At 73.3% G+C, this 115,004-nt stretch carries 101 protein-coding genes and 5 pseudogenes (1 of these 106 cut by a window edge); 67 read left to right on the top strand and 39 right to left on the bottom strand.

Going from position 1 to position 115,004, the window contains the following annotated elements; all coding sequences use genetic code 11:
- The first annotated feature begins 240 nt into the window (after positions 1–240).
- Positions 241–924: a hypothetical protein gene (locus tag ACH4J0_RS16880; RefSeq protein ID WP_396240728.1), complete on the top strand. Its 684-nt coding sequence runs from the start codon at positions 241–243 to the stop codon at positions 922–924.
- A gap of 12 nt (positions 925–936) precedes the next feature.
- Here the strand turns inward: ACH4J0_RS16880 and ACH4J0_RS16885 are convergent, their stop codons facing one another.
- The 4 genes from ACH4J0_RS16885 to asnB (ACH4J0_RS16900) form a co-directional block, all read right to left on the bottom strand.
- The gene (locus tag ACH4J0_RS16885; protein ID WP_396240730.1) at positions 937–1,362 is read right to left on the bottom strand and encodes a hypothetical protein; all 426 of its coding nucleotides are present in this window, start codon (positions 1,360–1,362) and stop codon (positions 937–939) included.
- Positions 1,363–1,439: 77 nt separating this feature from the next.
- The gene (locus ACH4J0_RS16890) at positions 1,440–2,864 is read right to left on the bottom strand and encodes a pyridoxal phosphate-dependent decarboxylase family protein (RefSeq protein ID WP_396240732.1); all 1,425 of its coding nucleotides are present in this window, start codon (positions 2,862–2,864) and stop codon (positions 1,440–1,442) included.
- A 210-nt stretch (positions 2,865–3,074) separates the two neighbouring features.
- Entirely contained in the window at positions 3,075–4,193 is a 1,119-nt protein-coding gene (locus ACH4J0_RS16895; RefSeq protein WP_396240734.1) for a hypothetical protein, read from the bottom strand.
- A gap of 324 nt (positions 4,194–4,517) precedes the next feature.
- Entirely contained in the window at positions 4,518–6,368 is a 1,851-nt protein-coding gene (gene asnB, locus ACH4J0_RS16900; protein ID WP_396240736.1) for an asparagine synthase (glutamine-hydrolyzing), read from the bottom strand.
- Positions 6,369–6,562: 194 nt separating this feature from the next.
- Between asnB (ACH4J0_RS16900) and ACH4J0_RS16905 the strand changes: the two genes are divergently transcribed.
- The gene (locus ACH4J0_RS16905) at positions 6,563–6,838 is read left to right on the top strand and encodes a hypothetical protein (RefSeq protein WP_396240738.1); all 276 of its coding nucleotides are present in this window, start codon (positions 6,563–6,565) and stop codon (positions 6,836–6,838) included.
- A gap of 39 nt (positions 6,839–6,877) precedes the next feature.
- Entirely contained in the window at positions 6,878–8,704 is a 1,827-nt protein-coding gene (gene glmS / locus ACH4J0_RS16910; protein WP_396240740.1) for a glutamine--fructose-6-phosphate transaminase (isomerizing), read from the top strand.
- Between the two features lie 61 nt (positions 8,705–8,765).
- Here glmS and ACH4J0_RS16915 read toward each other — a convergent pair whose 3' ends face one another.
- Entirely contained in the window at positions 8,766–9,686 is a 921-nt protein-coding gene (locus tag ACH4J0_RS16915; protein WP_396240950.1) for a glutaminase, read from the bottom strand.
- Positions 9,687–9,838: 152 nt separating this feature from the next.
- Complete coding sequence (locus ACH4J0_RS16920) at positions 9,839–10,516, bottom strand: DUF3152 domain-containing protein (protein WP_396240742.1); 678 nt, start codon at positions 10,514–10,516, stop codon at positions 9,839–9,841.
- A gap of 318 nt (positions 10,517–10,834) precedes the next feature.
- Between ACH4J0_RS16920 and ACH4J0_RS16925 the strand changes: the two genes are divergently transcribed.
- Entirely contained in the window at positions 10,835–11,050 is a 216-nt protein-coding gene (locus ACH4J0_RS16925; protein WP_396240744.1) for a heavy-metal-associated domain-containing protein, read from the top strand.
- A 95-nt stretch (positions 11,051–11,145) separates the two neighbouring features.
- Here ACH4J0_RS16925 and ACH4J0_RS16930 read toward each other — a convergent pair whose 3' ends face one another.
- Positions 11,146–11,691 carry a DinB family protein gene (locus ACH4J0_RS16930; protein WP_396240746.1) on the bottom strand — a complete coding sequence of 182 codons (546 nt, stop codon included), beginning with the start codon at positions 11,689–11,691 and terminating at the stop codon, positions 11,146–11,148.
- Positions 11,692–11,790: 99 nt separating this feature from the next.
- Here ACH4J0_RS16930 and ACH4J0_RS16935 point away from each other — a divergent pair, with 99 nt between their 5' ends.
- Complete coding sequence (locus tag ACH4J0_RS16935; protein WP_396240748.1) at positions 11,791–12,747, top strand: helix-turn-helix transcriptional regulator; 957 nt, start codon at positions 11,791–11,793, stop codon at positions 12,745–12,747.
- A gap of 153 nt (positions 12,748–12,900) precedes the next feature.
- On the top strand, positions 12,901–13,671 hold the full coding sequence (locus tag ACH4J0_RS16940) for a GNAT family N-acetyltransferase (protein ID WP_396240750.1): 771 nt from the start codon (positions 12,901–12,903) through the stop codon (positions 13,669–13,671).
- A gap of 43 nt (positions 13,672–13,714) precedes the next feature.
- Here ACH4J0_RS16940 and ACH4J0_RS16945 read toward each other — a convergent pair whose 3' ends face one another.
- Positions 13,715–14,644, bottom strand: coding sequence for a LysR family transcriptional regulator (locus ACH4J0_RS16945; protein WP_396240752.1), 930 nt, complete (start codon positions 14,642–14,644; stop codon positions 13,715–13,717).
- A gap of 253 nt (positions 14,645–14,897) precedes the next feature.
- Between ACH4J0_RS16945 and ACH4J0_RS16950 the strand changes: the two genes are divergently transcribed.
- Complete coding sequence (locus ACH4J0_RS16950; protein WP_396240754.1) at positions 14,898–15,428, top strand: SRPBCC family protein; 531 nt, start codon at positions 14,898–14,900, stop codon at positions 15,426–15,428.
- A 6-nt stretch (positions 15,429–15,434) separates the two neighbouring features.
- Positions 15,435–16,157: a maleylpyruvate isomerase family mycothiol-dependent enzyme gene (locus ACH4J0_RS16955; RefSeq protein WP_396240952.1), complete on the top strand. Its 723-nt coding sequence runs from the start codon at positions 15,435–15,437 to the stop codon at positions 16,155–16,157.
- Between the two features lie 45 nt (positions 16,158–16,202).
- Here ACH4J0_RS16955 and ACH4J0_RS16960 read toward each other — a convergent pair whose 3' ends face one another.
- Positions 16,203–16,379, bottom strand: coding sequence for a hypothetical protein (locus ACH4J0_RS16960; RefSeq protein WP_396240962.1), 177 nt, complete (start codon positions 16,377–16,379; stop codon positions 16,203–16,205).
- Here ACH4J0_RS16960 and ACH4J0_RS16965 point away from each other — a divergent pair.
- A pseudogene (locus ACH4J0_RS16965) lies at positions 16,320–16,607 on the top strand (cytosine deaminase); the annotation flags it as partial. The gene ACH4J0_RS16960 and the pseudogene ACH4J0_RS16965 sit on opposite strands and share 60 nt — an antisense overlap.
- 108 nt (positions 16,608–16,715) lie before the next feature.
- Here ACH4J0_RS16965 and ACH4J0_RS16970 read toward each other — a convergent pair.
- On the bottom strand, positions 16,716–17,198 hold the full coding sequence (locus ACH4J0_RS16970; RefSeq protein ID WP_396240756.1) for a MarR family winged helix-turn-helix transcriptional regulator: 483 nt from the start codon (positions 17,196–17,198) through the stop codon (positions 16,716–16,718).
- A 43-nt stretch (positions 17,199–17,241) separates the two neighbouring features.
- On the opposite strand from ACH4J0_RS16970, the gene ACH4J0_RS16975 reads away from it, so the two are divergent.
- Entirely contained in the window at positions 17,242–18,243 is a 1,002-nt protein-coding gene (locus tag ACH4J0_RS16975) for an alpha/beta hydrolase (RefSeq protein WP_396240758.1), read from the top strand.
- 28 nt (positions 18,244–18,271) lie between these two features.
- On the opposite strand, the gene ACH4J0_RS16980 is transcribed toward ACH4J0_RS16975, so the two are convergent.
- On the bottom strand, positions 18,272–19,474 hold the full coding sequence (locus ACH4J0_RS16980; RefSeq protein ID WP_396240760.1) for an MFS transporter: 1,203 nt from the start codon (positions 19,472–19,474) through the stop codon (positions 18,272–18,274).
- Positions 19,475–19,531: 57 nt separating this feature from the next.
- Between ACH4J0_RS16980 and ACH4J0_RS16985 the strand changes: the two are divergent.
- Positions 19,532–19,726, top strand: a pseudogene (locus ACH4J0_RS16985) (murein biosynthesis integral membrane protein MurJ); the annotation flags it as partial.
- Between the two features lie 434 nt (positions 19,727–20,160).
- On the opposite strand, the gene ACH4J0_RS16990 reads toward ACH4J0_RS16985, so the two are convergent.
- The 6 genes and pseudogenes from ACH4J0_RS16990 to ACH4J0_RS17015 all read right to left on the bottom strand — a co-directional run bounded on the left by ACH4J0_RS16990 (position 20,161) and on the right by ACH4J0_RS17015 (position 25,413).
- A complete protein-coding gene (locus tag ACH4J0_RS16990) occupies positions 20,161–21,120 on the bottom strand; it encodes an alpha/beta hydrolase family protein (RefSeq protein ID WP_396240762.1) in 960 nt (319 codons plus the stop codon).
- A 127-nt stretch (positions 21,121–21,247) separates the two neighbouring features.
- Entirely contained in the window at positions 21,248–22,648 is a 1,401-nt protein-coding gene (locus ACH4J0_RS16995) for an erythromycin esterase family protein (protein ID WP_396240764.1), read from the bottom strand.
- Between the two features lie 5 nt (positions 22,649–22,653).
- Positions 22,654–22,914, bottom strand: a pseudogene (locus ACH4J0_RS17000) (hypothetical protein); the annotation flags it as partial.
- A 40-nt stretch (positions 22,915–22,954) separates the two neighbouring features.
- A complete protein-coding gene (locus ACH4J0_RS17005) occupies positions 22,955–23,137 on the bottom strand; it encodes a hypothetical protein (RefSeq protein ID WP_396240766.1) in 183 nt (60 codons plus the stop codon).
- A 381-nt stretch (positions 23,138–23,518) separates the two neighbouring features.
- Entirely contained in the window at positions 23,519–24,817 is a 1,299-nt protein-coding gene (locus tag ACH4J0_RS17010; protein ID WP_396240768.1) for an MFS transporter, read from the bottom strand.
- Positions 24,814–25,413 carry an ArsR/SmtB family transcription factor gene (locus ACH4J0_RS17015; protein ID WP_396240770.1) on the bottom strand — a complete coding sequence of 200 codons (600 nt, stop codon included), beginning with the start codon at positions 25,411–25,413 and terminating at the stop codon, positions 24,814–24,816. The genes ACH4J0_RS17010 and ACH4J0_RS17015 overlap by 4 nt, the downstream gene beginning before the upstream one ends.
- A 214-nt stretch (positions 25,414–25,627) precedes the next feature.
- Here ACH4J0_RS17015 and ACH4J0_RS17020 point away from each other — a divergent pair, with 214 nt between their 5' ends.
- Complete coding sequence (locus ACH4J0_RS17020; RefSeq protein WP_396240772.1) at positions 25,628–26,305, top strand: DUF6461 domain-containing protein; 678 nt, start codon at positions 25,628–25,630, stop codon at positions 26,303–26,305.
- 212 nt (positions 26,306–26,517) lie between these two features.
- On the opposite strand, the gene ACH4J0_RS17025 is transcribed toward ACH4J0_RS17020, so the two are convergent.
- Positions 26,518–26,814, bottom strand: coding sequence for a MazG-like family protein (locus ACH4J0_RS17025; RefSeq protein ID WP_396240774.1), 297 nt, complete (start codon positions 26,812–26,814; stop codon positions 26,518–26,520).
- 552 nt (positions 26,815–27,366) lie between these two features.
- Here ACH4J0_RS17025 and ACH4J0_RS17030 point away from each other — a divergent pair.
- From ACH4J0_RS17030 to ACH4J0_RS17065, 8 genes are all read left to right on the top strand, one after another.
- On the top strand, positions 27,367–28,947 hold the full coding sequence (locus ACH4J0_RS17030) for an alpha/beta hydrolase (RefSeq protein WP_396240776.1): 1,581 nt from the start codon (positions 27,367–27,369) through the stop codon (positions 28,945–28,947).
- A 70-nt stretch (positions 28,948–29,017) separates the two neighbouring features.
- On the top strand, positions 29,018–29,674 hold the full coding sequence (locus ACH4J0_RS17035) for a disulfide bond formation protein DsbA (protein WP_396240778.1): 657 nt from the start codon (positions 29,018–29,020) through the stop codon (positions 29,672–29,674).
- A gap of 344 nt (positions 29,675–30,018) precedes the next feature.
- Entirely contained in the window at positions 30,019–32,022 is a 2,004-nt protein-coding gene (gene ftsH, locus ACH4J0_RS17040) for an ATP-dependent zinc metalloprotease FtsH (RefSeq protein WP_396240780.1), read from the top strand.
- A 90-nt stretch (positions 32,023–32,112) separates the two neighbouring features.
- On the top strand, positions 32,113–32,952 hold the full coding sequence (gene nadE / locus ACH4J0_RS17045; protein ID WP_396240782.1) for an ammonia-dependent NAD(+) synthetase: 840 nt from the start codon (positions 32,113–32,115) through the stop codon (positions 32,950–32,952).
- 24 nt (positions 32,953–32,976) lie between these two features.
- On the top strand, positions 32,977–33,282 hold the full coding sequence (locus tag ACH4J0_RS17050) for an ADP-ribosylglycohydrolase family protein (RefSeq protein ID WP_396240784.1): 306 nt from the start codon (positions 32,977–32,979) through the stop codon (positions 33,280–33,282).
- A 344-nt stretch (positions 33,283–33,626) separates the two neighbouring features.
- On the top strand, positions 33,627–33,890 hold the full coding sequence (locus ACH4J0_RS17055) for a hypothetical protein (RefSeq protein ID WP_396240786.1): 264 nt from the start codon (positions 33,627–33,629) through the stop codon (positions 33,888–33,890).
- Positions 33,891–33,907: 17 nt separating this feature from the next.
- Positions 33,908–34,654 (top strand): SDR family NAD(P)-dependent oxidoreductase, encoded by a 747-nt coding sequence (locus ACH4J0_RS17060; RefSeq protein ID WP_396240788.1) that lies wholly within the window; start codon positions 33,908–33,910, stop codon positions 34,652–34,654.
- A 182-nt stretch (positions 34,655–34,836) separates the two neighbouring features.
- Positions 34,837–36,060 (top strand): glycosyltransferase, encoded by a 1,224-nt coding sequence (locus tag ACH4J0_RS17065; RefSeq protein ID WP_396240790.1) that lies wholly within the window; start codon positions 34,837–34,839, stop codon positions 36,058–36,060.
- A 129-nt stretch (positions 36,061–36,189) separates the two neighbouring features.
- Here ACH4J0_RS17065 and ACH4J0_RS17070 read toward each other — a convergent pair whose 3' ends face one another.
- On the bottom strand, positions 36,190–36,930 hold the full coding sequence (locus ACH4J0_RS17070) for a hypothetical protein (RefSeq protein ID WP_396240792.1): 741 nt from the start codon (positions 36,928–36,930) through the stop codon (positions 36,190–36,192).
- 343 nt (positions 36,931–37,273) lie between these two features.
- Here ACH4J0_RS17070 and ACH4J0_RS17075 point away from each other — a divergent pair, with 343 nt between their 5' ends.
- Complete coding sequence (locus ACH4J0_RS17075) at positions 37,274–38,407, top strand: YncE family protein (protein ID WP_396240794.1); 1,134 nt, start codon at positions 37,274–37,276, stop codon at positions 38,405–38,407.
- A gap of 44 nt (positions 38,408–38,451) precedes the next feature.
- On the opposite strand, the gene ACH4J0_RS17080 is transcribed toward ACH4J0_RS17075, so the two are convergent.
- Both ACH4J0_RS17080 and ACH4J0_RS17085 read right to left on the bottom strand, forming a co-directional pair.
- On the bottom strand, positions 38,452–38,823 hold the full coding sequence (locus ACH4J0_RS17080; RefSeq protein ID WP_396240954.1) for a DUF885 family protein: 372 nt from the start codon (positions 38,821–38,823) through the stop codon (positions 38,452–38,454).
- 229 nt (positions 38,824–39,052) lie between these two features.
- Positions 39,053–39,472: a DUF5997 family protein gene (locus ACH4J0_RS17085; protein ID WP_396240796.1), complete on the bottom strand. Its 420-nt coding sequence runs from the start codon at positions 39,470–39,472 to the stop codon at positions 39,053–39,055.
- Positions 39,473–39,530: 58 nt separating this feature from the next.
- Here ACH4J0_RS17085 and ACH4J0_RS17090 point away from each other — a divergent pair, with 58 nt between their 5' ends.
- Together ACH4J0_RS17090 and ACH4J0_RS17095 are read left to right on the top strand one after the other, a co-directional pair.
- On the top strand, positions 39,531–40,340 hold the full coding sequence (locus tag ACH4J0_RS17090; RefSeq protein WP_396240798.1) for a LysR family substrate-binding domain-containing protein: 810 nt from the start codon (positions 39,531–39,533) through the stop codon (positions 40,338–40,340).
- Positions 40,341–40,397: 57 nt separating this feature from the next.
- Positions 40,398–40,979: a DUF421 domain-containing protein gene (locus ACH4J0_RS17095; RefSeq protein WP_396240800.1), complete on the top strand. Its 582-nt coding sequence runs from the start codon at positions 40,398–40,400 to the stop codon at positions 40,977–40,979.
- 38 nt (positions 40,980–41,017) lie between these two features.
- Here ACH4J0_RS17095 and ACH4J0_RS17100 read toward each other — a convergent pair whose 3' ends face one another.
- On the bottom strand, positions 41,018–41,740 hold the full coding sequence (locus ACH4J0_RS17100; RefSeq protein ID WP_396240802.1) for a rhomboid-like protein: 723 nt from the start codon (positions 41,738–41,740) through the stop codon (positions 41,018–41,020).
- Between the two features lie 106 nt (positions 41,741–41,846).
- The gene (locus ACH4J0_RS17105; RefSeq protein ID WP_396240804.1) at positions 41,847–43,196 is read right to left on the bottom strand and encodes a cytochrome P450; all 1,350 of its coding nucleotides are present in this window, start codon (positions 43,194–43,196) and stop codon (positions 41,847–41,849) included.
- 271 nt (positions 43,197–43,467) lie between these two features.
- Between ACH4J0_RS17105 and ACH4J0_RS17110 the strand changes: the two genes are divergently transcribed.
- Positions 43,468–44,871, top strand: coding sequence for an amidase (locus tag ACH4J0_RS17110; protein WP_396240806.1), 1,404 nt, complete (start codon positions 43,468–43,470; stop codon positions 44,869–44,871).
- A gap of 19 nt (positions 44,872–44,890) precedes the next feature.
- Here the strand turns inward: ACH4J0_RS17110 and ACH4J0_RS17115 are convergent, their stop codons facing one another.
- Positions 44,891–46,828, bottom strand: coding sequence for an FUSC family protein (locus ACH4J0_RS17115; RefSeq protein ID WP_396240808.1), 1,938 nt, complete (start codon positions 46,826–46,828; stop codon positions 44,891–44,893).
- A gap of 466 nt (positions 46,829–47,294) precedes the next feature.
- Between ACH4J0_RS17115 and ACH4J0_RS17120 the strand changes: the two genes are divergently transcribed.
- From ACH4J0_RS17120 to ACH4J0_RS17140, 5 genes are all read left to right on the top strand, one after another.
- Positions 47,295–48,353, top strand: a complete 1,059-nt coding sequence (locus ACH4J0_RS17120; RefSeq protein WP_396240810.1) for a phytanoyl-CoA dioxygenase family protein — start codon at positions 47,295–47,297, stop codon at positions 48,351–48,353.
- Positions 48,353–49,666, top strand: coding sequence for a DUF6271 family protein (locus tag ACH4J0_RS17125; RefSeq protein WP_396240812.1), 1,314 nt, complete (start codon positions 48,353–48,355; stop codon positions 49,664–49,666). The genes ACH4J0_RS17120 and ACH4J0_RS17125 overlap by 1 nt, the downstream gene beginning before the upstream one ends.
- Before the next feature lie 223 nt (positions 49,667–49,889).
- Positions 49,890–51,134 carry a type III PLP-dependent enzyme gene (locus tag ACH4J0_RS17130; protein WP_396240956.1) on the top strand — a complete coding sequence of 415 codons (1,245 nt, stop codon included), beginning with the start codon at positions 49,890–49,892 and terminating at the stop codon, positions 51,132–51,134.
- The gene (locus ACH4J0_RS17135; RefSeq protein ID WP_396240814.1) at positions 51,131–51,676 is read left to right on the top strand and encodes a GNAT family N-acetyltransferase; all 546 of its coding nucleotides are present in this window, start codon (positions 51,131–51,133) and stop codon (positions 51,674–51,676) included. The genes ACH4J0_RS17130 and ACH4J0_RS17135 overlap by 4 nt, the downstream gene beginning before the upstream one ends.
- Before the next feature lie 5 nt (positions 51,677–51,681).
- Positions 51,682–52,890, top strand: coding sequence for an MFS transporter (locus ACH4J0_RS17140; RefSeq protein ID WP_396240816.1), 1,209 nt, complete (start codon positions 51,682–51,684; stop codon positions 52,888–52,890).
- Between the two features lie 32 nt (positions 52,891–52,922).
- On the opposite strand, the gene ACH4J0_RS17145 is transcribed toward ACH4J0_RS17140, so the two are convergent.
- Positions 52,923–53,318 carry a MerR family transcriptional regulator gene (locus ACH4J0_RS17145; RefSeq protein ID WP_396240818.1) on the bottom strand — a complete coding sequence of 132 codons (396 nt, stop codon included), beginning with the start codon at positions 53,316–53,318 and terminating at the stop codon, positions 52,923–52,925.
- Between the two features lie 16 nt (positions 53,319–53,334).
- Positions 53,335–54,354, bottom strand: a complete 1,020-nt coding sequence (locus ACH4J0_RS17150; RefSeq protein ID WP_396240820.1) for a zinc-binding dehydrogenase — start codon at positions 54,352–54,354, stop codon at positions 53,335–53,337.
- Between the two features lie 195 nt (positions 54,355–54,549).
- On the opposite strand from ACH4J0_RS17150, the gene ACH4J0_RS17155 reads away from it, so the two are divergent.
- Complete coding sequence (locus ACH4J0_RS17155; protein ID WP_396240822.1) at positions 54,550–55,290, top strand: PIG-L deacetylase family protein; 741 nt, start codon at positions 54,550–54,552, stop codon at positions 55,288–55,290.
- On the opposite strand, the gene ACH4J0_RS17160 is transcribed toward ACH4J0_RS17155, so the two are convergent.
- From ACH4J0_RS17160 to ACH4J0_RS17170, 3 genes are all read right to left on the bottom strand, one after another.
- A complete protein-coding gene (locus tag ACH4J0_RS17160) occupies positions 55,287–56,027 on the bottom strand; it encodes a DedA family protein (protein WP_396240824.1) in 741 nt (246 codons plus the stop codon). The genes ACH4J0_RS17155 and ACH4J0_RS17160 overlap by 4 nt on opposite strands.
- A 53-nt stretch (positions 56,028–56,080) precedes the next feature.
- The gene (locus ACH4J0_RS17165; protein WP_396240826.1) at positions 56,081–56,275 is read right to left on the bottom strand and encodes a DUF1918 domain-containing protein; all 195 of its coding nucleotides are present in this window, start codon (positions 56,273–56,275) and stop codon (positions 56,081–56,083) included.
- A gap of 123 nt (positions 56,276–56,398) precedes the next feature.
- Positions 56,399–57,070 carry a TetR/AcrR family transcriptional regulator gene (locus ACH4J0_RS17170; RefSeq protein ID WP_396240828.1) on the bottom strand — a complete coding sequence of 224 codons (672 nt, stop codon included), beginning with the start codon at positions 57,068–57,070 and terminating at the stop codon, positions 56,399–56,401.
- 413 nt (positions 57,071–57,483) lie between these two features.
- Between ACH4J0_RS17170 and ACH4J0_RS17175 the strand changes: the two genes are divergently transcribed.
- The 29 genes from ACH4J0_RS17175 (at position 57,484) to ACH4J0_RS17315 (ending at position 96,081) form a co-directional block, all read left to right on the top strand.
- A complete protein-coding gene (locus ACH4J0_RS17175) occupies positions 57,484–58,281 on the top strand; it encodes a phytanoyl-CoA dioxygenase family protein (protein WP_396240830.1) in 798 nt (265 codons plus the stop codon).
- Positions 58,282–58,301: 20 nt separating this feature from the next.
- Positions 58,302–58,871: a DUF6309 family protein gene (locus tag ACH4J0_RS17180; protein WP_396240832.1), complete on the top strand. Its 570-nt coding sequence runs from the start codon at positions 58,302–58,304 to the stop codon at positions 58,869–58,871.
- A complete protein-coding gene (locus ACH4J0_RS17185) occupies positions 58,868–63,094 on the top strand; it encodes an AMP-binding protein (protein WP_396240834.1) in 4,227 nt (1,408 codons plus the stop codon). Before ACH4J0_RS17180 ends, ACH4J0_RS17185 begins: the two co-directional genes overlap by 4 nt.
- A gap of 73 nt (positions 63,095–63,167) precedes the next feature.
- Positions 63,168–64,439 (top strand): aspartate aminotransferase family protein, encoded by a 1,272-nt coding sequence (locus ACH4J0_RS17190; protein ID WP_396240836.1) that lies wholly within the window; start codon positions 63,168–63,170, stop codon positions 64,437–64,439.
- Positions 64,436–65,305, top strand: a complete 870-nt coding sequence (locus ACH4J0_RS17195) for a TauD/TfdA family dioxygenase (protein ID WP_396240838.1) — start codon at positions 64,436–64,438, stop codon at positions 65,303–65,305. Before ACH4J0_RS17190 ends, ACH4J0_RS17195 begins: the two co-directional genes overlap by 4 nt.
- A gap of 11 nt (positions 65,306–65,316) precedes the next feature.
- A complete protein-coding gene (locus ACH4J0_RS17200) occupies positions 65,317–66,090 on the top strand; it encodes an SDR family oxidoreductase (RefSeq protein ID WP_396240840.1) in 774 nt (257 codons plus the stop codon).
- A gap of 3 nt (positions 66,091–66,093) precedes the next feature.
- Entirely contained in the window at positions 66,094–66,852 is a 759-nt protein-coding gene (locus tag ACH4J0_RS17205; RefSeq protein WP_396240842.1) for a class I SAM-dependent methyltransferase, read from the top strand.
- 325 nt (positions 66,853–67,177) lie between these two features.
- On the top strand, positions 67,178–67,876 hold the full coding sequence (locus ACH4J0_RS17210) for an alpha/beta fold hydrolase (protein ID WP_396240844.1): 699 nt from the start codon (positions 67,178–67,180) through the stop codon (positions 67,874–67,876).
- A gap of 587 nt (positions 67,877–68,463) precedes the next feature.
- Positions 68,464–69,960 (top strand): sugar transferase, encoded by a 1,497-nt coding sequence (locus ACH4J0_RS17215; protein WP_396240958.1) that lies wholly within the window; start codon positions 68,464–68,466, stop codon positions 69,958–69,960.
- Between the two features lie 91 nt (positions 69,961–70,051).
- A complete protein-coding gene (locus ACH4J0_RS17220; RefSeq protein ID WP_396240846.1) occupies positions 70,052–71,368 on the top strand; it encodes a nucleotide sugar dehydrogenase in 1,317 nt (438 codons plus the stop codon).
- Positions 71,358–72,593, top strand: a complete 1,236-nt coding sequence (locus ACH4J0_RS17225; RefSeq protein WP_396240848.1) for a glycosyltransferase family 4 protein — start codon at positions 71,358–71,360, stop codon at positions 72,591–72,593. The genes ACH4J0_RS17220 and ACH4J0_RS17225 overlap by 11 nt, the downstream gene beginning before the upstream one ends.
- Positions 72,590–73,975: a Wzz/FepE/Etk N-terminal domain-containing protein gene (locus tag ACH4J0_RS17230; protein ID WP_396240850.1), complete on the top strand. Its 1,386-nt coding sequence runs from the start codon at positions 72,590–72,592 to the stop codon at positions 73,973–73,975. Before ACH4J0_RS17225 ends, ACH4J0_RS17230 begins: the two co-directional genes overlap by 4 nt.
- A complete protein-coding gene (locus tag ACH4J0_RS17235; protein ID WP_396240852.1) occupies positions 73,972–75,528 on the top strand; it encodes a Wzz/FepE/Etk N-terminal domain-containing protein in 1,557 nt (518 codons plus the stop codon). Before ACH4J0_RS17230 ends, ACH4J0_RS17235 begins: the two co-directional genes overlap by 4 nt.
- Positions 75,529–75,531: 3 nt before the next feature.
- The gene (asnB, locus tag ACH4J0_RS17240) at positions 75,532–77,451 is read left to right on the top strand and encodes an asparagine synthase (glutamine-hydrolyzing) (RefSeq protein ID WP_396240854.1); all 1,920 of its coding nucleotides are present in this window, start codon (positions 75,532–75,534) and stop codon (positions 77,449–77,451) included.
- Positions 77,452–77,496: 45 nt separating this feature from the next.
- The gene (locus ACH4J0_RS17245) at positions 77,497–79,698 is read left to right on the top strand and encodes a bi-domain-containing oxidoreductase (RefSeq protein ID WP_396240856.1); all 2,202 of its coding nucleotides are present in this window, start codon (positions 77,497–77,499) and stop codon (positions 79,696–79,698) included.
- Positions 79,695–81,647, top strand: coding sequence for an alginate lyase family protein (locus tag ACH4J0_RS17250; RefSeq protein WP_396240858.1), 1,953 nt, complete (start codon positions 79,695–79,697; stop codon positions 81,645–81,647). The genes ACH4J0_RS17245 and ACH4J0_RS17250 overlap by 4 nt, the downstream gene beginning before the upstream one ends.
- Positions 81,648–81,709: 62 nt before the next feature.
- Positions 81,710–83,188, top strand: coding sequence for a right-handed parallel beta-helix repeat-containing protein (locus ACH4J0_RS17255; RefSeq protein ID WP_396240960.1), 1,479 nt, complete (start codon positions 81,710–81,712; stop codon positions 83,186–83,188).
- A gap of 1 nt (position 83,189) precedes the next feature.
- On the top strand, positions 83,190–84,443 hold the full coding sequence (locus tag ACH4J0_RS17260; protein ID WP_396240860.1) for an O-antigen ligase domain-containing protein: 1,254 nt from the start codon (positions 83,190–83,192) through the stop codon (positions 84,441–84,443).
- A gap of 2 nt (positions 84,444–84,445) precedes the next feature.
- Positions 84,446–85,720 carry a glycosyltransferase gene (locus tag ACH4J0_RS17265; protein ID WP_396240862.1) on the top strand — a complete coding sequence of 425 codons (1,275 nt, stop codon included), beginning with the start codon at positions 84,446–84,448 and terminating at the stop codon, positions 85,718–85,720.
- Positions 85,717–86,952, top strand: a complete 1,236-nt coding sequence (locus tag ACH4J0_RS17270) for a class I SAM-dependent methyltransferase (protein WP_396240864.1) — start codon at positions 85,717–85,719, stop codon at positions 86,950–86,952. The genes ACH4J0_RS17265 and ACH4J0_RS17270 overlap by 4 nt, the downstream gene beginning before the upstream one ends.
- Entirely contained in the window at positions 86,949–87,752 is an 804-nt protein-coding gene (locus ACH4J0_RS17275) for a glucose-1-phosphate cytidylyltransferase (protein ID WP_396240866.1), read from the top strand. The genes ACH4J0_RS17270 and ACH4J0_RS17275 overlap by 4 nt, the downstream gene beginning before the upstream one ends.
- Positions 87,749–88,411: a PIG-L deacetylase family protein gene (locus tag ACH4J0_RS17280; RefSeq protein WP_396240868.1), complete on the top strand. Its 663-nt coding sequence runs from the start codon at positions 87,749–87,751 to the stop codon at positions 88,409–88,411. Before ACH4J0_RS17275 ends, ACH4J0_RS17280 begins: the two co-directional genes overlap by 4 nt.
- 3 nt (positions 88,412–88,414) lie before the next feature.
- Positions 88,415–89,440 carry an NAD-dependent epimerase/dehydratase family protein gene (locus ACH4J0_RS17285; protein ID WP_396240870.1) on the top strand — a complete coding sequence of 342 codons (1,026 nt, stop codon included), beginning with the start codon at positions 88,415–88,417 and terminating at the stop codon, positions 89,438–89,440.
- A complete protein-coding gene (locus ACH4J0_RS17290) occupies positions 89,428–90,711 on the top strand; it encodes a DUF4910 domain-containing protein (protein WP_396240872.1) in 1,284 nt (427 codons plus the stop codon). The genes ACH4J0_RS17285 and ACH4J0_RS17290 overlap by 13 nt, the downstream gene beginning before the upstream one ends.
- A 5-nt stretch (positions 90,712–90,716) precedes the next feature.
- The gene (locus ACH4J0_RS17295) at positions 90,717–92,027 is read left to right on the top strand and encodes a hypothetical protein (protein WP_396240874.1); all 1,311 of its coding nucleotides are present in this window, start codon (positions 90,717–90,719) and stop codon (positions 92,025–92,027) included.
- Complete coding sequence (locus ACH4J0_RS17300) at positions 92,024–92,971, top strand: glycosyltransferase family 2 protein (RefSeq protein WP_396240876.1); 948 nt, start codon at positions 92,024–92,026, stop codon at positions 92,969–92,971. Before ACH4J0_RS17295 ends, ACH4J0_RS17300 begins: the two co-directional genes overlap by 4 nt.
- Entirely contained in the window at positions 92,968–94,200 is a 1,233-nt protein-coding gene (locus ACH4J0_RS17305) for a polysaccharide pyruvyl transferase family protein (protein ID WP_396240878.1), read from the top strand. Before ACH4J0_RS17300 ends, ACH4J0_RS17305 begins: the two co-directional genes overlap by 4 nt.
- The gene (locus tag ACH4J0_RS17310) at positions 94,197–94,748 is read left to right on the top strand and encodes a dTDP-4-dehydrorhamnose 3,5-epimerase family protein (protein ID WP_396240880.1); all 552 of its coding nucleotides are present in this window, start codon (positions 94,197–94,199) and stop codon (positions 94,746–94,748) included. The genes ACH4J0_RS17305 and ACH4J0_RS17310 overlap by 4 nt, the downstream gene beginning before the upstream one ends.
- A 7-nt stretch (positions 94,749–94,755) precedes the next feature.
- Entirely contained in the window at positions 94,756–96,081 is a 1,326-nt protein-coding gene (locus ACH4J0_RS17315) for a glutamate-1-semialdehyde 2,1-aminomutase (RefSeq protein WP_396240882.1), read from the top strand.
- A gap of 68 nt (positions 96,082–96,149) precedes the next feature.
- On the opposite strand, the gene ACH4J0_RS17320 is transcribed toward ACH4J0_RS17315, so the two are convergent.
- On the bottom strand, positions 96,150–96,830 hold the full coding sequence (locus ACH4J0_RS17320; protein ID WP_396240884.1) for a phosphatase PAP2 family protein: 681 nt from the start codon (positions 96,828–96,830) through the stop codon (positions 96,150–96,152).
- A 373-nt stretch (positions 96,831–97,203) separates the two neighbouring features.
- Between ACH4J0_RS17320 and ACH4J0_RS17325 the strand changes: the two genes are divergently transcribed.
- Positions 97,204–98,544 (top strand): GH1 family beta-glucosidase, encoded by a 1,341-nt coding sequence (locus tag ACH4J0_RS17325; protein ID WP_396240886.1) that lies wholly within the window; start codon positions 97,204–97,206, stop codon positions 98,542–98,544.
- A gap of 393 nt (positions 98,545–98,937) precedes the next feature.
- On the top strand, positions 98,938–100,647 hold the full coding sequence (locus tag ACH4J0_RS17330) for a GAF domain-containing protein (RefSeq protein WP_396240888.1): 1,710 nt from the start codon (positions 98,938–98,940) through the stop codon (positions 100,645–100,647).
- A gap of 30 nt (positions 100,648–100,677) precedes the next feature.
- Here ACH4J0_RS17330 and ACH4J0_RS17335 read toward each other — a convergent pair whose 3' ends face one another.
- From ACH4J0_RS17335 to ACH4J0_RS17345, 3 genes are all read right to left on the bottom strand, one after another.
- The gene (locus ACH4J0_RS17335; RefSeq protein ID WP_396240890.1) at positions 100,678–101,094 is read right to left on the bottom strand and encodes a pyridoxamine 5'-phosphate oxidase family protein; all 417 of its coding nucleotides are present in this window, start codon (positions 101,092–101,094) and stop codon (positions 100,678–100,680) included.
- Between the two features lie 112 nt (positions 101,095–101,206).
- Positions 101,207–101,905 (bottom strand): response regulator, encoded by a 699-nt coding sequence (locus tag ACH4J0_RS17340; RefSeq protein ID WP_396240892.1) that lies wholly within the window; start codon positions 101,903–101,905, stop codon positions 101,207–101,209.
- Between the two features lie 410 nt (positions 101,906–102,315).
- On the bottom strand, positions 102,316–102,930 hold the full coding sequence (locus ACH4J0_RS17345; RefSeq protein WP_396240894.1) for a universal stress protein: 615 nt from the start codon (positions 102,928–102,930) through the stop codon (positions 102,316–102,318).
- 266 nt (positions 102,931–103,196) lie between these two features.
- Here ACH4J0_RS17345 and ACH4J0_RS17350 point away from each other — a divergent pair, with 266 nt between their 5' ends.
- From ACH4J0_RS17350 to ACH4J0_RS17360, 3 genes and pseudogenes are all read left to right on the top strand, one after another.
- Positions 103,197–103,466 (top strand): CHAT domain-containing protein, encoded by a 270-nt coding sequence (locus ACH4J0_RS17350; RefSeq protein WP_396240896.1) that lies wholly within the window; start codon positions 103,197–103,199, stop codon positions 103,464–103,466.
- A 52-nt stretch (positions 103,467–103,518) separates the two neighbouring features.
- Positions 103,519–103,644: pseudogene (locus ACH4J0_RS17355) on the top strand (family 1 glycosylhydrolase); the annotation flags it as partial.
- A gap of 86 nt (positions 103,645–103,730) precedes the next feature.
- On the top strand, positions 103,731–104,342 hold the full coding sequence (locus ACH4J0_RS17360) for a hypothetical protein (RefSeq protein WP_396240898.1): 612 nt from the start codon (positions 103,731–103,733) through the stop codon (positions 104,340–104,342).
- 12 nt (positions 104,343–104,354) lie between these two features.
- Here ACH4J0_RS17360 and ACH4J0_RS17365 read toward each other — a convergent pair whose 3' ends face one another.
- The 3 genes from ACH4J0_RS17365 to ACH4J0_RS17375 all read right to left on the bottom strand — a co-directional run bounded on the left by ACH4J0_RS17365 (position 104,355) and on the right by ACH4J0_RS17375 (position 110,662).
- Positions 104,355–105,449, bottom strand: a complete 1,095-nt coding sequence (locus tag ACH4J0_RS17365) for a hypothetical protein (protein ID WP_396240900.1) — start codon at positions 105,447–105,449, stop codon at positions 104,355–104,357.
- A 318-nt stretch (positions 105,450–105,767) separates the two neighbouring features.
- The gene (locus tag ACH4J0_RS17370) at positions 105,768–106,607 is read right to left on the bottom strand and encodes a hypothetical protein (RefSeq protein ID WP_396240902.1); all 840 of its coding nucleotides are present in this window, start codon (positions 106,605–106,607) and stop codon (positions 105,768–105,770) included.
- On the bottom strand, positions 106,607–110,662 hold the full coding sequence (locus ACH4J0_RS17375) for an AAA domain-containing protein (RefSeq protein WP_396240904.1): 4,056 nt from the start codon (positions 110,660–110,662) through the stop codon (positions 106,607–106,609). Before ACH4J0_RS17375 ends, ACH4J0_RS17370 begins: the two co-directional genes overlap by 1 nt.
- Before the next feature lie 265 nt (positions 110,663–110,927).
- On the opposite strand from ACH4J0_RS17375, the pseudogene ACH4J0_RS17380 reads away from it, so the two are divergent.
- The 3 genes and pseudogenes from ACH4J0_RS17380 to ACH4J0_RS17390 form a co-directional block, all read left to right on the top strand.
- Positions 110,928–111,056 (top strand): annotated as a pseudogene (locus ACH4J0_RS17380) (family 1 glycosylhydrolase); the annotation flags it as partial.
- A gap of 1,286 nt (positions 111,057–112,342) precedes the next feature.
- The gene (locus ACH4J0_RS17385) at positions 112,343–112,771 is read left to right on the top strand and encodes a vanadium-dependent haloperoxidase (RefSeq protein ID WP_396240906.1); all 429 of its coding nucleotides are present in this window, start codon (positions 112,343–112,345) and stop codon (positions 112,769–112,771) included.
- A 248-nt stretch (positions 112,772–113,019) separates the two neighbouring features.
- On the top strand, positions 113,020–113,520 hold the full coding sequence (locus tag ACH4J0_RS17390) for a UbiX family flavin prenyltransferase (protein WP_396240908.1): 501 nt from the start codon (positions 113,020–113,022) through the stop codon (positions 113,518–113,520).
- A 151-nt stretch (positions 113,521–113,671) separates the two neighbouring features.
- On the opposite strand, the gene ACH4J0_RS17395 is transcribed toward ACH4J0_RS17390, so the two are convergent.
- The 3 genes in view from ACH4J0_RS17395 to ACH4J0_RS17405 are tightly spaced (at most 12 nt apart) and all read right to left on the bottom strand, a layout consistent with a single transcriptional unit that may run on beyond the window.
- A complete protein-coding gene (locus ACH4J0_RS17395) occupies positions 113,672–114,334 on the bottom strand; it encodes an SDR family NAD(P)-dependent oxidoreductase (protein WP_396240910.1) in 663 nt (220 codons plus the stop codon).
- Positions 114,335–114,346: 12 nt separating this feature from the next.
- Positions 114,347–114,772: a tautomerase family protein gene (locus ACH4J0_RS17400; protein ID WP_396240912.1), complete on the bottom strand. Its 426-nt coding sequence runs from the start codon at positions 114,770–114,772 to the stop codon at positions 114,347–114,349.
- 7 nt (positions 114,773–114,779) lie between these two features.
- Positions 114,780–115,004, bottom strand: the final stretch of a protein-coding gene (locus ACH4J0_RS17405; RefSeq protein ID WP_396240914.1) for a UbiD family decarboxylase. It continues 1,281 nt past the right edge of the window; the window shows 225 of its 1,506 coding nt (coding positions 1,282–1,506); its start codon lies off the right edge, out of view; the stop codon is at positions 114,780–114,782.

Raw genomic sequence — 115,004 nt, forward strand, 5'->3', positions numbered from 1 at the left:
GGGGGGGGGGGCCCCCGGGGGGGGGGCCCCCGGGGGGCGCCCCCCCCCCCCCCCCCCCCCCCCCGCCCCGGGCGGGGGGGGGGGCGGGCGCCCCCCCCCCCCCCCCCCCCGCCGGTCCCGTCACGTTCGGGCCCGGCCGCTGCCGGATCCGGACGGTGCGGTGCGGATCATTCGCGTGCTGACGTACCATCCGGCGATCTGTTGAACGTTTGTTTGCTCGAATGGGATGACATGGCGGACATGGAGAACGAGCAGCCGTCCGAGAGACCCAGTGGCCTGCGGGCGATCTGGGCCAACACCCTGGAACCGGTGGCCCCGCTGCCGTGGTACCGCACGGTGCCCCGCAAGGCCTGGAGCGCGGGCGGGGTGGTCGTCGCCCTGTTCACGGCCCTGACCGTGGCCGCAGTGACCGGCGCCGGGGCCCCGCCCGCGCACCGGATCGTCCTGGCGGACCGGATCGGCGACCAGGAGCGGATGCCGGACGACGACGTGGTCACGACCGAAAGCGCCCGCCTGCACAGGAACCTGACCGCGCTGAGGCCTTACCGGGACGTGTCCGTGGCGGGCTACGGCCCCGTCGGCTCGGGCCGGAGGACCCTGCTGGTTGCCGGGATGACGGGGAGCTTCCCGGACGCCCGGGGGGAGCTGGACCGGCAGTTCGGCGCGCTCTGGGGCTCCGACGCCTCCCGCTGGCCCGACGACGAGCCCATCCGGGAGCGCCAGGACTACCCGGTCGGCGCGCTCGGCGGCGCGCTCGACTGCGCGGTCATGGGCGATTCCAGCGCTTCCCGGACCGTCTGCGTCTGGGCGGACGGCACGACCGTCGGCGCCGTCATCGACGGGACCGGCGAGACCCGCCCGGACGACCTGGCCAAGCGCGCGCTGGAGATCCGCACGGCCGTCGAGGTCGAGGTCGAGGACTGAGGCCCGTTCGGGTCAGGCGATCCGGGTCGGGGCGTCCTGGAGGCTGTGGCCGCTGGCGGTGAGGAGGGCGCTCAGGGCGGCGGGGGTGAGGGTGTGGGGGGTGCGGAGGAAGAGTTCGTCGGCGGCCGGGTGGGGGTGGAACGAGAGCAGCGTGATCCGGTGCTCGGCGAGGGTGGCGCCGGTGTGGGCCAGCGCGGTGGTGCGCACCCGCCACAGGACGGTCGGGGGAGGGGCGTGCGGGGACCACCAGGCGTGCAGCAGGGCGGTGGTGAGCAGTGCGACGGCGGAGCCGGCGAGGACGACCGGGCCGTCGGAGCCGTGGAGGACGACCTTCGCGATCAGGTCGGCCGCGGTGACGGAGAGGAAGGCGGCGGCGAGCTCGACGGTGTCGCGTCGCCAGCGGCGGGCGCGGTGCGGGGAAGACTTCGAGTGCTCCATGGCCTCCACCGTGCCCGACCGGTGTTTCCTGATCGCGAAGCGGCCGTGACCTGGTGGTTAAGGCCCACCACGGTGTGTTACGGCAGCAGCGTGCGGGCGGCGGCCTTCACCTCGGAGAGCAGGAGGTGGAGGTCCTCCTCGGTGGTCGCGGCGTTGAGCAGGCAGGCGCGGAGCATCTCGTGCCCGCCGAGCAGTGCTCCGGTGACGAAGACCCGGCCGCGCCGCTGGACGGCCACAGGGAGGTCGCGGTTGAGGGCGTCGCGGGCGGCGGCGTCCAGGCCGGCGGCCCGGTGGCGGAACGCGACGATGGAGGTCTGGACCTCCGCCAGAAGCTCCAGTTCCCCGTCGGCCTTCACGAGTTCGCCGAGCCGGCGGGCGAGGGCGGTGCAGTGGGCGATGTCCTGGGCGAGGCCGGTGCGGCCGCGGTGGGCGATGGTGGCCCAGACCTTGAGGGCGCGGAACGGGCGGGTCTGCTCGGTGCCGTGCTCGGAGAACCAGCCGAGCGCCCCGGCCGCCTCGTCGCGCAGGTAGGACGGGACGAGGCTGAAGGTGCCGCGAAGCTCGTCGGTGTCGCGGACCAGGGCGCAGCCGCAGTCGACCGGGACGCCGAGCCACTTGTGGGGGTCGAGGGCGAGCGAGTCGGCGCGCTCCAGGCCGGCGTAGCGGTGGGTGATCGTGGGGTCGAGGCGGCCGAAGGCGCCGTACGCGCCGTCCACGTGCAGCCACAGTCCGTGCTCCTCGCAGAGGTCGGCGATCGGGCCGAACTCGTCCACCGCGCCGGTGCCGACGGTGCCGGCCGAGGCGACGACCAGGAAGGGCAGCAGTCCGGCCGCGCGGTCGCGCTCGACGGCCGCCCGCAGCCCGGCGGGGTCGAGGCGTCCGTCGGGGCCGGTGGCGACGGTGCGCAGGTGCCTGCTGCCGAGCCCGAGGAGTTCGGCGGCCTTGCGGACGCAGGAGTGGGTCTCGCCGGTGACGTAGCCGACCAGCGGCGGCAGGCCGCTCAGGCCCTCCTCGCGGACGTCGTGGCCGGCCCGGCGGGCGGCACGGTTGCGGGCAGCGGCGAGGCAGACGATGGTCGCCATCGAGGTGCCCGAGGTGAGCAGCCCGCCGCCGGCCGGGTGCGGGAAGCCGACCAGTTCGGCGATCCAACGGACGACGGCGCGTTCGAGGTGGACGTCGGCGTGGTCGCCGCCGGCCGAGCTGGGGTTCATCGCGGCGGCGGCGAGGGTGGCGAGCACCCCGGCGGGGGCGGGGGCGGAGTTGACCCAGCCGAAGAAGCGCGGGTTGCCGTTGCCCATGGGGTGGGGGAGGACGTCCCGCTCGATGGCGGCCAGCAGTTCGCCGAGCGGGCGGCCCTCGGCGGGCAGCGGGGCGTCGAGCAGGGTCTGCCGGGCGGCGTCGCCCATCGGCTGCCAGACGGGGCGGGCGGGCAGCTCGGCGAGGTAGTCGGAGACCAGGTCGGCGGTGGCGTGGGCGGCGCTGCGGAAGTCCTCGGTGGTCATGGCGTGCTCCAGGGAGGCCGTGGGTGGGACCGGGCCAGGCGCGGCTTCCTCGGCGCACCCTGATCAGACGATCGTCGGGTGATCCTACGCAAGCGGGCCCGCGCCGTGCGGCGCGGGCCCAGCAGGCGGGACGGGGGCGATCGGTCCGTCGTCGGTCCGTCGTCGGTCCGTCGATCGGTCGGGTGATCGGACCGCGGATCGGCCCGGCGATCAGTCCAGCGAGCCGGACAGTCCGCCCGCCGAACGGCAGTAGCCCTGCATCTCCGGGTTGGTGATCTTCGCACAGAGCCGCCCGGCCGCGCCGCCGTCGGTGTAGTTCACCGTGTAGTAGCTGACCAGCCCCTCCGCGCAGGCCTTGCGCTGCCAGCCGTCGGCGGCGGTGGCGCACTGCTGGGCGGCCCAGTCCTCGCGGTCCAGGTTGTACTTCATGGTCCGGGAGCCGACCCCGCGGCTGCAGTCCACCGCCCCGCCGGCGGCCTTGCCGTTGAGGCACCACTTGAGGGCGTCGGCGTAGACCTCGGGGTGGTTCGGGTAGTCGTGCGAGGACAGGTAGAAGGTCGGGGCGTAGAAGTAGCAGGCGGACTGGAACAGGGACGGCTGGTCCTTGCACGGGTACAGCGGGTCCTGGGCGAGCTTGTCGGCGGGCAGGTTGGCCTTGGCCTGCTCGTCCTCCTCGTCCGGGCCGAAGAGCTGCATGAACAGGCCCTCGGAGCAGCGGATCCGGTTCTGTTCGGTGGTGAACTTGTTGCACAGGTCGCGCGCCTTGGCGACGTCCTGCTTGGCGACGAACATCGTGCCGTGGCCCACGCCGTGGATACAGGGGCCGGTGTTCTGGGGGGCGCACAGCTTGAGCAGGTCCACCTCGGGCTGGGTGGAGGCGTTGAGCATCTCCTCGACCGCGCCGTGCAGGTAGCCGGCCGCGCAGGTCTCGTGCGGGAAGGAGATGACCTTCTGGAAGTCCTCGTGGTACCGCTTGACCGCCGCGTGGCCGAGCTCGTGCGCGATCGGGTGGCAGAACCGCACGGTGTACGGCTTCGCCTTGGTGATCCTGTCGAGGTCGGCGAGGGCGACGCCGGGGTCGCTGGCGTCCATCTCGGCCATCAGCTTGTTGCGCAGTGTCGAGCGGGTCCACACCGCCGGGTCGCCGGTCGGGGTGGCGCTCGCCCCGCCGACGGCGACCGGCTGGGCGCCCGCCCCGCCTCCCGGCACGGTCGGGGCTGCCGGGGCCGCGGTGGCCGCCGCGGGCGACCAGTCGGTGACGGCCACCGAACCGAGGCCCAGGACGCCCAGGAGCAGGGCGGTGAGAATCGCGAAGACTCGCGGCTGCATGACGGGATCCCCCGGCGGATCGAGGTGAACGGTTCGCTCCCATCCTGACGGCACGGGGGCGGGATTCCGCGTTTTCGCCCGCCATTCGGGAGGTATCGGCGACGCTACCGCATCGTCCGGACGCCCCGACGCGCCGGGATGGTTCCGGGTGATCAAGCGTCAGCGGTGATCCGGGTGACCGACCGTCCGCCGTGGGCCCGGGACGTGTCCCGTGGGTTTCGGCGGCTCCGGCGAGGACCCGAGAGACACGCCCCGGGGCTCCCGGCGTTCACCCGGACGGAGTAGCGGCCCGTCCGGGGGCCGCCGTGCCGTCCGGGCGGAGCGTCAGAGTTCCAGGGTCACCGGGTACTCCGTCAGCCAGGCGTCGAGGTCCAGCGCGAGGTCGACGGCCAGTCGCACGGACTCGGGGTCGGTGGCCGGGGCGAGCGCGTCGGTGAGGCGCCGCTGGTCGAGCAGGTCGAGGGCCGGGGACTTCCGTCCGGCGGCGAGCCGGGCGAGTTCGGCGCGCAGCTGCGCCGGGTAGAGCGGGTCCATCGACACCGGGTAGGGGCTCTTCACCCGATCGGCGACCTCGGCCGGCAGCACGTCCCGGACGGCGGCGCGCAGCAGGCTCTTCTCCCGGCCGTCGAAGGCCTTCATCGCCCACGGCGCGTTGAAGACGTACTGGACCAGCCGGTGGTCGCAGAACGGCACCCGCACCTCCAGGCCGTTGGCCATGCTCATCCGGTCCTTGCGGTCGAGCAGGATGCAGACGAAGCGGGTGAGGTTGAGGTAGGAGATCTCGCGCATCCGCCGCTCCAGCGGGTCGGCGCGGTCCAGGTGCGGGACCTCGGCGAGTGCCTCCCGGTAGCGGGCCCGGCGGTAGTCCTCCAGGTCGAGCTTGCGCAGCAGGTCGGCGTCGAGCAGGTGCTCGCGCGGGGCGGAGCCCGCGCCGGCGATGGCGGCGACGCTGGCGGCCCAGGGGAAGTCGTCGGTGGCGACCGCCTTCGGGTCGTGGAACCAGCGGTAGCCGCCGAAGAGTTCGTCCGCGGACTCGCCGGACAGCGCGACGGTGGAGTGGCGGCGCACGTCCCGGAAGAGCAGCAGCAGTGAGACGTCCATGTCGCCGACGCCGTTCGGCAGGTCGCGGGCGCGCACGGTCGCGGAGCGCAGGGCCGGGTCGGCGAGCTCGGCGGGGTCCAGCTCGATCACGCTGTGGTCGGCGCCCACGTGGTCGGCGAGCAGCCGGGCGAACGGGCCGTCCTGGGACTGCCGGACCGGGTCGGTGCGGAAGTCCTGCGGCTGCCCGGCGAAGTCCACCGCGAAGGAGCGCACCGGGCCGGCGCCGGCGGCGGCCAGCGTCCTGGCGGCGAGGGCGGTGATGGCGCTGGAGTCCAGGCCGCCGGAGAGCAGCGAGCAGAGCGGCACGTCCGAGTCCAGCTGGCGGTGGACGATGTCGTCCAGCAGGGCCCGGACGGTGGCGATCGTCGCCTCCAGGGTGTCGGTGTGCTCGCGTGCCTCCAGGGCCCAGTAGCGGCGCACCGAGACGCCGCCGCGGCGCACCCGCACCACGTGCCCGGGCCGGACCTCCAGGACGTCCCGGTACGGGGTGAGGTCGGGGGTGCGGGTGTGGGCGAGCAGTTCGCGCAGCCCGTCCAGGTCGACCACGGCGCGGACCGAGGGGTGGGCCAGGACCGCCTTCATCTCGGAGCCGAACACCACGCCGTCCGGAGTCGGGTGGTAGTACAGCGGCTTGACGCCCATCCGGTCGCGGACCAGCAGCAGTTCCTCGCGCCGGGAGTCCCAGACCGCGAAGGCGAACATGCCGTTGAGCCGCTGGGCCAGGCCCTCGCCCCACTCCAGGTAGGCGTGCAGCACGACCTCGGTGTCGCTGCGGGTGCGGAAGCGGTGCCCGGCCGCCTCCAGTTCCGCGCGCAGCTCGCGGTGGTTGTAGACCTCGCCGCTGTAGCTGAGCACGGCCAGGGGGCGGCCGTCGTGCTCGACGGCCATCGGCTGGACGCCGCCCTCGACGTCGATCACCGCGAGGCGGCGGTGGCCGAGCGCGGCGTGCGGCTCCAGGTGGACGCCCCCGGCGTCCGGGCCGCGGCAGACCTGGGTGGCCGTCATCGCGTCGAGGACGTCCCGTTCGGCGATCAGGTCGCGGTCGTAGGCGACCCATCCGGTGATCCCGCACATCAGCAAGCCCTCCGGTCTTCGGCTAGGTGTGCCGGAGATCACGCTAAGGGCGGAGTCGGCGCGGCATCAAGAGTCTGTCGGGAGGGTGGCAGTAGGGGGTCCGAGGGGTAGCCCGGGCAGGAAGTCGTGAAGTCTGCCCGATATCGGGCAAGATCTTTGGCTTCGGCGAGAACCAAGACCTAGAGTTCTCAGTCGTGCCGAGCTCACCCCACCCTCACGAAGACCTCCTCGCCCACCTCGCCCGGACCAGCCCGCTCGGGCCCCGGGAAGCGGCACGGGTCGTGGCGGAGGTGCTGGCGTACTTCTCCGAGACCACCGAGGAGTACGTCCGTCGCCGCCACGGCGAGCTGCAGGCACGAGGCCTCACCAACGAACGGATCTTCACCCGGCTCGCCGAGGAGCTGCCCGCCCGCCGGGTCGCGGCGCCGGAACTCTCGGCCCGTCAGCTGCGCCGGATCGTCTACGGCTGAGCCTCGGTCCATCCCCTATATTCCTGGAGGAGTCCACGCATGTGCGGAATCGTGGCCTACATCGGCCCCAAGGACGCGACCCCCTTCCTGCTGGAGGGACTGGCCCGGCTGGAGTACCGCGGCTACGACTCGGCCGGCGTCGCCGTCGCCGGCCGCACCGGCGGACTCAAGCTCCGCAAGGTCAAGGGCCGGGTCGCCGACCTCGCCGCCGCCGTACCGGCCCGCTTCAAGGGCGGCACCGGCATCGGTCACACCCGCTGGGCCACCCACGGGGTCCCCAGCGACGCCAACGCCCACCCGCACCTGGACAACGCCGAGCGGATCGCCGTCGTCCACAACGGCATCATCGAGAACGCCGACGAGCTGCGCGCCAAGCTGACCGCCGACGGCGCCGTGTTCCGCTCCGAGACCGACACCGAGGTGCTCTCCCACCTGATCGCCGCCCACGCCACCGAGGGCGTCGAGCTGGAGGACGCCGTCCGCGCCGCGCTCGGCCGGGTCGTCGGCACCTACGGCATCGCCGTGCTGGACGCCGCCCAGCCGGACCGGATCGTGGTCGCCCGCAACGGCAGCCCGATCGTCCTCGGCATCGGGGAGAAGGAGATGTTCGCCGCCTCCGACGTCTCCGCCCTGGTCCGCTACACCCGCCAGGTCGTGCACCTGGAGGACGGCGAGCTCGCCACCGTCCGCGCCGACGGCTTCCGCACCTTCACCGCCGACGCCCGCACCACCCACCGCCAGCCGTCCACCGTCGACTGGGAGATCGGCTCCTTCGACACCGGCGGCTACGAGCACTACCTGCTCAAGGAGATCCACGAGCAGCCCGGCTCGGTGGAGCGCACCCTCAGCGGCCGGCTCGACGAGCGCTTCAGCACCGCCCACCTGGGCGGCCTCAACCTGGACGCCCGGGAACTGCGCGAGATCCGCCGGGTGAAGATCCTCGGCTGCGGATCCGCCTACTACGCGGGCGAGATGGGTGCCCAGCTGATCGAGGAGCTGGCCCGGATCCCCGCACACAGCGAGCCCGCCTCGGAGTTCCGCTACCGCAACCCGGTGATCGAGGCCGACACCCTGTACGTCGCGGTCAGCCAGTCCGGCGAGACCTACGACACGCTCGCCGCCGTCCAGGAGATCAAGCGCAAGGGCGGCCGGGTGCTCGGCGTCGTCAACACCGTGGGCAGCGCGATCGCCCGCGAGTGCGACGGCGGCATCTACCTGCACGCCGGGCCCGAGGTCTCCGTCGCCTCCACCAAGGCGTTCACCTCCACCGTGGTCGCCTTCGCCCTGCTCGCCCTGCACTTCGGCCGCATCCACGACCTCTCGCCCTCCGACGGGCGCCGGATCGTCGCCGCCCTCCAGGCGCTGCCCGACCAGATCCGCGAGGTGCTCGACCAGAGCGAGGCGATCGCGAAGCTGGCCGCCGAGTACGCCGACTCCACCGGCATGATGTTCATCGGCCGGGTCCGCGGCTACCCGGTGGCCCGGGAGGGCGCGCAGAAGCTCAAGGAGATCTCCTACGTCCACGCCGAGGCCTACCCGGCGAGCGAGCTCAAGCACGGCCCGCTGGCCCTGATCAGCCCCGAACTGCCCACCGTGGCACTGGTTCCGGACGACGAGCTGCTCGACAAGAACCTGACCACCCTCGGCGAGATCAAGGCCCGCTCCGGCCGGGTCATCGCCGTCGCCCACCGGCGCCCGGAGGACAAGTTCGTCGACCACTGCATCCTGGTGCCCAAGAGCGAGCCCGAGCTGGACCCGCTGCTCCTCAACATCCCGCTCCAGCTGCTCGCCTACCACGCGGCGGTCGCCCTCGGCCGGGACGTGGACAAGCCGCGCAACCTGGCCAAGAGCGTGACGGTGGAGTAGGTCCCCGGTTCCGTACGGGGGCGGGCCCGGTCGCGAGGTCGGCGACCGGGCCCCGCTGCTGTCAGAAGACGGAGCAGCCCGAGAGGGTGGTCAGCGTGTCCAGGGCGGTCACGGCGGCGACGGAGTTGCCGGCCTGGTCGAGGCGGGGGCCCCAGGCGCAGACCGCGGCGCGGCCGGGGAGTATGGCCAGGACGCCGCCGCCGACGCCGCTCTTGCCGGGCAGCCCCACCCGGAAGGCGAACTCGCCGGCGGCGTCGTAGGTGCCGCAGGTGAGCAGGACGGCGTTGATCCGCTTGGCCTCGCTGCGGGTCATCAGGCGGGTGCCGTCGGTGCGGACACCGTAGCGGGCGAGGAAGGAGCCGGCCAGCACGAGGTCGCGGCAGCTGGCGGCGACGGCGCAGTGGGCGTAGTAGTGCTCCAGCACGGTCTCGACCGGGTTCTCCAGGTTGCCGTGGCTGGCGATGAAGTGGGCGAGCGCGGCGTTGCGGTGGCCGTGCTCGGCCTCGGAGGCGGCGACCACCGGGTCCGTGTCCAGCAGCGGGTTGCCGGACTCGCGGCGCAGGAACTCCCGTACCGCGCCGGAGGCGTCGCCGGTCAGCGACTGCAGGCGGTCGGTGACCACCAGGGCGCCCGCGTTGATGAAGGGGTTGCGCGGGATGCCGTGCTCGGTCTCCAGCTGGACGAGGGAGTTGAACGGGTTGCCGGAGGGCTCGCGGCCGACGCCCCGCCAGAGCGCCTCGCCGCCGTCGCTGCTGTAGGCCAGGGCGAGGGCGAGCGAGAACAGCTTGGACACGCTCTGGATGGAGAACGGCCGCTCCCAGTCCCCGACGCCGTACAGCTCGCCGTCGACGGTGGCCACCGCCATGCCGAAGGCCTCCGGGTCAGCCTCGGCGAGGGCCGGGATGTAGTCGGCGACGTGGCCCCGGCCCGTGGTCGCCCGGGCGGCCGCCTCGGCGGCCTCCAGCAGGACCGGGTAGTCCAGGTTCTCCACATCGTTCAAGGTTCTTCACTCCACGCACGGACGGGTACGGACACGATCGGGACCGGGGGCCGTCGTGCGGCGACACCCGGTCCGACCAGTGATTATCCGTGCTCGCGGGAGTGCTCGCGCCGGCGGGAACCCCAGCACGCGCCTCAGGGCGCGTTGCTCGGGGCCTGGACGGGCGGGCCGGTGAGCAGGGTGCCGGTGTCCGAGTAGGGCCAGCCGTTGGGGACACAGCCGTGCAGGCCCTTGATCTGCTGCATCATCACCGGCGCCGGGGCGCCCGGGCCCGGGCAGTCGACGTGGCCGTTGCCCAGGATGTGGCCGACCTCGTGGTTGACCGCGAGCGCGTGGTACGCCTCGGGCCGGCCCTGGTAGAACTCGGACAGTTCCGTCCACCGCTTGAGGTTGATCACCACCTGGTGCTGGACGCCGCAGTTGACCCAGCCGCCGGTGTCCAGCCCGTACTGGCCGCAGATCCGGTCGGTGGACGCGGGGGTCGCGAGGTAGACCGTGAAGTCCACCGGGTCGGCGGGCATCCGCTGGAAGGACGCGGTGTTCCCGGCCGCCCAGCCGCGGCGGGTGTCGCCGAGGATCGCGTCCACCTCGGCGGCGAACTGCTGGGGGCTCTCCTGGATGCCGTCCTCCACCCGCACCTTGTAGCGGTACAGGTGCTCCCCGGTGCCGAAGCGGGCCGAGCCGCCGGGCGCGGTGGTGAAGGCCAGCGGTGCCGACCCGTCCCGCCAGGGCTGCCACCAGAGCAGTCCGGCGGTCACCGTCGCGACCAGCGTCAGGGCGAGGGCCGCGTGCCAGGGCTTCCAGCGTTTCATGGCGGCAGAACTGCTCCCGGATGGGCGAAAGGGGTCCATCAGGAGGAACGGGCAGACGGGTGGGGGTGGTTCAGGCGGCTCTCGCCGCGCGGGGAGGTACGGCGGTCGCGGTGCGGGCGTGCTGGTGCCCAGCCGAGCGCGGCTCCCGGAGGCCCCGTCGGGCGCGGGGCCCGGCCGGTTCCCGGATCCACTCGATGGTGCCATCCCGGCGGCGTGTCCCTGGGCGCGGGGACCGGATTCCGCTGTGGTGGTGCGGGTCGGGCCGCCGGTCGTCCCGGTCCGCCGATCACCCCTGACACGCCCCTGGGAGGCACCGCCATGTCCATCACCACCGTCCTCGCCGTCGACGGCATGAGCTGCGGCCACTGCGAGCGGACCGTCAGCGCCGGGCTGGCCGCCCTCCCCGGTGTCACCGCCGTCGTCGCGCACGCGCCGAGCGGCCGGGTCACCGTGGCCTCCGTCCGGCCGTTGGAGACGGAGGCGGTGCGCAGCGCCGTGGACGGGGCCGGGTTCACCCTGGTCGGCGAGGTCTGAACCCCGGCGGCGATGGGGGCTGCCGGCCAGGGCCCGGGACGGGCCCTGGCGGGCGGGCCTTGGTCGCTGAATGCCGCGGTCAGGCCCCGCTCGGCTCAGCCCATGCTCTTCGCGCCGTCCAGGCACTCGCGGATGATGTCCGCGTGGCCCGCGTGCTGGGCCGTCTCGGCGACGATGTGCAGCAGCACCCGGCGGGCCGACCACTCGGCGTCCGCCTCGAACCAGGGAGCCTTCGGCAGCGCCCGGGTCGCGTTCAGGTCGGGCAGCGAGACGACCAGTTCATCGGTGCGGCGGGCGACTTCGGCGTACTCGGCGAGGACGCCGGCCAGCGTCTCGCCGGGCAGCAGGCGGAACTCGTCGGCCCGGCGGGCGAAGTCGGCCTCGGTCATGGCGGAGAAGTCGGGCATCGCGGACGCGCCCTCCACGATGAAGGCCGCCCACAGCCGCTCGACCGACGTCACGTGCTTGACCAGACCGCCCAGGCACAGCTCGCTCGCGGTGGTCCGTCGTCCGGCCTGCTCGTCGGTGAGGTCGCGGGTGGTGAACCGCAGGAAGTGCCGCTGCTTCTCCAGTGCCACCAGGAGGTCGGCGCGCTCGCCGGTGACCGGGGCGGTGGCGGCGGGGGTGGTGGTCGTGGTCATGGCTCTGGCCTTCCGTTCGGTTCCTGCTCTCTCGGACAAGAACAACGCTAAGGCGGATTGCGGCCACTTCCTGTCCTGAATCCAGGACAGAATCGGGGCATGGCGAACACCAGCACCCGTACGCTGCGACTGCTCTCCCTGCTCCAGACCCACCGCTACTGGCCCGGCGACGAACTCGCCGACCGGCTCGGCGTCTCCGTCCGCACCCTGCGACGCGACATCGACCGGCTGCGCGAACTCGGTTACCCCGTCGAGGCCCAGCGCGGGGTCGACGGCGGCTACCAGCTCGCGGCGGGCGCCGCGCTGCCACCGCTGGTCATCGACGACGAAGAGGCCGTCGCCCTCGCGGTAGGGCTCCAGGCCGCGGCCGAGAGTCCCGTCGAGGGCGTCGCCGAGGCCTCCGTGCGGGTGCTGGCCAAGGTGGTGCAGGTGATGCCCGCCCGGCTGCGCCGCCGGGTCGAGGCGCTGCGCGCGGTCACCGTGCCCGTCGACTGGGGAGCCGTCGGCTCCCGCGTCGACCCGGACGCCCTCACGGCGGTCGCCCTCGCCTGCCGCGACGGCGAGCGGCTGCGCTTCTCGTACACCGCCGCCGGCGGGCACCGCACCGAACGGCACGTCGAACCACACCGGTTGGTCTGCCTCGACCGGCGCTGGTACCTGGTCGCGTACGACCTCGACCGCGGCGACTGGCGCACCTTCCGCCTCGACCGCCTCTCCGCCGCCGAGGGAACCGGAGCCCGCTTCGCCCCGCGCTCCCTGCCGGCCGCCGACGCCGCCGAGTACGTCCGCGCCGGCCTCAACGCCACGCCCCGGTCGAACCGCGTCGAAGCCCTGGTCGAAGCCCCGGCGGAGCGCGTCCGCGCCCACGTCGGCCGCTGGGGGGAGGTGGAGGAGGTCGACCCCACGCGCTGCCGCCTGCGGATGACCGCCGACTCGCTGGACTGGCCGGCGATGGCCCTGGGATCCCTGGGCGCGGAATTCCGGGTCGTCCGGCCGCCCGAACTGCGGGAGCTCATCGCCGAGTGGTCGGTGCGCTTCGGGCGGGCGGCGGAGTAGGAAGTCGGACCGGCCGACCTCTCGTGCGGCGGTGTCGGAGGGCCCGTTCGCGGCGCGGCTGGTCCGAGGTGCGCGTCGATCGCCACAGCGGGTGCGCCGACCTCCGCTTGAAATTCGCTTGGTCGGAGCGGGAGGCGGGGCGATCATGGCAGAATGTCGGATCTGCTTGAGCGCGTGAGCGCCTTCCGTGCCTCCTTCGCCCGCCGCCATGCGGAAGAGATCGTCGAACTGCCCGAGTTCCCCGGGGTGTTCGCGGTCCGGAACGTCGACTACGTCCTCTCCCACGAGCACAACCAGCTGATCGTCACCGGGCCGGGCACGGACCCGGCGGCGCTGCCCGGTCTGGCGGCCCGGTGGCTCGGGCAGCGCCGGCAGTACGCGATCACCGTGCTGGACGAGCAGTGGGCCGAGCGGGCCGCTCCGGTGCTGGCCGAGGCCGGGTACGAGCGCGACACCGCCGTGGTCATGGTCCGCGGCACGGCGGGTTGTGAACTGCCCGAACCGGTCGCCCTGCCCACGGAGTTCGCCGCCATGCGGGAGGCCGTGCTGCGGCAGCAGTCGGAGTGGCACGAGGACGGTGAGCTGCTCCGACAGCTCACCGACCGCCGGCCGACCCGGCTGCGCGGCGCCGAGCAGGTGCACTTCCTGGCCGCCCGGGCGGCGGACGGCGAGGTCGCGGCCTGGGCCGACCTCTACCTCGAACCGGCCGCGGGGTTGGCCCAGGTGGAGGACCTGGTCACCGCCGCCCACCACCGCGGCGCGGGCTACGGCGACACCCTGCTCGGCAGCGGCCTGGCGCTGGCGGCAGCCGCCGGGATCCCACAGCTCTTCCTCCTCGCCGACGCGGACGGCTGGCCGCGCGAGTGGTACGCGCGCCGGGGCTTCGCCGAGATCGGGCGCAGCCACTCCTTCCACACCAACTGACCGGCGGCGCCGACGTCACCGGAGCGGGCCGGGCCGACCCCCGTCATGGAGTGGCAGCGGGCGCGGGACTGACCGGCGGCGGCGTCGCGCGCTCGCAGTGGGTCGCGACGGTGTCCGCGAAGGTGCGGGCGAGCGGGCCGAGGGTGTCCCATTCGCGGGCGGCCCAGCCGACGGTGAGGCCGGGCAGGTCGGGCAGCGGGACCAGCCGCAGGCCCGGGTGTCCGGGGCCCTGCCACTCGGGGAGCGCGGGCACGACGGCGTGGCCCAGGCCGAGTTCGGCCAGCAGGATCGCGGTGTCCCAGTCCGTGACGCTGGTGTCGAAGACCGGCCGGATGCCCGACTTTCCCAGCCAGTCGTCGAGTTGGGAGCGGGACACCGAGTTCTGCGGCAGCCCGATGAGCCGGGCGTCCTGGAGGTCGGCGGGTTCGATGCGCGCACGGGCGGCGAGCGGGTCGCCCGCCGCCACGGCGAGGACCCAGGGCAGGTCGGCGACCGGCCGCTGTTCGATGCCGCGGACCGGCGTGCCGAGGGTGATCCAGGCCAGGTCGACCTGGCCGGCGGTGAGCGCCTCCAGGCAGTGGCGGCTGGAGACGCCGGTCTGGAACTCCAGGCTGACCTGCGGGTAGCGCTCGCGGAAGTCCACCACGGCCGCGGACATGAAGTGCCGGATGCTGGTGGCGCCGGTGGTGATCCGCACCGATCCGCCCTCACCGCGGGCGAGTTCGGCGATGGTACGCAGCGCGTGGTCGATGCCGCCCAGGCCGTTGGCCACGGCGGTCTGCAGATGGCGTCCGGCGTTGGTGGGCACCACGCCGCGCGGGTGCCGCTCGATCAGGGTCAGTCCCAGCTCGCGTTCCAGCCGCTTCACGTGCTGGCTGACGGCGGACTGGCTGCAGGCCAGCTCGCGGGCGACGGCGCTGAGCGAGCCGGCCCGGCAGACGGCGGCGAACACGCGGAGGTCGTCGAGGGTCACGAGCGCTCAGCGTACCGCCGTGTCCGGGGCCCGTGTCCGAGGGGCCAGACCCAAGGCCGGGCTTGGGGGTTCCCCAGGAAATCGGTGGATTGACTTGGGTGTTCGGCGGGATCGATCATCGATGGCAGGGCCCGACGAGAAGGGCGGCAACCCGCCCGCTGTCTTCGCGGCGTTCCGGACGCAGAGGCGGGGGCACGGCGGGTGCCGACCCGTACGGACGAGTGTGTGAGCACGGAAGTCGAGGGGGAGCGGTATGCGGTACGCCGATGGTCCGGGTGCGCAGTGCGAGGTGTTCGTCCAGGCGCCGGTGGAACGCGTCTGGGCGCTGGTGGCCGACATCCGCCTGCCCGCCCGGCTCAGCCCGGAGCTCCAGCGGGTCGCCTGGCTGGACGGCGCGGAGGGCGCTGCCGTCGGCGCGCGCTTCGAGGGGTACAACAGCCGGCCGGACATGCGCGACTGGCGGACGGTCTCCGAGGTGGTGGAACTGGCCGAGCACCGCGCCTTCGCCTGGGCCGTCATGGACGCGGACGGCCGGTTCGGCGACCCGGTCGAGGAGGTGGCCGGCGCGCTGGCCCGGTGGCGCTTCGACCTGACGCCCGAGGACGGCGGTACCCGGCTGCGCCATTCGGCGGTCATCGGCCCCGGCCGCAGCGGTGTGGTGCTGGCCATCGAGGCCCGGCCGGAGGCCGAGGAGAAGATCGTCGCCTTCCGGCTGGGGGAGCTGCGGACCGGCATGAAGGCCACCCTGGAGGGCGTCAAGTCGCTGGCTGAGACGGGTCGTTAGGTCGTGATGGAGTTCGACGAGCTGTTCGGTGAGGTCCGGGAGTCGGTGGCGCGCCTCGGTGCGGACGTCGCCCCGCTGACCGACCGGCAGGCCCGCGAGCCGTCCCTGCTCCCCGGCTGGAGCCGGGGCCACGTGCTCACCCACCTCGCCCGCAGCGCCGACGCGTACCGGTGGATGTTCGCCCTGGCCCGTACCGGCACCGCACCGGGGCCGCGGGCCGACGTCGCCGAGCTGGGGCGGCAGTTGGACGAGGGCGCGGGGCGCGGCGCCGGCGCGCTGGCCGCGGACCTGCGGGACAGCCTGGACGGGCTGCTGCGGGACGCGGCGGAGCTGCCCGTCGAGCGCAGGACGGTGCTGGTCCCCGCGCTGGCGGGCTGGCGGCATCCGGCCTGGTACCTGCTGTGGCGGGCCTGGCGGGAGCTGGAGGTGCACCACGTCGACCTGAACACCGGCCGTTTGTCGGCCGGTTGGCCGGACGGCTTCGTGCGGACGGCCCTCGCGGAGACGACCGCGGCGCTGGCGGCGCGCGGGGTTCCGCTCGCCCGGGTCGAGGCGGAGGACCTCGGCCAGGGCTGGACGGTCGGCGGGGCGGGGCCGGTGGTGCGCGGCCCCGGACACGAGTTGCTCGCCTGGCTCGCCGGGCGCGTTCCGGCGACGGGGCTGCGCTCGGACGGTCCGCTGCCGGTGCTGCCTGGCTGGCCGTTGCCGCCGGTGCCGGGCTGGCCGTGAGAACGGCCCGTGCTGGCGCTTCGGGTCGGTCGTGAGAAGTGCTCGTCAGGCGCCGGGTGTGCGCTCCTCCGCCCGCCGCAGCGCGGCCACGACGTCCTGGGAGCCCCGCCGTTCGGCGCGGGTGAGCGCCGTGGTTCCGTCGGCGCACGGCATGTGGGTCGGCTCGGCGCGGACGGCGTGCGCGGCTCGTGGAGCCCGTGCGGCAGCGCGGACATGCGGCACGGGGCCCACCCGCTCGGCTGGACCACCGACGCCCGCACCGACGAGCAGCTGACCGACTGCTTCGCCCTCGCGGCCGACGGCGGCGCCGAACTGCTCGACCTCCCGCCGGTCACCCTGGCGCCGGCCTCGCCGGGCGACTTCCTGCTGCTGACCGGCGAGTGCCTGCCGCAGACCGTGATCGACCTCCCGCCACGCGAACTCGTCGTCCGTGCCGGGCGGGTGGCCGCCTTGTCGGAGAACGCCCGGCTCCCGGTGGTCAGTTCGGTGCGACCGGCCGTAGGAGTCGAAGGCGGCTTGAGGTCGAGCCCGGCCCGTCGGGTCGGCGGCGGGTGCGGCTCAGCCGGTGGGTGTGCCGATCCGGTCGCGTTCGAGGGCGGAGCGCAGGGTTGAGAAGGTCCGGGCGGCCGCCGAGAGCGAGGCGGTGTCGAGGGCGTCCGTGAGGAGTTCGGCCAGGGTGTCGGTGAACGTCCGCTGCGCCTCCTCGACGAGCCGGGCCCCGTCGGCGGTCAGCGCCAGCAGTGAGGACCGGCGGTCCGAGGGGTTCGGCCGACGGGTGGCCCATCCCTGCTTCTCCAGGCGGTCGATGCCCTTGCTGGTCGCCCCGACGCCGATGGCGAACTCGGCGGCGACGTCCGCGACCCGGCATCCGGGGTGGCGGCGCAGGTAATCGAGGAACTCGTACTGCGAGGTGACGATCCCGTGCCGAGCGCGCAGGCGGTCGTTGAGGGCGTTGTACAGCCGGGTCTCGCACCTGACCAGGTCGGCGAACAGGTCGGGGAGTCCGGCTGCGGCGCGGTCGCCGTTCAATGTACCTTCCATGGCATATAGTGTACGGGAAGCTACTTGTGGCAGGAGTGTGCCCATGAGCAGGGAACAGCGCAGCCGGATCGACGGAATTCTGCGGCAGCCGCGGCCGGAGGGGTCGGAAGGGCCGGAGGGATCGGGCAGGCCCAGGACGGTCGAGGAGATCCGGGCCGGTTTCAGGGGGCTGATGGCCCGGATGATCGTGCCCCACAGCCGCATCCGGACCGCCGACACGACCCTTGGCGGCCGGCCCGCCCTGCGCGTCGAGCCGGTGACCGGCCCGGACGCGGGCGCGCAGGACGGCCCTGGTGTCGGGACGATCCTGTACTTCCACGGCGGCGGCTGGGTCTTCGGCTCGCCCGAGACCGCCCTCTCGCTGACCGGGAACCTGGTGGCCAGGACCGGCCTCGGGGCGTACTCGCCGGACTACCGGCTCGCCCCCGAACACCCTTTCCCGGCCGCGATCGAGGACACCCTGAGCGCCTACCGCGACCTGCTCGACCGCGGTGAGGAGCCCTCAGCCATCGTCTTCGCGGGGGACTCGGCCGGCGGCGGTCTCGCCGTCACCACCTGCCTCGCCGCCCGGGACGCGGGCCTCCCGCTGCCCGCCGCCGTCCTGGCCTTCTCCCCGGGTGTCGACGCGACCAGGTCCGGCGAGAGCATGAGGACCAAGGAGGGCGTCGACCCGGTCTTCACCCGCGCGGCCCTCGAACACACCGGAGCCATGTACCTCGCCGGAGCCGACCCCCGTCAGCCGCTGCTCAGCCCGGCCCTCCATGCCGACCTCACCGGCTTTCCGCCGATGCTGGTCCAGGTCGGCGCCAACGAGATGCTGCTGGACGACTCCGTCCGCCTGGCCGCGCGGGCGCGGGCCGCGGGCGTGGACGTCATCCTGGACGTCACCGCCGATGTGCCGCACGTGTTCCAGGCGTTCGCGGGCGTCCTCGACGAGGCGGACGAGGCACTGGACCGGGCCGCCCTCTTCCTGCGCCAGCGGATCCGGGCCGGGAACGCCGCGCGGGCGTCGGTCGCTCAGGCCCGTCCGGCGGACAGGCCCTGACGGAGACGGGGCCGCGTACGCGGCGGGTTCAGCTCTCGGCGGCCGCCCGGCGCAGCAGGTAGGCGCCGGAGGCGGCGGCGAGCAGGGCCATGCAGGCGGCGAAGACCAGGCCGGCTTGCGCCAGGCCGAGCGGACCGGTGAGCAGGCCGACGCCGATGACCGGGATCGAGATGCCGAAGTAGGCGACCACGAACAGCGCCGAGAGGGCGCCGCCGCGGTGCTCGGCCGGGCTCGCGTCGGCGACCTCGCCCACCGAGCCGCGCAGCCCCATGCCCTGGCCGGCGCCGCCGACCAACGCGGCGAGCACCAGGAGAGGCAGGAGGTCCCAGGCGAGCGAGCTGCCCAGCAGTGCCAGCCCGGCGATCAGCACCAGGCAGCCCAGCGGGATCGCCCGGGCGGTGCCCAGCCGGGGGACGAGCAACTGGCCGAAGGTGGAGGCGAAGAAGGCCGCGAACACGACGAGGCCGACGACCGCGCGGTTGTGGACGTCCAGGCCCTCGGCGAGGAAGGCCGGGCTGACCGAGGTGAACAGGCCCAGCAGGGAGAACCCGGCGAAGGCGGCGATCCCGGCCGGCACGAACACCGGGCGCACCTCGGGCGGCAGTCGGGGCCGGTTGGGACGGGCGGTGCGCAGCGGACGGGCGTCGGCGACCGTCTCCGGCAGCAGCAGGAGCAGACCGAAGGACACGGCGAGCAGCACCAGGTGCACCGCGAACGGCAGCAGCAGGGGCTGCGGCGCGTACTGGGAGAGCAGACCTGACAGCAGCGGTCCGCAGCCGAGGCCGCCCATGTTGGCGGCGATCGCGACGAAGCCCGCGCGCCCGCGGTGCTCCGACGGGGCGAGCTCCAGGACGTACGCGGTCGCGGTGCCGGTGAACAGACCCGCCGACAGACCGGACAGCAGCCGGCCGAGGCAGAGCAGCGCCACACTGTCCGCGGCCAGGAAGACGACGGCGCTGCAGGCCGCGCAGACCAGCCCGCAGAGCAGGACGGGGCGGCGCCCGACGGTGTCGGAGATGTTCCCGACCAGCAGCAGGACGCCGATGACGGCGAAGGCGTAGACGGCGAACACGACCGTCACGGTCAGTTCGGAGAAGCCGATCTGCTCCCGGTACAGCCCGTACAGCGGGGTGGGCAGGGTGGTGCCAGCCATGCAGACGGCGAAGGCGAAGGCGGCCAGGAGGTAGCCCGTTCGGACGCGGGCGGGCTGAGTAGTCCGATGATCGGTCACCCGCCCACGATAGGTGCGCCACCGGGCCTGGCCGCAGCACCCGGGCGAGCGCTGCGCCGACTGGTCCGGGCCCGGGCGGAGGACCGCGACGGCGGGGTCGGGTTCGAACAGCGCCTGGTCACCCTGGTGCTGTGCGTGCTGGGCGTCGGCAGCGCGCTGGCCACCTGGGCCGCGCCCGGGGTCATCGGCGTCTACCGGCGCGACACGGCCGCCACGTACGAGGCGTTCGAGCTGACCGTGCTCTTCGCCCGCTCGACCGTGTCCCGCACCAGATCGTCTTCGACCTCACCCTCGTCCAGGACGACCAGGCGGCGGCCCGACGCGGCGAGCGCGGCTTCCACGAGTTCGACGTTCATCCGGCCGAGGCGGTCCTTGTGCTCGACAACGACCGTTGTCACAGCCGGATCGGCCAGCAGACGACGGGCCTTCGACCCCCGGCACGGCGACTTCCGGTACCTGGACACCAGCGGCGGCGTCGCCCGGTCGTTCCTGGAGAACGCTCCCTTCACGGAGGAGGAGAAGGCAGCCATCGGCTCCGGCAACTGGGAACGCCTGACCGGACACGTCACGGCCGACCGCGACCGGAACCGCGACCGCGACCGGAACCGCGACCGCGACCGGAACCGCGACCACCACCACCACCGGTCGGCCTGAGCCGCGCTCCTCGCCGGCCGGCGGCCTGGAGGCTACTTGGACTCGACCCGGCCGAGCGGGTCGGGTCCGGCGGCGAGCAGCCGGCACGCCGTGGGCCAGGCGGCATCGCCGGGGTGGAGCGTGGTGCGGAGGTAGGCGCAGGTGAGGCGCTGGACGGCGGCGACGCGCTCGGGGCTCTCGTCCGTGGTCTCGGCGACGTCGTACCCGGAGACCCCGCCGAGGCCGTGGCCCGCGCCGAACAGGGTGAGCAGGGACTTGGGGCCCGGGGCGAGGTGGTACGGGTCGGTGTGCCAGGCCGGGCCGCTGACCGTCAGATGGGAGGAGGGGTCGTCGTCACCGGCGACCACGAGCGCGGGCGTCGTCATCCGGGAGAAGTCGGTGGTCAGGAAGAAGGGGTAGTTCTCGGCGGTGAACCGGGTGAGGGCGTCACCCCCTCGGCCCGGGGCCGCGAGCAGGACGCCGGCCTTGATCCGGGGTTCGGTCAGGTCCACCGCGGTGCCGTCCTGGGGATCGGTGAGCCGGGCGCCCAGTAGCAGGCTCGCGGTGTGGCCGCCCATCGAGTGTCCGGCCACGGCCACCCTGCTCCCGTCCAGGCGTCCGCGGAGGTGGGGGACGGCGGTCTCGATCTCGTCGAGGCGGTCGAGGATGCGCGTCATGTCCTCGGCGCGCGACCGCCAGTACAGCGGCGCCCCGGGCGTGTCGGGATCCAGGTGCAGGGTCCGCGAACTCAGGTGGGTGGGCTGGATGACGGCGAAGCCGTGGGCCGCCCAGTAGTCGGCGAGCGGGGCGTAGCCGTGCAGGGAGGAGAGGTGGTTCGAGGGCCCGTGGCCGTGGGAGAGCAGGACGATCGGCAGGTCGCTCCCGGCCGCCGGGACGGAGACCCGCAGGTGGAGGTCCACGGGGCGGTCCGGGGTCGACAGGACCACCGGGCTGATCGAGAGGACGGGGGTGGGGGAGGTGGTGCTGTCGGGGGTGTGGGTCGATGTGGCCATGAGGTGCCTTTCCCGTGTCGCCGCGGGCTGAGCCCAAAGCGGAACCTTGTTCCGGAAACGATACGGAACGACGTTCCGTTTGGTCAACCGCCGTTCGACCGGGGGAAGGGGGCCGGAGCGGCGGCCGTCAGAGCTTCTCGGCCGCGCGGACCCGGTGGAGGTGGATGAGCACGTCGTAGCCGGCGCCCAGGGCGAGGGCGGGCAGCGGGTCGCGGGTGAAGGCGGTCCCGGCGTCGTACGTCGGGTGGGCCGTGTCCAGCCAGGTGCGGGCCGCGGGCGGGGCCTGGCGCAGGTCGAGGTAGTAGTCGCGGGGGCGGACCCGGTCCAGGAGGTACTCGTTCATGCCGAGGGTGGCCGGGGGCACGGTGCTGCTCTGCCAGTTGCCGGCGAACGGGTCGGTCTCGGTGAGGAAGGAGCCGCCGCCCAAGGTGAAGCCGATGCTGACGTAACCGGCGTCGAGCGCGTCGCGCAGGTGGGAGCCTTGCGTCGTGGGGTACAGCGCCGGGTCGCTCGACCGGTAGCCGACGTGGCCGTTGTGCGCCGAGAGCAGGACCTTGCCGCCGAGGCGGCGCTGCCACCACAGGGTGTTGTCGGCCATCGCCCGGTCGCGGAGCACCTGAGCGGCGGTGACGGAGGGGCCGTCGCCGATCCTCATGGTGGAGAAGGCGAAGGTCCGGGCGATGTTCCGGGCGTGCTGGACGGCCCACTCGTACTCCGCGTCACCGTCCCTCCCGGCGGCGGTGACCAGGTCCAGCGCCTGCTGCGCCAGGTCGGCGTTGCGCTGCCGCTCGGGCAGCGGGACCCGGCTCACGTAGCCGATGGCGTCGTCGAACGGCCGCAGGTCGGCGTACAGTTGCTCGACGCTCGACAGCGAGGCGGGCGCCGCCTTCCGCACGTAGGCGGTGATCTCGGCGAAGGGCTGCTCGCCGATCCCGGGGAAGCCGAGGTCGGTGCCCACGAAGTGGACCGGGTGCTGCGGGTGGCTGCGGTTGTACGCCCGCATCCACTCGATGAGGTCGGCGAACTCCCGTCGCTGCCAAGGTGATCCGGCCAGCGTTCGGCGGACCAGCCGGCGGGCGTCGCCCTCGCCCCCGCCCTGGACGTAGGCGTCGATCAGCAGGCCGGCCGACCAACTGGCCTCCAGGGCGAAGGTGGTGAAGCCCTTCTCCTCGACCAGGTGGCGGAACACCCGGTGCTTCATGGTGAAGAATTCGTGCGAGCCGTGGGTGGCCTCGCCGAGGCCGACCACCCGGGCGTCGCCGATCATCGCGCCCAGCGCCCGCAGGCCGCCGGCCGGGGCGTCGGGCTCGGTGGACCGCAGGGGGTGCGCGATCCGGTCCAGCTCCTCGGTCACGGTGAGGGTCGGCGGGGCCGTCCGGGGGGCGGCTGGGGCTGGCAGGCCTGTTGCGCTTGTTGCGGCGGCTGCCGTGGCGGCCGGGGTGAGCAGGGCGGTGCTCGCCGCGACCGCGCTGCCGGCGGTGGTGATCAGCAGGGTGCGTCGGTGGGCGGGCTTCCGGGTCACGGTCATGATGGCTACTCCTCGGCTCGTCGGTTCAACTCGTCCGGCTGAGTGGGCCGGTGAGAGAATCCTCGGCCGAGGAGGGGGTGGGGCGCGCTGGGGCGGGCCGCCAGGTTTCCCGGGGGGCTTCCCCACCGGCCCCGGGCCCTTGGGGGCACCGGGACGGTTCCCCTAGGGCCACCTGGACGGCTGGGTGAACTGCTGGTAGAGGGCAGCGTCCCGGGTGTTCCCGCCGTTCCCGCCGTTCCTGCGGTTCCTGCGGCTCCTGGGGTTTCGGGGTGTTCTGGGTGCTCCGAGGGTTCTGGGTGTCCCGGCTCAGGAGAGCCGGTCGGCCCGGGGGGCGACCGCGATCCGGCCCGCCAGCTGCTCCTCGCCCGCCCGAAAGGGCGCGTTGACGGTCATCGCGCGCAGCGTCTCCGGAGCGGTGAGCGCCTGGCCGGGGGTGTGCGGGGGCTCGTCGAGGTCGCGGGTGGGGCGGCGGTGACGGGCGCCCGCCATGACGCCCAGCGGCGGACACCTTTCACTGGGCTCATCCTCGACACCCTCTACACCGGCCCGGTCGCTGCCCTGACGGGCGTGGACCTGGTCTTTCCGGTGGGGATGGTGGTGGCCACTGCGGTGTACGCCCTGCTGATGCGGCGGGGTTCGACTTCCTGTGTCGGTGCGTCCTTGAGGTGCTGGTTGGTCGGGTGGCTTGGTGTTGGTCCTGGGGGCGGTGAGTGGGTCGGCCGGAGCCGGGGAGCGGATGCACGGTTGCGGCTCTGGTGGGTGGTGTCGGCGGTGGCGTGCGGGAGTGCCTGGAGCGGGGCGTTGGGCCTCAGGCTGCTGGAGGTGGGTTGTGGGCAGGGGTCGGTGGGGTGGACTTCCTGTGTCGGCGGGTCATTGACGTACCGGTTGGTCGGTTGCCTCTGTTGCGGCCGGGGCCAGGGTGCGTATGCGGGGTATCGGTGAGGGGAGCAGCCAGAGCAGCGACAGGGTTCCTCCGATGGCGGCCGTGATCAGGGTGGCCCGGAGTCCGATGAGAGTGGCGAGCATGCCTCCGATGAGGGCGCCGATGGGGCGGATGCCGTAGTTCACCGTGTTGTAGGCGCCGGCCACGCGGCTGCGCATGCCGTCCGCTATGACGGCGGTCTGCAGGGAGTTGAGGTTGACGTCGAACAGCATCACGCCGATTCCGGAGAGGAATTCGGCAACCCCCAGGGCCCCCGCACGCGCCCAGACGGGACCGCTCGCAGCGGCGGCGATGGCGATGGGGGCCGGGAAGAGTACGGCGCCGGCCGCGATGCTGCGTCCCACGCCGATGCGTCGCGAGATCCTCGGAGCCAGCACCGCGCCCGCGAGGGCTCCGGTGGATCCGACACCGAAGGCGAGCCCGATGGTGCCTGCGGAAAGCCCCAGCTCCCGTTCGGCGAACAGGACGGTCAGGCCGGAACCCGATACGAAGGTGAAGAAGTTGACGGTCGTCGCAGCGCCGAGGCTGGCCCGCAGCACCGGGTGGCGGACGACGAAGACCAGCCCCTCCCTGGCCCGCCGCAGCAGCGAGGGCCCAGCGGACCCACCGGTGGCGGCGGCTGGTTCGTCGACCGGGATCCGCCCGAGCAGAGCGGCCGAGACCAGGAAGGACAGGGCATCGGCGACCACGGCGACGGGCGCGGTCAGGATCTGCACGATGGTGCCGCCCACGGCAGGGCCGAGGACGAACGAAGCGGAACGGCTGGCGCTGAGCTTGCTGTTCGCGTTCACGTAGGCCGAGCGCGGCACGAGGTGGACGAAGAAGGGCGGATAGGCGGTGTTGAAGAGCACCGCCGCAGCGCCGGTCAGCAGTGCCACCGCGTACAAGTGGAGAAGCGTCACCGTCCCCCAGCGGTAGGCCGCGGGCAGGGTGAGCAGCACGGACGCGCGGATCAGATCGGCGGTGATCATCAGGCGGCGCTTGTGGACCTGGTGGTCCACCCAGGCGCCCAGCACGATGGCGAGGAGATTCGGAGCCCACGCGAGCGCCGTCAGCCACGCGACCTGACCGGCCGAGGCGTCCAACGCCACCACGGCGATCAGGGGTAGCGCCAGTTCCGAGATCCGGTCACCGAACTGGGAGATCGACTGCCCGGCCCAGAAACGAACGAAGCGACGGTTTCGCCACAGCGATTCCGCAGCGGTCGTGTCCGGTAAGGAGGTCACGCCCTCTCACCCGCCCGCTCCGCGCCCGCCTCCGGCAGGACGTAACGCAGCAGTCGGACGCCACGGGTTCCACTCGGCCGCTGCGCCGGGTCGCGCGTCACATAAGGCGCGAGGACGCCTTCGATCGCGTCCTCGATGGCCGCGAGTTCCTCGGGGGACACCACCACGCGGGTGTTCGCCAGTCCCGCGGGCTTGCGCCACGCCGGATCGAGTTCGGGCTCGGTCTCGGTCACCCACCGGTGTGGCAGGTCGGCGGCGCGGGCGAACATCTCCCGGGACAGCACCCGGGCGGCGGACTGGCCCACTTCGTCCTCCGGCATTCCGAACCGGAAACCGCGTGCCACGGCCTCCCATCGCCGCTCCCGACGATCCGTGGCGGCCTCGGCGTCGCGGACCAGCCCGAAGCCCGCCAGGTGGCGCAGGTGCCAGCTCGTCACAGACGGGGTGGCTCCGACGTCCGGCGACAACTGCGTCGCCGTCGCCGGCCCGTGTCGTTGCAGCCGCTCGAGGATCGCCAGCCGTACCGGATGCGCCAACGCTCGCATGGCCTTTGGGTCGGTGATCTCGATATCGCCCAGGCGATTCCCATGCTCCATACTGTGAGAGTGTTCTCTCATAATGCGTGAGAGTCAACTCTCATAAGGGCGGAGGCGGTTGGTTCAGGGGCAGGAGTAAAGGAAGCGCGGGCACGGACGGTGAGGGTTCGCCAGTTTCCGGCTTGCCGTGCGGGGGTGTGTGTCGGGGATCTCGGTTAGGGTGCGGTCCGGCTGCGCCTGGCCATCGCAGGGTCGGCGCGAGGGGAGGGGCGTCATGATCGGTGTCATCAGTGACGGTTCGCGTGAGGCCGAGGAGCAGAACGGGGAGGGCATCCAGTGGCTGGCGGACGCGGGTGGGGAAGTGGACGGCGTGGTGTTCGCGCGTGGGATCCCGCCCGAGGAACTCGCCCGCCGGATGGGCGCCGACCCCGCTGCCGCCACCGGGCCGATCAGCGGGACGGAGATCTGGGACCTGGACATCGAGGTCTACCGCCCCGGTGACGAGGGCGACGGTGTGATCCGGGTCGGCGAGGCGGAGGGCTGGTCCTTCGCGATCGAGTACGGGGACTCGACCGGCGGCGAACTGCTCATCGAGATAGCGCACGGCGGCGTCGAGGTCGTCCACTTCCGGCCGATGCCCGAGCAGCCGCCGGCTCTCCTCGACTACGCCCGGGACGGCGCCGTGCTGTGCGGCTTCGGTCTGGGCGAGGAGCGCTGGCGGTGGGGGCAGGAGCCCGACCTGCTCGTGCCCGAGCTGGTCGCCGCGAACGTTCTGGAGGCCGATGGCGTCACCCGCTGTGCCCCCGGGGGCGTGCCGTACGCGGGCGCCCGTCGGCGGACCCTCGGTGTGGTCGGGCGGCGGTTCGGGCTGCGACTGCCCCGAGCGGTGCTGGGCGAGGTGCGGCTGCCAGCGTACGTGGTGCGCGGTCGGCCGGGGCTGGAACTGCGCTGAGGCGAGCAGGGGCGAGCTGAGGACGGCGGTCATGGCGGGACTCCTTCCCGGACCCCACCGGCGGGGCCCCGATGACCGTCATCCTCGCCCGTCGCGGACCACCCGTACATGTGCCGATCGGGAGGTCCCGACCACCGGATTCCCCCGGCAGGGGTGCCGATCGGCCAGGGGAAGTGCGGCGGCGAATCCAGCACAGTGGAAGGGCCGGGGGACTACTCCTCCCGGCGTGACGGGCGCCAGCGCGCCAGGTGCTCGGCGAGGACGGTGCCCGGGTCATCCGTGGTGTCGCGCAGTGCGACCATGGCGGCGGTGATCACGTCGCACAGCTCGCCCTGCAAGTCGGCCATGGTGTGGCTGACACCCTTGCGCGGGTTGGCGCCGAGCACGCCGAGCAGTGCTTCGGCGACCTCCCCCGCCTCCTCCTGGATCTTCACCACTTGGAGGGGCAGCAGCGGGACCCCGAGTCCGGCCCGGTGGGCGGAGAGGTGGCGGTGGATGTCGCCGACCACGGCCCGGTCCGGGGTCCGCCCCGCGGTCAGCCGGGCCTCCAGCTGGCGCAGGTAGCCCTTGAGCGCGGGCGGCAGCTTCCCAGTGGGCGGGCCACCGGATGTCCGGCTTGTCGTCGCGCAGTTGCAGCGGGACCTCCTGCCGGCTGGTGGTGATGAAGACGCCCACGCTGACGAACGCGGGGTCGGTGTCGGTGTCGGTGCCCAAGGTGTTCTCCTCGTCCCTCCGATCCACTCCACGACGTGCCCCAGGCTGCTCCACGCTGCGCCCGGCTGCTCCGCGCGGCGTCCGGCGTCCGGCGGTTAGGCTGCCACCCGGTGGGCCTGTTGAACCCTCACCCGGTCGGCCGGTGGAAGTCCGTTCGGCGCGATCCCCCCGTCCGGGGACTCCGGCGGGCGCCGCCGCGCCGTGCCCCCTAGGGTCTGTGGTGCGCCACCGGTGCCGAGCGCCGGGGCGCGCGCCTGCCATCCCGACACGCTCGGGCGCACGCCGTCCTGCGACGCGCCGGTGCCTTCGGCAGACCGACCCGGCCAACCCGAGAGGTGGACCGCTCCATGCACACCGTCGTCCGCGGCGCCGGCGCGCTCGGCCTGGCCGCGCTGCTGCTCGCCCCCGTCTCCGGCTGCCAGGGCGACGCTCGCTCCGCCGCCGAACCCGCGCCGACCTCCCCGGCCGGCGGCACGGGCGGCACGCGCGGCACGGGCCTGGCCACCCAGCAACTGGACTGGCACGCCTGCCCGCCCCCGAGCACCGCGCAGGGCGGCGGCACCGCGCCCGCGAGCGACTGGCAGTGCGCCACCATGAAGGCCGCGCTGGACCACGCCAAGCCGGACGGCAAGACCATCGGCCTCGCGCTGATCCGTAGCAAGGCCAAGGACGAGCAGCACCGGATCGGCTCGCTGCTCTTCAACTTCGGCGGCCCCGGCGCCTCCGGCGTGGCCACCCTGCCCGTCCTGGCCCCGGCCTACGCCTCCCTCAACACCCGCTACGACCTGGTGAGCTTCGACCCGCGCGGAGTCGGCGACAGCGCCGGCGTGAAGTGCCTGGACGACCGGGCGATGGACGCCAACGTGGCCGTCGACGGCACCCCGGAGACCCCGGCCGAGGTCAAGGCGCTGGACGACGGCAACGCGCAGTTCACCACCGCCTGCGATCGCAACTCCGGCCCGGAGCTGCCGTACGTGGACACCGAGAGCGCCGCCCGGGACCTCGACCTGATGAGGCAGGTGCTCGGCGACCAGAAGCTCTTCTACTTCGGCATCAGCTACGGCACCGAGCTCGGCGGCGTCTACGCGCACCTGTTCCCCCGGGAGGTCGGCCGAATGGTCCTGGACTCGGTGGTCGACCCGACCAAGGACCCGCAGCAGACCGCGCTCGGTCAGGCCCAGGGCTTCCAACTCGCCCTCGACGACTTCATGAAGGCCTGCGCCACCCAGGACTCGGGCGCCTGCCCGACCGGCTCCGGCGGTGCCGAGGGCACCGCGCGGATCACCGACCTGCTGCGGAAGCTCGAGCAGTCGCCGCTGCCCACCGACAGCGGCCGCAAGCTCACCGAGACCCTGGCCATCACCGGCATCGCGGCCGCCCTGTACAGCCAGCAGACCTGGCCCGCGCTGGCCTCCGGGCTCACCCAGGCGATGCAGCAGGGCACCGGTGACACCCTGCTCCAGCTGGCCGACTCGCTGCTGGGCCGCGACCCGCAGGGACACTACAACAACCTGAACGCGGCCAACCGGGCCATCAGTTGCGTGGACGCCCGGCAGCGCTACTCCGACCAGGACGTCCAACAGCAGCTGCCGCAGTTCCGAAGCGCCTCCCCGGTGTTCGGGGCCTTCACCGCCTGGGGCCTGACCGGCTGCACCGGCTGGCCCGTCCCCGGCAAGACCGACCACCCGGACGTCTCCGCCCCGGGCGCCGCACCGATCCTGGTGGTCGGCACCACGGGGGACCCGGCCACCCCGGTCGAGGGCGCCCACACCATGGCGCAGCACCTGGGCACGGGCGTCGGCGTCACCGTCACCCTGCACGGAGAGGGCCACGGCGGCTACAACACCGGCAACCCGTGCCTGAAGAAGACCGTCGACGCCTATCTGCTGGACGGTGCGGTACCCGCCGACGGGACCGCCTGCAGCTGAGAAGTGGCCCAGGGGTGACGGCGATGATTGGCCCTGGGGAGCGGTCCAATCGCACCCTAGGCTCATCGACGTGAACACGCACGAGAACGAGAACGCCACCGAGAACGCCACCGAGAACGCGAACACCCCCAAGGTCGACTTCTACTTCGACCCCGTCTGCCCCTTCGCCTGGATCACCTCCCGGTGGATCCTGGAGGTCGAGAAGCAGCGCGAGCTGGACCTCAACTTCCGGGTGATGAGCCTGTCCGTCCTCAACGAGGGCCGCACCGACCTGCCGGAGCGCTACCAGCGACTGATGACCACCGGCTGGGGCCCGGTCCGGGTCTGCGTCGCCGCCGCCGAGCGGCACGGCGAGCACGTGCTGCGCGACCTGTACACCGAGCTCGGCACCCGTCTGCACGACCAGGACCGGGAGGCCGACGACACCGTCATCCGCGAGGCCCTGGTGGCGGCCGGACTGCCCGAGGAACTCGCCGAGGCGGCCGGCAGCACCGCGTACGACATCGCGCTGCGCAAGAGCCACCACGAGGGCATGGACCCGGTCGGCGAGGAGGTCGGCACCCCGACCATCCACCTGGACGGCGTCGCCTTCTTCGGCCCGGTGCTGAGCGCGATCCCGCGCGGTGAGGACGCGCTGCGGGTCTTCGAGGGCGTCCGGCTGCTGGCCGGGTACCCGAAGTTCTTCGAGCTCAAGCGGACCCGCACGGGCTCGCTCGACTTCTCGTGACGGTCGCCCGCTGCGCCGGTACCGCGGCGGTCCCGGGCCGGTCCCGACCGGTCGTAGGGGTGCGGCGGGCCGGCCGGACGGACCGGCCGAGGGAGCCGCGGCGACCCGTGCCCCGGCCGCACCGTGCGCTGGGTGGTTCCGTGCCGACGGGGTAGCCGCGGGTGCGGCTCGGGCCTTCGGACCGGTCGCGACCAGCCGGTAGCCGCTCGGCCTCCCGTCCGGGCCCGGACGGGTCGACCATGGAGAGGAAGGCCCCGAGGAACGTCCGGAGGATGCTCCTGGGCAGGTCCGTGCGCAGGGCCCTGCGCCGGGCACGCGGCGAGCCCGAGAGGTGGTGAGCGCGGATGATCGTACGAACGTGTCTGCGCGCCCTCCGCCACTCCGCGACCCCGCCCGGCCCGGGCCGCGCCCCCGGAAGCGGCCCGGGCCCCGGTCCCGGTCCCGGCGGGACCCCGCCCAAACCGCCCCCGCCCACGCTGCGCCGCTGGCTGCTGCCCGTCGCGGTGCTGGTGACCCTGCTCCTCCTGGTCCTGTTCTCCAGGTCCGCCCCGACCGGTCCCCGCTACGGCTACACCGACTTCCTGAACCGGGTCGACACCGGCCAGGTGCAGACCGTGGACGTCACCGACACCGGCGGCGTGTCCGGCACCCTCAAGGACGGCACCCACTTCACCAGCCAGATCCCCACCGCCCTGGGCACCTCCCAGCTCAGCCGCGCGCTCTCCGACCAGCACGTGAACGTCACCGGCAGCCGGAGCAGCGGAGGCGGCTCGATCTGGTCGACCCTGCTGCTCTTCCTGCCGCTGCTGATCTTCGGCGGACTGTTCCTCTGGTCGGGCCGGATGGCCGCGCGCTCGCTCGGTGGCGGGCTGAGCGCCATCGGCCGCTCCCGGGCGAAGATCATCGAGGCCGAGCGACCCGCCACCGGCTTCGCCGACGTGGCCGGGTACGAGGGGGTGAAGCAGGAGGTCAGCGAGGTGGTGGACTTCCTGCGCAGCCCCGAGCGGTACGCCGCCGCCGGGGCCAAGGGGCCGCGCGGGGTGATCATGGTCGGCCCGCCGGGTACCGGCAAGACACTGCTCGCCCGGGCCGTCGCCGGCGAGGCCTCGGTGCCGTTCCTCTCCGTGACCGGCTCCGGCTTCGTCGAGATGTTCGTCGGCGTCGGCGCATCCCGGGTCCGCGACCTGTTCGAGGAGGCCCGCAAACGCGCGCCGTCCATCATCTTCATCGACGAGATCGACGCCGTCGGCGGCCGGCGCGCGGGCGGCACCCGGATCGGCGGCAACGACGAGCGCGAGCAGACCCTCAACCAGCTGCTCTCCGAGATGGACGGCTTCGACCAGAGCACCGGCATCGTCGTGATCGCCGCCACCAACCGGCCGGACGCCCTCGACCCGGCGCTGCTGCGCCCCGGCCGCTTCGACCGGCAGGTCACCGTGCCGCTGCCCAACCAGGCCGAACGGGCGGCCATCCTCGCCGTCCACACCCACGGCAAGACCCTCGCCCCGGACGCCGACCTGGACCGGATCGCCCGCGGCACCCCGGGCTTCTCCGGCGCAGACCTCGCCAACCTGGTCAACGAGGCCGCCATCAACGCCGTGCGCGCCGAACGGGCCACCATCACGGCCGCCGACCTCGACGACGCCCGCGACCGGGTGCTGCTCGGGCGCCGCGAGTCCTCCAACGCGCTGCTGCCCGAGGAGCGGCACGCCGTCGCCGTGCACGAGTCCGGACACGCCCTGATGGCCGCGCTGTGCGAGCACGCCGACCCGGTCGCCAAGGTGACCATCCTCCCGGCCGGGGTCGCCCTCGGTGCCACCGAACAACTCCCCGAGGCCGAACGGCACCTGTACAGCGAGAGCTACCTGACCGACCTGCTCACCGTCCAGCTCGGCGGACGGGCCGCCGAACTGGTCGTCTTCGGCGAGGGCTCGACCGGCGCCGCCAACGACCTCGCCAACGCCACCTCGGTGGCCACCCGGATGGTCCGCGAGTTCGGCCTCTCGCCGGACCTCGGACCGGTCGGCTACTCCAGCGGCTCCCCGCAGTACCTCGGCGACCACCCCGAGGACATGCTGCGCCGCCCGTACTCCGAGCAGACCCAGCGTGCGGTGGACGAGGCGGTGGCCGCCCTGCTGCGCGGCGCCGAGCGCCGGGCCGTCGGGCTGCTCCACGAACACCGCCACCACCTGGACGAGCTGGCGGCGCTGCTGGTCGCCCAGGAGACCGTGGACGGCCGGGTGGTGCTCGACATCCTCGGCCACCCCGCACCGGAGGCGGGCCGGACCCTGGGCGCGGAGCCGCACCTCGGGCCGGGCGCGGAGCCGGACCCGGGCGCGGCGGCCTGAGATCCCGCAGGCCCCGCGGGCCGGGGCCGCCGACGGCCCGGCCGCGGGCCGGGTGGATGATGTCGTGGTACCGACTTGAAGGAGCCGACCATGACCGAGACCCTGCCCGCGGACGTCCAGCGCGAGATCGCCCTGGCCCTCGGGGTGGCGCCCGTCGCCGACCCCGCGAAGGAGGCCGACCGCCGGGTGACCTTCCTGGCAGACCAGCTGCGGGCCTCCGGCGCACGCACCCTGGTGCTGGGCATCAGCGGCGGGGTGGACTCCACCACCACCGGGCGGCTCTGCCAGCTCGCCGTCGAGCGGCTGCGCGCCGAGGGGTACCAGGCGGCCTTCACGGCGATGCGGCTGCCCTACGGCGTCCAGGCGGACGAGGCGGACGCCCAGCGCGCGCTCGAGTTCATCCGGGCCGACGAGGTGCTCACCGTCGACGTCAAGCCCGCCACCGACGCGGCCTTCGACGCCCTGCTGACGGCCGGCGTCACCTTCCGCGACCACGCCCACGAGGACTTCGTGCGCGGCAACGTCAAGGCCCGCCAGCGGATGGTCGTCCAGTACGCGGCCGCGGGCGCCAGTGGCGGTCTGGTCGTCGGCACCGACCACGCGGCCGAGGCGGCCGTCGGCTTCTTCACCAAGTTCGGTGACGGTGCGGCGGACGTGATGCCGCTCTCCGGGCTGACGAAGCGTCAGGTGCGGGCAGTGGCCTCCCACCTGGGCGCTCCGGAGGAGCTGGTCGGCAAGGTTCCCACCGCGGACCTGGAGAACCTCGCCCCCGGCAAGCCCGACGAGGACGCGCTCGGCGTCGAGTACGACGCCCTGGACGACTTCCTGGAGGGCCGCCCGGTCAGCGAGCAGGTCTTCCGCACCGTCCTCGGCCACTACCGCCGCACCGAGCACAAGCGGGGCCTGCCCATCACTCCGGGCCAGGCCTGACCGACCCGGCCGACCGGGGCGGCCGTGCGGCCGGCGCCGTGCTCGGGGCAGCCGTGGGCGACGCCCTCGGGGCCACCCTGCGAGTTCGGCCCGGCCGGCGCCCTCTCGGCCCGCTTCCCCGCGGGGAACGTCGAGCTGGTCGCCGGCGGCTGGGAGCTCGGTGAGGCCACCGACGACACCCGGACGGGCGTCCTGGTGGCCGAATCACTCATCGAGCGCGGGGAATTGGACCTCCCGGACATCTTCGACCGGTTCCGCCACTGGGCGGCCTCAGACCCGAAGGTCATCGGCATCCAGACCGAGGAGGTCCTCACCAGCGGCCATCCGTGAGACCTTGCCGCCGCCATCCACTTCAACACCACCCTGTGCGTGGCAGGCAACGGCTCGCTGATGCGCGCCGTCACCTCCCGGCGGCCGGGTGCTGCGGGCGGCCGAACCGCGGTGGATCGCAGAGCAGTTGGCGTCCTGACGGGCAGCGCGGCGGGCGGCCTCGGCGGTCGGCCCACTGAGGGACAAACCCACCGGCAGCAGCGGACGCGAGGCCGGCCCACGGGGCACCCGCCGCCCTGGCCGCCAATCCGGGCCGTCCACCCTTGCGCCACCCCCTTGATCGTCCGCGCGTTCGGATCGCTACCGTACCGAGTGGACGGTTCGACGGCGAAGGGGGAGACGGCATGGGCGAAGTGACGGTACGTCCGGTGGCCCGGCAGGCCTTGGGGTATGAGTCGGGCCGGGACGACGGCTGGGGGAGCGTCGGGGCGGTGATCCGGCTGGACGGCGGGCAGTCCGCTCTCCAAGACGCGGTAGACGCAGCGGGCACGCCGGTGCTCGGCCTCGAGCCGTACCCGGCCGAGTCCGGGCCGCGCGGTGAGGTCCCCCGGCCCGCCTGGTCGGCCGGGCTCATGCGTGCCCACCACGACGGTGAGGCCGAGCGGTGACGCGGGAGCGGCTTGCGGTGGTGTCCGGTGGGGGCACCGGGATCGGGCGGGCGATCGCGGCGCGGCTGGTCGGGGACGGGTACCGGGTGGCGGTCCTCGGGCGGCGGGCGGCGGTGCTGGAGGAGGCCCGGGCGGAGATCGAGCGGGACGCCGGGCCGGGAGCGGTCGTGCCCGTGGCGGGGGACCTGGCCGATCCGTCGGCCGTCGAGCGGGTGGCCGCCCGAGTGGGGGAACTCGGGCCGGTGGACGTGCTGGTGAACAACGCGGGCGCCATCATCACCCCGCCCGAGGACGGCAGCCTGACCGCCCTGGCCGCGTCCTGGCGTCGGGACCTGGACACCAACCTGCTCACCGCCGTACTGCTGACCACCGCGCTCCAGGGCGCGCTGCGCCGCCCCGGCGGCCGGCTGGTGGTGATCAGCTCGGCGGCCGCCCAGCGCGGTGGCGCCGGCCCGCACTCTGCGGGTTCGTACGCGGCGGCGAAGGCGGCCCTTCACGGCTGGGCGTTCGGCCTGGCGCGGCAGTTGGGGCCGGACGGGATCACGGTGAACGTGCTGGCGCCCGGCTACGTCGTGGACACCGAGATCTTCGGGGCCGACTGGAACGAGGAGTTCCATGCCCGGAAGGTCGCCGACACCCTGGTCGGCCGGGCCGGCACCCCCGCCGACGTGGCCGAGGCCGTGGCGTACATCGCCTCCCCGGCGGCCGGTTACCTCACCGGTCAGGTGATCGGTCTGAACGGCGGTGCGGTGCTGGGCAGATGAGCTGTTCATCGGTCGTCCACCACCCCCGCCTACGGTGAGTCCCGGATACGAGCAGAACGCAACACCGGGCCCGAACACAGGAGGTTCCGCTGTCCAGGATCATCACCACCGCCCTGCCCGCGCACGGGCACGTCAGCCCGCTGCTGGCGGTCTCCGCCGACCTCGCCGCGCGCGGCCACGAGGTGGTCTTCCTCGGCGGTTCACGCTTCGCGGACGCCGCCGAGCGGGCGGGGGCGCGCTTCGCCGCGCTGCCCGCCGAGGCCGACTGGGACGACCGCGACCTCGACGCGTCCTTCCCGGGGCGGGCGGACCTGCCGCCCGGTCCCGAACGGATCGCCTTCGACGTGCGGCACGTCTTCCTCGAGCCGATCCCGTACCAGTACCGGGCGCTGCTGGCGTTGTTGGAGGACTTCCCGGCCGACGCGGTGATCGCCGACGCCTTCATCCAGGGCGCCCTGCCGCTGGCACTGAGCCGGCCGCGGGCGCAGCGCCCGGCACTGATCGGGGTCGGGATCTGCCCGTCGATGCTGCCGAGCGTGGACACCGCGCCGTTCGGGTCGGGGGTGCCGCCGCTGCCCGGTGAGGAGGGCCGGGCCCGGTTGCGGGAGCTGCGGGAGGAGGCGGACCGGCGCGGCGAGCCGTTGCGGCGCTACGCGGAGGAGGTGTTCGCGGAGCTGGGCGTCCGGCTGCCGGAAGGGCCGCGCGGGTGGGCCCAGGTGGCGGTGCCGGACGTGTTCCTCCAGCTGACCGTGCCGGGCTTCGAGTACCCGCGCAGCGACGCGCCCGCCTCGTACCGGCTGATCGGCGCGCTGCCGGGGAGCGTCGGCGAGGACCGGCCGCTGCCCGAGTGGTGGGACGAGGTGACCGGCGGCGGGCGGCCGGTCGTGGTGGTGACCCAGGGGACGCTGGCCAACGACGACCTGGGTGAGCTGGTGGCACCGACGGTCAGCGCCCTGGCCGAGCGGGACGTGCTGGTGGTGGCCGCCACCGCCCGCCCGGACGGGCCTCGGGCGCTGACCGACCTGCTCGGCGGCAGCCTGCCGGGCAACGTCCGTGCCGCCGGGTACGTGCCGTTCGACCGGCTGCTGCCGCACACCGACGTGCTGGTGAGCAACGGCGGTTACGGCGGGGTGCAGACCGCGCTGCGGTACGGGGTGCCGCTGGTGGTGGCCGGGGCGAGCGAGGACAAGCCGGAGGTGGCGGCCCGGGTGCAGTGGTCCGGTGCGGGGCTTGACCTGCGCACCGGCCGCCCGGCGCCCGAGGCGGTCGGCCGGGCGGTCGAGCGGGTGCTGGGCGAGGGCCGGTTCCGCGAACGGGCCCGCGCGCTGGGCGCGGAGTTCGCGGAGTACCGGCCGTTCGACACCATCGCCGAGCTGGTCGAATCGCTGGGGCGCCGCGACGCCTGATCGGGCGCCAACGACGCCTGGTCGGGGTCAACGACGCCTGATCGGGCACCAATGACGCCTGGTCCGGGTCAACGACGCATGATCAGGCGCAGCGACGGCTGAAACGATTCGCCGAGGGGTCAGGGAGCGTCAGTCCCCGTCGGCGTCCGCCTCCGCGGTGGGCGCGGCGGTGGCGCCCTTGCTGATGCCGAGCTTCATCTCGGCCGTCGTCCAGTCGGTGGCGATCGCCTGCTGGGCCGCGGCCAGGGTGACCTGCCCCTTGCAGATCGCGGTGTGCAGGTGGGTCTCCACCGAGTCCTTGGGGTTGTTCGGGCCCTTGCCCGGGGCGTGGCCGGGGGAGGGCGGTTGGATCCACAGGTTGCGCGGGTCGTTGGGGTCGCCGCCGAGCTGGAGGCTGATCAGGTGGTCGTACTCGGCGTCGCCCATCGGGCCGGTGTAGCCGTAGGACTTGGCGTTGTCGGCCTTCTCCTTGCCGGTGATGTTCGCCGGCGGGCGGATGGTCGAGGTGTAGCCGCCCGGCTTGCAGATGGTGTCGTTGACGTTGCCCTGGTTGACGGCCGGGCTGATCGCGCCCGGGGTGCAGTTCGGGTCGGGCAGCGGCTGCTTGTCCGTCGTGTAGCGGTAGTGGCAGCTGCCCGCCGCGGGCTGCGGCTGGGCGTCGTAGGAGCTCTTCGGGCCGGGCCCGGTCACGATCTTGGCGGGGGCGGGCTGGGCGGCGTCGCCTGCGACCGCCGGGGCGGAGCCGTGGGAGCCGTCCTTGGCGTGGGAGCCGTCCTTGGCGGTGTGGCCGCCGCCGGACGAGCAGCCTGCGGCTGCGGCGAGCAGGACGGCCGCGGCTATGGCGAGGGCGCCTCGGGCGGGAGCCGGCACGGAGTTCCTCCAGGTCGTTGCGGTGGTACGGGCGGCCGGCCGGCGAAGGTGCCGGAGGCCGCGTCAGCGGACACTACCGTGTCGAGTGGGCCGAACGGGTGACGCCACGTCCAGCGCGGGAGGACTGTCGCGGGCGCGCGGAATCGTTTCCGCACAGTGTCCGAACCCTTGACGCCCTGACAGGTCCGCCACCGCCCCGTTCCGCCCGGTTCCCGATCTGTCCGAACCATGGAGGGATCGTGTTCGGACAGGGTTCGAACGATCCGCCTCCGATGGTCGCCACCGTGCCGTAGCGTGACCTCGTCGCGGCGAGGTCGCGGTACGAACCATCGGGAGGGGAACCATGAACCGCCTTACACGCAAGGCGCGTTGGCTGGGCGCGCTGGCGGCGTCGGGGGCGCTGCTGCTGGCCGGGACGGGGGCCGCGGCCGCCGCCCCGGCCGGACCGGACCCGTCGGTCCGGCAAAGCGCCGCCCCGGACACCGTCGCGCTCGGAGGCCACCTCGAACACCTGACCGTCACCTCGGACGGCGCCCGCGGCTACGCCGTGGTCAGTTTCGCCGGCCCTCGCGGCGGGATGGTCCGGGTGGTCCGCAGCCTCGACGTACGGACCGGCGCCACCGCGGACCTGCTGACCCTCACCGGCTTCGACATCGTCAGCCGTCCGGCGGTCAGCCCCGACGGCACCCGGGTCTACCTGACCGTCGGCGGGGACCTGGTGACCATCGACACCGCCACCGGCCAGGAGACCGCCCGGGTCGCCGCGCCCGACCAGCCGCGCCCCGAAGGATTCACCGCCGGGGTGCTGCACGGCGTGACGGTCAGCGCGGACGGCGCCCGGGCGTACATCGACCAGTACGGCTCCTGGGGCCGCCGGGCCAGTGAGGCCGGCCGGGTCCTCGCGTACGACACCGCGAGCCGGACCTTCACCGGCGCGACGGAGCTGACCGGCTACGTCGTGGACACGGTGGTGCTCGGCCCCGACGGCACCGACGCCTGGGCCGGCACCCAGGACAGCCTCTACCACCTGGACGTCCGGGGCGCCGCGCCGGTGGTCATCGACGCGGTGGCCGGCTTCGGCGCCGGCGACGAGGTCGCGCCCACCCCGGACGGCCGGGCCGTCTACGCCCGCGGCCACCAGGACGCCACCGGCACCGTCGACACCGTCGACCCCACGGCGAACACCTACCGCCCGGCCTTCACGGCCGCGCCCAGTTGGGACGACGCCCATCTGCTCGGGGTGAGCCCGGATTCCGCCCGCGTCTACGTGCTGACCGACGTGAAGACCCCGCGGGCCGCGCTGCGGGTTTACGACACCGCCACCGGCACGGCCGTCCCCGGCGAGACCGTCACCGACTTCGGCCTGCCGTCCGTCACCGACGCCTTCCTCGGCCAGGACGGGCACACCCTTTACCTGACCTCGGGCACGGGCGTCGACTCGGTGCTGAAGACCGTCCGGTTCCGAGCCGGGTCCTGAACCCCGCCGTGCCGGTGGGGCCCGCCCCACCGGCACCACCAGGCCTACACGGCCGCGATCCAGTCCGTGATCAGGTCGTCCAGCACGTCCGGCGGCAGGCTGCCGTGTCCGATCAGCTCGTGGTGGAACTCCCGGACGTCGAAGCGCCCGCCGAGCGCGGCCCGTGCCCGCTCGCGGTGCCGGACGATCTCCCGACGGCCGATCAGGTACGCGGTGGCCTGGCCCGGCCAGGCGATGTAGCGGTCGATCTCGTTGCGGACGTTGGCCTCGGGGGTGGCGGTGTTGTCCCGCATGAAGGCCATCGCCCGCTCCCGGGACCAGCCGTAGTGGTGCATCCCGGTGTCCACCACCAGGCGCACCGCGCGCAGCGCGTCCATCGAGAGCATGCCGAAGCGCGACAGCTCCGAGCCGTGCAGGCCTCGGCGAGGGCGTGGAGTTCGCCCTGAGCGGCGGGCGCGGTCGGGCTGTCGCCCGGCTGGTCGGTCATTGGGCGATTATTCGGAGTCCGCGGCGGCGCGGTCAATACGCGGCGGGTGGAAGGGAGGTTCCATCCACCCGTCACGAACGCGCCGCCGCAGAAACGGAATTCAGGGACTCCGGACTCCGAGCGGGCCCGGCTCCGAACGGGCACCGAGCGCCGGAGGCTCAGTGGCCCCGGGCCTCCTTGGCGGCCTTCTCGGCGGCCTCCTTCTCGTGCTTCGCCTTGATCCGGGCCTCCTCCTTGCGGACGTCCACCTGGTTGGCGCGCTCGTGCTGGAGCCACAGCGGGTTCTCGGCCTTGATCGCGTCGATCTCGGCGGTGGTGAGCGCCTCGGTCACACCGCCGCGGGCCAGGCCCGAGATGGAGATGCCGAGCTTGGCGGCGACCACCGGGCGCGGGTGCGGGCCGTTCTTGCGCAGCTCCTGGAGCCACTGCGGCGGCGCGGCCTGCAGCGCGTTGAGCTCCTCGCGGGAGACCACGCCCTCCTGGAAGTCGGTCGGCGCCGCGGCGAGGTAGATCCCCAGCTTCTTGGCCGCCGTGGCCGGCTTCATGGTCTGGCTGGTCTTCTGCTTGAGCGATGTCATGGTGACAAGGGTAAGGGAGTGCGCGGGCGCTTCCGGTCACGGTCGGTAGCCTTGCCCTGTGACAGACATGCAGGTGAACCCGTCGTTCCGGCTCGCGTACGTCCCGGGCGTGACCCCGGGCAAATGGGCCCGGGTCTGGGTCGAGCGGCTCCCGGACGTCCCGCTCGACCTGGTCGCGGTGCCCTCCACCGAGGGCGAGCGGACGGTTCGCGAGGGCGAGGTGGACGCCGGACTGGTCCGGCTGCCGGTCGACAAGGACGTGCTCAGCGCGATCCCGCTGTACACCGAGACCACCGTCGTGGTCTTCCCCAAGGACCACTGGCTCGCCGCCGCCGAGGAGGTCGCCCTCGACGACCTCGCCGAGGAGGTGGTCTTCCACCCGCTGGACGACACCCTCGGCTTCACCGCCGACACCCTGCCCGGGCGCCCGGCGATCGCCCGCCCGGACACCACGGCGGACGCGGTCGAGCTGGTGGCGGCCAACGTCGGCGTGCTGCTGGTGCCCCAGTCGCTGGCCCGGCTGCACCACCGGCGGGACCTCACCTACCGGCCGGTGGCGGAGGGGCCGCAGTCGCAGGTGGCGCTGTCCTGGCCGCAGGAGCGGACCACGGACCTGGTGGAGGAGTTCATCGGGATCGTCCGGGGGCGGACGGTCAACAGCTCGCGCGGCCGCGGAGCCGCGCAGGTGGCCGATGCGCCGTCGAAGAGCCGGCCCAAGAAGGCGGCGGCGCCGCGGAAGCCCCAGCAGCAGAAGGCCGGCGGACAGGGGACGGGCGGACACAAGGCCGGGGGCCAGAAGCCCGGCGCGCAGAAGGCGCGGGGCGGCCCGGCCGCAGCCCGGCGCGGGAAGCCGAAGCGGCGCTCGTAGACCCGCCGGGAGTAGCGTCGGCCCCGTTCCGGAAGTCGTGGTGGGAGGAGCGGGGCCGTGTGGCATGACCTGCTGGTCGTCCAGATTCCGATCGTGGAGAAGATCCTCCGGACGGTCGCCGTCTACGTGCTGATCCTGGTGCTGTTCCGGCTCGCCGGGAAGCGCGGGCTGGCGGGGCTGAACACCTTCGACATGGTGGTGGTGTTCCTGCTCTCCAACGTGGTGCAGAACGCGATCATCGGCAACGACAACAGCCTGCTCGGCGGTGCGATCGGGGCGGTCACCCTGATCGCGGTGAACGCCGCCGTCACCCGCTGGCTGGCCCGCGACCCGCGCGCCGCGCGCGTCCTGGAGGGCCGGCCCACCACGGTCGTCCGCGACGGCAAGCTGATCCCCGGCGCCCTGCGCGAGCTGGCGCTGCGCCCCTCAGAGCTGGAACACGCGATCCGGCTGCAGAACGGCGACAACGTCACCGACGTCGCCCGGGCCCGTCTGGAGCCGGACGGCCAGCTCCTGGTCACCCTCAAGGCGGCCGAGCAGAGCGCCACCAAGAGCGACGTCGACGAGCTGCGGGACCGCCTGGCGGCGATCGAGCGCCTGCTGGCCACCCTCGCCGCCGACCGCCGCCCGCCGCACTGACGGCCGTCGGCGGGACTCAGGCGGGACTCAGGCGGGACTCAGCCCCCGCTGCTCGCGGTGGCGAGGGCGGCGGTGCGCCGCCGGTGGTGCGCGGCGGTGGCGGCGGCGAGGGTGAAGCCGAGGGCGGCGGCGAGGAGGTGGCCGATGGTGGTGAACTCGGGGATGGGGCCGGGCCATTCGTGGTCGCCGGCCAGGGGCCAGGCGAGGACGAAGGCGGCCCAGGGCAGGCGGGCCCAGCGGGGGAGGGCGAGGACCGCGAAGGCGAGGGCGGCCTGGGCGCCGTAGCTGATGCCGTAGTCCGCGGCCTCCCGCACGCTCGCCGGGTACCAGCCCTGGTGCAGGGCGAAGAGGATCACCAGCGCGGTGATCAGGGTGGCTCCGACGTGCCCGGCCAGGAAGACCGCGGCGGCGCGCGGCGTTCCGTAGCGGCGCTCGGCCCAGGCGAGGCCGACGACGATGCCGAGGCCGAGGGTGATCAGGGTGCCGCCGAAGCCGGTGGAGGCGATGTCGGTGAGCGTGCCGTCGTACAGCAGGGCGCTGCCGATCAGGGCGCGGACCGGGTGGTCGTGGAGGTTGTCCAGGTTGGTGCTGATGTAGTCGCGCAGGTCGTCGGCCTGCTGCTCGGACAGCCCGTACTCGAGCCAGGCGTGTCCGAGCAGCAGCAGGACGACGTAGACGAGCGTCAGCGGCGAGCGCCGCGGGTACGTGCGGACGGCGCGCAGCAGCCCGGTGAGGAGCCCCGACGGGCGTCGAGCGTTCATGTGCTGATGGTGTCCCGGTCGAACGGAGGGTCAGGTCGGCCCGGATGCGGCCGCCCCGTTCCGGGACAGTACCGAACCCGGGGTGGGCACCGGGTCGGCGCGTCCGTCAGCGGATGCGGCGGGTGAGCCTCGCCGTGAAGGAGCGGGGGGACAGCGAGGAGCTGCGGTGGGGGCGGATGGGGCGGCCGTGGGTGGGGGTGACGGTCCAGCGGGCGGCGATGGTGGCGAGGGCGAGGGCGGCCTCGGTGGTGCCGAAGGCCTCGCCGATGCAGCGGCGGGCGCCGAGGCCGAAGGGGGTGTAGGTGCCGGGGGCCGGGCGGGCGGTGGTGAGCCAGCGGTCGGGGTCGAAGCGGTCGGGGCAGGGGAAGAGGTCGGCGCGGCGGTGCAGCAGGTAGGGGCTGTAGAGGACGGTGGCGCCGGCCGGGAGGCGGTGTCCGCCGAGTTCGGCGTCGGCGGTGACGGTGCGGCTGAGGATCCAGGCGGGCGGGTAGAGCCGGAGGGTCTCGCTGACGATCCTGGCGGTGAGCGGCAGGGAGTCCAGGTCCTCGTGGCGGGCGGGGCGGCCGTCGAGCACGGTGTCGAGTTCGGTGTGCAGGCGCTCGCGGACGGAGGGGTTGGCGGCGAGCAGGGTCCAGGCCCAGGAGAGGGTGGCGGCGCTGGTCTCCGTGCCGGCCAGCAGGAAGGTGACCACCTGGTCGTGGATCTCGCCGTCGGACAGGCCCCGCCCGTGCTGGTCGCGGGCGCTGAGCAGCATGGAGAGCAGGTCCTGGTGGTCGGTGCCGGCCGCGCGGTAGTCGGCGACCAGGAGCCGGGTGATCTCCCGCAGGGTCCGCCGGGCGCGTGCGAAGCGGCGGTTGCCGGGGGTGGGGATCCGGTCGGCGCCGGGCAGCGGCAGCATCATCCGGCGGGCGACGCCCCGGGTGACCGCGTCCACGGCGTCGTGGACGGGCAGGGTGCTGGCCCGTTCGTGTGCGGCGAACAGGCAGCGGGCGGTGACGGCGGTGCTCAGGCGGTACATCGCGGCGGGCACGTCGACGAGGTCGCCGTCGCGCCAGCGGCTGGTGGTGCCCGCGATCTCCTCGGCCATCATGGTGGCGTAGCCGGGCAGCCGGTCGCGGTGGAACGCGGGCTGGAGCATGCGGCGTTGGCGCCGGTGGGCACCGGCGGGGCAGGTGGCGAGGCCGTTGCCGAAGGCCTCGCGGGCCTTCTCGACGAGGAGGCCGCCCTTGTCGTAGGTGCGGTCCTCGGTGAGCAGCCGGCGCACCAGGTCGGGGTGGCAGGCGACGTACGCGTCCAGCGGGCCGAGCCGCAGCCTGACCAGGTCGCCGTGGGCGGCCAGACCGGCCACGAAGTCGAGCGGGCTGCGGACGAAGCCGGGGACGTGACCGAGCAGGGGGAGCGCGCCGGGCGCGGTGACCGAGGTGTACTGGGCGGTCGGGTGGTACTGGGTGGTCACGGGCGTCACCTCTGGGAGGGCCGGTTCATCGGGCGTTCGGGATCTTTCCCGGGGCCCATCGGTGAAACGGTCCGTGACCGGCGGGTGGGGTGAACGCGGGGGCGCGTGCCGAACGTCCGTGCGCCGCCCTTTTCTTGACGGCGCGCCCGCGGCCGCCCGGTGCAGGGGTTCCCGGGGGCGGGGGCGCGCGCCTACACTGCGAAGCTCCGTACGATTACCGGCCGGTATACCCGCCGGTACGGCTACTTGGTGCTACCGGTTGGGAGTTGGGATGGCCGACGAGCGGGCCCACGCGTTCACCGACGACGCCCTCGGCGCGCACGACGCGGTGGCGCTGGCCGCCCTGGTCCGGGCCGGCGAGGTCAACCCCCGGGAGCTGGTCGCGGCCGCCGCCGCCCGCGCCGGGCGGATCGACGGCGCGCTGCTGCCCGTCGCCCTCGCCTCGTACGACCGGCCCCGGATCAGCCGCGAGGGCATCGACGGCCCGCTCTGGGGAGTCCCGACCTACCTCAAGGACAACGTCGACCTGCGCGGACTGCCCACCACCATGGGGAGCGAGGCCTTCCGCGCCCGCCCGGCCCGCCGCAACGCGCGCTTCACCGACCAGCTGCTGGCCACCGGCCTGGCGGTGATCGGCAAGACCCGGCTGCCCGAGTTCGGCCTGAACGCCTCCACCGAGTTCGCCACCGCCCAGCCGGTGCGCAACCCGTGGAAGACCTCCCACTCGCCCGGCGCCTCCTCGGGCGGCGCGGCGGCCCTGGTGGCCGCCGGCGTGGTGCCGATCGCGCACGCCAACGACGGCGGCGGGTCGATCCGGATCCCGGCGGCCTGCTGCGGACTGGTCGGCCTCAAGCCCACCCGCGGCAGGCTGGTGACCAACGAGCAGGGCGGCAAGCTGCCGATCGACCTGGTCACCGACGGCGTGGTGACCCGCTCGGTGCGCGACACCGCCGCCTTCTTCGCCGCCGCCGAACGCCACCACCGCAACCCGAAGCTGCCCCCGCTCGGCCTGGTCAAGGGCCCGGGGGAGCGCCGGCTGCGGATCGGGCTGGTGGTCGACTCGCCGACCGCCAAGACCGACGGGGCGACCCGCCGGGCCGTCGAGGAGACCGCCGCCCGGCTGGAGGCGATGGGCCACCGGGTCGTGCCGACCACCCTGCCGTTCGGCGAGGAGTTCTCCCGTGACTTCCTCTCGTACTGGGGCTACATCGCCTGGGTGATCGCGCTCACCGGCCGGCTGGTGCTCGACCCCAGCTTCCGGGCCGGGAAGCTGGACGGTCTGACCACCGGGCTGCGCCGCAGCTTCCGGGCCGAGTTCCCGCGAACCCCGGGCGCGCTGCGGCGGTTGCGCCGAGCCGAGGCGGTGTACGCGGGGATCTTCCGCGAGCACGACGCGATCCTCTCCCCGGTGCTCGCCCACACCGCCCCGCCGATCGGGCACCTCAGCCCGAACGTCGCCTTCGACGAGCTGGTCGAGCGGCTGCTGCGCTACGTCGCCTTCACCCCGGTCAACAACGTGACCGGCGGCCCGGGCATCGCGCTGCCCGCCGGGGCAGCGCCGAGCGGGCTGCCGATCGGGGTGCACCTGTCGGCCGCGCACGGGCAGGAACGGGTGCTGCTGGAGCTGGCCTTCGCGCTCGAGGCGGACCGGCCCTGGCGGCGGATCCAGGACTGAGCAGCCGGAGGCGCCGCGGTCACGGGTACGCCACCGAACGGGCCGCGTGCACCTCGTGGTGCAGCCGGGCCAGTGCGCAGTCCGGCGCCGGCGCGTCCGGATCGCCCCGGGGCGGCGGGGTGCCGGTGCGCAGCGCCTCGGCCAGGGCGGACAGCTCCCGGGTGACGGCGCCGATCTCGGCCTCGGTCGGCGCCGGCGCGCCGTGCTCGATCCGCACCCGGGTGGCGGTGGTGGTGTCCACGATCCGCTCCACCGCGATCACCAGCGGCCACCAGGCCTCGGCCCGGGTGCCGACCGGCGGCGGCTCGGTCAGCGCCCGCTGGAACTCGCTGCGCACCGCCGAGAGGTCCCGGTAGAGCCGCCGCCGGTAGCGGGCGCGGGCCGGCTCGTCCCGCCCCGGCGCGGTGGTGAAGGCCAGCGACACGTAGGAGGCGGTGTCCTGGACGGCGTCGGCCAGCCGTTCGCCGATCCGGGTGTGCCAGGACTCCGGCCACAGCAGGTAGCCGGCCAGCAGCGCGATGCCGCAGCCGATCAGCGAGTCGTAGAGCCGGGGCAGCACCAGGTGGAAGCCCTGGTGGTTGAGCAGGTCGGAGAGCATCAGGATGACCGGGGTGATGGCCGCGGTCTGGAAGGCGTACCCCTTGGCGGACAGCGCCGGGATGAACGTGGCGAGCACCGCCATCACGGGCACGTCCCACCATCCGCGCGGCACCTCGGCGAGCACCGGCATGGCGATCAGCAGCCCTGCGGCCGTGCCGAGCGCGCGCAGCACCGCCCGGGAGAACACCGAGCCGAAGTCCGGTTTCAGCACGAAGGTGACGGTCAGCGCCACCCAATAGGAGCGCGGGACGGTGATCGCCGAGACCAGCACCTGGGCCAGCCCGATGCACAGCGCCAACCGCAGGCCGTACCGCCAGGACGCGCGGGACAGCAGCAGCGCGCGGGCCGCCCGGCGGGTCCGGACCTCCAGACCGGCGGGCCGGCCGAGCCGGTCGGCGGCCGCGTACGGGTCGGGCGCGGCCTCGTGGACGACGGTGGCGGCGTGTCCGATCGCCTCGGCCAGCGCGCGGGTGGACGGGCCGCGCGGCTCGGGCAGCTCGGGCGGCGGGGCGGGGCCGGTGCGACCCTGCTCGACGGCCTCGGCCAGTTCGCGCACGGCGGCCGGGTAGGCGGGCGACAGCGGACCGTACCCCGGCGGGCGCAGTTGGGCCGCGGCCGCCCCCTCGACCACCGGGATCAGCGCGTTGAGCTGGGCGAGCAGGCGCACCAGGGTGGCGGAGCGGCCGTGCCGGCGGGCGCGGCGGGCGAGCAGCAGGTCGTAGGAGTGGTTGAGCGACTGGGTGAGGTCGCGCCGCCGGTCCTCGTAGCGGGATGAGCCGGTGGCCTCCAGCAGCCGGGCGACGGCCCGGTAGGTGTCGGCCACCACGGCGCGCTCGGGGGTGGCTCCGCGCAGCGGCCAGGCGAGCAGGGTGAGGGCGAGCACCAGCAGGCCGCCGAGCAGCAGGAGGGCGGGTGGCAGCCACCAGGGGGAGGGCATCGGCAGGCCGGCCCCGACCACGGCGTTGAGCAGCAGGAGCAGGCCGGAGACGGAGGCGACCGCGCCGATCGAGGAGATCATCCCGGAGAGCAGCGCGACCACGGTCAGCACGATCACGGCCGTCCAGCCGGAGCCGTACACCTGGGTGCCGACCAGCACGCCGAGGGCGCCGAGCAGCTGTGGCACGGCGATGTTGAACACCCGCATCCGGTAGGCGTCGGCGGTGTCCCCGATCACCCCGGACAGCGCCCCCATCGACACCAGCGCGCCGTAGCCGGTCCGGCCGGTGGCGGTGCCGACGGCGAGCGGGGCGGCGAGCGCCACCGAGGCGCGGGCCACCGCGGCCCAGGGGATCGGCGCGTCCCGGGGCCGCAGGCTCTCGGTCAGCCAGCCGGGCGGGGCCAGCCGGGTGCGTGCCACAGTCCCAACGTACGGCGGGCGGGCGGCGGCGGCCCGGGGTAACGGCTCGCGGGCCGTCGGGGTTCATCGTCGTCGCACTTGTGTCAATTGCCGAAACCCCCCGGCCTTATGTGCGTCTCCGAAACATAGAGCGGGGACCGGAGAGCGCTGTGAACTGCGCGGATTTCCCAATCGGTTACCACCGGGAAAGGGTTGACACCATTAGTTGGTCTAGTCCAACGTATGGGGAGCGCGGTCCGGCGCAGACTGATGCGGGGTGAGTGCCCTTGCCGGACGGGGCAGTTGGCCCCCTGAACTGGCGCGGTGCGCTGTTCGGGGGCAGGGGCGAGAAGGAGCGCATGCGGACGGCCGTCCGGTCCGCGCGCCGAATTCCCCTTCCGGCCGCTACCCGGCCGTCGGCCCGCCGTGCCCGCACCGGGCGCCCGAGGACGCGCTGCATCGACCACGAACCACGGAGTGACCGCCCATGCCGAGCCCTGACGAACACGCCGAGGAATATCTGTACCGGGCCGCCTCCGAGCGCCCCTACTTCAGCGCCGACACGGAGAGCTACCTCGCCCGCACCGCGCTGCGCGAACTGCGCAAGAAGCACCCGCTGCGGGTGCTCTCCGAGGAGGACTTCGCGCACTGGCAGACCTACGGCTACGTCGTGGTGGAGCAGGCGATCCCCGCCGACGCCGCCCGGCGGCTGCTCGACTTCGCCTGGGAGTTCCAGGGCCTGTCGCCCGACCGCCCGCAGGACTGGTACCGCGAGCGCGAGTACCGCGACGAACTCGACCGGCACCTGCACATCTACGGCTTCGTCGAGGCCTACCACCACCAGCTCATCTGGGACAGCCGTCAGGCGCAGCGCGTCTACGACGCCTTCGTCGACGTGTGGGACTGCGAGGAGCTCTGGGTCACCCTCGACCGGCTCAACCTCAACCCGCCGAACGTGCGCAACCGCGACCGCGCCCTCATCGAACCGACCGACGAGGGCTTCGACATCGAACTGCACTGGGACGTCGACACCACCCGGGGCATGCTGCCGCAACGCGTCCAGGGCATCATCGCGCTCAACGACACCGCCCCCGACCACGGCGGCTTCCAGTGCGACCCGGAACTGTTCCGCCGCTTCAACGAGTGGCAGGCCGCCCAGCCCGCCGACCGCGACCCGATCCGCCCGGCCGTCGACCGCGCCGAGTTCCCGGTGATCCGGCCCGAGTTGAAGGCCGGCGACCTGCTGATCTGGAACGGGCTGCTCGCCCACGGCGTCGCCCCGAACACCTCCGAGGGCGGCGTGCGCTCGGTGCAGTACCTGTCCATGATGCCCGCCCTGGAGGAGGCCGAGCCGCTGCGCCGCTCCCGGGTCGAGTCCTGGCGCACCCTCGCCACCCCGGACTGGAACCGCACCCTGGTCGGGGACGCCGACCGGCCCGAGGCGCTGCGCTACGGGCGGGCCGAACTGACCGAGCTGGGCGAGAAGCTGCTCGGCCTGCGGTCCTGGACCGGGCGCGACTTCGAGCAGCTCGCGGGGGAGCGGTAGTGCGCGCCGTCTGCCTGACCCTGCCCACCAACCGCGAGTGCGCGGACACCATCACCGCCGTCGGCGCCGAAGCCGCCCACGCCGCCCGGCGGTTCGGCGTCCGGGTGCACCTCCTGGTGCTCGACTCCGCCGACCCGGCGGCGCGCGCCCGGCACGCGGCGGCCGCCGCCGCGCTGCCGCCCGCCGAAGGCGTGGTCGTCCACCACCTGGACGAGGACGCCCAACGCGCCTTCCTGCGCGGGGCGGTCGAGCGCTCCGGCCTGCCCGGGCCGAACAGGCTGCTCGACCTGATGCTGCCCGACGCCGTCTCCTACGGCGCCTGCACCAACCGGGCCTTCCTCCTGGCTGCCGCGCTCGGCTGCACCTCGGTGCACCGCCGCGACTCCGACAGCCGCTACCAGTGGCACGACGGCGAACCCGTGTACCCGATCGAGCACGAACTCGCCACCATCGGGCTCAAGGCCGCCGACGCGGCCGCCGCGGTCGACGAGTACACCCTCGACCCGGCGCACGCCGACAAGCCGGTCGCCCTGGTCGGCGCCTCCTTCATCGGCGAACTCTCCGTCGACCTCGGCGAGGTCCGCGACCTCGACCCGGCGGTCTACCACGACGTGGTCGCACTCTGGGCGCCCACCGGAGCCAGCGAGGACGAGCGGCGGGAACTCGTCGCCGAGTCCTTCACCGGCGCCGGTACCGAGCCCTTCACCGCCGACCGCGCCGTGCTCGACCGGCCCGACATCTGGCGGATCGACATGTGCAACATCGCCCTCGACCACGAGGTGTACGAGCGCGTGCCGCTGCCGCCCGCCACCGACACCATCGGCAGCGACTACTTCCTGCACCACCTGGTGCACGACGCCACCCTGCCCGGTGTCACCCACAACCGCCACATCGTCAACTACTACACGCCGGAACGGCGCACCGGCTCGGGCTTCACCGCCTACCAGGAGCGCTACGCCAAGTTCCTGCTCTCCATGCTCTACCTCCACCCGGTCTACGCCGAGATGGAGCGGGCCGGCGACGCCCTGCTCGACGAGCACCACCACGTCCGCCCCGAGGTGATCGCCGACTCCGCCCGCCGCAGCGCCGCGACGGACCGCGCCGAGAACCACCGGCGACTCGCCGAACTCGACCGCTGCTACCGGCGACTGGGCGGGAAGTACGCCGAGTTCGCCGACCACCTGGCGCCCGCAAGGGCGCGTCTGCTCGACGAGGCGCAGGCGGACATCGAGGACTTCGCCCTGCTGATCGACGCGTGGGGCCCGCTGGTGCGGGCGAGCAAGGCCACGCCCGCCGACCGGCTGCCGCGCTAGTCGGACCGGGAGTTCACACGTGACACGCCAGACCACCGAACCGCGCTCGCCCGCCGCACCGCGCTCTGCCGAAGAGCGCCGCGCCACCGAGCCGCGCCGCGCCAACGAACCACGGCGCACCGCCGAACCACGGCGCACCGCCGAGCCACGCCGCTCCGCCGACGAGTGCCGACGGGCGGACCACGGGAGGACCAACCACCGCGCCCCGACCGCACCGGCCGCCGTGCACGCCGACGCCGCGCCCCGGCGCGAGCCGCACGACCACGCCGCGCTGCGTGCCGCGCTCGCCGCCGCGACCGAGGACACCGTGATCTACGACCTGGACGGCATCGGCCGTCAGTACGCCGCCCTGCGCGCCGAACTGCCGGATGTCGCCGTCCGGTTCGCGATGAAGGCCTGCCCGGTGGACGAGGTGCTCGACCACCTCGCCGGGCTCGGCTCCGGCTTCGACGCGGCCAGCCCCCAGGAGATCGCCCAGGCGCTGCGCACCGGCGTCGCCCCCGAACTGATCCACTACGGCAACACCGTCAAGTCCGACCGCAACCTCGCCGAGGCCTACCGGCTCGGCGTGCGCGACTTCGCCACCGACAGCCTGGAGGACGTCGCCGCGATCGCCGAACACGCCCCCGGCTCCCGGGTTTTCTGCCGCATCGCGACCACCGGCGAAGGCGCCCTGTGGGGCCTGAGCCACAAGTTCGGCTGCTCGCCCGAGGACGCCCTGCGGGTGCTCGGCGCCGCCCGCACCGCCGGGCTGGTGCCCTCCGGCCTGTCCGTCCACGTCGGCTCCCAGCAGATGACCGCCGAGGCCTGGGCCGCGGCGATCGACTCACTGGCCGCCGTCCTGGAAGCGCTCAACTGGCGCGGCATCGTGCCGGCCCGGATCAACCTCGGCGGCGGACTGCCCGCCCTCGGCGTGCTCGACCGGCACGGCCACCCGCTCGAACCGCCACTGGACAAGATGTTCACGGTGCTCCGCGAGGGCATGGAACGGCTGCGCGCCGTCAACGCCGCCCCGCTGGAGTTCCTGCTGGAACCCGGTCGCCACCTGGTCGCCGACCACGGCGCGATCCGCGCCCGGGTCGCCCGGCTCACCTCCCGCCAACGGCTCGACGGCACCCGCGAGGACTGGCTCTACCTGAGCTGCGGCAAGTTCAACGGCCTGTACGAGATGGACCAGTTGCAGTACCGGCTGGAGTTCCCCACCGATCCCGGCGGCCAGTTCGTCAACGCCGTGGTGGCCGGGCCGACCTGCGACAGCGACGACGCCTTCGCCCAGGAGGACGGCCGGGTCCGGGTCCCGCGCGCGATCGCCTCCGGCGACCCGGTGTGGATCCACTCCTGCGGCGCGTACGCCACCGCCTACGCCACCCAGGGGTTCAACGGCTTCGCGCCGCTGCCGTACACCTGCGTCGGCGGCTCCGGCTCCGGCACCGCGTCCAGCTCCGTCTCCGAGCGGGGTGGCGCATGACCGGCACCCGGGTCCGGCTGCTCCGCGACGGCGACTGGCCCGAGGTGATAGCGGCCGAGGAGCGCGCCTACGCCCCCAGCGGCCTGTCCGAGGGCGGCGCGGCACTGCGCTCCCGGCACCGCGCCTCACCGTCGACCTGCTTCGTGCTGGAGGACGCGGACGGCTTCTGCGGGTACCTGCTCGCCCTGCCGTACCCGCTGTTCCGCTGCCCGGACCTCAGCCGGGCCGAGTCCGACGGCGTCGTGCGGGGGAGCAACCTGCACGCCCACGACCTGGTGATCGCCGAGCGGGCGCGCGGGCGCGGTCTGGCCGACCGGCTGCTGCTCCACCTGGAGGAGACCGGGCGGGCCGCCGGCTACCGGAGCCTCTCGCTGGTCGCAGTACGCGGCTCGCAGGTGCTCTGGTCGCGACTGGGCTACCGTTCCCGGCCCGAGATCGCGCTGCCCGCCAGCTACGGCACCGAGGCGGTCTACATGGCCAAGCCCCTGGCACCATCCTCGGCCGACGCCGTCCCCTCCCCCTCCCGAGCCGAAGTGGGCTGATGCACATGTCCCCCGTACGCGACGAGTTCCGCCGGTCCCAACTGGCCATCGGCGCACTGTTCTTCGTCCTCGGGTTCCAGTACGCCACCTGGGTTTCCCGGGTGCCCGCGCTCAAGGCCCGGCTCGATCTGGGCGAGGCCCAGATCGGGCTGCTGCTGATGACCTGCGGGATCGGTGCGGCGGTGTCCTTCCCGCTGGTCGCCGTGCTGATGCGGCGGCTCGGCTCCCGCCTGCTCTCGGTGTTCTCCGCGCTCGCCCTCGGCGTGATCCTGCCGGCACTGTCGGTGGTGCCGAACTACCCCGTCACCCTGCTGGTGCTGTTCTGCGACGGCGTCGCGGTGGGCTGCCTGAACGTCGCGATGAACGCCCAGGGCGCCGCGCTGGAGGCCCGATTCGAGCGCACCACCATGTCCAGGCTGCACGCCACCTTCAGTGCCGGCTCGTTGCTGGCCGCCCTGCTGGCCTCCGGCGTCAACGCCTTCACCGGCACCCTCGCCGTCCACTTCGGGCTCGCGGCGCTGCTGCTGGCGGTGCTGGTGGCAGCCGCCCGGCCGGGCCTGCTGGCCGAAGGGCCGCAGGAAGCCACCGCCGCGACGGAGCCGAGGAAGGCGCGCCGCGGCTTCGCCCTGCCCGCCGCGGTCACCCTCTGGATGGGCCTGGCGATGGTCTTCGGCACCGTCACCGAAGGCGCGATGAACGACTGGTCGGCGCTGTACCTCAAGGACGTGGTGCACGCCGGCGCCGGACTCGCCCCGATGGGCATCGCGGTCGTCTCGGTGATGATGGTCTGTGCCCGGATCTTCGCCGACGGCTGGCGCACCCGTTTCGGCGACGGCCGGATCGTCCGCACCGGCAGCCTGCTGGCCGGACTCGGCCTCGCCCTGGCGCTGCTGGCGGGAGGAGTGGTGCCGACCCTGCTCGGCTTCGCCTGCGTCGGCCTCGGTGTCGCAGCCGTCACCCCGTGCGTCTACGTCGCCGCCGCCCGCCAGGGCTCCGACGCCCTCTCCCTGGTCGCCGCGACGGGCACCACCGGCCTGCTGGCCGGCCCCGCCGTGATCGGCTTCATCGCGGGCGGCACCAGTCTGGTCTGGGGCATGGCCGCCGTCGCCGCCTCCGCCGCCGTGGTCTCCCTCTGCGCCACCCGCATCAGCTGGCCCCGCCCCCAGGTCGCGCCTGAACCGTCCACTGCCCAGTTCGCGCCCGAGGCAGGCTGACCACGGGGCTGACCACGCGGACTGTCCACCCCTCAGTCCTCGCCCGGCTCGTCCGCCACCCCCGTCGCGGCGAGCCGGGCGAGCTTGTTCCGCAGGGCGGTCAGCCGGGCGATCTCGGCGTCGAGGGCGGCGAGGCGGGCGGACACCACGGGGGCGAAGGTCTCGGGCCCGGGGTCCGTGGAGCAGCAGCGGCGCGGCGGGTCCTCGTCCAGCAGGTCGAACCGGTGCACCCGGCTGACCAGGTCGTCCACCGTCAGGCCCGCGGACAGCAGTTGGCGGATCGCCCGGACCCTGGTGACCGCGCCGGGGCCGTACTCGCGCTGGCCGGAGGGGGTGCGGGTCGGCGGGGGCAGCAGGCCGCGCTGTTCGTAGAAGCGCAGGGCCCTGGGGGTGGTGCCCGCCGCGGCTGCCGCGTCGCCGATCCGCATCCCGCCTCCTCGGTGCTCAGAGCTCCACGATGATCGCTCCAACGGTGTCTCCGGTGAACAGCCTGCCTAACGCGTGGGGAGCCCGATCGATGCCCCTGACCGAGGTCCAGGGGAAGGAGAGGTTCCCGGCTCGCAGCCAGCCGGCGAGGCGCTCGCGCCATTCGGCGTCCAGGTCCGGGTGGTCGGCGCCGGTGAAACCGCGCAGGGTCAGGCCGAGGGTGCAGACCCGGAAGCTGTCGATGACGGCGGGCGCGTCGCCGCCCGGCGTTTCGGGGTCGAGCTGCCCGGCCAGGGCGCCGACCACGGCGATCCGGGCGCCGCGCCGGGCCGCGTCCACGGCGGCGGTCAGCTGCTCGCCGCCGACCAGGTCCAGCACCAGGTCGACGCCCTCCGGTGCGGCCTCGGCCAGTTGCTCGGCGAACGGGCGCTCGCCGGGCACCAGGACGGCGTCGTAGCCGAGTTCGGTGGTGAGCCGCTTCGCCTTGGCGGGCGAGCGGGTGGTGCCGATCACCCGGGCCGCGCCGAGCAGCCGGGCGATCTGCCCGGTCATGCTGCCGACCGCGCCCGCGGCGCCGGTCACCAGCACCACGTCCCCGGGCCGCAGCCCGGCGGTGCGGGTGAGGCCGCCGTACCCGGCCGAGGCGATCGAGAGCAGCGCCATCGGGTCCGGGAAGTCCGCCGGGACGGGGGTGAACCGGGCCGCTTCGCCGACCAGTTGGTCACGCCACCCGGCCAGGTGGGTGACCAGGTCGCCCGGGCGCAGCGGCCCGCCGTCCGGGGCGGCGAGCACCTCGCCGAGGGCGGGGCCGAACAGCGCGTCGCCGGGTGCGATGCGGGGGAGGGGCAGGCCGGCGCCCCCGCCGCCGATCAGGGTGCGCAGGCCGGGGAAGACCAGGAAGGGCCGGTTGCGGACCAGCACCTCGCCGGGCCCGGGCCCGGGCAGCGGCTCCTCGGCGATGGTGAAGTCCTCGGGCGCGGGCAGCCCGTTCGGCCGGGCGGCCAGCCGGACGACGCGGGCGGTGGTGGGCAGGGCCATGGCGGTGCTCCTCGCGGAGGGGAAGGCGGTGCGGCGGTCGGACCGCCGCGGGACGCCCGGACGTTAACCCTTGACGCACGGGTCAGGGGCAAGCCAGGGGCCCGGGGGGTGTCTGACGTCGTGTGGAAAACGACGGTCTTCTAGAGTCGCCTGCGGCAGGAGCGTGCGACCGTGTGCGAGAGGGAAGAGAGCAGCATGACCGAGCAGGCCCCCGAGCCCTTCGAGCCCGTCGACGAGGACTGGCGGACCGCGGTGGCGATCGTCGCCCACCCCGACGACATGGAGTACGGCGGCGCGGCGGCCGTCGCCCGCTGGACCGCCCAGGGCAAGACGGTGATCTACGTGATGGTCACCAGCGGCGAGGCCGGGATCGACTCGATGCACCCGCAGGAGTGCCGACCGCTGCGCGAGGCCGAGCAGATCGCCTCGGCCCGCGTCGTCGGGGTGGAGACCGTCGAGTTCCTCGGCTACCCGGACGGCGTGGTCGAGTACGGGCTGCCGCTGCGCCGCGACATCGCCCGGGTGGTGCGCCGGCACCGTCCGGACATCGTGATCACCAGCAACTTCCGGGAGACCTACGGCGGGGTGCTCCTCAACCAGGCCGACCACATCGCCGTCGGCCGGGCCACCCTGGACGGCGTGCGCGACGCCGGGAACCGCTGGGTCTTCGGCGAGCTGCTGGAGGAGGGCCACGAGCCCTGGAACGGCGTCCGGCAGATCTGGGCGGCGTCCTCCCCGGAGGCCCGGCACGCGGTGGACACCACCGACACCTTCGACCTGGGCGTCGCCTCGCTGGAGGAGCACAAGGCGTACCTGGCCGGCCTGGGCGGGGCGATGGCGGACGCCCGGGAGTTCCTGGAGGGCTTCGGCCGGGGTGCGGGCACCCGGCTGGGGACGCGCTTCGCGGTGCCGTTCGAGGTGTTCCCGCTGCGCTAGTCGTCCTCGGACGGTTCCGGGGACCCGGTGGACCCGGTGGACCCGGAGGCCTCGGATCCCCAGGACGACTCGGAGGACTCGGATCCGTCGGAGGCGCCGGTGCCCTCGCGGCGCCGGCGCCGGTAGCGCAGCGCCTGCCGCACCAGGAACGCGGCGACCAGCAGCCCGAGCCCGATCGCGAACCACAGCTGGTAGCGGATCGCCGTCCGGTACACCGTCCCGATGTTGGCCCCGGCGACGTACCCGAAGGTGCCCCAGACGGCCGTCCACAGCGCGGCGCCGAGCAGGTTGAAGGGCGCGAAGCGGCGCCAGGGCATTTCGGTGGTGCCGGCGATGATGCCGTTGTACTGCCGCAGTCCGTCCACGAACCGGGCGACGACGACCACCTTGCCGCCGTGCCGGGCGAAGAAGCCGTCCGCGCGTTCCATCCGGGCCGGGGTGAGCAGCACGTACCGGCCCCAGCGGTGGACGAACGCGCGCCCGCCGGTGTGGCCGATCAGGTAACCGATGCTGTTGCCGAGGGTGGCGGCGGCGGTCGCGATCAGCAGGACGGCGGCGAAGTCCAGGTGGCCGGTGCCGGCGTACACCGAGGCGAGCACCAGGATGGTCTGCCCGGGCACCGGGACGCCGCAGTTGTCCAGCAGCACGAGCAGCGCCACCGCGAGGTAGCCGTAGTGGTCCAGCAGTGGCGCGAGCCCGGCGAGCGCCCCGGGCAGCGGGGGCGGGGGTGAGGTCACCGCTCCTCACCACCTCGCAGTGCTCGGCAGGCGCGGGGTGGCGGGGGAGTCCGTCAGAATTCCACCTGGCGGCGTTCGATGTTGCAGTCGGGACCGGGGTATATCAGGCCTTCGTGACCGTCCTCGAAGCGGACGACGTACGGCGGCTCGCCGTTGGTGCCGCGCACCTCGACGATCTCGCCCTTCTGGTCCACCATCCCCACCGACCTGCTGTGGATGTGGAGCTGGTCACCTACCGATGCGTGCATGATCGTGCTCCTAGGATCGCGGCGGCCGCCTCTACGGCCGTTCCGCTATCCACTCTGCTGCTGCGGCGCCGGGCCCGCAACGGCTCGGGCGGGCGGGACGCGCCGGGCGCACGGTGGCCGGACTCAGCCGGTGGGCGGTTGTTGCGCGAGGTAACCGCGGACCAGCCGCTTGCACTCGGCGATCAGCGCCGGATCGCCCTGCGGGTCCCCCCGGAAGGCCAGCTTGAGCACGGCGTCGGCCGCTTCCAGGGCGACCCGAAGGGCGAGCGTGGTGGCCGCCGGGTCGCCCGCCTCGAACAGCTCGCCGCCGAGCGCCTGCAGTCGCAGGGCGACGGCGGTGTTGTTGTCCACGCCCGAGTCCAGCAGGTGCGTCTCGTCCCGCACCCCGGAGGGCACGGCCGTACCGGCGAGCCCGAAGTCCACCTGGCCGAAGCCGGGCACCGCGCGCTTCATCGCGACGAACTCCTCCACCGCGAGGTCGGTGAAGCCGGCCGGGCCGAGCGGGGCGCACTCGGCCAGCCGGGCGTCCAGGCGCTGGAGGTAGAGGTCGAGGTTGCGGGTGGCGAGCGCGGCCAGCAGGTCCTCCTTGCCGGCGAAGAACTGGTACAGGGTGCCGATCGGCACCTGGGCGCGCTGGGCGACCTCCTTGGTGGTGAGCGCGGTGGCCCCGACCTCGTCCAGCAGCCCGGCGCAGGCGTCCAGGATGCGGCCGTACCGCTCCTGGCTGCGCTGCTGGACCGGCCGCCGCCGGGTCGGTCCGGGGCTGGGCTGGTGACTCCGGGCGTCGACGCTCATGTCGTAACTCTGCCGCATCGGCTGTTCCGACGGCGAATCACCGGGGCGGGGGAGGGCACGAGTTTCCGGTGGGCCGGGAATCGAGTGGTGGCCGGAGCTGAACGGCACGGTGGCGGGAAGGCGTCCACGGGTTGGCTTTGGTCTTGTCGTGGACGCGATGGCGGGTTCATACTCCTGGGGCGGATCACCTTGCGTGGTTGACGCATGCCTCTTCGTGGCGATCGCGACCCGCTCGCGGCCCCGAACGCGAACTCAGCTGTCTGTGGCGACGACGGGCTTCACCGCCGCCACCCGAAGTCTGGACGGACCCGTGTGCCTCCTTTCCCGTACCGCGTCCCGTTGTGTGCCCCGTCGTGCGTCCCGCTGTGCGTCCCGTTGTGCGTCCCGTCGAACGGACGGAGGGGGTCGGTTCGGTGACCGCGCACTCCGCTGGGCGTGAGGCCCTCGACACCGAGCACCGCCGTCAGTTCCTGGAGTCCGGGTACCTGGTCCTGCCCGGGCTGCTGCCCGAGGCACTGCGCGAACGCCTCGTCCCCGAGGTGGACCGCTGGGTGGACGAGGGCCTGCGGGCCCGCTCGATCGCCGCCTGCACCGACCCCGACCGGCACGGGCCGCCGCCGGTGCTGGAACTGGAGCTCCCCGCCCACGGCGAACTGCTCGCCCACCCGCCGCTGCTGCGGGCGCTCGCCGGGCTGATCGGCCCGTCCTTCGTCTTCCACCACCTGCACAGCGACCGCCAGTCCCCGGGCATCCCCGGAAAGCCCTGGCACCACGACTGCGAGTCCCACGACGGCTCCGGTCCGTCGCTGCTGATGGTCCACGCGCTGCACTACCTCGGGGGTCTGGACCAGAAGGTCGGCAGCCTGGCCGTGCTGCCCGGCTCGCACCGCACCACCGCCGGCAAGAACGCCTACGCCCACCACGGCACCGCGCAGCTGCCCGGCGAGGTGGTCATCGACCGGCTGCCGCCCGGTACCACCGTGCTGCTCAACTCGGCGCTGTTCCACACCCGCAGACCGGCACCCGAGGGGCCGGGCCGCCCCCGCTACTTCATCGACGCCTCGTACTGCCAGGTGGGAGCGCGCTGGCGCCCGGTGAAGCCGTACTGGAGGCAGATGCTCGCCCGGGCGCGCGAACTGGACCTGGCCGACGGCCAGTGGCCCGAACTGTTCGCGGAACACCACTTCACCGAGTTCACCGGAACCGTCTGACGCGCCTGAGGAGCACTGCCGTGGAGATCGTCACCGCCGTCGCCTACTCCGAGGTCCACGACGCCTACCTGCGGGACCACCCGGTGGAACGGGCCCACGAGGCGAACACCAACGTGTACGGCGAGGAGAACCTGGAACGCGCCGACAAGATCGCCGGCGGCTGGTGGCGGGTCCGGCTCACCCGGGCCGACGTCCTCGGCGTCGTCCTGCCCTGGCACCTCAGCGAGGGCGGCGGGCTCGAACTCGTCCCGCGCACCGGACTGACCGTCGCCCGGGCGGCCGAGCGCGTCCGCTCCGTCGGCGCGGCCTGGACGGCGACCAACCCGGTCTGCGCGGAGAAGCTCCACCTGCTGCGCCGGGCGCCGTTCACGCCGCTCTTCCTCTGCACCGCGCCGGTCGACCACCCCGACTACGCGGACCTGGCGGTGCGGGCCGGACTGATCCACATCGACGGCCTGCACCGCATGGTGGCCTGGGAGTTGGCCGGGCGCCTACCCGAAGGTGTCGAGCTGGACGGGTACCTGGCGGGCGACCCCCGGGTGCTCGCCCGACCGGGCGGGACGGCACGGACGGGGGCCGAGTCGGCGTGACCTCCGCGACGCGGCACGTCCGGTCCACCTCCGCCACCGATTCGCTCACCGCCCTGCTGGCGCAGCTCGCGCGGGCCCATCCCGACCGCCCCGCCGTCGCCGACGGCGTCCGCAGTCTCGACCACCGCACCCTGGACGCCGCCGCCGGGCGGATCGCCGCCCGACTGGCCGCCGACGGCACCGGACGCGGCGACCGGGTCGCCCTGCTCGGCCCCCGGGACGCCCGGATGCTGGTGCTGCTGCACGGGGTGCTGCGCTGCGGCGCGGCCGCCGTGCTGACCGATCCCGACTGGTCCGCGGCCGACCTCGCCCGGCGGCTGGCGGCCGTCCGGGTCGGGCGGGTGCTGGCCACCGAGGACCGGCTCGGCGGAGCCGGCGCGTTCGGCGGGCTCGGCGGGTTCAGCGCGGACGTGGTGGACGTCCTGGCGGGCGGCCCCGACTGGCAGGGCGGCGAGCCCGCCGGCGGCGACCCGGCGTACCTCTCCTTCACCTCCGGCTCCAGCGGCGAACCCAAGGCGGTGGCCGTCACCCACGCCAACGCCGTGCACTACGCGCGCTCGCTGGCCGCCCGGCTCGGACTCACCGAGGCCGACGCCCCCCGGACGGCGCACGTCACCACCCTCGCCGCCGACCTCGGTCACACCGCCTGGCTGCTCGCCCTGGCCACCGGCGGCTCGGTGCACCTCGTGCCCGACCGCGAGGTGCGCGACCCCACGGCCTTCTGGGCCACCCTGCGCCGCGCCGGGGTCGACACCCTGAAGACCACCCCCTCGCACCTGACCGCCCTGCTGGAGGGCCGCCCGGCCGGCACTCCGCCGCTGCGCACCCTGCTGCTCGGGGGCGAGGCCCTGCCGCGCCCGCTCGCCGCCGCCCTGCTCGACGACGGCGTCACCGAGCGGCTGGTCAACCACTACGGACCGACCGAGACCACCGTCGGCGCGACCTGCTTCCTGGCCACCAGCGCCGGTCAACTGCCCCTCCGGGAACCGACCGTACCGATCGGCACCGGGATCGGCGAGGTGCTGCTCAGCGTGGTGGACGGCGCGGGGCGGCCGGTGGCCGACGGTGCGGTGGGGGAGTTGCTGATCGGCGGGCGGGGTGTCAGCGCCGGGTACTTCGGGCGGCCCGAGGAGACCGCCCGGGGCTTCGTCCGGCACGACGGCCGGCGGACCTACCGGACGGGTGATCTGTGCCGTCGGCGGGCGGACGGGAACCTGGTCTTCCTCGGCCGGGTGGACCGCCAGGTGAAGGTCCGGGGGTACCGGGTCGACCTCGCCGAGGTCGAGCGGGCCATGGACGGGTATCCGGGCGTGGCGGGCTCCGCGGCGCTGCTGCGGGAGACCGCCGTCGGTCACCAACTGCTGGGCGCTGTGCGGCTGCTGGATCCCAGCGCCGAGGTGGGGGGACTGGCGGAGTACCTGCGCGACCGGCTGCCCGGCTATTCGGTGCCGCAGCCGATCCTGGTGTTGCCGGAGTTCCCGGTCGGGCCGAACGGCAAGCTGGACCGGGCCCGGCTGGGCGAGCTGGTGGCCCGTCTGGTGGAGGCCCGTGCGGAGTCGGACGGGCCGTCCGGCCCGATCGAGGCCGGTTCGGCCGACGGCGGCTCGGCCGACGGCGGGTCGTCACAGGCGGGCCCCGCGCTGGGCGATCCGGCCGGGGGCGATCTGGCCGGGGAGATCGCCCGGTTCTGGGCCGGGGCGCTCGGTCTGCCCGGCATCGGAACCCGGGCGGACGTCATCGGCCTCGGCGGGGACTCCATCCTCGCCATGCGCACCATCGCCCTCCTGCGGCGCTCCGGACTGCGGGTCGCCTACGAGGACTTCTACCGGCACCCCACGGCGGCCGCGCTGGCCGCGGTGGCGGTACCGGTGGCCCCGGCCGTCCCGGCCCCCCGGCGGGGCGACGCTTCAGGAGGTGGGCAACTCGCACCCGCCCAGCGCTGGTTGTACCGGCAGCGGTCCCTCCGGGAGCCGCGGCACTGGAACCAGTCGGTGCTGCTGCGCTGTCGCGCCGCCGTCGACCCGGCCGCGCTCTCGGCGGCGGTCGCGGCCGTCCTGGAACGCCACCCGGCACTGCGCCGCCCCCTCCGCCCGGACGGCTACGGCGAAGCCCGGGCGGTGGCCGACCTCGATCCGGTCTCCCACTCCCGCATCCCGCGCGCGGCGGGCGCGATCGCCGACACCGTCGCCGGGGTCTGCACCGAACTCCACCGCAGCCTCGACCCGCTGGCCGGACGACTGCTGCGCGCCCACCTGTTCACCGGACCGCCCGGCACCGACGACCGGCTCGCGCTGATCGCCCACCACCTGGTGGTCGACGGGCTGTCCTGGCGGATCCTGCTGGAGGACCTCGCCCACGCCTACCGCTCCGCAGTGGACCGCAAGCCGTCCGACCTGCCACCGACGGCGGACTTCTACCGCTGGGCCGCGGCCGCTCCGCCGGCCCCTCCGCGGGCCGCTTCCGCCGACCCCGCCACGACCGCCCTACCGGGCGCGCTCAGTTGGGCCTTGGACGCCGAAGCGACCGCCCGGCTGGTCGGCCGGTACGGAGGCGGGGCCGGACTGGAGGCCGTTCTGCTGGACGCCTTCGCCGGAGCCGTCGCCCAGTGGCGCGGCGAACCCCGGCTCGCCGTGGAGGTCGAGACCCATGGGCGGGACACCGCCGGTGATCCGGGCGAATTCCTGGACACCGTCGGCTGGTTCACCGCCGTCAAGCACATCGAACTGGACCCGTCCGCGGGCCCGGAGGAGACGGCGCGGCTGCTGCGCGAGGCGCCCGTACGGCCGATGGACGCGGCGGGCGGCACCAGTGGGCAGCCCGACGTCGGGTTCAACTTCCTCGGCACCTTCCGACTGCCCGAGGACTCCGCGCTCGACTGGACCGTCGCCGACGAGCAGGCCGGGGTGGCCCGCTGCGCCGGGGGCGACCCGCTGTACCAACTGCGCCTCACCGCACGGGTGGTGGAGCAGCGGTTGGTCACCGACCTGGTGTACGGGTGGCCCGCGGTGGCGCACCACGCCGCCGAGCGGCTCCTCCGGGGGTTCGCCACGGCCATCGCCGGACCGGCGGCCGCCCGGCCGCGGCGCTCGCCGCTGTCCACCTCCGGGCAGCTGCTGCACGCCCGGGTGGCGCCCACCGCCCGGGCGAGCGTGCGCGAGCCCGCCCGGGTGCTGCTCACCGGCGCCACCGGCTACCTCGGACGGCACCTGCTGGACGCCTTCCGGCGGCGCGGCGCCGTGGTCACCTGCCTGGTGCGGGCCGCCGACGACGCCGAAGCCGTACGGCGCCTGGCCGGCCTGCGCGCCCGGGTCATCGCCGGGGACCTCGAACGGGACGGCCTCGGCCTCTCCCCGGACGGGCTGGAACTGGCCCGGGAGGCCAGGCTCCTGGTCCACGCGGCGGCGGACGTCCGGCTGGTCGCCTCACCGGACGAGCTGGAACGCACCAACCACACGGCGGTGCGCCGCCTGCTCGGCTGGGTCGACGAGCACACTCCGCACGCCCGGCTGCACCACGTCTCCACGCTGGCCGTGTCCGGCGGCGTGGACGGGCCGCCGCGCCGCTTCAGCGAGGCCGACCTGTGGATCGGCCAGCACTTCCGCACCCCGTACGAGCACAGCAAGTACCGGGCCGAGCAGGCCGTCCGCGCCTGGGCGGCCACCGGGCACGCCGCCTACCTGTACCGCAGCGGCCACATCGCCGCGCACAGCCGCACCGGCGCCTTCCAGACCAACATCGGCGACAACCGGATCTACCAGCTCGTCCGCGGCTACCTGCTGGCCGGCGCCGCCCCCAGCCGGCCGGACACCGCCTTCGCGTTCTCGCACGTGGACACGGTGGCCGCCGGGATCGCCGCGATCGCCCTCGACCCGTACGCCGCGCCCGGGGCCTACCACGTCGAGACCCCGTACACCACGCCGCACGACGAACTCGTCGACTGGCTCGCGGCGTCGGGCCACCCCGTCCGGCTCACCGACGACAGGACCTTCGCCGCCGCCATCGCCCGCGCCGAGCGGCAGCACCCGACGGCCGCCCGGCTGGCCGCCGCCTGGGCCCAGCAGGAGGAGCGCAACGTCCGGGTGGACAGCGGCTACACCACCGCCGTGCTGGACCGGCTGGGCGTCCGCTTCACCGCGCCGACCCCGCAGTGGTGGTCGGCCGCGCTCGACCGGGCCGCCGAGGCCGGCTACCTGCCGCCCGCCGACCCGCTCCGCCGACCGTGACCCGACAGCCCCGATGCAACAGCCCTGCCCGACAGCCCCGATCCGACAGGCCCCTGAGAGAAGGCAGCTTCCCTTGTCCCAGCTCTCCCCAGTGCTGAAGCAGGCCACCCCCGTCGTCGCCGTGCGCGGCGAAGGCCTCCACCTCTACGACGCCGACGGCCGCCGCTACCTCGACTTCACCTCCGGCGTGGGGGTGACCAGCACCGGCCACTGCCACCCGAAGGTGGTCGAGGCCGTCCGTGCACAGGCCGGCCGGCTGCTCCACGGCCAGTACACCACCGTCCTGCACGACCAACTCCTCTCCCTGACCGAGCGGTTGGGCGACGTCCTGCCGCCCGGCCTGGACTCGCTGTTCTACGCCACCGCCGGGACGGAGGCGGTGGAGGCGGCCCTGCGGCTGGCCCGGCACGCCACCGGGCGGCAGAACGTGATCGTCTTCGAGGGCTCCTTCCACGGCCGCACCATGGGCGCGGCCTCGCTGACCACCGCCGGGACCCGCTTCCGGGCGGGCATCGGCCCGCTGGTGCCCGGGGTCGCGGTGGCGCCGTTCCCCGCCGCCTTCCGCCTCGGACTGTCGGAGGAGGAGGCGGTCGCGCACGCCCTGCGCGGGCTGGACGAGGTGCTGGCCACCGTCTCCGCGCCCGCCGAGACGGCTGCCATGTTCGTCGAACCCGTGCTCGGCGAGGGCGGCTACGTCCCCGCCCCGCCCGGGTTCCTCGCCGGGCTGCGCGAGCGCGCCGACCGGCACGGCATCCTGCTGGTGGTGGACGAGGTGCAGACCGGCTTCGGCCGCACCGGCCGGTTCTGGGCCCACCAGCACGAGCCCGGGGTACTTCCCGACGTGCTGATCACCGCGAAGGGGCTGGCCAGCGGCTTCCCGCTGTCCGCCATCGCCGCACCGACCGAGCTGATGAAGCGCGCCTGGCCCGGCTCGCAGGGCGGCACCTACGGGGGGAACCCGGTGGCCTGCGCCGCCGCGCTGGCCACCCTGGACGTGCTGAGCGAGGAGCGGCTGGTCGAGAACGCCGCCGAGCAGGGCGCGCGACTGCTGGACGGCCTGCGCGTGGTCGCCGCCGGGGCACCCGGCATCGGCGACGTCCGGGGCCTCGGCCTGATGGCGGCCAGCGAGTTCTGCCGACCGGACGGCTCGCCGGACCCGGACGCGGCCCGGCGGGTCCAGCAGGCGGCGGCCGTCCTCGGCCTGCTGCTCCTGACCTGCGGGATCCACCTCAACGTGGTCCGGATGGTCCCCGCGCTGGTCGTCACGGCCGCGCAGGTCGACGAGGCGCTGGCGCTCTGGTCCAAGGCCGTCGCGGACGGGGCGCGGCCGGAGGAGGCGCTGTGAACGAGCACACCGTGACCGAGATCGGCTGGAGCAGCCTGGAGTTGGAGGCCAGGCGGCAGCTGTGGTCGCTTCCGCTGAGCGACGAGGAGCGGCGGCTGCTCTGGGCCGACGCCCGGGCCGGGCGCTGGGCCGCGGGCGAGCCGGTGCGTGCGCGGCTGTGGTCCTTCACCCGCGAGAGCCTCGACTCGGTCGGGCTCACCCACGTCGCCAACCTGGTCGACCCGGCGCAGCCGGAGCAGGAGATCACCGAGGTGCTGTCCTTCCTGCTGCGGGACCACGGCCGGATCGTGCCGCAGAACGGGCGCGGCGACCTCACCTCGGTGCTGCGCGACCAGGACGGCGACGGCAACACCGAACTCGGGTTCCACTGCGACACGTGCGACCTGCTCGTCCTGCTCTGTCTCCAGCCCGCCTACGACGGCGGCGGATTGACCAAGCTGGCGAGCGCCCGGCACGTCCACGACCTGATCGGCCAGGAGCGCCCGGACGCGCTGGCCACCCTCTGCCAGGACTGGACCTTCGACCGGACCGGCCGGGCGGGCCCGCAGCTGGTCGTCACGCCCATCCTGTACCCGAGGAAGGACGGGACGATCGGCTGCTACTACCAGACCCGCACCGTCCGCTCCTCGCCGGACCGGGGCGGCCCGGAGCTGACCGACCGTCAGTGGGAGGCGCTGGGCGTGCTGGACGAGGTGCTGTACCGGCCGGAGATCGCCTTCGGACTGCCGATGGCCGCCGGGGACCTGCTGATCATCCGCAACAGCAGGGTGCTGCACGGGCGTTCGGCCTACGTGGACGAGCCCGGCCCGTACGCCCGGCGGATGCTGCGGATCTGGCTCAACGAGGGGGAGACATGGGCGCCGTGACCCAACCTGCCGTGACCCGACCTGCCGTGACCCAGCCGCACGGCAAGGTCGCACTGGTCACCGGCGGCGGCAGCGGCCTCGGCCGGGCCTCCGCCCTGGCCCTGCTGGACGCCGGCTGGACGGTGGTGCTGGCCGGGCGCCGCAAGGACGCGCTGGAGGAGACGGCCGCGCTCGCGGGGGCCGACCCGGAACGGGTGCTGGCCGTGCCGACCGACATCCGCAGCCCCGAGGAGGTCGCCCGGCTGTTCGACGCCGTCCGCGACCGGTACGGCCGGCTCGACCTGTTGTTCAACAACGCGGGCGCCGCCGCCCCGCGCCGCCCGATCACCGAAACGCCCTTCGGCGACTGGAACCGCGTCCTGGACACCATCGCCACCGGCAGCTTCCTGTGCGCGCGGGAGGCCTTCCGGCTGATGAGCACCCAGACCCCCCGGGGCGGCCGGATCATCAACAACGGCGCGCCCTCCGCGCACGTGCCGCGCCCCCACTCCCTCGCCTACACCGCCGCCAAGCACGCCGTCCTCGGCCTCACCAAGGTGCTCGCGCTGGACGGCCGCCCGTACGGCATCTCCTGCGGGCAGATCGACGTCGGCAACGTCGCCCCGCCGGACGGCGGCCCGCAGCCGCCCGCGATGCAGGCCGACGGGACGATGGCGGTGGAGGCGACCATTCCGGTGGAGCGCTTCACCGAGGCCCTGCTGCTGATGGTCTCCCAACCGCCGGACACCAGCATCCAGTCGCTGGTGGTGCTGCCGACCACCATGCCGTTCGTCGGGAGGGGATGAGCCGTGCTGGTCAGCGCCCGCTCCTTCGCCGAGTACCGCGCGATGTTCGCGCTCACCGACCGCGACCTCGACCAGCGCGTCCTGGACTGTCCGGCCGGCGCGGCGAGCTTCGTCGCCGAAGCCGGGCAGCGGGGCATCGACGCGGTCGCCGTCGACCGCGAATACGCCGTGCACCGCGAGGAGTTGGGCCTGCTGGTCGAGCGGGAGAGCAGCTTCAAGCGCGAGCTGCTGACGCGGGAGACGGCGGACTTCACCCGGTCCTGGTACGCCGACGCGGACGACATGATCCGGCAGTGGACCGCCAGCTCCCGGCTGTTCCGCGCCGACATCGCCGCCCGCCCGGAGCGCTACGTGGCCGGGTCGCTGCCCGAACTCCCCTTCACCGACCGCTCCTTCGACCTGGTGCTCAGCTCGCACCTGGTCTTCTCCTACGGCAACCGGCTGGGCGAGGAGTTCCAGCGGGCCGCGCTCCTGGAGCTCGCCCGGGTCGCCCGACGGGAGGTCCGGCTCTTCCCGCTGGTGGTGTACGACACCGGCGAGCGCGACCGGGGCCTGGAGCGGCTGCGCGAGGACCTGGCGGGGGCCGGGCTCGGGAGCCGGGTGGAGCGGGTGGCGTACGAGTTCCAGCCGGGGGGCGACGAGATGCTGGTGCTCACCTGTGACGGCTACCGGGCCCCGGCGCCCGCCGCCCACCGCGCCGGCCGGCCCGGCGCGGTAACCGTCGACCCGGTCCGGTGGCGGCACCGGGAGCGGAGCGACTGAGGGGCTCCGGCGGATTCGCCGGAAGCGGAACGGCCGGGGCGAGCACGTCCGCGACGGGCCGTACGGGTACCCGACATGAGCCGCCCGAGCCGCACCCGACGGCCGGTCCGAGGTCGAGGTCGACGCCGTCCGCGACCGACCGGTCGGCGGGCCGGACCCGACCTCGCGGCGCGGCTTCGGCAACCTCCCTGGCCCGGACGGTCGCGAACCCGGCGGCGGAGCGAGGAGTTCCACGGGAGGGAGCAGGGACAGGGCCGGGCCTCCCGGCGGTCCGGCCGCGGAATATGGGGGGCGATGGCCGTCAGACGCGCCCTAGGGTACGTGGATGGTGAACTTCGTACTGGTGGCCGGTGCCCGGCTCGGGGCCTGGGCCTGGGAGGACGTCGTCCCGCACCTGCGTGCGGCCGGGCACGGCGTCCATCCGCTGACGTTGTCCGGGCTCGCGGAGAAGCGGGGCGTCCCGGCCGGACAGCAGACCCACGTCGAGGACGTCGTGACCGAGGTCGAGCAGCGGGACCTGCACGAGGTCGTGCTGGTCGGCCACAGTTATGCGGGCGTCCCCGTCGGCCAGGCTGCCCAGCGGATCGGCGACCGGCTGGCCCGCCTGGTTCTCGTCGACGCGAGCGTGCCGGCCGACGGCGAGTCCTTCGCCGCCGGCTGGCCGGACGGCGGCACGGCGCTGAAGACGGCGATCGCCGAGAACGGCGGCTGGTGGCCCTGCGCGGAGCCCGAACACTTCACCGGCCACGGGCTCAACGACGAGCAGATCGCCCGCATCGTCGCCGGCGCGACCCCGCACCCGGGCGCCACCCTCACCGAACCCGCCGTCCTGACCGGCTCCCTCGGAGACCTGCCCACCACCTACCTCGCGTGCCTCCTCCCCGACGCCGGGCCCGACGAGGAGGTGGCCGAGCTGCTGGCCGGCGAGCACTGGCGGCTGGTCGAACTGGACACCGGCCACTGGCCGATGTTCTCCCGCCCGCAGGAGCTGGCCCGGATCCTGCTCGACGCCGCGGGGGAGTAGCGGACCGGTGGCGCCGTTGCGGGGCGGTGCCACCGGGGCCGGTGTGCTGTTCAGCCGCCGGTGTGCCGCAGGGGAACATCGGCGCGGGACTTCTCCCGTTCAGCTGGCAGCCGCGGTCCGGCCGGGACCTCGGAGGCCTCCGCGGCCCCGTCGTCACAGGTCACGTGGCCCGGCGGGACCCTCGAACCCGCCCCCGACTGTGATCGTTTGGTGGATCCTGCTTCAAATGTCGCGCATGTGTTTCACATATCCCCCTCTTTGGGTGGCCCCGATGCTCTAGATTGATTCCCACTTCGCCCGGTTGGACGCGAGGCGGGAAAGCCATGGCCTACCGGTCCGGTGCTGCGGACGGTCAGTAGGTGCGTCCTCCGGCAGGGCTTTCGAGTGTGCCCGCGCCCGAGCGGGATGTTCAAGTAGCGCGACAGTGGCCGGATTTGCCATGCGCGGGAGGCGGGGCCTCCCGGAGCCAGGAACGGCGCGGCACGGGAGGCGGAGCCTTCCGGGGGGAGGAACGAACAGGTGCGGGAGGCGTGGGCCTCCCAGCGGGAGGAACCGTGTGGAGCGAGCACGTCGAACCCACTGGCGACCTGGACGGGGCTGTCGAGCAGGAGGAGGGGGAATTAGCCGGCCCGTTTCCGCCGGCGCCGCGGCGCCCGGGGAACGGGGAATTCAGCCGGCCCGAGATCGACTGGGAGCAGCAGTACCGCCGTACTGTGATCATCAGCGATACCGTGGCCACCGCCTTCGTGGCAGCGGCGATCGGCGGCTTCTTCGGGGTCCGGGACGCCGCCAACTGGCACGAGAAATGGGGAATCCTCGCCTTCGGCACCGAACTGCTGGTGCTCGGCGCGCTGGCGACGACCCGTTCGTGGGCTCCGGCCGTGCTCGGCGAGGGCGCCGAGGAGTTCCGCCGGCTCGGACGCTCGCTGTTCACGGCGGCCGTCGTCCTGGCGCTCGGCGGGATCGCCCTCACCTCGCACAACATCAAGCTCTGGATCTTCGCCGCGATTCCGGCGATCACGCTCGTCACCATGACCGAGCGCTACCTGCTGCGTCTGTGGCTCCACAAGCAACGCAACCAGGGACGGTGCCTGCGCCCGGTGCTCGCCGCCGGGAGCCCGGCCACCGTGCGCGACCTGATCACCCGGACCCGCAGGTTCCCGCACCTCGGCTGGCGGGTGGAGGCGGTGTGCACGCCCTACGCCCTCGGCCCGGGCGGTGACCGGCTGGACGGGGTGCCGGTCGTCGGCCGGCTGACGGACGTCGCCAACCACGTCCGCCGCGACGGCTACCGCGTCGTCGCGGTCACCCCGGACCCGTACTGGTCCCCGGACCGGCTCCAGCGGCTGGCCTGGAACCTGGAGGGCGGCGACGCCGAGATGGTCGTGGCCCCCGTGCTGATGGAGGTGGCCGGCCCGCGCCTGCACGTCGACGCGGTGCTCGGCATCCCGATGCTGCGGGTCAGCATGCCGGCCTTCACCGGCGGCCCGCGGGCGGTCAAGGCGGTCGTCGACCGGCTGGGCGCCGCCGTCCTGCTGGTGCTGTTCGCGCCGCTGATGGTGGCCGTCGGACTGCTCGTGCTGGCGGACAGCCGGGGCGGGGTGTTCTACCGGCAGCACCGGGTCGGCAAGGACGGCCGCCAGTTCACCCTGGTCAAGTTCCGCACCATGGTCGCCGGGGCCGACCGGGCCCGGGCCGGGCTGGCCGACCGCAACGAGGGCGCCGGCCTGCTGTTCAAGCTCCGCCGGGATCCCAGGGTGACCCGGGTCGGAGGGGTGCTGCGCCGGTACTCGCTGGACGAGCTCCCGCAGCTGCTGAACGTGCTCACCGGCTCGATGTCGCTGGTCGGGCCGCGGCCCCCGCTGCCGGAGGAGTCCGCCGCGTACGGCCCGGACATCCGGCGGCGACTGCTCGTCAAACCCGGGCTCACCGGCCTGTGGCAGATCAGCGGGCGCAGCGACCTGCCGTGGGAGGAGGCGGTCCGGCTGGACCTGCGGTACGTGGAGGACTGGTCGCTCGCCCTGGACGCGGTGATCTTGTGGAAGACGCTGCGTGCGGTGCTCCAGGGACAAGGGGCCTACTGATGGGCGGGGGACTGACGGGCGGGGGGCGTCGTCGTCCGATCGGCGCGCGGACGGCCGGCCGAGAGGGCCTGCCCGAGGGGAGGAACGGGTCATGAGGATCAGCGTCCTGGGGCTCGGCTACGTGGGCTGCGTGTCGGCCGCGTGCCTGGCCAGTCTGGGCCACGAGGTCATCGGGGTGGACGTCAACCAGGTGAAGGTCGACCTGGTCAACGAGGGCAAGGCCCCGGTGGTGGAGGAGCGGATCGGCGAGCTCGTCGCCGAGGTCGTGCGGACCGGAGCGCTGCGCGCCACCGGTGACGTCCGCGAGGCGGTGACGGGCAGCGAGGTGTCACTCGTCTGCGTGGGCACGCCGTCGGAGCCCAACGGCAGCCTGTGCACCACCTACCTGGAGCGGGTCGCCGAGCAGGTCGGTGCCGCGGTGGCCGAGCGGGGCGGGCGGCACACCGTCGTGTTCCGCAGCACCATGCTCCCGGGCACCTGCCTGAACCTGCTGGTGCCGATCCTGGAGAAGCATGTCGGCGGCACCGCCGGCGCGGACTTCGGGGTCGCGGTCAACCCGGAGTTCCTGCGCGAGGGCACCAGCGTGCGGGACTTCTTCGACCCGCCCAAGACCGTCATCGGCGAACTCGACCCGGCCAGCGGCGACGTGGTCGCGGCGCTGTACGAGGGACTGCCCGGCGAGGTGTTCCGGGTGCCGGTCCCGACGGCCGAGGCGATCAAGTACGCGGACAACGCGTTCCACGGTCTCAAGATCGGCTTCGCGAACGAGCTGGGCGCGGTCTGCCAGGCGCTCGGGGTCGACTCCCACCAGGTGATGGACGTCTTCCTCGCCGACCGCAAGCTGAACATCAGCCCCGCCTACCTGCGGCCCGGCTTCGCCTTCGGCGGCTCCTGCCTGCCCAAGGACCTGCGCAGCCTGGTCCACGCGGCGCAGCGCGCCGACGTCTCGGTGCCCATCCTCTCCCATGTGCTGCCCTCCAACTCCGACCACCTGCAGCGCGCGATCGAGCTGGTCGAGCGCACCGGCAGGCGCCGGGTGGGCCTGTTCGGCCTGTCCTTCAAACCCGGCACCGACGACCTCCGCGAGAGCCCGCTCGTCGAACTGGCCGAGCGGCTCTTCGGCAAGGGCTACGACCTGCGGATCTACGACCCCAACGTCAACCTCTCCCGGCTGCTCGGCGCCAACCGCGAGTACATCGAGACCCGGCTACCGCACCTCGCGCAGCTTCTCGCGGAGTCCGTCGGTGAGGTGCTCGACCATGCCGAGGTGTGCGTGGTCGGGACCAGGGACCCGGCCGTGCTGTCGGCCCTGCCCCACGGCGGCGGCCCGGCGGTCGTCGATCTCGTCCACCTTCCCGACGCCGACGCGCGCCGGGCCGAACCGGGGTACACGGGCCTTGCTTGGTGACACATCGTTCGACGACACGGGCGGCGGCGGGCGGACCCGTCGCGCGCTGATCCTGGTGGAGAACCTGTCCGTGCCGTTCGACCGGCGGGTGTGGCAGGAGTGCACGACGCTGCGCGACGCGGGCTGGACGGTCGACGTCATCTGTCCGCGGGGGAGCAAGCGGGACACCGAGCCGGAGGCGGTGATCGACGGGGTGCGGATCCACCGCTACCCGCTGCGCGCCGCCACCGGGGGGCCGGCCGGCTACCTCCAGGAGTACGGATCGGCGCTGTGGCACACCGCCCGGCTGGCCCGCAGGGTCGGCCCGGTCGACGTGGTCCACGCCTGCAACCCGCCCGACCTGCTGTTCCTGCCGGCCCTGTGGCTGAAGCGGCGCGGCGCGCGGTTCGTGTTCGACCAGCACGACCTGGTGCCCGAGCTGTACCTCTCCCGGTTCGACCGCGGCGAGGACCTGCTCCACCGCGCCGTGTGCGCGCTGGAACGGTGGACCTACCGGGCCGCGGACGTCGTGCTCGCCACCAACGAGAGCTACCGGGAGGTCGCGCTCAGCCGGGGCGGCCGGCGCCCCGAGGACGTCTTCGTGGTGCGCAGCGCGCCCGACACCGAGCGGTTCCGGCCGGTGCCGCCGGAGCCGGAGCTGAAGCGCGGCAAGCCCCACCTGCTGTGCTACCTCGGCGTCATGGGCCCACAGGACGGCGTCGACTACGCCCTGCGGGCCCTGGCGAAGCTGCGCGAGGAACTCGGGCGCAGCGACTGGCACGCGGTGTTCGTGGGCGGCGGCGACACCTTCGAGGCGATGGTGGACCTGTCCCGGCGGCTCGGGCTCTCCGACCAGGTGCAGTTCACCGGGCGCGTGCCCGACGCCGACCTGGTGCGCTACCTGTCCACCGCGGACGTGTGCCTGTCCCCGGACCCGCGCAACCCGCTCAACGACGTGTCGACCATGAACAAGGTCCTGGAGTACATGGTGATGGGCCGGCCCATCGTCTCCTTCGACCTCCGGGAGGCGCGGGTCTCCGCCGGTGACGCCGCCGTCTACGCGCCCGCCAACGACGAGGGCGGCTTCGCCCGGCTCATCGCGGAGCTGATGGACGACCCGGAGAAGCGGGCCTGGATGGGCAAGCTGGGGCAGGAGCGGATCAACGGGCCGCTCGCCTGGCGGAACTCCCAGCGCTCGCTGCTCGCGGCCTACGCCGCAGCCTGCCGCCCGAGGCCGCGCCGTTGAGCGACGACACGATACGCCTGGTCACGATCGGCCGGATCCTGCGTCGGCGCTGGCGGCTGCTCGCCGTCCTCGCCGCGCTGGGTGCGCTCGTCGGCTACAGCAGCTCGCTGCTGTTCCCGCCGAGCTACACGGCGTCGGCATCGGTCCTGCTGCCCGGGGTGTGGCAGGACCGCGAACTGCTGACCCAGGCGGAGATCGCGACCAGTTCGGTGGTGGTCGACCGCGCGGCCGCCACGCTCGGCTGGACCGGGGTCAGCGGCGGCGCGCTGCGGGACCGGGTGAGCGCCACGGCCACGGACGGCAACATCATCAAGATCTCCGGCACGGCCGACACCCCGGAGCGCGCCCAGCAGCTCTCCGACCAGGTGGCCCAGCAGTTCGTCACCTTCGCCGGGCGGATCGCGGGCGACAGCGCCGACCCCGAGGCGGCGCAGCCCGAGGCGCTGCGGCAGCTGGTGGTGCAGGCCAGCCGCCGCATCACCGACCTGGCCGCGTCGGCCGATCCGGGGCGGACCGTGGAGAGCGTGCAGACCCGCACCGAACTGGAGAAGCTGCGCACCACGCTCCAGGACGCCATCAAGAAGCTGGACCAGGCCGACCCGGCCGCCAACAAGGCCAACATGGTCGTCATGGGATCGGCGCCCCGGCCGTCCGGCGAGGCGCCGCCGACGAGGGCCCAACTCATCGCCGCCGGGGCGCTGTTGTTCTTCCTGCTCACGGTCGTCGGCCACCTCACCGCGGCCCGGATGAGCCGCCGGCTGCGCACCGGAGCGGAGATCGCCGCGGCGCTCGGCTCGGCGCTGCTCGGCACCGTCGACGTCCCCTGCGGGCGGAGCGCGCACCGGCCGCATGGGCGCGGCCCGCGGGCCGTGATCCGCCGGCTGCTGGGCCTCGACGTCCGGTGGGACCTGCCGACCCCGCAGGCCTCCGGCGACGAGGCGAGCCGGAAGCTGCGCCACCGGCGGGTGTGCTCCCGCCTCCGGGACCGGCTTCCGCAGGTCCGGCGGCTGTTGGTGCTCGTCCCGGACGGCGACGAGACGGCCCGCCGGGCCGCCGGGCAGCTCGCCGCCGAGGCGGGGGACGATCCGCGGCTGCGGGTGGTGGGCGTACCGGTGGACCGGCCGCTGGTGCCGGACGGCGAAGGCGAGTCCGGTGCCCTGGTCGTGCTCAGCGCGGGCAACTGGACCGCGGAGCAACTCGCCGGGATCGCCGGGGCGTGCGCCGACGCCGGGCACGAGGTCGTCGGCATCGTCGTCGCCGGCCCGGTGCGGGACCGTCCGGTGCGTCCGGCCGGCCGCCACCCGGACGGACACGAGCCGGCCGCCGCGGCCGTCGGGCCGGTGCTCGCGGTCGGCGATGACGCGGGGAGAGGTCCGGGGTGACGACGAGTACGGCGTCGGAGCCGTCGGCCGCCGCGCCACTGCTGGACCTCCAGGCTCTGGTGGTCGCCGTCCGCAGGCGCCGCCGCCTCTGGTGCTCCCTGGCGCTGCTCGGGCTGCTGCTCGGCGCGGCCGCGGCGCTCCTGCGGCCGCCGCCGCCGACCGCGGTGACCAAGGTGCTGGTCGCGCACCAGGCGGACCAGCCGAACGACCCCGGAACGCTGATCCGCACCGACGTCGCCCTGCTCCAGACCACCGGGATCGCCGACCAGGCCCTGAGGGCCCTCGGATCCCCGGAGAAACCGGAGGACTTCATGCGGGACTACGGCGGCACCGGCCTGACCAACAACCTGCTCCAGATCACCGTGACGGGCCGCAGCGGCACGGAAGCGGTGGCCCGGGCCGAGGCCCTGGCCGACGCCTTCGTGGCGGACCACGTGAAGCGGATCAAGGACGCCGCGGACGCCGAGGCCAAGGCCCTGCTCGACCAGCGCGACCGGATGCGCGACCAACTCGCGCAGGTGAACCAGTCGATCGGCGACGCCTCGAAGCAGACCGGGCCGAACGCGTCCACGAACCTGGAGTCGCTCTATGCCGAACGGGCCGAACTCACGTCCCGCATCACCGACTTCGGTCAGCGCGCCGCAGAGGCGCAGGTCGGCACGCCCCGGCTCGTCGCCGGCACCCGGATCGTGGACGCCCCGCGCGCGGTGCGGCAGTCCCTGCCGAAGACCGCAGCCACCGACGCCGCGATCGGGCTCGTCCTCGGGCTCGTCCTCGGCATCGCGGGGGCCGCCGTCGGCGCGGTGGTGGCGGACCGCCCCGTGCTGCGCCGAGAGATCGCGGCGAACCTCGGCGCCTCCGTCATCGCGGAGCTGCGCCGGGTGCCCCGCCGCCCGGCCGGCCGCTGGCAGCTCCGGCGGACCCGGGCGGCACGGACCAGGCTCACCACCACCCTGGCCCGCACCCTGGGCGGCTCCGCCGAGGCGGTCTCGCTGCTGGAACTGGGCTGCGCGCAGAGCACCGGCGCGATCGCCCTGGACCTCGCCGGGGCACTGGCCGGGGAGGGGCCGGTGGTCGTCGTCGACGGTCTGCCCGGCTCCCGGCTCGCCGGGCGCCGCCCGGAACCGGGGGACCCGACCGTGGTCGACGGCGAGCGGGCCGCGGCCCTGCCGCCCGGGCAACGCCGGCTCGGCGTCGGCTCGGTGGCGCCCGGCACGACCTGGACCGACCTGAGCCACCTCGGCACCCGGACCGTCCTCGTGGTGCGCGCAGGGCACGTCAGCGCCGCCTGGCTGCACACCGTGGCGCGCCGGCTCGCGGACCAGTGCATCCCGGTGCTCGGGGTGGTGCTGATCGACCCCGATCCGCGCGACCGGACCGACGGCACCCTCTGGGACGGCCCGCACACCGCGCTGCGCGACCGGGACGGGCCGCCGGCCCGGCAGAACCGGGCGGGCCGGCGGCGGACGGAACGGACGGAACGGACCGAACGGACGCAACGACGACCGAGGTGGACCGCACCGGTCCCGGACGACGACCAGGAGGCGAGGTAGGACATGTGCGGTATCGCGGGAACGTACCGGTGGCCGGACGGGAAGGCCGTGACCGACCTGCTCACCGACACCCTCGCCCACCGGGGCCCGGACGGAGCTGGCCGGTACAGCCACCCCCTCGGCGACGGCGACGTGCACCTGGGGCACCGCCGGCTGGCCGTCATCGACCTGTCCGGGACCGGCGCCCAGCCGATGGCCTCGGACGGCCTGGTCCTCACCTACAACGGCGAGCTGTACAACGCGCCCGAGCTGCGTGCCGAACTGACGGCCGCCGGGGTGCGCTTCCGCGGCACCTCCGACACCGAGGTGCTGCTGGAGGCCTGGCGGCGCTGGGGCACGGACTGCCTGCCCCGGCTGCGCGGCATGTTCGCGTTCGGGATCTTCGACGAGCGCACCGGTGAGCTGGTGCTCGCCCGCGACCAGCTCGGCATCAAGCCGCTCTTCCTGCTCCGGCGCGGCGAGGGCCTGGTGTTCGCCTCCGAGCTCAAGGCGCTGGCCGCAGCCACCGGCGGGTCCCTGGAGGTGGACCACGCGGCGCTGGTGGCCTCCCTGCTCTACTACTGGGTGCCGGACTCGCGCTGCGCGTTCCGCGGGGCGGAGAAGCTGCCGCCGGGCAGCTGGCTGCGCTGCCGGCCCGACGGCCGGGTGGAGCGCGGCCGGTACTGGCACCTGCGGGAGGTCGCCGCCGAGGGCCGGGAGCGGGCCCGGGCCGGCGAACTGCCGGATCTCGCCGCCGTCGTCGAGGACTCGACGCGGCGTCACCTGCTCTCCGACGTCCCGGTGGCGACCTTCCTCTCCGGCGGACTGGACTCCAGCTATGTGACCGCGCTGGCGGCCCGCGACCACCCCGGGATCTCCGCGTACACCATCGGCTTCCGCGCCGAGGACGCCAGGTTCGAGGCGATGCCGGACGACCTGCGCTACGCCCGGCGGGTGGCCGAGCGCTTCGGCGTCGACCTGCACGAGATCGAGATCGCCCCGGACGTGCTCGACCTGCTGCCGCGGATGACGTACCACCTGGACGAGCCGATCGGCGACCCGGCCGCGATCAACACCTTCCTGATCTGCTCGGCCGCCCGGGAGGCCGGGGTCAAGGTGCTGCTCTCGGGGATGGGCGCCGACGAGCTGTTCGCCGGCTACCGCAAGCACCTGGCCAACCGGCTCGCGCTGCGCTACCAGCGCGTCCCGCGGCCGCTGCGGCGCGGCCTGTCCGCCGCCGTGGACCGGCTGCCGGTCGCCACCGCCAGCCGGGGATTCCGCTCCGTGCGGTTCGCCAAGCGCTTCCTCTCCTTCGCCGACCTGCCGGAGGAGACCGCGTTCCGGCGCAGCTACACCATGTACGACCGGGACGAACTGCTCGCCCTGGTCGATCCGGACCTGGCCGGGGCGGTCGAGGACGTGCTGACCGAGCACGCGGACGTCTACCGGGACAACGACCTGGACGACTTCGTCAACCGCATGTGCCTGGGCGACGCCCGGATGTTCCTGCCGGGCCTCAACCTCGCCTACACCGACCGCTCCAGCATGGCCGCGTCCACCGAGGTGCGGGTGCCGTACGTGGACGTCGAGGTGGTCAGGGCCGCGTTCACCGTCCCCGGCGACCGCAAGATCGTCGGACGGCAGGGGAAGGCCGTGCTCAAGGAGGCGGCCACCTCGGTCCTGCCCCGGGAGATCGTGTACCGGCCCAAGGGCCTGTTCAGCGCACCGCTGCGCGCCTGGATGAGCCGGGACCTGGCACCGCTGGTGCGCGAGGTGATCGACGACGGCGCGCTGGTGCGGTCCGGCTTCCTGCGCCGCGACGCGCTGGCGCGGCTCGTCGCCGAGGACGCCGCCGGGCGGCGGGACTTCTCCAAGCACCTGTGGCACGTGCTGACGCTCGAGTACTGGTACCGCGGCGCGACCTCCGGCCACGGCACTCACTAGACGGCGCAGGGCTCATCCGACGGCTTAGAAGCAAGGGGGCTTCCGGTGAAACAGGTTGTGCAGAACTACAAGAGCGGCGAGCTGGCGGTGCTCGACGTGCCGGTGCCGGGGTGCAAGCCGGGCGGGGTGCTGGTCCGCAGCGCCTTCTCGCTGATCTCCACCGGCACCGAGCTGATGAAGGTGTCCGAGGCCGGCATGTCGATGCTGGGCAAGGCCCGTTCCCGGCCGGACCAGGTGGCCAAGGTCATGCAGAGCGTGGCCACCAACGGCCTGCCCGCCACCTACCGCAAGGTGATGGGCAAGCTGGACTCCTACACGCCGCTGGGCTACTCGCTGTGCGGGGTGGTCGAGCAGGTCGGCGCCGGGATCGACGACGTGAAGGCCGGCGACCTGGTGGCCTGCGCCGGCAACGAGCACGCGCTGCACGCCGAGCTGAACTGGGTGCCGAGGAACCTCTACGCCCCGGTTCCGGACGGCCTCGCGCCGCGGCACGCGGCCTTCGGCACCGTCGGGTCGATCGCCCTGCAAGGCGTGCGCCAGGGCGAGCCGCAGCTCGGCGAGGTGGCGCTGGTCATCGGCCTCGGCCTGATCGGGCAGCTGGTGGCCCAGCTCCTCACCGCCTCGGGGGTGCGCGTCGTGGGAGCCGACCCCGACCCGGTGCGCTGCGAACTGGCCGAGCGCCTGGGCGCCGTGGCCTGCGGCGATCCCGGGTCCGCGGCCGTGGCGAACGTCGTCGGCGAGCTGACGGACGGTCACGGCGTGGACCAGGTGTACCTGGCCGCGGGCGGCGGCAGCAACCAGCCCGTCGAGCTGGCCGCCCAGCTGAGCCGGGACCGCGGCCGGGTCGTCGACATCGGCAAGTGCCGCCTGGACCTGCCGTGGAACGCGTACTACGAGAAGGAGCTCGACGTCCGCTTCTCCCGCTCCTACGGCCCCGGGCGCTACGACCCGGAGTACGAACTCGACGGGCGGGACTACCCGATCGGCTACGTGCGCTGGACCGAGCGCCGCAACCTGGCCTGCTTCCTCGACCTCGCCGCCCGCGGCCGGGTCGACGTGGAACCGCTGATCTCCCACATCGCCGACTTCGAGGACGCCGTGGAGACGTACCGGCGTTTGGAGGACGGCGAGTTGAAGGCCGTCGCCGTGCTGTTCCGCTACCCCGGGGCGGCGGGGGACGGGAAGGCGGAGGCCCCGACGGTGGCGGTGCCCGCAGTGCGCCGCGCCGCCACGGCGTCCGCCCCGGCCCGGCCTTCCGGGTCGCCGGTGCGGCTGGCCTTCGTCGGCGCCGGGAACTACGCCACCTCGATGCTGCTGCCGAACCTGGCCCGGCGCGAGGGGGTCGCGCTGTCCACCGTCGTCACCACGACGGCGCTGTCCGCGGCCAACGCCCAGCGGAAGTTCGGCTTCGCCCGGGCGACCACCGACCTCGACGCCGTGCTCGGCGACGCGTCCATCGACGCGGTGTTCGTGGTCACCCGGCACAGCTCGCACGCCGACCTGACCCGCAGGGCACTGCTGGCCGGCAAGACGGTGTTCGTGGAGAAGCCGCTGGCCCTCACCGGGGACGAACTGGCCGGCGTGCTCGCGGCGGTGGAGGAGTCCGGCAACGACCGCTTGCAGGTGGGCTTCAACCGCCGGTTCGCGCCGCTGCTGCGGGAGGCCAAGGCCCGGTTCGGCGCCCGCACCGGCCCGGCGAGCCTGCGCTACCTGGTCAACGCGGGCCGGTTGCAGCACGGCAGCTGGTACCTCCGACAGGGCACCGAGGGCTCGCGGTTCGCGGGCGAGGGCGGCCACTTCGTCGACACCGCGAGCTGGCTGCTGGAGGCCGACCCGGTCTCGGTGTACGCGGTCGCCCCGTCCGGCAACGAGGACCTCCAGGTCGTGCTGCGCTACCCGGACGGCTCCACCGCCACCCTCAGCTACGTCACCACCGGTGCGCCCGGCTTCCCCAAGGAGACGCTGGACCTGGTCGCGGACGGCAAGGTGCTGAAGCTCGACGACTTCGTCCGTGCGTCGGTGCACTTCGACGCCGCGGCCGGCCGCAGGCGCTGGGTCAGCTCCCGGCTGCCCAAGGCCCGGGACAAGGGCCAGTCCGCCGAACTGGCCTCGTTCGTCAGGGCCGTGCGCACCGGCGGCCCGATGCCGGTGCCGCTGGAGTCGCTGGTCGCCACCACGGCGGCCACCCTCGCCGTGCAGGCCGCCCTGGCCGGCGGCGCGCCGGTGGCCCTGGCGGACGCCCGATGACCACGAGCGCGGGCTGGTACCTGCGGCGGCTGTCCCGGATGGGACCGCAGGAGGTCGGCGGCCGGGTCGGCGACGCGGCGCGCAGGCGGTGGTGGCGGTCGTCGGTGCTGCCGCACGGCCCCAGCGTGACCGGTGCCCGGTTCACCGCCGTCCTGCCCGCCGGGACGATCGCCGCGGTGGCGCCGGACGCCGCGAAGCGCCTGCTCGCCGAGGCGGACCGGCTGATGGACGGCCGCGCGGAGTTCTTCGGGGTCGAGCGCGACGACCTGTTCGCCCCCGACTGGTGGCGCGACCCGAAGACCGGGCGCCGAGCCCCGGCCGGCCACGCCTTCGACGTGCCGTACCGCGACGAGGACGCGGTCGGGGACATCAAGCAGATCTGGGAGCCGTCCCGGCACCAGTACCTGACCGTGCTCGCCGCCGCCCACGCGGTCACCGGCGACGAGCGCTACGCCGAGCGGGTGGCCGAGCACCTGCGGTCCTGGTGGGCGGCCAACCCGCCGTTGCGCGGCGTGCACTGGATCAGCGGCATCGAGCTGGGCATCCGGCTGCTGTCATGGGTGTGGATCCGCCGGCTGCTCGACGGCTGGCCGGGCGCGGGCGCCCTGTTCGAGGGCAACCCCGTCGCGCTGGAGCAGATCTGGCACCACCAGCGCTGGCTGGCCGCCTTCCCCAGTCGGGGGTCCTCGGCGAACAACCACGTCATCGCCGAGGCCGCCGGACAGTTCGCCGCGGCCTGCGCCTTCGGCTGGTTCCCCTCCTCGGCGCGCTGGCGCTCCGGCGCGCTGCGGTCGCTGGAGCGGCACCTGCGCGCCAACACCTTCCTCTCCGGCCTCAACCGCGAGCTGGCCACCGAGTACCACGGGCTCGTCCTGGAACTCGGCCTGGCCGCGCTGGCCGAGGCGGACGCGGCCGCCGTGCCCGTTCCCACGACGATCCGGCTGGTGCTGCTGCGGATGACCGACGCGCTCGCGGCCGTCGTGGACAGCCGCTCGCGCCCGCCCCGCCAGGGGGACGCGGACGACGGGCACGGGCTGGTCCTGGACGGCGCGGGCACCGACCGCTGGGCCTCGCTGCTGGCCACCGGGGACGCCGTGTTCGGCCGGCTCGCCTGGTGGCCGACGGTGACCGGCACCGACGTGCGCACCCCGCTGCTGGCCGCGATGGTCCGGCCGTACGGGAAGGACCGGACCGTGGACCGCCCGGCGAGCCGCCCGGTCCACTTCCCCGACGCCGGGATGACGATCCTGCGCGGTCCGGGGGAGATCTGGTGCCGCTGCGACGGCGGCCCGCACGGCTTCCTGTCGATCGCCGCGCACGCCCACGCGGACGCGCTGTCCGTGGAGGTCCGGCACGACGGGATCGACGTGCTCGCCGACCCCGGGACGTTCTGCTACCACGGACAGCCCGAGTGGAGGCGGTACTTCCGCTCGACCCTGGGCCACAACACCCTGGAGGTGGACGGCGAGGACCAGTCCCTCTCCGGCGGCCCCTTCCTGTGGACCCGGCACGCGCGCACCCGCGTCCTGGTCGCGGACACCTCCGACCCGGGCGCGGCCCGCTGGTGCGCCGAACACGACGGCTACCGGCAGTCGGTGCACCGCCGCCGGGTGGAGCTGACCGCCGCCGGCCGGGAGTTGCGGGTGGTCGACGAGCTGCGCGGCCCGCGGCGGGCCGTGCGCCTGGCGTTCCACCTCGGCCCGGCGATCACCGCGGACCTGACGGGCCACCGGGCCGAGCTGACCTGGACCGGGGACGGCGAGGACCGCTCAGCCGTGCTCGACCTGCCCGGGCAGCTGTCCTGGCAGGCGCACCGCGGCGAGACCGACCCCCCACTGGGCTGGTACTCCGCCGGCTTCGGACGCAGGGAACCCGCCACCACGCTGGTCGGCACCGGCTTCACCGACGGCGCGCAGGGGTTCACCACCGTCCTCGGGTTCCGGGGCTAGGGGGAGCGAGGGTGGGCATCAAGAGGTGGCACCGGGGGGTGTCGGCGGCGGCGCTGCTGGCGATGGCCCTGCTGACGGCGGCCGGCTGCACGAGCAGCTCGGACGCCCCGCCGGAGCCGACCGCCGCGCCGACCGGCTCGGCGGCCGTCGCCCGGGTGTGCGCCGGCCCCGCGGCCGGACCGGCGGACGCGCCGACCGGCGCGGTCACGGTCGACCCCGCGGTGGTCGGCGACCTGGCGGCGAAGACCAGGAACAGCCCCCCGCACACCACCTTCTGGCTCCAGCCGGGAACACACACGCTCGCCGCGGACCGGTACGCCCAGGTCGTCCCCAAGGAGGGGGACAGCTACCTCGGCGCGCCCGGCGCGGTGCTCGACGGCCGGAAGACCAACGAGTACGCGTTCAGCGGCGCCGCCACTGACGTCACCATCCGCCACCTGACCGTGCAGGGCTTCGTCGCGCCGCAGAACGAGGGCGTGGTCAACCATGACTCCGCCGACGGGTGGGTGATCGAGCACACGACGATCCAGGACAACTCCGGTGCCGGGCTGATGGCCGGCGCCCACCAGCGGGTCCGCGCCGACTGCCTGCGCGGCAACGGCCAGTACGGCATCAACGCGTACAAGTCCGGTGCCCCCGTCAGCGACCTGCTGGTCGAGGGCAACGAGATCACGGGCAACGACACCGACCAGTGGGAGCGGCGGCAGCCCGGCTGCGGCTGCACCGGCGGCGTCAAGTTCTGGGCCGTCAACGGCGCCGACGTGCGCGGCAACTGGGTGCACGACAACCGCGGACCGGGGCTGTGGGCGGACACCAACAACAACGACTTCCGCATCGAGGACAACGTGCTGGAGGCCAACGACGGCGCCGCGCTGATCTACGAGACCAGCTACAACGCGGTCATCCGCGACAACACGATCCGGCGCAACGACTGGGTCGAGGGCCGCAACGCCGCCGACCGCGGCGACGACTTCCCGTACGCGACCGTCTACCTGTCCGAGTCCGGCGGCGAACCGCGGATCCCGGCCCGCACGGACCGGATCGAGATCTACCGGAACGTGCTGGAGGACAACTGGTCCGGGATCACCCTGTGGGAGAACGCCGACCGGTTCTGCAACAGCCCGGCCAACACCTCGTCCGGCGACTGCACCCTGCTGGTGAAGAAGACCGACAGCTGCTCCCAGCCGACGATCGCCACCCCGCCGCTCTTCGCCGACTGCCGGTGGAAGACCCAGCGGGTCGACATCCACGACAACCGCTTCGCGCTGGACCCCTCCGTCGTCGGCTGCACCGTCAAGTGCGGCCGGATGGCGGTGCTGGCCAACTACGGCACCTATCCGGACTGGTCGCCGTACAAGGGCGAACCGGTGGCCGAGGCGATCACCGGCGAGCAGCAGAACCGCTGGCACGACAACACCTACCTCGGACCGTGGAGCTTCGTCGCCCACGACCCGAGCCGCGCGCTCGACTTCGGACAGTGGCAGGGCCGGCCCTACCAGCAGGACGCGGGCAGCACCTTCCGGCCGCGGGCCGGTGGTTGAGGTGGGCCGGGACCTGACCCGCGAAGGGCCGGCCGGGGGCACCGGACAGCCGCTGTCCGCCGCCGGTCCGCGCCCGGCCGGCCCACCCGGGACCGTCGAGCTGATCTGGGGGCTGCTGATCCTCAACACCCTCGGCTCCGCCGGGGCGGTGACCATCGTCCCGCTGCCCCGCTCCCTGATCCAGATGGCCACCATGGGCGCGCTGGTCTCCGCGTTCACGCTGGCGCTCGTCCTCAACCTGCGGCTGCGCATCCGGGCCAGCGCCTTCCTGTGCCTGCTCACCCTGCTGCTGGTGCTGAGCGTCGTCTCCAGCGCCCACCTGGAGTCCGGGTTCGGCGCGCTCTTCCGCTGCTTCCGGCTGGCGCTCTTCGTCGGCACGCTGTGGCTGCTCAGCCGCTGGTGGGACGGCGGGCCGACGTTCGTCCGGTACCACGTCCGGATGTACTTCGTGGTGCTCGTGTCGGTGGCCGCCGGCCTGGCCGTCTCACCGGGCGCGGCCATGCCCGAGCTCTACGGCGGACGGCTGGTCGGCGCCCTGTGGCCGCTCACCCCGCCGCAGATCGGCCAGTACGCCGCGGTGATCACCGGCCTCACCGTGCTGCTCCTGCTGGGCCGCCGCACCACCGGTGCCGGCGCGGCGGCGATCATCGTGCCCTCACTCGTCCTGCTCGCGCTGACCCACACCCGGACGGCCACGCTCGGCCTGATCATCGCGCTGGCGCTGGCGATCGGTTCGCTCGTCCTGACCAGCGCAGCCGCCCGAAGGTTCTTCGGCTGGGCGGTGCTGTGCGCCACCGTGGCCGCCGTCGCGCTGAGTCCGCTGCTGGAGGCGTGGTTCCTGCGCGGACAGAGCCAGGAGAACTTCTCCAACCTCACCGGCCGGGCCAAGGTCTGGGACGCCCTGCTGGCAGCGCCCCGAACCACCCTGGAGCAGCTGTTCGGCACGGGCCTGGGCGACAAGTCCTTCGGCGGGCTGCCGATCGACAACAGCTGGCTGGCCGTCTACAACGAACAGGGCCTGACCGGCACCGCCATCGTGGCGGCGGTCTTCCTCGCGCTGGGCGGCGTCGCCCTGCTGCGGCCGCCGTCGCTGTCGAGGGCCTGCGCGATCTTCCTGATCAGCTACTGCGCGATCGCCTCGTACACCGAGGCCGGCCTCGGCGACGCCTCGCCGTACCTGCTGCACCTGACCGTGGCCGCCTCGCTGCTGGCGGCCCCCGCCGCTCCCCGTCCGACGCCCGAAGGGGTGAACTGACCATGCACGTCCTCGTGGTGCACAACCGCTATTCCTCGGCGCAGCCGAGCGGGGAGAACCGGGTCGTCGACCAGGAGGCGGCGCTGCTGCGCGGGGCCGGCCACCGGGTCGAGGTGTTCGAGCGGCGCAGCGACGACATCGCCGCCCGGTCCCTGCTCGGCAAGGCCGCGGTGCCCCTGCTGGTGCCGTGGAACCCGGCGGTCCGCGCGGAGCTCACCGCCCGGCTGCGGGCCGGCCGGCCGGACGTGGTGCACGTCCACAACGTCTTCCCGCTGCTGTCGCCCGCGGTGCTGTCCGCCTGCGCCGACGCCGGGGTGCCCGCCGTCGCAACCCTGCACAACTACACCCAGATCTGCCCGCCGGGCACCCTGCAACGCGACGGCCGGCCGTGCACCGAGTGCGTCGGGGGGTCACCGCTGCCGGCCGTCCGGCACGGCTGCTACCGCGGCTCCCGGCTGGCGACGGTGCCGCTCGCGGTCGGCCTGGCGGCCAACCGACGGCGCTGGTGGACCGGCGTGGAGCGGTTCTTCTGCATCTCCGCGGCGCAGCGCGACGTCCTGGCGCGGAGCGGGTTGCCGCCCGAACGGCTGGTGGTGAAGCACAACTTCGTGCCGGAGCCGGGAGTCGGCCGCACCGGCGCGGGCGAGCACCTGCTCTACCTCGGCCGGCTCGCGGAGGCCAAGGGAGTGCGGCTGCTGATGGCCGCGTGGGACCGGCTCGCAGCGGACGGCGGGGTGGGCGTGCCGTTGGTGGTCGCCGGCGCGGGCCCGCTGGAGCAGGAGGTGGCCGCCTGGGCGGCCGGCCGGGACGACGTGCGGTACGCGGGCCTGTACGACCCGGCCCGGTGCCGGGAGGCCGTCGCGCGGTCGGTGGCCGTGCTGGCGCCCTCGACCTGGCTGGAGGCGTTCGGCCTGGTGGTGGTGGAGGCGATGGCGGCCGGGGTGCCGGTCGTCGCCGCCGGTCACGGCGCCTTCGTCGAACTCGTCGAGGACGGGGTGACCGGGCTGCTGCACCGGCCGGGCGAGGCGGCCTCGCTCGCGTCCGGCATCCGCCGGATCACGGCCGAGCCGGGCCGCAACCAGGAGATGGGCCGGGCGGCCCGCCGCCGTTACGAGCAGGGGTTCAGCCCGGCCGTCGGGCTGGAGCGACTGCTGGAGGGGTACCGCACCGCGATCGCGGGTCGGTCCGGCGGCGCGGAGGGCGCGCCGCCGGTAGGGAACGCACACGCTGGCCCGCGACGGGGATCCCGCGCGGGCAGGAATGGGGGCACCACATGACACGCTGCCGACTCTGCGGTTCGACGGCGCTGGGGAGCGTCGTCGACCTGGGGGCGACCCCGCCGTGCGAGAGCTTCCTCGCCGCCGACCAGCTCGACCGGCCGGAACCGGCGTACCCGCTGCACCTGCGGGTCTGCACCGACTGCTGGCTCGCGCAGATCCCCCCGCTGATCACGCCGGAGGAGACCTTCACCCAGTACGCGTACTTCTCCTCCTACTCCAGCTCCTGGGTGGAGCACGCCCGCACCTTCGTCGACGGCGCCGTCCAGCGCCTCGGCCTCGGCCCGGACGCCTTCGTGGTCGAGGTCGCCAGCAACGACGGCTACCTGCTCCGGCACGTGGTGGACCGGGGGATCCGCTGCCTCGGCATCGAACCGTCGGTGAACGTCGGCGCCGCGGCGCGGGAGGCGGGCGTGCCCACCCTCACCGAGTTCCTCTCCCCGGACACCGGCGCGGCCGTCCGCGTCGAGCACGGCCCGGCGGACCTGGTGGTGGCCAACAACGTGTACGCCCACATCCCCGACGTGGTCGGGTTCACCCGGGGGCTGCGCGCCCTGGTGGCCGACGACGGCTGGGTCTCCATCGAGGTGCAGCACCTGCTGACCCTGATCGAGGAGAACCAGTACGACACCATCTACCACGAGCACTTCCAGTACTACACGGTCGCCTCCGCGGCCCGGGCGCTGGCGAGCGGCGGACTCACCCTGGTGGACGTCGAGCTGCTGCCCACCCACGGCGGCTCCATCCGGCTGTGGGCCCGCCCGGCCCGGGCGGCCGGCGGGCCGAGCCGGCGGGTGGCCGAGGTGCTGGACCGGGAGAAGGCCGCCGGGCTCCAGGAGCTGTCCGGGTACACCGAGTTCTCCGCCCGGGTGGCCAAGGTGCGCCGCGACCTCCTGCGGTTCCTCATCGACGCGGCGGAGCGCGGCGAGACGGTCGTCGGCTACGGCGCGCCGGGCAAGGGCAACACCCTGCTCAACCACTGCGGCATCCGGCCCGACCTGCTCCCGTACACCGTCGACCGCAACCCCTACAAGCACGGCCGGTTCACCCCGGGCGCCCGCATCCCGATCCTGGCGCCCGAACGGATCAGCACCGACCGGCCGGACTACGTCCTGGTCCTCCCGTGGAACCTGCGGGCCGAACTGGTCGAGCAGTTGTCCTTCGTGCACGAGTGGGGCGGCCGACTGGTCTTCCCCATCCCGGAACTGAGCATTGTCGAGGTCAAGCCGTGAAGGTCGTCCTGTTCTGCGGCGGTTACGGGCTGCGCATGCGCAGCGGAGCCTCCGACGACGTGCCCAAGCCGATGGCCATGGTCGGGCCGCGACCGCTGATCTGGCACGTCATGCGCTACTACGCGTACTACGGGCACACCGAGTTCATCCTCTGCCTCGGCTACGGTGCCCACCACATCAAGGACTTCTTCCTCAACTACGAGGAGACGACGTCCAACGACTTCGTGCTGCGGGGCGGACGGACCGAGCTGCTGTCCACCGACATCGCCTCCTGGACCATCACCTTCGCCCAGACCGGCATCGAGTCGCCGATCGGCGAGCGGCTGCGCCGGGTGCGCCACCACCTGGACGGCGACGAGATCTTCCTCGCCAACTACGCCGACGTGCTCACCGACGCCCCGCTGCCGGAGATGATCGAGCGGTTCTCCCGGCGCGACGCCGGGGCGTCGATGCTGGTGGTGCCGCCGCAGTCCTCCTTCCACTGCGTGGACCTGGGCGAGGACGGCCTGGTCGGGGGCATCACCGCGGTGAGCGAACTGCCGCTGTGGGAGAACGGCGGCTACTTCGTGCTGCGCCAGGAGGTCTTCGACCACATCCCGGAGAACGGGGACCTGGTCGCCGACGGGTGCACCCAGCTCGCCAAGCGCGGAAGGCTGGTGGCGCACCAGCACCGCGGCTTCTGGAAGCCGACCGACACCGTGAAGGAACGGGCCGCGCTCGACCTCGCCTACGCCCGGGGCGACCGCCCCTGGGCCGTGTGGGAACGCGACGGCGCCGGTGCCCGGGCGAGGACCGCGTGATCCGGCTCGGGGCCGGGCCCCTGGACCGGATCGTCATGGTGGGCGCGCACTGCGACGACATCGCCATCGGCGCCGGCGGCACCCTGCTGACGGTGTGCCGCGCGCGGCCGGGGCTGCGCGTCGACGCGCTGGTGCTCTCCGGCGGCGGCAGCGAGCGGGAGCAGGAGGAGCGGGTCGCGCTCGCCGCCTTCTGCCCGGGTGCCGACCTGCGCCTGACCGTCCTCGAACTGCCCGACGGCCGGCTGCCCGTGCACTGGGACGAGGCCAAGGCCGCCGTCGAGGAACTGCGCGCGCGGACCGAGCCGGACCTGATCCTCGCACCGCGCACCGACGACGCCCACCAGGACCACCGAGGCCTGGCGACGCTGATGACCACCGCCTTCCGCGACCACCTCGTACTCGGCTACGAGATCGCCAAGTGGGACGGCGACCTCGGCCGTCCGTCGGCGTACCAGCCGCTGACCGCGGAGACCGCCGACCGGAAGGTGCGGCTGTTGCAGGAGCACTACCCCTCCCAGCGGCACCGGCCCTGGTACGACCGGGAGGCCTTCCTCGGGCTGGCGCGGATCCGCGGCATCGAATGCCACGCGCGCTACGCCGAGGCGTTCGCCGTCACCAAACTCACTCTCGACCTGGCCACCATCGAACTGGGGGGCTGACCCTTGCGCGTACTGCTGACCGGACACCAGGGCTACCTGGGCACCGTGATGGCCCCGGTCCTCGCGGCCGCCGGGCACGACGTCGTCGGACTGGACGCCGGCCTGTTCGCGGACCGCGTCCTCGGCCCGACGCCCGCCGACCCGCCCGGGCACCGGGTGGACCTGCGCGACGTCACGGCCGACCATCTGGCCGGAGTGGAAGCCGTGATCCACCTGGCCGCGCTGTCCAACGACCCGCTGGGCTCGCTGGCGCCGGACCTCACCTACGACATCAACCACCACGCCTCCGTACGGCTGGCGAAGCTGGCCCGCGACGCCGGGGCGCGGCGCTTCCTGTACGCCTCGACCTGTTCCGTCTACGGCGCCGCCGGCGGCGACGAGCTGGTCACCGAGGACGCCCCGCTGCGCCCGGTGACGCCGTACGCGGAGTCCAAGGTGCGGGTGGAGGACGACCTGCACGCGCTGGCCGACGGCGACTTCAGCCCGGTGTACCTGCGCAACGCCACCGCCTTCGGCTACTCGCCCCGGCTGCGCGCCGACATCGTGCTGAACAACCTGGTGGGCCACGCGCACCTGTCCGGCGAGGTGCTGGTGCTCTCCGACGGCACGCCCTGGCGCCCGCTGGTGCACGCCGCCGACATCGCCCGGGCCTTCGCGGGCGCGCTGGCCGCGCCGCGCGAGGCGGTGCACGACCGGGCGTTCAACATCGGCACCGAGGCCAACAACGTCACGGTCGCCGAGATCGCCGGGCAGGTCGCCGAGGCGGTGGCCGGCGCCCGGGTGGTGATCACCGGCGAGACCGGCGCCGACCCGCGGTCGTACCGGGTGGACTTCTCCCGGGTCCGCGCCGCGCTGCCCGGCTTCGACTGCGAGTGGACGGTCAAGCGGGGTGCGCTCGAACTCGCCGATGCCTACCGGAGGTTCGGGCTGACCCGGGAGGACTTCGAGCGGAACTTCACCCGGCTGGCGGTGCTGCGCCGGGCGGCCGGGGCCGGCGCCGTCGACGACACCCTGCGGTGGCGCCGGTGAATGCGGTCGGGGAGGAGATGCACGCGCTGGTGGAGCGGCTGTACCCGCTCTGCCGGAGTATCACCGGCGACGGTGTGCGCGCCACCCTGGAGATCGTCGGCGAGCACCTTCCACTGGAGGTGCACGAGGTGCCGACCGGGACGCGGGTGCTCGACTGGACGGTGCCGCAGGAGTGGAACATCCGGGACGCGTACATCGCCGACGCCGCCGGAAACCGGGTCGTCGACTTCGCCGCGTCCAGCCTGCACGTGCTGGGTTACAGCGTGCCGGTGGCGGCCACCATGCCACTGGCCGAACTGCGCGGGCACCTCCACACCCTGCCCGACCACCCGACCTGGGTGCCGTACCGGACCAGCTACTACACGGCCGACTGGGGGTTCTGCCTTGCCCAGGAGACCCTGGACGCCCTGCCGGAGGGCGACTACGAGGTGCGGATCGACTCCACGCTCGCGGACGGCCACCTCACCTACGCCGAGCACGTCGTCCCCGGGCAGGTCGCCGACGAGGTGATCGTCTCCTGCCACGTCTGCCACCCGTCGCTGGCCAACGACAACCTGGCGGGCATCGCGGTGGCGACCTTCCTGGCACGGGAGTTGGCGCAGCGCACACCCCACTACACCTACCGCTTCCTGTTCGCCCCCGGCACCATCGGGGCGATCACCTGGCTGGCCCGCAACGCGGAGCGGGTGGAGCGGGTCAGGCACGGGCTGGTGCTGGCCTGCGCCGGAGACCCGGGGCAGCTGACGTACAAGCAGAGCAGGCGCGGCGACGCGGAGATCGACCGGGTGCTGCGGCACGTCCTGGCCACCTCCGAACGCCCGCACCGCATCACCGAGTTCACTCCGTACGGCTACGACGAGCGGCAGTTCTGCTCGCCCGGCTTCGACCTCGGCGTCGGCTCGCTCAGCCGCACCCCGTACGCCGGCTACCCCGAGTACCACACCTCGGCGGACAACCCGGACCTGGTCACGGCGGAGGCGATGGCGGACACCCTCGCCGTCTGCCGCGAGGCCTTCTCCCTGCTCGACCGCAACCGGAGCTACCTCAACCTCAGCCCTTACGGCGAACCGCAGTTGGGCCGGCGCGGGCTGTACGACTCGCTCGGCGGCCGCAGCGACGCGAAGCAGGCCCAGCTGGCCATGCTCTGGGTGCTCAGCCTCTCCGACGGCCGGCACAGCCTGCTGGACGTCGCCGAGCGGTCCGGGCTGCCCTTCGACACGGTCGCCCTCGCGGCCGGCGCCCTCCAGGGCGCCGGACTGATCAAGGCGTGACGCCGATGACCACCGGGGAGGTGAGGACGACGACACCGGCGGCCCCGCCCGGGGGGACCGGGCGTACCGCCAGGAGGGGCGTCGTCGGCCGGCTGTCCTGGGGGCTGGCCGACCAGGCGGCCTCCAGCACGACCAACTTCGCGGTGGGCGTTTACGTGGCCCGCGAACTGGGGGTGGGCGCCTTCGGCGTGTTCAGCCTGGCCTGGCTGACCTACGGCGTGGTGCTCAACGTCGCCCGCGGACTGGCCACCGACCCGCTCGTGGTGCGCTTCAGCGGCGTGCCGCAAGCGCCCTGGCGGGCGGCCGCGGCGCGGGCGACGGGGGCCGCGCTCGCCGTCGGGTCAGTCCTCGGCGCCGTCTGCCTGCTGGTCGGGTTCGGCCTCGGCGGCCGGGTCGGGCCCGCCTTCGCCTGCCTCGGCGTCGCCCTGCCGGCGCTGCTTCTCCAGGACGCCTGGCGGTTCGCCTTCTTCGCCGCCGGCACCGGGAAGAAGGCGTTCACCAACGACCTGGTGCAGGGAACCGTGCTCGTCCCGGCCATGGTCGTGGCGGCCCGGGCGGGCACCGTGGCCGCCTTCCTGCTCGCCTGGGGTGCCTCCGCCGCGGTCGCCGCGGCGTACGGCTGCCTGCAGTCCGGCCTGCGGCCCCGGGTGACCGGGGCCCGCGGCTGGCTCCGCGAACAGCGCGACCTCGGCAGCCGGTACCTGGTCGAGAACGTCAGCCTCAGCGGCGCCGGCCAGCTGCGGGCGTACGGGCTCGGCGCGATCGCCGGGGTCGGCGCGGTGGGCGCGGTCCGGGGCGCCGAACTCCTGCTCGGCCCGTTCCTCGCCCTGCTGATGGGACTGTCGCTGGTCACCGTCGCGGAGGCGGCCCGGGTGCTGCGACAGTCACCGCGGCGGCTCGGCCGGTTCTGCCTCCTGCTGGGCGGCGGGCAGGCCGCCGCCGCGCTGCTGTGGGGCGCGGCACTGCTGCTGATGCCCGAGCGGGCCGGCGAGCTCGTCCTCGGCGACGTCTGGCGCTCCGCCTCCCAGCTCATCGTCCCGGCCACGCTCGGCGTCGCGGGCGCCGGCCTCGGCAGCGGCGCGGCGGCCGGGCTGCGCGCGCTCGCCGCGGCCCGGCGCAGCCTGCGCTGCCAGCTGTTCGCCTCCGCCTGCTACCTGGGCGGCGGGCTCGGCGGGGCCGCCGCGGCCGGCACCGTCGGCTCGGCCTGGGGCGTCGCCGCCGCGACCGCCTGCGGCTCGGCCCTGTGGTGGCTGCAGCTGCGGACCGCCCTGCGCGAACGCCCCCATGCCCCCATCCCCGAAGTGAGGACGCCATGACCTCCGTTCCCCGGCTGAGCATCGGCCTGCCCGTCCACAACGGCGAGGAGTACCTCGCCGAGTCGCTCGACGCCCTGCTCGGCCAGACCTACGAGGACTTCGAGCTGGTCATCTCCGACAACGCCTCCACCGACGCGACCGAGTCCATCTGCCGCGCGTACGCCGCCCGGGACCCGCGGATCCGCTACCTGCGACTGTCCCGCAACATCGGCGCCGCACCCAACCACAACTTCGTCTTCACCCGGTGCCGCGGCGAACTGTTCAAGTGGGCCTCGCACGACGACCTCTACGCCCGGGACCTGCTGCTGCGCTGCGTGGAGGCGCTGGACGAGCGGCCGGAGACCATCCTCGCCCACTCCGGCCAGGCGGTCGTCGACGAGAACGGCCGGGTGAAGGTCCCCTACGAGTACGGGCTCGCCACCGACTCGCCGCACGCGCCGGAACGCTTCCGCAGCCTGCTGTTCGAGCCCGGGGGAGACGACTTCTACGGGGTGATGCGGGCCGACGTGCTGCGCCGGGTGAAGCCGCACGACAGCTACCACCACGCGGACCGCACCTTCGTCGCCGAGCTCACCCTCCACGGGCCCTTCCACCAGGTACCGGAGCTGCTCTACTTCCGCCGCGACCACCCCACCCGCGCCGAGCGTGCGAACCCCTCCAAGCGCTCCCGCTGCGTCAACCTGGACCCGCGCCGGGCCGGCGCGCTGCACCCGACGCCCCGACTGCTCGCCGAGTACGTCTGGGGCTTCGCCTCCGCCGTCCGGCGGGCGCCCCTCTCCCCGGAGGACCGGCGCGCCTGCCACCGCCACCTGGCCGCCTGGATGACCAGCCGGCTCCGGCCGGGCGCCGGCGAGCGGGTCGAGGACCGCGCCCCGGCCGACCCGTCCCGGCTCACGGTCTCCGTCGACGCCCTGGTGGCCGGACGCGAGGGGAGGCGGGCATGAGGCAACCCCCGCTGCGGGTGGGGGTGTTCGGCCTGCTCGGCTCCGGCAACCTCGGCAACGACGGGTCGCTGGAGGCCGTGCTCGGCTACCTGCGCGCCGAGCACCCGGAGGCGGCCGTGGACGCCCTGTGCGGCGGACCCGAGGTCGTCGCCGCCCGGTACCGGATCCCCGCCACCCGGCTGAACTGGTACCGGGGGGAGTACCGGACCGCGTCGCGGGCGGGCGCGATCGCGGCGAAGGGCCTCGGCAAACTCGTCGACGCCGTCCGCACCGCCGCCTGGGTGCGCCGGCACGACGTGGTGATCGTGCCGGGCATGGGCGTCCTGGAGGCCACCCTGCCGCTGCGGCCCTGGGGCTTCCCGTACGCGCTCTTCCTGCTCTGCGCCTCCGGCCGGCTGTTCGGCACCCGGGTGGCGCTGGTCGGCGTCGGCGCCGCCGAGATCGCCGACCGGCCCACCCGGGCCCTGGTGTGCTGGTCGGCGCGGCTGGCCGCGTACCGGTCGTACCGGGACACGCTGTCCCGCGACGCGATGCGGGCGATGGGCGTGGACACCGCGCGGGACGAGGTCTACCCGGACCTTGCCTTCGCCCTGCCGATGCCGCCGCCGACCGGCGCCTCCCCGGGCTCGTCAGGTCGGGGCTCACCAGGCCCGGTGTGCGTCGGCGTCATGGATTTCCACGGCGGCAACGACGACCGCGCCGGCGCCGAGCGGATCCACCGCCGCTACCTCGACGGGACGACCCGCTTCGTCCGCGCGCTGGTCGAGGACGGCCGGCCGGTCCGGCTGCTCACCGGCGACGGGATCGACGCGCCGGTGGTCGCCGCGATCCTCGCCGCGGTGGACTCGCCGCTGGTCACCGCCGCCGAGGCGACCTCCCTGGCTGACCTGATGGCGGAGACGGCCGCCGCCGACGCCGTGGTGGCCACCCGCTACCACAACCTGGTCTGCGCCCTGAGGGCCGGCACGCCGACCCTCGCCCTGAGCTACGCCGCTAAGAGCGACGCCCTCATGGAGCGGATGGGGCTGGGCGCCTACTGCCACCCGGCGCGCGAGGTCGACGCCGACCGGCTGATCGAGCAGTTCCGGGCCCTGGAACAGCGATCGGCCCAGCTGCGGCAGACCCTCGACGAGCGCAACCTGACGGCCGACCGGCAGATCGAGCAGCAGTTCACCGCCCTGACCACGGCCCTCTTCCCGAGGGCCGACGCTTCGAAGGAGACGCCGTGAAGGTGACCCGAGTCCCGGCGATCGCCGGCGCGTACCTGTTCGAGCCGACGCCGTACGCCGACGAACGCGGCTTCTTCTGCCGCACCTTCGACGCCGAGGTGCTCCGCTCGGTGGGCCTCGACCCGAACGCCTTCGTCCAGCACAGCGTCTCCCGCTCCGCCCGGGGCGTGCTGCGCGGCCTGCACCTGCGCTCCGGCGCGGGCGAAGCCAAGCTGGTGCGCTGCTCCTACGGGCGCGTCTTCGACGTCGTCGTGGACCTGCGGACGGACTCGCCGACCCACCGCGGTCAGGCCTTCTTCGAACTGTCCGGCGACACCCAGGCGAGCGTGTACGTCCCGGCGGGCTGCGCCCACGGCTTCCAGGCGCTGACCGGCACCGCCGACGTGTCCTACCGGATCGACCGCCCGCACGACCCGGCCGAGGACGTGACGATCGCCTTCGACGACCCCGAACTCGCCATCCCCTGGCCGCTCCCGGCCACCTCGATGTCCGAACGGGACAGGGAGGCACCGGGCCTCGCCGAGGCCCTGCGGCACCGGGGGAAGTGAGGTCGGCGTGGACACCGAGGAGTTCTCCCTGCCCCGGTCCCGGACGGCGAACGAGAGGCTGCACGCCCTCGTCCCCGGCGGCGCCCACACCTATGCCAAGGGCGACGACCAGTACCCCGAGGACCTGGCCCCCGTCATCAGCCACGGCCGCGGCGCCCACGTCTGGGACGTCGACGGCAACCGCTACGTCGAGTACGGCTCCGGCCTGCGGTCGGTCAGCCTCGGCCACGCCCACCCGCGCGTGCTGGAGGCGGTCCGGCGGGAACTCGACCGCGGCAGCAACTTCGTCCGGCCGTCCGTCGTGGAGGTCGAGGCCGCGGAGCACTTCCTGGCCACGGTGCCGACCGCCGAGATGGTGAAGTTCGCGAAGAACGGCTCCGACGTCACCACCGCCGCCGTGCGACTCGCCCGCGCGGTCACCGGGCGCCCGCGGGTGGCCGTCTGCGGGGACCAACCGTTCTTCTCCGTCGACGACTGGTTCATCGGCACCACCCCGATGTCCGCCGGCATCCCGGCCGCGACCACCGGCCTCACCGTGGCCTTCCCCTACGGGGACCTGGCCGCCACCGAGGAACTGCTCACCCGTTACCGGGGCGAGGTCGCCTGCCTGGTCCTCGAACCCGCCGGCCACACCGAACCCCCGCCCGGATACCTCGCCGGCCTGCGTGAACTGGCCGACCGGCACGGCTGCGTCCTGGTCTTCGACGAGATGATCACCGGTTTCCGCTGGTCCGAGGCGGGCGCCCAGGGCCTGTACGGCGTCGTCCCCGACCTCTCCACCTTCGGCAAGGCACTGGGCAACGGCTTCGCCGTCTCCGCGCTGGCCGGGCGCCGCGAGCTGATGGAACGGGGCGGGCTGCGCCATCGCGGGGACCGGGTGTTCCTGCTGTCCACCACGCACGGCGCGGAAACCCACTCGCTGGCCGCCGCGATGGCCGTACAGGCCACCTACGCCGAGGAGGGCGTCACCGCCCGGCTGCACGCCCTCGGTGAGCGGCTGGCCGCCGGTGTCCGGGAGGCCGCCGCCGCCATGGGCGTCGGCGACCACGTCGTCGTGCGGGGCCGGGCCAGCAACCTGGTGTTCGCCACCCTCGACGAGCACCGGCAGCCGTCGCAGCGGTACCGCACCCTGTTCCTGCGCCGGCTCCTCGCGGGAGGGGTGCTGGCGCCGTCGTTCGTGGTGAGCAGCGCGCTCGACGACGCCGACATCGACCACACCGTCGACGTGGTGGCGGGGGCGTGTGCGGTGTACCGGAAGGCGCTGGACGCCGGTGATCCACGCCCCTGGTCGGGCGGGCGGCCGGTGAAACCGGTGTTCCGACGCCTGGCGTGACGCGGCCGCGGCGACGCGGCGGTGGGTCAGTGGCGTGACGTCAGTGATGTGACGTCAGTGATGTGAGGTCAGTGGGGGTGCGGCCGATCGGCGTCGGTCTTCCGCCGGGTCTGCCGGTCGGCCGTCCGGTCGACCAGCCACGCGGTCGCCGGTACGACGGACAAGGCGGTGCACCAGCCGGCGAGCGCGTCAGTCGGGTAGTGCGCGCCGAGGGCGACCTGCGCCCAGCCCATGACGGTGCCGGCCACCAGTGCCGCGGCGGGCCAGAGCCCGTACCGGCCCTGGCGGCCGGCCCCGAGCAGCGCCAGCACGAGGGCGAGCGCGGTGGCGAAGGCGGTGTGCCCGCTCGGGTACGACAGGTTCCCGTCGTGGATGGTGCGCCCCACCAGGTGCTTGAGCAGCGTCGCCGCCCCCACGGTCACGCCGACCGCGACAACCGTGAACACCGCCGCGCGAGGACGCCGCAACAGCAGGCAGCCCGTCACGACGGCCACGACCAGCGCCGTGGCCCCGACCGGCTCGCCCAGGGAGTCCAGCACCAGCGCGACGGACCGCCACGGCGGCTGCACACCGTCCACCGCCGCCCCGATCCGCGCGTCCACCCTCCCCGGCCCGCCCCCGCCGGCATACCGGACACCGAGCGCGACGACCACCAACCCGGCGAAGACCGCAACCGGCCCGAGCCACCCGCGCAGCGACGGGGGTAGTACGGCGGGCACCGGCGTCGGTGGAAGGGGTGTCTGCGTCATGCCTCAACGTACAACGCATGGGCGTCGTTCGAGCCCACCCCCAACGCGCAACAGCAGGTGGACCAGCCGGCGTTCGCGCAGATCTCCGTCCCCTACCAGGCGCGCCACGGCCGTGAGGAGGCCGGGGCGTGTCAGGCGTGATGTGGTTCGGCCTGCTCGCCGGCGGCGGGATTCACCAGCCTCATCGCCTTCCTGGTCATCCTCATCTACGCCCTGAACTCCCCGTTCGGAGGTCCGCTGGGCCTGAGTCCCGCGCCCTTCGCCGATGTCGGTCTCGGCGGCTGAGAGAGAGTGACGGAGCTGGGTCTGCCCTGGTGTTCCGTTCTGGCGTCAGTAACATGAGTACCCCTCACGTTCTCGTCAGGAGGCTGCCATGCCGAACCGCTTCGACCTGCCGGCGGGGTTCCGCTGGGGTGCTGCCACCGCCGCCTACCAGATCGAGGGGGCGGTGGACGAGGACGGCCGCGGCCCGTCCGTCTGGGACACCTTCTGTGCCCGCCCCGGCGTCGTCCGGGACGGGCACACGGGTGTGGTCGCTTGCGACCACTACCACCGCTATCCCGAGGACATCGCGCTGATGAAGGGCCTCGGGCTGGACGGCTACCGCTTCTCCATCTCCTGGCCCCGCGTGCTGCCCACGGGTGCGGGCGCCGTCAACGAGGCCGGACTCGCCTTCTACGACCGCCTCGTGGACGCTCTCCTCGACGCCGGCATCACGCCACTTCCCACCCTCTTCCACTGGGACCTCCCCCAGGCCCTCGAAGACACCGGCGGCTGGCTCAACCGCGACACGGTGTACCGGTTCGCCGACTACGCCACCGTCATGGCCGACCGCCTCGGCGACCGCATCCCCACCTGGATCACCCTCAACGAGCCCTTCGTCCATACGGTGTTCGGCTACGCGCTGGGCACCCACGCCCCCGGCCGCACCCTGATGTTCGAGGCCCTGCCGGCCGCCCACCACCAACTCCTGGCCCACGGGCTGGCCGCCTCGCTGCTCCACGACTGCGGGCTGGAGGTGATGCTCTCCAACAACCTCACGCCCGTCCAGCCAGCCACCCCCTCATCCGAGGACGTGGCCGCCGCCGAGGCCTACGACGCCCTGCACAACCGGCTGTTCACCGACCCGGTTCTGCTTGGCCGTTACCCCGACCTCTCCGTGCTCGGCGTCCCCGACGACATCTACGGCGCCGTACAGCCCGGCGACGCCGAGCTCATCCACGTCCCCGGCCTCGACGGCCTCGGCATCAACTTCTACAACCCCACCCGCGTCGCCGCACCCACCGACCCGGGCCTTCCCTTCGACCTGGTCGACATCCCCGACGTCCCCCACACCGCCTTCGGCTGGCCGGTCGTCCCGGACGCCCTCCGTCAGCTCCTGCTCCACCTTCGGGACGTGTACGGCAAGGACCTCCCGCCCATCACCATCACCGAAAACGGCTGCTCCGTTGATGAGTCCACCGACCCCGATCAGCCCCGCATCGACTTCCTCGCCACCCACCTCGACGCCCTCGCCGCTGCTGTGGCCGAAGGCGTCGACGTCCGCGGCTACTACACGTGGTCACTACTTGACAACCTAGAGTGGTCGGAGGGGTTCCGTCAGAGGTTTGGTCTCGTCCACGTCGACTTCTCGACGCAGCGCCGTACGCCGAGGGCCTCGTATGCCTGGTATCGGGACCTGATCGCCGCCCATCGGGAGCGATTTGCGAGGTAGGGGTCTGGGGCGGCAGCGCTTCGGGCTGGTCCACACGAACATCACCGTCAGCGGGAAGACTCCGAGCATCGGGGCGCCGATGTGGTGGAACACCTGCGGCCGGTCGTAGAAGACGTACTTCAACAGGACGATCAGCGGACAGGGGACACCGAGCATCGGGGCCACCGTGCGCGGGTCGTGGCGCAGTCGGAGCAGGACACGGTGGGCGGTGGCGAACGGGATCCGGCTGGTACGAGACCACGGCCCGCCGCGCCGTCGCCCGGGCCGCCGAACCGGCCACGTGCGCCGACCTGGCCTCCCGCCAGGTCGGAGGCGGTTCTGCCCCAGTCGGCGGCGGTGGGCTTCTGCGACAATCGACCGGCCGGTGACGGGGACGGACGGAGGGAGGCCTGCGTGGGCGGGGACGGAGTGCGGTCGCGGATTCCGCAGCTGCGGCTGGACGAGCTGTTGGAGGAACTCCAGGCGCGGATCGACGCGGCGCGGGGTACCCGGGACCGGGTGCACAGCCTGCTGGAGGCCGTGCTGTCGGTGGGGCGGGAGTTGGATCTCACCCAGGTGCTGCGGCGGATCGTGGAGGCCGCGGCCCTGCTGGTGGACGCGCGGTACGCGGCGTTGGGGGTGATCGGGCCGGACGGCGAGACGCTGTCCGAGTTCCTAACCGTGGGGCTGTCGGAGGAGGAGATCGCGAAGATCGGTCCGTACCCGACGGGTCGGGGCATCCTCGGCGAGCTGATCCGCAACCCCGAGCCGCTGCGGCTGACGGACCTCTCGGACCATCCGGCCTCGCACGGCTGCCCGGTGCACCACCCGGTGATGCGGGCCTTCCTGGGTGTTCCGGTGCGGGTGCGCGAGGAGGTGTTCGGGAACCTCTACCTGACCGACAAGCGGGGCGGTGAGGAGTTCGACGCCGACGACGAGTCGGTGCTCTCGACCCTCGCGGTCGCTGCGGGGGTGGCGATCGACAACGCCCGCCTGTACGAGGAGGCGCAGCGCCAGCAGCGCTGGCTGAGCGCGAGCGCGGAGATCACCCGGAGCCTGCTGTCGGGCAGTTCCCGCGCGGACGTGCTGGAACTGATCGCGCGGCGGGCGCGGGAGATCACCGGCGCCGCGCTGGCTGACGTGTCGGTCCCGGTCCCCGGCACCGACACGGTCCGGGTCGAGCTGGCCCTCGGTGGTGACGCGGCTGCCAGGCAGGGCCTGGTGGTGCCGCTGGACGGGACTCTGTCGGGGGAGGCGTGCGCGCAGGGCTCGCCGACGACCACGGTCGACCTTTCAGGTGATCCGCGGCTGTCCGCCGGTCCTCGGAGGTTCGAGGGGCTCGGACCGGCAGTGGCGGTCCCCCTGGGGCGGACCGAGGGGCCGGTCGAGGGTGTACTGCTGCTGGCCAGGGAGGCCGGTGAGCCGGTGTTCACCGAGCGGGAGATCGGCCCGCTGCTGGGCTTCGCCGACCAGGCGGCACTGGCCCTGGAGGTGGCGGAGCGGCGCCGCGATGCCGAGCAGTTGGCGATGCTGGAGGACCGGGACCGGATCGCCCGGGACCTGCACGACCTGGCCATCCAGCGGCTCTTCGCGACCGGGATGACGTTGCAGAGCGCGGCCCGGTTCATCGAGCACCAGGGTGCGTCGGACCGGGTGCTGCGTGCGGTCGCCGACCTGGACGAGACCATCAAGATCATCCGGTCGACGATCTTCGGGCTCCGAGCGCGCGAGGATCACGCCGGGCAGGGATTGCGGGCCAGGGCCGTGCGGGCCGTCGAACAGGCGCAGGCTGTCCTGGGCTTCCCGCCGAGGCTGAGTATGGAGGGCTTGCTCGACACCGATGTCCCGGCGGAGGTCGCGGAACACGTCGTGGCCGTGCTGGGGGAGGCGCTGAGCAACGCGGCCCGGCACGCGAAGGCGAACCGGGTGGAGGTGGTGCTGCACGCCAGCGGGCAGCGGGTCGTGCTGACGGTGCAGGACAACGGTGTCGGCGTCCCCGAGCAGGGGCGGCGCAGCGGCCTGCGCAATCTCGCCGAGCGGGCGGAGGGCCTCGGGGGCGCGTTCGAGGTGATCGTCCCAGCTGAGGGCGGGACCCGGCTGACCTGGTCGGCCCCGCTGGTGTGAGAGTCGGGGGCCGAAGTTCGCGGGGGCTCGTCACGCCTCGTAAGCCGGTGAGCCGGGCAGGGTACGCCCGGTCACCAGTTCCGGGCGGATCCGGATGGTCACACGACCGGTTGTTCTCGCCGGGGCGGGCACGACGGCAGGATTGGTGCGGCCCTCCTCGGTGTCGGAGGTGACGTCCGCCCGCCCGAGGACGGTGACGCTCCAGCCGCTGCCGTCGGCTTCGTCGAGTTCGCCGGCCTCGAAGGCGACGATCGCGTCGGCGACGGCTCGGGTGATCTCGGAGTCGGTGTGGGCGTGGAGCAGGACGCTGCCGTCCGCCGCGATCCGGTAACGGACCGGCATGACGGCCGGCAGCGCACCAACGGTGTAGACCAGTCGGCCGACGGCTGTCCCGCTGAGGAGTCTCAGACACTGCAGCTCGTCCAGTGGTGTCAATTCGGCGGTCATGGCATCCATGCTCGGTGGGGGCATGTCCTTCCGCGAGGGGCTGATGGTCCCCCGGGAGGCCTCCGGGTGGTCCCCGTGCACCGGGTGCTTCCGGCCCGGGTGGGAGTGCCGCTCAGACGGTCCGGCGGGTCGCCGGGTGGCCCTGGCCCGTCAGTACCTCGGTGGCGATGATCGCGGCCTGTACCCGGCGCTCCACACCGAGCTTGGCGAGGAGGCGGGAGATGTGGTTCTTGACGGTCTTCTCGGCGAGGTAGAGCCGCTGGCCGATCTGCCGGTTGGTCAGGCCCTCGCCGACCAGGGCGAGGATCTCGCGTTCGCGGTCGGTGAGGTGCGGGCCGTCGGACGGCTGCCGAGCGGCCTCGCCGCGCAGTCTGGCCATCAGCCGGGTGGTGGCGCCGGGGTCGAGCATGGACTGTCCGGAGGCGACCGTGCGGACCGCGGAGACGAGGTCGGTGCCGCTGATCTGCTTGAGGACGTAGCCGGCGGCGCCGGCCATGATCGAGTCGAGCAGGGCCTCCTCGTCGTCGAAGGAGGTGAGGATCAGGCAGGCCAGCTCCGGCATCCGGGACCGCAGTTCCCGGCAGACCGTCACGCCGTCGCCATCGGGCAGCCGCATGTCCAGGACCGCGACGTCCGGGCGCAGCGCCGGAACGCGGGTGAGCGCCTGCGCCACCGTGGAGGCCTCGCCGACCACCGTGAAGCCGGGCTCCGCGTCCAGCAGGTCGTGCACGCCCCGCCGGACCACCTCGTGGTCGTCGAGGAGGAACACCTTCACCGGGTTGCCCGCGTCGGCCGCCGTGTCGTCCACCATCACCGCTCCGTGCTCAGCCTGCCCCAGCGGCAGGTCGTACAGATCTCACCGCAGTGTGCCGGATGCCGGGTCGAGTCGGTAGGGCCGGACGGCCCTATTGCACGTGGGGCGTCAGGACGGCTCGCCGGCGTTGCCGCGATTCCCGTCACGCGGGTGCCCTCGGGCCGTCAGGCCGCGGTGGCCGGCGCGGCGGTGATCCCTGGTACCGGCTGACCATTGGCCAGGACTGGCGGTCGGCTCGGGGTGGAGAAGCTCGCGGGCCCGTACCCGATGCGCAGCAGCATCTGGGGCGCGCCGCGCTGTGGCAGGGCCCAGGCCATCCGGGCGCGCGGATCGGGCCATCCGGGCGCGCGGATCGGGCCGTTCCATGGCCTGGTGAAGCGGTGACTCCGCGGACGCGGCCGGTGGTGTCAGCCCGCCCGGTTGTCGCGTGGGGTGCGGCCGCTCCAGAGGGGCTCGAGAAGTACCCAGGAGTGCTGCCAGGCCTGGTCGGCCCGGCGGTCGAGGGTCATCAGTCGGATGCTGAGGCCGGCGATGGCCCAGGCGGGGAGCGGTTCCCAGCCGTGGACGGCGCGCAGTGCGGCGCCGCAGCGTTCCGCCTCCGCGAAGGCGAATGCGAGGAGGGCCTCCCCGGGCTCGCAGGAGTCGAGCCCGACCACGACCTCACCGGCGGTTCCGGCGTTCCGGTGGGGGAGGAGCGCTGTCCCGCGGACGAGGACCGTCGGAACGGTCGTGCGGGCGGCCACGGCGAGGGAGACCGAGCCGACGAGCAGTCCGGCGAATCCCCCGAGGCCCCGGGAACCGAGGACCAGCCTCTCCTGCCCTCGCGCTTCGGCGACCAGTCCGTCGACCGGGTCGTCGGGCCTGACGGCCGTCTCCACCGGCAGTTCCGGGTGGGCGAGGCGGATCCGGTCGGCGACGCGGGCGAGGGCGTCGAGCGCGGCGGGCCCGAGGTCGCCGGACCTCGGATGCTCCACTTCCTCGCCGCTCAGCCAGGGCCAGACGTGCAGGAGGCGCAGGGGCACTCCGGCCGCTGGGCATCCGCTGCCGCCCACATGGCGGCGGTCTCGCTCTGCGGTGAGCCGTCGAGGCCTGCCCGGACGTGTCGCGTCGTCACGAATGCTCCTTCGGAGTCGGGTTGAGGGCCGGGATGCACCGCCGCCCGGCGAGCACCAATCTCCCGCCGGGCCTCGCGGGACCCCAGGGCCGGACGGAACCCGCCGGTGGGCCGGTGGTCCCGAGGGGACGAATCCGACAGTGCGCCTGCAAGACGGCCGTAGGCGGGCTCGCAGTGCCGGACGAGGTACTCACACTCGCGTCCGCCTTCCACCATGCGGGCTACCGGCATGTGGTCGGCACGTTGTGGGATGTCCGGGACGACGTGGCCAACCAGCTGGCGAAGGACGTCTACCCGCGTCTGCTGGGCTGCGGCGCGGCAGACGGGAGGAGGTTGGACGGCTCATGCTGTGCCCAGGCTCTGCATGACGCGGTCCGTGGCTTGCAGGTCGATCATCCGTACACGCCGAGCGCGTGGGCTTCGTTCATTCACATCGGTCCGTGACCGGCGGCCCGAGCCTGGCAGGCGGATACGATGACAGCCTGTTCGAGGGCCCGAGGGATTCAGCCAGAGGTTCGGTCTGGTCCACGTCGACTTCACCACGCAGCGCCGGACGCCGAAGGCGTCGTACGCCTGGTACCGCGACATGATTGCCACTCATCGTGATCACCACTTACGGTAGTTGGCTGCCGGTCGCTGCGGACTAAAGAAGCCCGGCGCGGAGGGGCGCCTGGTGGTGGTGCCGCGCGGTACGGCAAGGTGGGGTTCATGGCGAGTGTGGCGAATCCTGCGGCTTGGCGCTCTATCCGCGAGGCGGCCTTCTCGCAGGTGTCCTCGGAGAGTGAAGGGATCACGCTCTCGGTCCTGGGTATCCGTGCCCTCCTGCTTTACCGGATTGATGAACGTGAACATCGCAGGCGGGAAGCGGTTGGTGCTGAGCAGTTGGACAGCATCGCCGTGTTGGAGTGCCTGCTCGCCCTTCCGGTCGACCTTCCCGTTCCGGTGGGCTCGCTCCCGCGGCAGGTAGAGGTTCGTCATCTCCCTCATGGAGCGGTCGAGTCGGACACGGAGCTGGTGACACGCCGAGCGGTCCGGCCGCTCGTGGTTGACCTCGCGGTTGTGTCGGCTACCGACTGGCGGCAGGGTCTTGAGCGTGCAGGCCGATTCGCGCCGTTCTGCCGCCGAGCCGTCCTGCTCCGCCGGACCCCGTGCGCGGGGCTGGACGAGATCTTGGCGGAGGCCGCCTTCTACGGCATCGGCGTCTTCGTCCATGAGCAGGACGGTATCCGGATGGCCCTGCAACCCGAGGCGTACAGGCCGCTGCGGCACACCGCAGCGGCCTGGTACTTCGTCGAGGAGCTGTACGGACGACTTGGTTGAACCGCCGGCCTCTCAGTCCGCTCCTGCGCCTGTCGATCTCGAAGGTGCCGTGGCATTGAGGAGGGACCACCGCAGCAGTTGCGGTTGGACCCTGAATCCGTTCGGTTGCTGGATGGCGGCGTTGACGAGCGGATAGCGGTTCACGGCGGCACGGCAGCGTTCCTGCCACCACCGTTGGCGGTCGGGCCCGGGCGGCAGGGTCTGCAACGTCTGCTGCCAGGACAGCAACACGGATGTGTTGTGCTGGGCTGCTGCTTTGGCGTCACGATTGCTCGGGAAGCTGTCCAGCGGCCGTTGTCCGCAGGCCTTGCACTCACAAACGGGTGCGTGCGTTGCGGCGAAGCGGCGTGCGAGGGTCTTTCCGAGGAACAGGGCCATCAACTCGGGGAACAGAACGGACGGGGAATCGGCGAACCCCGAGCTCTTCGTCGGTTCGCCAGGCGGTACGACGTGCCGGAGGCGCCCCGAAAGCCCGTAGCCGGCGAATGCCGCGCCCCCGGCGAGCGCGCCGAACGCCGCGAGATCGGCCCGCAGCAGGGCGGTGCCCGGTACCTGAGCCAGGACCCGGGCCAGTCCGGTGAGAGCGTCGGGGAAGCTCGCCAGCGGGTCCAACTGGCCGCCGAGCATGATGGCCTTGGATCCCGGTGCTGTGCTCAGTTCATCGATGAGACTGTCGACCAGGTCGATCTGCAGCCAGCCGGCGTCGATCGGTAGCGCGAGCACGATTCGAGGATCCTGGCGCACGACCACCTCGCGCACAGCAGCTCGCACAGCGGCCGTGTCGCCGGCTCGGAGGTACCCGGTTGGCGTGAGCGCCGCCGTCGCGCCGACGGCGAGCTGCTCCTGGACTGCCTGGCCGAGCGGGTCGGTGACGGGGAACTCACCGGTCCGCTGTAGGTAGGGCAGGTCTGCCGTCGCGATGCCGACCTCGTAGAACGCCGGGTCGGCGAGGAGCACGTCCTCATAGCCCTCCTCCCGTAGGTCCAGTGCCTTCCTGAGGGCCTTCGGCCCACCGATCACGAGCCCGCTCCGGCCAGTGTTGAGCTGGTCTCGCACCCATCCCACTCGTGTGGCGTCCACGTGGATGAGCAGCCGTTCGGCGAGCAACTCCGGTTGAGTGAAACGAGCTTGGTCGCTAAAACGGGACCTCCGGCGTCGGGAGGATCCGTGGGGACGGGAGCGCGGGACGGAGGAGTCGGACATTGCCTCGCCTTCGAATCGGCGGAAACACTCGACGACGTACTCGTGGCTCTATTGTACGGAGCGGAGCGACACTCCGCGGTTCGCAGCGATACCAGTCGCGGGAGAGAATGCAAGAGTTGGCCGAAGGTCAGTCGACTGCGGCCAGGACGACGTCATGTGTTGACGGGCAGGGGGCGTCGTGCGGCTGAAACGGCGACCCGGTTGCGATATGCCGGGTAGTAGTCATTGCAGGCTCGACTCGAGATCGTTGAGAACAGCTAGGACCGGGCCCCAACACATCATGACGGTGTCGTGGTCGGGGTCGATCCCGCGTTCCCGCTGCTGACGAAGGTGGACGAAGTTGCGGTACTCGCGGACGATTTTCATGAAGTCGTGAGCGTCGACCTGAATCCAGCCCCGGGACCGTGCAGTGTCGAGCAGCAGCGCCAGGCTGGCCTTTGCCGCCAGCACCGGCCTTCCTCCGTTGGGATTCGGGAATCCCTGTGCAAGGCTCGGTTCGCGTTTGATCAGCACGTCGAGCAATAGACCTTCGGTGAAGCTGCCGATGCCGATGAGGGCGAAGACATACGCACCATTGTCCGCGCAGATACGGGTCTCGTTCACCCGCTGCATGAGCTGACACGTGATCTCGTCGCTGCTGACCAGTCGTCGGACACGCGACTCCAAGTCGTCGGGTGGACTGAAGGTGGTCGATCGGCCGTCCTCGCCGAGCGCACCCAGCATCGGGCGGCCGCCCACGTAAGTGACCGACAGCTGTTCTGCGGCGAGGACCTGGTTGAGTCCCTGCCGGAGGAGGTCGGCGGACGCCATGCCGTCCTCGTACTCCAGCGGATCGCAGATGCGGCAGAGGAAGCGGCTGACGGCGGCTTCGTCATGGCCCGACTCCGTGATCGTCTCGGTCAGCCAGGGGACCCTCGCCGTGCCGTCGTACTCAACCGGTACGGGCCAGGCCGCTCGTTTCAGCAGCTCAGCCAGCTGGTAGCCGGGGCGTTCGAAAGGGCCGTCCGTGTCCACGACGAGTCGCGCGATGCGTTGGATGGTCATGGGATCGAGCTGGGGCATCAGATGTGCTCCTTGTCCGCGAACTGCTGTGAGTGATCGAAGGCCTGGTTGAGGCGTTCGACGATGACCCGTCCTCGCTTCCGGAAGCCGAGTTCGGTCATGGCCTGACTGATCCGGGTATCACGGTCGAGCTGGTAGCCGTCGCTGAGAATCCAGCCGGCGAGCGCGCGGAGGTCCATATCGGAGTAGGTGCCGATGCTGCCACCGAGCCTCAACGACGGTTTAGGTCCTCGCCGATTCGATGGCTCTTCTGCCCGACGTGGAGCGGGGACCGGGTCCGGAATCACCCTGCCGCTCGGCGGTTCATCGGCCGCCCGGACGACGTCCTGCCAGACGCCGACGAGTCGGTCCGTCTCGGCCTGGGGGTCAGCGAACCAGTCCGCGGCCCAGATTCGATGGAACTGCCATCCGAGCCGTTCCAGGTGTGCCTGGCGGAGCCGGTCACGATCTCGTGCGCTCACTGTGCGGTGGTAGCGGTCGCCATCCGTCTCCACAGCGAGCAGCATCTGACCGGGTCGCTCCGGATGGGCCAGTGCGAAGTCGATACGGTAGCCGGAAACGCCCCATTGTGGGACGGCGGGTACGCCCGCGGACCGCATGGCGTCCAGAACCTCCCGCTCGAACGGGTTCAGCTCGTACGTCCCCTGGCGGCCGCCCGACCGGGAGAGGTCACCCTGGACAGCGCAGTATTCGAGGAACAGGCGCAGCAGTTCGGGGCCGCGGTTCTTCGTCTCGGCACGCGGGCCGAAGTCGTGATGGGAGAACGAGCTGACGACCGTCATGCGCTTGCGGGCGCGCGTGATGGCGACGTTGAGCCGACGCTCTCCCCCTTCGTTGTTGAGCGGCCCGAAACGTTGGGCAAGCCGGCCGTTGGCGGCCTTGGCATATCCGATGCTGAGGATGATCGCGTCGCGTTCGTCGCCCTGCACGCGTTCGAGGTTCTTGATGAAGAAGCGTCGGCCGGGGCCGGCCTCGGGGCTGAAGTACTCCTGTAGGTCCGGCTGCTCCTCGAGGGCTCTGCGCAAGGCGAGATCGATGCGATCGGCGTGCCGTTGCCCCATGGTGATGATGCCGAGGCTCAGGTCGGGGGTGCGGGCGGCGTGGTCGAGCGCCAGCTCCACCACTCGTTCGACCTCCTGAGGTGCGGAGCCGTCTTGGCCGGGCAGCGTATGGCCGTCGACGACCTCCAGACGGATCGGACTCTCGACGGCGGTCCCTGGAAAGGTGACGAGCCGGTCGGCGTAGATCTCCCGGTTGGAGAAGGCGATCAGTCTCTCGTCACTGCTCCGGTAGTGCCAGCGGAGGGTGTGGACGTTGGGCAGCCGACTGCTGAGCAGGTCCAGGAGCGATTCGAAGACGCCGGGATCGTTCCCGTCCTCCTCATCAGCGTTCTCCTGGCTGTCGGTGCCGCTTAGCACTCGGCTGAAGAATGATGTGGGTGGCAGCTGGTTCCGGTCACCCGCGACGACGACCTGGCGACCCCGCATGATCGACGTCATGGCGTCGTGCGGCAGGATCTGGCTGGCTTCGTCGAAGACCACCACGTCGAACAGCCGGGTGGCCGGTAGCACTCGGCTGACCACGAGCGGCGACATGGCCCAGCAGGGTTTGGCTGCCAGCAGCACATCGGGGGCTTTGGCGACCAGCTTACGCAGGGGCAGGTGGCGAGTCTTGCGTGCGGCCTGGTCACGGACCACGGCGTTCTGGTCGCGGTGGGCATCGCGGGCCTTTCGCAGCCTGGCCGCCACGGAGTACCGCACGCGGCCGGCGTTGGCGGCCATGTGGTCGCTGTCAGCGCGGCGGAACTGTGTGACGGCGTGATCGTGTTCCCGTCCGATGAAGGTGCGAACGTGCTGGGAATGCATCTTGATCTCGTCAAGAACGGATGACCACCAGGCGTACTGGAACCGGGCGACCGCCGCCTCGGCCGTGGGGAGGCTCTGGGCCAGCTCGTCGAGCAGCGGGCCAAGACCGGCGGCCTCCAAGCGGTCGGTCAGCTGATTGAGCTCGGGCATCTGGTACAGCGTCGCGCGGTGGGCGTCGAGTTCTCGCACGATCTCGGCGACCTCGTCGGCGGGCTTCTTCGCCCAGTCGTCGACACCGGCAAAGAGGGCCACTGCGGCGAGCCGGTCGCGAAGTTCGGTGAAGTTCTTCAGAGCGGCGCCGAGCTCAGGGACGGCGGACGGCGGTGCGCCGTCCAGCGACACGCTCTGCCAGCGGGTCCGCTGCTCCTGGGCCCGGACCAGCCGGGTGTGGAGAATCCGGCGGTCGCGCAGTCCGTCGCGATGGACTGCCCTGGCTTCACGGACCAAGGAGCGCCGCTGCCACCAGCCGATGGGTTGCCCGTGCTGTTTGCGCCAAGCTCGGTCGGCGGTGGCAGCGACGAACTGGTCGAGCTGCGGTCCGAAGACCTCCGCAGTGAATTCCTCGAAGGTGCCGGACACGGCTTGCAGAAGGTCCAGCAAGTGCTGCCAGCCGTGGATGTCCTGTGCCTGGCACAGTCCCGCTGTGGTGATGAGCGACTCGATCTCCTGGCGGGTGTCCACGAAGGTCGTGCCCGCCAGGTGGTCGAGTCGTTCGAGGACGGGACGGAGTTCCGTGGCGTCCCGTACGCGGGTGCGCGACCAGGGAGACTGGCCGAGCCGAATCTGCAGCCCCTTCCGGCTGACGAACTTGTGCAGATCCTGCTCTACGTGTTGCCGGGCAGCCCGGTCCAGCTGCCGCAGGACATCCCCGCGCAGGCGCCAGCGGGTCTGTTGCTCGGACGGAACTCCCGACAGTTCCGTCAGCGCTTGGTAGGCGCTGACCCCCCACGGGGACCTGGGCTGGTGGAACTCGGAGACGTGCCGTCCGATCTGACCGCGGAAGTGCTCGAGCGAGGCGTGCAACTGATCAGGGTGCGGCGGCGGCTCCTGGCCCGACCGGTCGAGGGTCTCAAGAAGCTGTTGCGCGAGCTGTCGGCGGTTCAGCTTGTTCCCGTGGAGATCGAGAACGAGTCCGTCGAGGTCGACTTGGGCGAGTCGGTCGGTGACCGCCTCGATCGCGGCGCGCTTCTCCGCGACGAAGAGGACGCGGCGTCCCTCAGCAGCCAGTGCGGCGATGAGGTTGGCGATGGTCTGGCTCTTGCCCGTTCCGGGAGGGCCCTCAATGACCACGTGCCGGCCGGCCAGTACGGCGCGGATCGTCTGCTGCTGAGAGGCATCGGCGTCGTGGACGAGGAACTCCTGCCGCGGCGGGACCTCGCCTTCCATAGGAGGGCCCTCCGTGTCCTCCAGCAGCGAGCGGGCCGCAGTGCTGTCGCCGGCGATGGCGGCGATGACGGCGTGCTCGGTAAGCAATGAGGTCGAATTCTTCAGGTCGTTGACCATGGGTAGCCGGTCAAAGCTGAAGGCCCCGACCACTAGGCGTTCCTCGAACGACGCGGACAGCCCGCTCCGGTGGAGGGCCTTGGCAAGGAGGTCGTATACAGCGCGTACTCGGGCGCCCGGATCCGATTGATCCTCAAGCACGGCTGATGCCTGGTCGGCCAGTTGGTCGAGGTCGGCATCCAGGCCGTACTGGCGGCTCAACGCGTAGAACAGGACCGGATTGATCTCCGGCTCGCCGTCGACCTGAAGGACGAAGTCGTTCTCGGTGGCTGTGCGCGGCTGGATCGTAAGGGGCAGCAGCACGAGGGGAGCGCGCAGCGGGAGGACGGTGGTTGTGCCACGTGTCCTCGGCGGGTCCACGTTGAGCAGTCCGCAGGCTAGGCGGCCGGCCTCGATACCCTGTTCCTCGTCCAGTTCCATGATCCGGCGCCGCAGGTAGCGTGCGCGGAGGCAGGCGGCTTTGTGATCGGACGGATCGGAGACGAGACTCGCGAGCCGGACCTTCCGGCCGGTCAGCAGCGCGTGCTGCGCCTCGATCGAGACGGTGGTCAGGTCGAGGCTGCCAGTCTTGGTGTCCTTGAAGTGCAGCAGTGTGTTGCGTGGTCCGAAATCAATGAGTTCGTCGGCCCATCGCTGAGCCTGGGAGGCCACGGCCTCCTCCCTCGCGCGGCTGGCGGTGCCGTCCACTTGCTGACCCTCCGGTCCGTCGTCCTGAGCTCACCTGGTCGGTAGGCGAACGCACCAGGGTACGGCGCGGGTTGAGAGGACGAGTATGAATTCGGCGCTTGGTCGGAGATTGGGGGGAGCGCATAGGAGTGCCACTTGCCTGAAGTCTTGCGCCCCCGTGCGCCGGGCAGGGACCGGGCATCTCTCCAAGGCTCACTCAGCGACAGGCGAAGTGTGGGATCCACGGCAACCATCGGTAGACATAGAATGACAGCCCGTTCGACGGGCCGAGGGTTACCAGCAGCGTTTCGGCCTCGTCCACGTCGACTTCGCGACGCAGGAGCGCACCCCGAGGGCCTCGGACGCCTGGTACCGCGACTTGATCGCTGCCCACAGAGCTTCCCGGACGCGGTAGTTGGCATCCGTTCGCTGCGGGATGGGTGGTCTCTCGACAACGGCCGAGCGGCCGTCTGGATGGCGCGGGCCGCAGCAGCTGCGCCCGGGGCTTGCGCAAACGTCATGCGCATGACCGGCGGTGCGGGCGAGGACGAAGTGAAGCGGCGACCCGGCATGCTCCGCGTACAGCGTGCGACCTTTCGCCGTCACGAACAGCGACTGCGCCGTCGTAACCGGTGCAGCTCGCGGGTGGTTGCCGGCGAACACCACAAGCGAATGACCGACCCACGCCCGCCTCCACCGCGGGGGCTGATCAGTAGGGAGCACACACCCACACCTGTGTACCTGTACTCCCTGGTCCGCAGCGGCCCAAGTGATGCACCCGAGTGGTCCAAGTGTTACGGCCACCTGTTGCCACGGCCCGCCACGAGCGAGAAGGAGCGACCGAAATGCGCGGAAAGCAGAAGACACTCGTCGTCCTGACCGGGACCGTGCTGGCAGCCGGACTCACCAGCCCGGCCTTCGGTTCCACCGCCATCGACGCTCTGCCACCGACCACGAGCACCGCCGCCAACGCAACCGGGGCGTCGGTCGTGGCATGGAACCGCGAGCTCATCGGCATCCTGAGCGATCCGAAAGCCCAACCGCCCACCGTCCACCCCACGCGCAGCTTCGCACTGCTCCAGGCCGCGGAGTACGACGCGGTGGTGTCGATCACCCGGGCGGATCCCCCGTACGTGTTCTCGGTGCCGGCACCTCAGGGCGCCCGTGCGGACGTCGCAGCGGACCAGGCGGCGCACGATGTGTTGGTCGCCCTGTACCCCACCAAGCGGGCAGACGTGGACCGGCAGCTGAGCAGCCAGTTGTCCGCGATCGCCGACGGCCCCGACAAGCAGGCGGGCGCAGGCGTGGGAGCGGCGGTCGCGCGCCAACTGATCAGTCTGCGCTCCGATGACGGGTCCTCGAGCGAGCCGCCGCGGTTCACTCCCGGCAGCCTGCCCGGCGACTACCGGCCCACGCCACCCGACTTCCCCGCGCCGGTGTTCACCCACTGGGGCTCGGTCAAGCCGTTCGTGCTGACGAGCGGTAGCCAGTTCCGCCCGGCAGCGCCGCCGGCCGTGGGCTCCCCCGAGTACGCCGCCGCCTTGAACGAGGTCAAGGGCCTGGGGGAGCAAGACCAATACCACCCGCACTCCCGATCAGACCGCGGCCGCGAAGTTCTGGGCGGCAGCACCCGTCTGGAACGTCTGGAACCAGGCCGCGCAGGGCCTGGTCACCTCCGAGAACGCGAGCCTGGAGAAGGCGGTGAAGGTCTTCGCCCGGCTCGACCTGTCCCTCGCCGACACCGCGATCGCGATGTACGACGCCAAGTACGCCTACCACGTGTGGCGGCCCGTGACCGCGATCCGGCTCGGCGACACGCACTACAACCCGGGCATCGTCGGCGATCCCGACTGGACCCCCCTGCTGCCGACCGCCCCGGACCCGTCCTACCCCGGCGCTCACGGCGCTCTCAGCCAGGCGGCGGCAACGACGCTCGCCGGGTTCTACGGTGCGCAGCACCAGCTCACGGTGACCTCGAAGGGCGTCACCCGAACCTTCGCGGGCTTCCAGGACGCCGCCACCGAAGCCTGGCTCAGCCGGATCTGGTCCGGCCAGCACACCTCCATCGACAACCAGTTCGGTCAGCAACTCGGCACACAGGTAGCCGAGTTCGTGGCGCACCGCCTCTGACCGCCCACGCGGCGCCAGGGCGCAGAGACCGGAACCGGCTGCACCCGACACGTCGGGTGCAGCCGGCCGCCGACCCCGAGCCCCCCGTTGGGCGGGCCGGACCGCGAGGCCCCGTCGCGATAGTGCGGCGATAGAGGGACGTTGGTGCGGCGGCCTAACGTCCTCTTCGCACCGGAGGAGGATGGATGGACAGACGTCGGCTGGTCGTGGGTATCAGTGGTGCGACCGGGATCGTGTACGGGCTGCGGGTGCTGGAGCTGGCACGCAAGGCCGGCGTCGAGACGCACCTCGTCGTCACGCCTGCCGGGCAGCAGACCCGTGCGTACGAGACAGACCTGTCGGCGGCGGATCTGGCCGCCATGGCGGACGTCGTGTACCGGGCCGCCGATGTCGGCGGGGCCATCGCCTCCGGCTCGTTCCGCACTGCCGGGATGATCGTCGCGCCGTGCTCCATCCGCACGCTGTCGGCGATCGCGCAGTCCAACGGCGACAACCTGCTGACCCGGGCGGCGGATGTGACGCTCAAGGAGCGCCGCCGTCTCGTGCTGATGGTGCGGGAGACCCCGCTGACGCTCGGTCACCTACGCGCGATGGCTGCGGTCACCGAATCCGGTGGGATCGTCATGCCGCCGGTGCCGGCGTTCTACCTGAGGCCCAGCAGCGTCGACGAGATCGTCCAGCACACGGCCGGCCGGGCGCTGGACCTGCTCGGGATCGACGTGCCGGACCTGCCGCGCTGGGGTGGATGAGCCTCCCGCGCGGACCTCCGGGCGCACGCTCGCACCACCCGACGGCGGCCCCGTGCAGGGCCGACCACTACGGTGCACGGCCGACAGCCACGACGCACCGAGCACGGTGTGGTGGCCGGGACGGCTTCCGTCCCCGGCCACCACGCCCGCCTCACGCGTAGACGTACTCCGGCTGCCACTGGTCCCGGGGCCGCTGGTGCAGCTCCACGTAGACCTTGGCGATGGTCGCCGGGTCGAACCGCTCGTCGCCCGGGCGGATGAAGCCGCGCACGGTGACCGTGGTGACGTGCACGCCCGCGTCGCGCTGCTCCTCGTGCAGGGCGTGTGCGTAGGCGCGCAGCGCCGCCTTGCCGACCGAGAGGGTGGTGTAGTCGGGGGACGGCGCGAGTGCGAAGCCGCCGCCGGTGAACAGGACGGTCCCGCGCCCGCCGCGGAAGGCCGGGATCACGTGACCGGCCGCGACCGTCGCGCCGATGACGTTGACCGCGAGACTGGCCGCCCAGCCCTCCGGGCCGACCGCGGTGGGGGTGTCGGGGCGGGCGTAGGCGGCGTTGTAGACGAGCACCTCGGGGCCGCCCAGGTCGGTGACGGCGGCGTCCAGCGCGGAACCCAGTTGCGCCGGGTCCGCCGCGTCGGCCCGGTAGGCGTGCGCGGTGTGGCCCTCCTGGTGGAGCCGTGCGGCCAACTCCTTCAGCTTGGGGTCGGTCCGGCCGATCAGCGCGACCGGGTGGCCGGCCTCGGCGAAGGCGCGGGCCACGGTCACGCCGAGGCCGGGGCCGACACCGATGATCAGGGCACTGCCCTTGTCGGTCATGAACGCTCTCCTTCAACTCTCGGGGACGGGCACGCGGGCGGGGGCGGCGGCGAGCCAGGCTGCCTCCTGGCCGGGTTCCGGCATGATCCGGCCGCCTTCGAAGATGTAGCGCGATGGCACGTCACGGACGATGACGGCCACCCGCGCCACCGGACGGCCCGTCACTTCGGCCACCGACTCCGCGATGCGGACGAGCAGCCGCTGCTTGTCCGCATCGGAACGGCCCTCCCGGATGTGACCGATGACCATGACGCCGTCCGTCGCCGGCTCCCCGGCCACGAAGTGGTCGCCGGGGGCGACGGAGTCGAAGTAGGTGTTGACGAACTCGGCCGGTGCCGCGGTGACTTCGACGTGGATCCCGGTGATCGCCTCGGCGATTCGGTGCTTGTCCTCCGGGCTCAGGCTGTTGCCCGGGGCGCTGACCTGGTAGACCGGCACGGCTGCCTCACTCCTTCGTGCTGTTGAACCCGTAGGCCTCCCAGTTGTCCAGCACGTGCTGCTGGAGCTCCGGGGACCAGTTGTGGGCGAAGTCCGAGGCCACCGGTCGCCGGTCGGCCGGGAAACGGTCGGCGAGCAGGCAGTTGTAGACGACTTTGGTGGCGTGGTAACTCAGCCGCTCGTGCTCGTCGAGATAGACCGGAATGATGTTCTGCGGCTGGGCGGGGAAGTG

The organism is Kitasatospora sp. NPDC017646 (assembly GCF_044329365.1).
Taxonomy (GTDB): Bacteria; Actinomycetota; Actinomycetes; order Streptomycetales; family Streptomycetaceae; genus Kitasatospora.

Bases quoted from the DNA above. Each gene is read 5' to 3' on its own strand.
- ACH4J0_RS17100 (WP_396240802.1), bottom strand. From the start codon at position 41,740: ATGAACGCTCGACGCCCGTCGGGGCTCCTCACCGGGCTGCTGCGCGCC.
- ACH4J0_RS16995 (WP_396240764.1), bottom strand. From the start codon at position 22,648: ATGACCGTGACCCGGAAGCCCGCCCACCGACGCACCCTGCTGATCACC.
- ACH4J0_RS16970 (WP_396240756.1), bottom strand. From the start codon at position 17,198: ATGGAAGGTACATTGAACGGCGACCGCGCCGCAGCCGGACTCCCCGAC.
- ACH4J0_RS17210 (WP_396240844.1), top strand. From the start codon at position 67,178: ATGGTGAACTTCGTACTGGTGGCCGGTGCCCGGCTCGGGGCCTGGGCC.
- ACH4J0_RS17020 (WP_396240772.1), top strand. From the start codon at position 25,628: ATGATCGGTGTCATCAGTGACGGTTCGCGTGAGGCCGAGGAGCAGAAC.
- ACH4J0_RS17250 (WP_396240858.1), top strand. From the start codon at position 79,695: ATGACCACGAGCGCGGGCTGGTACCTGCGGCGGCTGTCCCGGATGGGA.
- ACH4J0_RS17135 (WP_396240814.1), top strand. From the start codon at position 51,131: ATGACCGGCACCCGGGTCCGGCTGCTCCGCGACGGCGACTGGCCCGAG.
- ACH4J0_RS16935 (WP_396240748.1), top strand. From the start codon at position 11,791: ATGGCGAACACCAGCACCCGTACGCTGCGACTGCTCTCCCTGCTCCAG.
- ACH4J0_RS17220 (WP_396240846.1), top strand. From the start codon at position 70,052: ATGAGGATCAGCGTCCTGGGGCTCGGCTACGTGGGCTGCGTGTCGGCC.
- ACH4J0_RS17335 (WP_396240890.1), bottom strand. From the start codon at position 101,094: ATGACCGCCGAATTGACACCACTGGACGAGCTGCAGTGTCTGAGACTC.
- ACH4J0_RS16880 (WP_396240728.1), top strand. From the start codon at position 241: ATGGAGAACGAGCAGCCGTCCGAGAGACCCAGTGGCCTGCGGGCGATC.
- ACH4J0_RS16975 (WP_396240758.1), top strand. From the start codon at position 17,242: ATGAGCAGGGAACAGCGCAGCCGGATCGACGGAATTCTGCGGCAGCCG.
- ACH4J0_RS16925 (WP_396240744.1), top strand. From the start codon at position 10,835: ATGTCCATCACCACCGTCCTCGCCGTCGACGGCATGAGCTGCGGCCAC.
- ACH4J0_RS17140 (WP_396240816.1), top strand. From the start codon at position 51,682: ATGTCCCCCGTACGCGACGAGTTCCGCCGGTCCCAACTGGCCATCGGC.
- ACH4J0_RS17150 (WP_396240820.1), bottom strand. From the start codon at position 54,354: ATGGCCCTGCCCACCACCGCCCGCGTCGTCCGGCTGGCCGCCCGGCCG.
- ACH4J0_RS17360 (WP_396240898.1), top strand. From the start codon at position 103,731: ATGGCGAGTGTGGCGAATCCTGCGGCTTGGCGCTCTATCCGCGAGGCG.
- nadE (WP_396240782.1), top strand. From the start codon at position 32,113: ATGACCGAGACCCTGCCCGCGGACGTCCAGCGCGAGATCGCCCTGGCC.
- ACH4J0_RS17075 (WP_396240794.1), top strand. From the start codon at position 37,274: ATGAACCGCCTTACACGCAAGGCGCGTTGGCTGGGCGCGCTGGCGGCG.
- ACH4J0_RS16955 (WP_396240952.1), top strand. From the start codon at position 15,435: ATGGAGTTCGACGAGCTGTTCGGTGAGGTCCGGGAGTCGGTGGCGCGC.
- ACH4J0_RS16940 (WP_396240750.1), top strand. From the start codon at position 12,901: ATGTCGGATCTGCTTGAGCGCGTGAGCGCCTTCCGTGCCTCCTTCGCC.
- ACH4J0_RS16950 (WP_396240754.1), top strand. From the start codon at position 14,898: ATGCGGTACGCCGATGGTCCGGGTGCGCAGTGCGAGGTGTTCGTCCAG.
- ACH4J0_RS17395 (WP_396240910.1), bottom strand. From the start codon at position 114,334: ATGACCGACAAGGGCAGTGCCCTGATCATCGGTGTCGGCCCCGGCCTC.
- ACH4J0_RS17320 (WP_396240884.1), bottom strand. From the start codon at position 96,830: ATGACGCAGACACCCCTTCCACCGACGCCGGTGCCCGCCGTACTACCC.
- ACH4J0_RS17005 (WP_396240766.1), bottom strand. From the start codon at position 23,137: ATGGCGGGCGCCCGTCACCGCCGCCCCACCCGCGACCTCGACGAGCCC.
- ACH4J0_RS16890 (WP_396240732.1), bottom strand. From the start codon at position 2,864: ATGACCACCGAGGACTTCCGCAGCGCCGCCCACGCCACCGCCGACCTG.
- ACH4J0_RS17030 (WP_396240776.1), top strand. From the start codon at position 27,367: ATGCACACCGTCGTCCGCGGCGCCGGCGCGCTCGGCCTGGCCGCGCTG.
- asnB (WP_396240736.1), bottom strand. From the start codon at position 6,368: ATGTGCGGGATCACCGGATGGGTCGCCTACGACCGCGACCTGATCGCC.
- ACH4J0_RS16895 (WP_396240734.1), bottom strand. From the start codon at position 4,193: ATGCAGCCGCGAGTCTTCGCGATTCTCACCGCCCTGCTCCTGGGCGTC.
- ACH4J0_RS17015 (WP_396240770.1), bottom strand. From the start codon at position 25,413: ATGGAGCATGGGAATCGCCTGGGCGATATCGAGATCACCGACCCAAAG.
- ACH4J0_RS17120 (WP_396240810.1), top strand. From the start codon at position 47,295: ATGCCGAGCCCTGACGAACACGCCGAGGAATATCTGTACCGGGCCGCC.
- ACH4J0_RS17295 (WP_396240874.1), top strand. From the start codon at position 90,717: ATGACCACCGGGGAGGTGAGGACGACGACACCGGCGGCCCCGCCCGGG.
- ACH4J0_RS17370 (WP_396240902.1), bottom strand. From the start codon at position 106,607: ATGCCCCAGCTCGATCCCATGACCATCCAACGCATCGCGCGACTCGTC.
- ACH4J0_RS16930 (WP_396240746.1), bottom strand. From the start codon at position 11,691: ATGACCACGACCACCACCCCCGCCGCCACCGCCCCGGTCACCGGCGAG.
- asnB (WP_396240854.1), top strand. From the start codon at position 75,532: ATGTGCGGTATCGCGGGAACGTACCGGTGGCCGGACGGGAAGGCCGTG.
- ftsH (WP_396240780.1), top strand. From the start codon at position 30,019: ATGATCGTACGAACGTGTCTGCGCGCCCTCCGCCACTCCGCGACCCCG.
- ACH4J0_RS17255 (WP_396240960.1), top strand. From the start codon at position 81,710: ATGGCCCTGCTGACGGCGGCCGGCTGCACGAGCAGCTCGGACGCCCCG.
- ACH4J0_RS17305 (WP_396240878.1), top strand. From the start codon at position 92,968: ATGAGGCAACCCCCGCTGCGGGTGGGGGTGTTCGGCCTGCTCGGCTCC.
- ACH4J0_RS17300 (WP_396240876.1), top strand. From the start codon at position 92,024: ATGACCTCCGTTCCCCGGCTGAGCATCGGCCTGCCCGTCCACAACGGC.
- ACH4J0_RS16885 (WP_396240730.1), bottom strand. From the start codon at position 1,362: ATGGAGCACTCGAAGTCTTCCCCGCACCGCGCCCGCCGCTGGCGACGC.
- ACH4J0_RS16990 (WP_396240762.1), bottom strand. From the start codon at position 21,120: ATGGCCACATCGACCCACACCCCCGACAGCACCACCTCCCCCACCCCC.
- ACH4J0_RS17110 (WP_396240806.1), top strand. From the start codon at position 43,468: ATGGCCGACGAGCGGGCCCACGCGTTCACCGACGACGCCCTCGGCGCG.
- ACH4J0_RS17270 (WP_396240864.1), top strand. From the start codon at position 85,717: ATGACACGCTGCCGACTCTGCGGTTCGACGGCGCTGGGGAGCGTCGTC.
- ACH4J0_RS17325 (WP_396240886.1), top strand. From the start codon at position 97,204: ATGCCGAACCGCTTCGACCTGCCGGCGGGGTTCCGCTGGGGTGCTGCC.
- ACH4J0_RS17145 (WP_396240818.1), bottom strand. From the start codon at position 53,318: ATGCGGATCGGCGACGCGGCAGCCGCGGCGGGCACCACCCCCAGGGCC.
- ACH4J0_RS16920 (WP_396240742.1), bottom strand. From the start codon at position 10,516: ATGAAACGCTGGAAGCCCTGGCACGCGGCCCTCGCCCTGACGCTGGTC.
- glmS (WP_396240740.1), top strand. From the start codon at position 6,878: ATGTGCGGAATCGTGGCCTACATCGGCCCCAAGGACGCGACCCCCTTC.
- ACH4J0_RS17170 (WP_396240828.1), bottom strand. From the start codon at position 57,070: ATGAGCGTCGACGCCCGGAGTCACCAGCCCAGCCCCGGACCGACCCGG.
- ACH4J0_RS17265 (WP_396240862.1), top strand. From the start codon at position 84,446: ATGCACGTCCTCGTGGTGCACAACCGCTATTCCTCGGCGCAGCCGAGC.
- ACH4J0_RS17340 (WP_396240892.1), bottom strand. From the start codon at position 101,905: ATGGTGGACGACACGGCGGCCGACGCGGGCAACCCGGTGAAGGTGTTC.
- ACH4J0_RS17085 (WP_396240796.1), bottom strand. From the start codon at position 39,472: ATGACATCGCTCAAGCAGAAGACCAGCCAGACCATGAAGCCGGCCACG.
- ACH4J0_RS17165 (WP_396240826.1), bottom strand. From the start codon at position 56,275: ATGCACGCATCGGTAGGTGACCAGCTCCACATCCACAGCAGGTCGGTG.
- ACH4J0_RS17055 (WP_396240786.1), top strand. From the start codon at position 33,627: ATGGGCGAAGTGACGGTACGTCCGGTGGCCCGGCAGGCCTTGGGGTAT.
- ACH4J0_RS17155 (WP_396240822.1), top strand. From the start codon at position 54,550: ATGACCGAGCAGGCCCCCGAGCCCTTCGAGCCCGTCGACGAGGACTGG.